Annotated in this window: 67 protein-coding genes, 2 tRNA genes and 2 pseudogenes (1 of these 71 only partly in view); 31 read left to right on the plus strand and 40 right to left on the minus strand. The window is 45.1% G+C overall.

Annotated features, from left to right (window positions below):
- The 5 genes and pseudogenes from AC1EK4_RS03850 to AC1EK4_RS03870 form a co-directional block, all read right to left on the minus strand.
- Window positions 1-194 (minus strand): annotated as a pseudogene (locus AC1EK4_RS03850) (transposase family protein) (its annotated part extends 46 nt beyond the left edge of the window); the annotation flags it as partial.
- 343 nt (window positions 195-537) lie between these two features.
- Window positions 538-1,092 carry a hypothetical protein gene (locus AC1EK4_RS03855; RefSeq protein WP_480357077.1) on the minus strand — a complete coding sequence of 185 codons (555 nt, stop codon included), beginning with the start codon at window positions 1,090-1,092 and terminating at the stop codon, window positions 538-540.
- Window positions 1,093-1,228: 136 nt separating this feature from the next.
- Window positions 1,229-1,444: pseudogene (locus AC1EK4_RS03860) on the minus strand (IS30 family transposase); the annotation flags it as partial.
- A 370-nt stretch (window positions 1,445-1,814) separates the two neighbouring features.
- The gene (locus AC1EK4_RS03865) at window positions 1,815-2,093 is read right to left on the minus strand and encodes a hypothetical protein (RefSeq protein ID WP_480357079.1); all 279 of its coding nucleotides are present in this window, start codon (window positions 2,091-2,093) and stop codon (window positions 1,815-1,817) included.
- On the minus strand, window positions 2,071-2,709 hold the full coding sequence (locus AC1EK4_RS03870; protein WP_480357080.1) for an alpha-amylase: 639 nt from the start codon (window positions 2,707-2,709) through the stop codon (window positions 2,071-2,073). The genes AC1EK4_RS03865 and AC1EK4_RS03870 overlap by 23 nt, the downstream gene beginning before the upstream one ends.
- A gap of 752 nt (window positions 2,710-3,461) precedes the next feature.
- Here AC1EK4_RS03870 and AC1EK4_RS03875 point away from each other — a divergent pair.
- Window positions 3,462-3,887, plus strand: a complete 426-nt coding sequence (locus AC1EK4_RS03875; RefSeq protein WP_480357081.1) for a Fur family transcriptional regulator — start codon at window positions 3,462-3,464, stop codon at window positions 3,885-3,887.
- Between the two features lie 222 nt (window positions 3,888-4,109).
- On the opposite strand, the gene AC1EK4_RS03880 is transcribed toward AC1EK4_RS03875, so the two are convergent.
- The 13 genes from AC1EK4_RS03880 to AC1EK4_RS03940 form a co-directional block, all read right to left on the minus strand.
- A complete protein-coding gene (locus tag AC1EK4_RS03880) occupies window positions 4,110-6,920 on the minus strand; it encodes a glycoside hydrolase family 2 TIM barrel-domain containing protein (RefSeq protein ID WP_480357082.1) in 2,811 nt (936 codons plus the stop codon).
- 11 nt (window positions 6,921-6,931) lie between these two features.
- On the minus strand, window positions 6,932-8,104 hold the full coding sequence (locus tag AC1EK4_RS03885) for an MFS transporter (protein ID WP_036896240.1): 1,173 nt from the start codon (window positions 8,102-8,104) through the stop codon (window positions 6,932-6,934).
- Window positions 8,105-8,115: 11 nt separating this feature from the next.
- Window positions 8,116-10,227 (minus strand): S46 family peptidase, encoded by a 2,112-nt coding sequence (locus AC1EK4_RS03890; protein ID WP_036896239.1) that lies wholly within the window; start codon window positions 10,225-10,227, stop codon window positions 8,116-8,118.
- Between the two features lie 6 nt (window positions 10,228-10,233).
- Window positions 10,234-11,700, minus strand: a complete 1,467-nt coding sequence (locus AC1EK4_RS03895; RefSeq protein WP_036896238.1) for a lipopolysaccharide biosynthesis protein — start codon at window positions 11,698-11,700, stop codon at window positions 10,234-10,236.
- Between the two features lie 117 nt (window positions 11,701-11,817).
- Entirely contained in the window at window positions 11,818-11,985 is a 168-nt protein-coding gene (locus tag AC1EK4_RS03900; protein ID WP_369796367.1) for a four helix bundle suffix domain-containing protein, read from the minus strand.
- Entirely contained in the window at window positions 11,986-12,366 is a 381-nt protein-coding gene (locus AC1EK4_RS03905) for a four helix bundle protein (protein ID WP_480357085.1), read from the minus strand.
- A 5-nt stretch (window positions 12,367-12,371) separates the two neighbouring features.
- On the minus strand, window positions 12,372-13,604 hold the full coding sequence (locus tag AC1EK4_RS03910; RefSeq protein WP_036896237.1) for a nucleoside recognition domain-containing protein: 1,233 nt from the start codon (window positions 13,602-13,604) through the stop codon (window positions 12,372-12,374).
- Between the two features lie 200 nt (window positions 13,605-13,804).
- Entirely contained in the window at window positions 13,805-15,052 is a 1,248-nt protein-coding gene (locus AC1EK4_RS03915; protein ID WP_480357087.1) for a M16 family metallopeptidase, read from the minus strand.
- A gap of 29 nt (window positions 15,053-15,081) precedes the next feature.
- Window positions 15,082-16,164 (minus strand): endonuclease/exonuclease/phosphatase family protein, encoded by a 1,083-nt coding sequence (locus AC1EK4_RS03920; RefSeq protein WP_480357132.1) that lies wholly within the window; start codon window positions 16,162-16,164, stop codon window positions 15,082-15,084.
- A 10-nt stretch (window positions 16,165-16,174) separates the two neighbouring features.
- Window positions 16,175-17,101, minus strand: coding sequence for a rhomboid family intramembrane serine protease (locus AC1EK4_RS03925; protein ID WP_036896234.1), 927 nt, complete (start codon window positions 17,099-17,101; stop codon window positions 16,175-16,177).
- 110 nt (window positions 17,102-17,211) lie between these two features.
- Entirely contained in the window at window positions 17,212-18,210 is a 999-nt protein-coding gene (locus tag AC1EK4_RS03930) for a 2-oxoacid:ferredoxin oxidoreductase subunit beta (RefSeq protein ID WP_036896233.1), read from the minus strand.
- A 17-nt stretch (window positions 18,211-18,227) separates the two neighbouring features.
- A complete protein-coding gene (locus AC1EK4_RS03935; RefSeq protein ID WP_062433727.1) occupies window positions 18,228-20,087 on the minus strand; it encodes a 2-oxoacid:acceptor oxidoreductase subunit alpha in 1,860 nt (619 codons plus the stop codon).
- Between the two features lie 673 nt (window positions 20,088-20,760).
- Window positions 20,761-21,474 carry a DUF6563 family protein gene (locus AC1EK4_RS03940; protein WP_480357090.1) on the minus strand — a complete coding sequence of 238 codons (714 nt, stop codon included), beginning with the start codon at window positions 21,472-21,474 and terminating at the stop codon, window positions 20,761-20,763.
- A 511-nt stretch (window positions 21,475-21,985) separates the two neighbouring features.
- Here AC1EK4_RS03940 and AC1EK4_RS03945 point away from each other — a divergent pair.
- A complete protein-coding gene (locus tag AC1EK4_RS03945; RefSeq protein WP_036896230.1) occupies window positions 21,986-22,378 on the plus strand; it encodes a VanZ family protein in 393 nt (130 codons plus the stop codon).
- On the opposite strand, the gene AC1EK4_RS03950 is transcribed toward AC1EK4_RS03945, so the two are convergent.
- The 4 genes from AC1EK4_RS03950 to AC1EK4_RS03965 form a co-directional block, all read right to left on the minus strand.
- Complete coding sequence (locus tag AC1EK4_RS03950) at window positions 22,338-22,838, minus strand: CYTH domain-containing protein (protein WP_480357092.1); 501 nt, start codon at window positions 22,836-22,838, stop codon at window positions 22,338-22,340. The genes AC1EK4_RS03945 and AC1EK4_RS03950 overlap by 41 nt on opposite strands.
- Window positions 22,839-22,997: 159 nt before the next feature.
- Window positions 22,998-23,138 (minus strand): hypothetical protein, encoded by a 141-nt coding sequence (locus tag AC1EK4_RS03955; protein WP_197421733.1) that lies wholly within the window; start codon window positions 23,136-23,138, stop codon window positions 22,998-23,000.
- A gap of 92 nt (window positions 23,139-23,230) precedes the next feature.
- Complete coding sequence (gene prfB, locus AC1EK4_RS03960; protein WP_036896229.1) at window positions 23,231-24,349, minus strand: peptide chain release factor 2; 1,119 nt, start codon at window positions 24,347-24,349, stop codon at window positions 23,231-23,233.
- A 34-nt stretch (window positions 24,350-24,383) separates the two neighbouring features.
- Complete coding sequence (locus tag AC1EK4_RS03965) at window positions 24,384-26,192, minus strand: AMP-dependent synthetase/ligase (protein ID WP_480357094.1); 1,809 nt, start codon at window positions 26,190-26,192, stop codon at window positions 24,384-24,386.
- 89 nt (window positions 26,193-26,281) lie between these two features.
- Between AC1EK4_RS03965 and AC1EK4_RS03970 the strand changes: the two genes are divergently transcribed.
- On the plus strand, window positions 26,282-27,361 hold the full coding sequence (locus tag AC1EK4_RS03970; RefSeq protein ID WP_480357095.1) for a M20 family metallo-hydrolase: 1,080 nt from the start codon (window positions 26,282-26,284) through the stop codon (window positions 27,359-27,361).
- A gap of 137 nt (window positions 27,362-27,498) precedes the next feature.
- On the opposite strand, the gene AC1EK4_RS03975 is transcribed toward AC1EK4_RS03970, so the two are convergent.
- The 4 genes from AC1EK4_RS03975 to dut all read right to left on the minus strand — a co-directional run bounded on the left by AC1EK4_RS03975 (window position 27,499) and on the right by dut (window position 32,483).
- Window positions 27,499-29,157, minus strand: coding sequence for a murein hydrolase activator EnvC family protein (locus AC1EK4_RS03975; protein WP_480357097.1), 1,659 nt, complete (start codon window positions 29,155-29,157; stop codon window positions 27,499-27,501).
- Entirely contained in the window at window positions 29,158-30,084 is a 927-nt protein-coding gene (lolB1, locus tag AC1EK4_RS03980; protein WP_480357133.1) for a lipoprotein insertase outer membrane protein LolB1, read from the minus strand.
- A 5-nt stretch (window positions 30,085-30,089) separates the two neighbouring features.
- Window positions 30,090-31,850 (minus strand): tetratricopeptide repeat protein, encoded by a 1,761-nt coding sequence (locus AC1EK4_RS03985; RefSeq protein ID WP_480357098.1) that lies wholly within the window; start codon window positions 31,848-31,850, stop codon window positions 30,090-30,092.
- A gap of 198 nt (window positions 31,851-32,048) precedes the next feature.
- Complete coding sequence (gene dut, locus AC1EK4_RS03990; RefSeq protein WP_036896225.1) at window positions 32,049-32,483, minus strand: dUTP diphosphatase; 435 nt, start codon at window positions 32,481-32,483, stop codon at window positions 32,049-32,051.
- Between the two features lie 654 nt (window positions 32,484-33,137).
- On the opposite strand from dut, the gene pnp reads away from it, so the two are divergent.
- Window positions 33,138-35,381 (plus strand): polyribonucleotide nucleotidyltransferase, encoded by a 2,244-nt coding sequence (pnp, locus tag AC1EK4_RS03995; RefSeq protein WP_036896224.1) that lies wholly within the window; start codon window positions 33,138-33,140, stop codon window positions 35,379-35,381.
- A gap of 331 nt (window positions 35,382-35,712) precedes the next feature.
- Complete coding sequence (locus AC1EK4_RS04000; RefSeq protein ID WP_036896223.1) at window positions 35,713-36,087, plus strand: desulfoferrodoxin; 375 nt, start codon at window positions 35,713-35,715, stop codon at window positions 36,085-36,087.
- Window positions 36,088-36,509: 422 nt separating this feature from the next.
- Here AC1EK4_RS04000 and AC1EK4_RS04005 read toward each other — a convergent pair whose 3' ends face one another.
- From AC1EK4_RS04005 to AC1EK4_RS04030, 6 genes are all read right to left on the minus strand, one after another.
- Complete coding sequence (locus AC1EK4_RS04005; RefSeq protein WP_480357100.1) at window positions 36,510-37,559, minus strand: TlpA family protein disulfide reductase; 1,050 nt, start codon at window positions 37,557-37,559, stop codon at window positions 36,510-36,512.
- Window positions 37,560-37,679: 120 nt separating this feature from the next.
- Window positions 37,680-39,317, minus strand: a complete 1,638-nt coding sequence (locus AC1EK4_RS04010; RefSeq protein ID WP_480357102.1) for a beta-N-acetylhexosaminidase — start codon at window positions 39,315-39,317, stop codon at window positions 37,680-37,682.
- 13 nt (window positions 39,318-39,330) lie between these two features.
- The gene (locus AC1EK4_RS04015) at window positions 39,331-40,329 is read right to left on the minus strand and encodes a glycoside hydrolase family 130 protein (RefSeq protein WP_480357104.1); all 999 of its coding nucleotides are present in this window, start codon (window positions 40,327-40,329) and stop codon (window positions 39,331-39,333) included.
- A 40-nt stretch (window positions 40,330-40,369) separates the two neighbouring features.
- Window positions 40,370-41,644: an MFS transporter gene (locus AC1EK4_RS04020; RefSeq protein WP_480357106.1), complete on the minus strand. Its 1,275-nt coding sequence runs from the start codon at window positions 41,642-41,644 to the stop codon at window positions 40,370-40,372.
- A 6-nt stretch (window positions 41,645-41,650) separates the two neighbouring features.
- A complete protein-coding gene (locus AC1EK4_RS04025) occupies window positions 41,651-43,099 on the minus strand; it encodes a glycoside hydrolase family 125 protein (RefSeq protein ID WP_052052748.1) in 1,449 nt (482 codons plus the stop codon).
- A gap of 46 nt (window positions 43,100-43,145) precedes the next feature.
- Window positions 43,146-45,314, minus strand: coding sequence for a GH92 family glycosyl hydrolase (locus AC1EK4_RS04030; RefSeq protein WP_036896218.1), 2,169 nt, complete (start codon window positions 45,312-45,314; stop codon window positions 43,146-43,148).
- A gap of 137 nt (window positions 45,315-45,451) precedes the next feature.
- On the opposite strand from AC1EK4_RS04030, the gene AC1EK4_RS04035 reads away from it, so the two are divergent.
- From AC1EK4_RS04035 to AC1EK4_RS04055, 5 genes are all read left to right on the plus strand, one after another.
- Window positions 45,452-47,686, plus strand: a complete 2,235-nt coding sequence (locus AC1EK4_RS04035) for a GH92 family glycosyl hydrolase (RefSeq protein WP_480357108.1) — start codon at window positions 45,452-45,454, stop codon at window positions 47,684-47,686.
- Between the two features lie 1,020 nt (window positions 47,687-48,706).
- Window positions 48,707-49,084, plus strand: coding sequence for a fluoride efflux transporter CrcB (gene crcB / locus AC1EK4_RS04040; RefSeq protein WP_036896216.1), 378 nt, complete (start codon window positions 48,707-48,709; stop codon window positions 49,082-49,084).
- 144 nt (window positions 49,085-49,228) lie between these two features.
- On the plus strand, window positions 49,229-50,401 hold the full coding sequence (locus tag AC1EK4_RS04045; RefSeq protein WP_036896215.1) for a TlpA disulfide reductase family protein: 1,173 nt from the start codon (window positions 49,229-49,231) through the stop codon (window positions 50,399-50,401).
- 133 nt (window positions 50,402-50,534) lie between these two features.
- Window positions 50,535-51,965, plus strand: a complete 1,431-nt coding sequence (locus AC1EK4_RS04050) for a sialate O-acetylesterase (protein ID WP_480357111.1) — start codon at window positions 50,535-50,537, stop codon at window positions 51,963-51,965.
- A 2-nt stretch (window positions 51,966-51,967) separates the two neighbouring features.
- On the plus strand, window positions 51,968-52,495 hold the full coding sequence (locus tag AC1EK4_RS04055; protein WP_036896213.1) for an NUDIX hydrolase: 528 nt from the start codon (window positions 51,968-51,970) through the stop codon (window positions 52,493-52,495).
- A gap of 108 nt (window positions 52,496-52,603) precedes the next feature.
- Here the strand turns inward: AC1EK4_RS04055 and AC1EK4_RS04060 are convergent, their stop codons facing one another.
- Both AC1EK4_RS04060 and AC1EK4_RS04065 read right to left on the minus strand, forming a co-directional pair.
- Complete coding sequence (locus AC1EK4_RS04060) at window positions 52,604-53,047, minus strand: D-Ala-D-Ala carboxypeptidase family metallohydrolase (protein ID WP_480357113.1); 444 nt, start codon at window positions 53,045-53,047, stop codon at window positions 52,604-52,606.
- A gap of 160 nt (window positions 53,048-53,207) precedes the next feature.
- A tRNA-Pro gene (locus AC1EK4_RS04065) sits at window positions 53,208-53,280 on the minus strand.
- A gap of 114 nt (window positions 53,281-53,394) precedes the next feature.
- Between AC1EK4_RS04065 and AC1EK4_RS04070 the strand changes: the two genes are divergently transcribed.
- Window positions 53,395-53,467: transfer RNA gene (locus tag AC1EK4_RS04070), tRNA-Phe, on the plus strand.
- 136 nt (window positions 53,468-53,603) lie between these two features.
- Here the strand turns inward: AC1EK4_RS04070 and AC1EK4_RS04075 are convergent.
- The 6 genes from AC1EK4_RS04075 to AC1EK4_RS04100 form a co-directional block, all read right to left on the minus strand.
- On the minus strand, window positions 53,604-54,419 hold the full coding sequence (locus AC1EK4_RS04075; protein WP_036896211.1) for a DUF3108 domain-containing protein: 816 nt from the start codon (window positions 54,417-54,419) through the stop codon (window positions 53,604-53,606).
- Window positions 54,420-54,429: 10 nt separating this feature from the next.
- Window positions 54,430-56,430, minus strand: a complete 2,001-nt coding sequence (locus AC1EK4_RS04080) for an Ig-like domain-containing protein (RefSeq protein WP_480357135.1) — start codon at window positions 56,428-56,430, stop codon at window positions 54,430-54,432.
- 37 nt (window positions 56,431-56,467) lie between these two features.
- Window positions 56,468-58,009: a GH3 auxin-responsive promoter family protein gene (locus tag AC1EK4_RS04085; protein ID WP_062433757.1), complete on the minus strand. Its 1,542-nt coding sequence runs from the start codon at window positions 58,007-58,009 to the stop codon at window positions 56,468-56,470.
- 215 nt (window positions 58,010-58,224) lie between these two features.
- Window positions 58,225-59,316 carry a glycosyltransferase family protein gene (locus AC1EK4_RS04090; RefSeq protein WP_036896276.1) on the minus strand — a complete coding sequence of 364 codons (1,092 nt, stop codon included), beginning with the start codon at window positions 59,314-59,316 and terminating at the stop codon, window positions 58,225-58,227.
- A gap of 8 nt (window positions 59,317-59,324) precedes the next feature.
- Window positions 59,325-60,266 carry a glycosyltransferase gene (locus tag AC1EK4_RS04095; protein ID WP_052052735.1) on the minus strand — a complete coding sequence of 314 codons (942 nt, stop codon included), beginning with the start codon at window positions 60,264-60,266 and terminating at the stop codon, window positions 59,325-59,327.
- 890 nt (window positions 60,267-61,156) lie between these two features.
- Complete coding sequence (locus AC1EK4_RS04100; RefSeq protein ID WP_480357114.1) at window positions 61,157-61,777, minus strand: RNA polymerase sigma-70 factor; 621 nt, start codon at window positions 61,775-61,777, stop codon at window positions 61,157-61,159.
- Between the two features lie 286 nt (window positions 61,778-62,063).
- On the opposite strand from AC1EK4_RS04100, the gene AC1EK4_RS04105 reads away from it, so the two are divergent.
- The 20 genes from AC1EK4_RS04105 (at window position 62,064) to AC1EK4_RS04200 (ending at window position 97,146) form a co-directional block, all read left to right on the plus strand.
- Window positions 62,064-63,041, plus strand: a complete 978-nt coding sequence (locus tag AC1EK4_RS04105) for a FecR family protein (RefSeq protein ID WP_480357115.1) — start codon at window positions 62,064-62,066, stop codon at window positions 63,039-63,041.
- 84 nt (window positions 63,042-63,125) lie between these two features.
- Window positions 63,126-66,425, plus strand: coding sequence for a SusC/RagA family TonB-linked outer membrane protein (locus AC1EK4_RS04110; RefSeq protein WP_480357118.1), 3,300 nt, complete (start codon window positions 63,126-63,128; stop codon window positions 66,423-66,425).
- A 16-nt stretch (window positions 66,426-66,441) separates the two neighbouring features.
- Window positions 66,442-68,067, plus strand: coding sequence for a RagB/SusD family nutrient uptake outer membrane protein (locus AC1EK4_RS04115; protein ID WP_036896209.1), 1,626 nt, complete (start codon window positions 66,442-66,444; stop codon window positions 68,065-68,067).
- Window positions 68,068-68,088: 21 nt separating this feature from the next.
- Window positions 68,089-69,216, plus strand: coding sequence for a glycoside hydrolase family 18 (locus AC1EK4_RS04120; RefSeq protein WP_036896208.1), 1,128 nt, complete (start codon window positions 68,089-68,091; stop codon window positions 69,214-69,216).
- 38 nt (window positions 69,217-69,254) lie between these two features.
- Complete coding sequence (locus AC1EK4_RS04125) at window positions 69,255-70,394, plus strand: DUF1735 and LamG domain-containing protein (RefSeq protein WP_480357119.1); 1,140 nt, start codon at window positions 69,255-69,257, stop codon at window positions 70,392-70,394.
- A gap of 473 nt (window positions 70,395-70,867) precedes the next feature.
- Window positions 70,868-73,999 (plus strand): SusC/RagA family TonB-linked outer membrane protein, encoded by a 3,132-nt coding sequence (locus tag AC1EK4_RS04130; protein ID WP_036896206.1) that lies wholly within the window; start codon window positions 70,868-70,870, stop codon window positions 73,997-73,999.
- Window positions 74,000-74,012: 13 nt separating this feature from the next.
- The gene (locus tag AC1EK4_RS04135; protein WP_036896205.1) at window positions 74,013-75,860 is read left to right on the plus strand and encodes a RagB/SusD family nutrient uptake outer membrane protein; all 1,848 of its coding nucleotides are present in this window, start codon (window positions 74,013-74,015) and stop codon (window positions 75,858-75,860) included.
- Between the two features lie 28 nt (window positions 75,861-75,888).
- Entirely contained in the window at window positions 75,889-78,669 is a 2,781-nt protein-coding gene (locus AC1EK4_RS04140; RefSeq protein ID WP_036896269.1) for a SusC/RagA family TonB-linked outer membrane protein, read from the plus strand.
- Between the two features lie 14 nt (window positions 78,670-78,683).
- Entirely contained in the window at window positions 78,684-80,372 is a 1,689-nt protein-coding gene (locus AC1EK4_RS04145) for a RagB/SusD family nutrient uptake outer membrane protein (RefSeq protein WP_036896268.1), read from the plus strand.
- Between the two features lie 711 nt (window positions 80,373-81,083).
- On the plus strand, window positions 81,084-82,244 hold the full coding sequence (locus AC1EK4_RS04150) for a DNA-binding transcriptional regulator (RefSeq protein WP_036900438.1): 1,161 nt from the start codon (window positions 81,084-81,086) through the stop codon (window positions 82,242-82,244).
- A 164-nt stretch (window positions 82,245-82,408) separates the two neighbouring features.
- Window positions 82,409-84,613 carry a GH92 family glycosyl hydrolase gene (locus AC1EK4_RS04155; protein ID WP_052053019.1) on the plus strand — a complete coding sequence of 735 codons (2,205 nt, stop codon included), beginning with the start codon at window positions 82,409-82,411 and terminating at the stop codon, window positions 84,611-84,613.
- Window positions 84,614-84,675: 62 nt separating this feature from the next.
- Window positions 84,676-87,879 (plus strand): SusC/RagA family TonB-linked outer membrane protein, encoded by a 3,204-nt coding sequence (locus AC1EK4_RS04160; RefSeq protein ID WP_036900442.1) that lies wholly within the window; start codon window positions 84,676-84,678, stop codon window positions 87,877-87,879.
- Window positions 87,880-87,926: 47 nt separating this feature from the next.
- Window positions 87,927-89,501 (plus strand): RagB/SusD family nutrient uptake outer membrane protein, encoded by a 1,575-nt coding sequence (locus tag AC1EK4_RS04165; RefSeq protein ID WP_036900461.1) that lies wholly within the window; start codon window positions 87,927-87,929, stop codon window positions 89,499-89,501.
- Between the two features lie 19 nt (window positions 89,502-89,520).
- The gene (locus tag AC1EK4_RS04170) at window positions 89,521-90,336 is read left to right on the plus strand and encodes an endonuclease/exonuclease/phosphatase family protein (protein WP_036900444.1); all 816 of its coding nucleotides are present in this window, start codon (window positions 89,521-89,523) and stop codon (window positions 90,334-90,336) included.
- Window positions 90,337-90,348: 12 nt separating this feature from the next.
- Window positions 90,349-91,155: a hypothetical protein gene (locus AC1EK4_RS04175; RefSeq protein WP_036900446.1), complete on the plus strand. Its 807-nt coding sequence runs from the start codon at window positions 90,349-90,351 to the stop codon at window positions 91,153-91,155.
- Between the two features lie 92 nt (window positions 91,156-91,247).
- Entirely contained in the window at window positions 91,248-92,336 is a 1,089-nt protein-coding gene (locus tag AC1EK4_RS04180; RefSeq protein WP_231725613.1) for an alkaline phosphatase, read from the plus strand.
- 13 nt (window positions 92,337-92,349) lie between these two features.
- Window positions 92,350-93,960, plus strand: coding sequence for an MGH1-like glycoside hydrolase domain-containing protein (locus AC1EK4_RS04185; RefSeq protein ID WP_480357126.1), 1,611 nt, complete (start codon window positions 92,350-92,352; stop codon window positions 93,958-93,960).
- A 4-nt stretch (window positions 93,961-93,964) separates the two neighbouring features.
- Window positions 93,965-94,879, plus strand: coding sequence for a metallophosphoesterase (locus AC1EK4_RS04190; RefSeq protein WP_480357127.1), 915 nt, complete (start codon window positions 93,965-93,967; stop codon window positions 94,877-94,879).
- 4 nt (window positions 94,880-94,883) lie between these two features.
- Window positions 94,884-95,708 carry an ROK family protein gene (locus AC1EK4_RS04195; RefSeq protein ID WP_480357129.1) on the plus strand — a complete coding sequence of 275 codons (825 nt, stop codon included), beginning with the start codon at window positions 94,884-94,886 and terminating at the stop codon, window positions 95,706-95,708.
- A 10-nt stretch (window positions 95,709-95,718) separates the two neighbouring features.
- Window positions 95,719-97,146 (plus strand): PA14 domain-containing metallophosphoesterase, encoded by a 1,428-nt coding sequence (locus AC1EK4_RS04200; RefSeq protein ID WP_036900458.1) that lies wholly within the window; start codon window positions 95,719-95,721, stop codon window positions 97,144-97,146.
- The last annotated feature ends 128 nt before the right edge of the window (window positions 97,147-97,274 follow it).

Genomic DNA, 97,274 nt, shown 5'->3' on the forward strand with positions numbered 1-97,274 from the left:
GGAAGTGCAAGGAAGTCTCGATAACGATATCCATTTTTAACCAAATGGCAATTGCCGCACTTGGGACATTTGGTTTGTGGCTTTTTAGAGTGGGTGTACAGGAAAATTGTATTACCTTTGTATTCCTCTCTACTACATTCAAGGTTATAAAGCCCCCAAGCATGATATAGAAAACTACTGTTCATCTTGTACATTTTGTTTTGCAACTCAAATATACATAAAAACGGTAGTTTTCTTCTTTTCTATTGACTTATTTGCAACGTATCACTCGAAATGTCGGATGAGCCAAAAGTAATATGATTATGATGGTTGCTATCTTCAATAGGCTTACAGTTTATACAAATGCAAAACATCAATAACTCAAATACCAAATAGTAATACTTCATCATCTATTGTTTAGTGTCCATCACAAATTATTATTTTTATTGGCTTATTCACTTTACAATCAGGACAACCGAAGTATCTACAGTTTATAAAATTAATCAAACATAGCTTTCACGCCGTTCTCTTCAATCGCTTGTGGACGTTGGAAAGAGTTTAAAGAAACAATTTACGAAAGTAAAGTCCCTTTAAAGGATATTCTTTCATCTTACGTTTAGTTTCTACTCCTACTAGTAGCACAGGCGACTTACGATTAAAAGAACCATAACGATAATAGCTTCTAGCTATAAAATCTTTGGACAAAGGCGGATTCCGATCTTTTGACACATAAAGAGGCGGACAGATAATTTCATCATAACTCCCACAACAATCCCGATGATTGACAAACTCTATATGACCTCTTACTTCATCTAAATAAACTACCTCTCCAACCTCCAAGATATAATATCCCTTTGACCTTACCAATTCTGTAAAGCGTAGATTCTGATAGTTGTTTTCAATACAGAATTTGCGAAATTGCTCTGAGACAATATCATAATGATCATATGTCGTAACATACGTTCCTTTCTTTTTTACCTTATAATAAGGATCAGGAACGTCTTTTATCCTATTCTTACAAATAGGACAAATATCCGGACGAATATCTATTGAATCATACATATAGCCATATTCATCATCTCCGATTAAATTATATGCTACCACGGTGTCCATCGTAAATTATTATTTTTATAAAATCATATCTTATATCCCAATATTTAAAAGGATGGGAATCATAAAAATTCTTGATAGTATTAAATCTTATTGGCTTCGAAAAACTATTTCGCAGAGTCAACCAGCAAGTGCAAAATTATAAAACGTATTTGAAGTATTCACACTTTGGAGTAGAAAAGTTTAATTTTTCTCTCGGTCTTTCGTTCAATTTCTTTTGTATCGACATAATTCTCTTTTCTGTATAATGTTCAAACGAATCCTTTTTCGGTATATATTGTCTGATTAGTTTATTTGTATTTTCAATAGCTCCCTTTTGCCAAGAACAATATGGATCAGCGAAGTACACTGCCACCTAAAGAGAACAGTAAATAGGCAGCAGAGGAAGATGAATCTAATTGGGAAATAGAAACAGTTAATTCCGTTTGAACCGGATTTGGACAAATCTTTATCCGGTAGTCTGATAACATCTCTTGAAAAGCTACTGAATCGGTACTATGATACCGAGAGTTTAATGCCCGTGTTTTCAATACTATCACACGACTCACACGATTCCCTGCATGATCATAAGCATATGATACCCTAGATTGCGCTTGACCAGCGAGAGAAAAACACAAAAGAATAAAAATGAATATGTCCCGCTTCATAGGCTACTGTTTTATTGAATGATAAATTATATCTTAATACGACGGAGTCTATAACAAAAACATTTTACATCATGGTTATTATGATATGTCGCAAATATACGAATAATATACATAGACTCCAAATTTTCCGCCACCTTTCTTTATTTGACTCATAATTGTATCACTTTTGAGCCAGTCTCGCCCTTCTCGTACCGAGTTTCGTCGTCTCATCCTCACACCATTGGCACACAACAAGAAACACATGATATTTTGACATGACATAAAAACAAGCGAGGGATAGACTCGTAGCCACCCCTCGCTGATAGTATCGCCGTTCGGACGGCGTATCGTTGTATCAAAACACCACTTTCTTGCCATTCACGATATACACGCCTTTGCCTATCTTGCTCACGCGACGCCCCTGCAAATCGAACACCTCTGGTGTTTTCTTGTATGCGTTCACATGGTCGATACCCGTGGGGCTTGATTTCTTTTTTCCCTTGAATACATATTGTATATGTGAGTCTTCCTTAAAAGACAAGAAAAAACTAAGTGTCAAATTGCCTTCCTTATCCACCAAACTCTCTTTCTCGTCAATACTACCCGAGAGCCATACCGTGTGCTGTTTGTCCTTGGTAGCCACCTCGTCATCAAGATTGTTGTATGCCTCTACATGCCATTTGTTGTTATTACGCAACAGGTAGCAATCTTTGAAAGGAATTGACGCGAACTCATATTGGCCGATTGTAACGTCTTTTAAGGTTAAAACCGTAAACAAACGCTCACCCTTGCTTATCTCTATGATCATACGTTTCTTGCCACTTGGAGTCTTGGTCCCGGTCGTGCGGTCGAACAACTCCGTGGTGGCCTCACCCTCATAAGTGCCCCAAACATCTGGCACAACCTCAGGCTTGGCTTCTTGGGCCATCATCATATTCATCTGCGCACATAGCACAATCAATAACATGGGAATTTTGTGAAAGATTCTCATCATTGTTTTTTTCTTTTAATTTTTAATTAATTATTTAATGAAGTGACCACAACAATTCACATATCACATTGCGAGCCGTTTGCGACCACAAAAAAAATGCGGCGCAAAGGTATGAAAATAGTGGTAAAAAATCGTGACTCCACTTGCAAAAAAATCATAAATATGCCATTTATAACCAAATCGTTTATGGCTTAGAAAGGAGGTGTACAGTTTCCATCACCTTCGTTAGAGCAATGGAAATGATACTATTTTATATTTACAATGTGTGACAACGCATATTATTTTCTACAGCAATAATGATAAATGCAGTTGACTGCAGGGGCTTGGCAATCTTCCTGCAAAGGCTGAACAGCAATGCTGAATGGGCGGGGCAGCAATGCTGAGAGGGCGCTGCAGAAGCCCCAGCCTGCCCCTCCCCAAAGGGGGAGGGGAATAGTTTAAGTTGATAAGTAGACTAGTTAATTTTTTAAGTTGATGAGTTCTTGAGTGAGTTTGTAAGTTTTTTGAGTTTATTAGTTCTTAAGTTGTGGAACGAAAAAGGTTCATCTCTTTCTCCCTCTCCTTTTAAAGAACCATCGGGCATCAACCAACTATTCGCTGTCAGCACAGCCGGTACGACAGCAAACGAGGGAGATAATGGTTGAAGTGCGACTTTACATGCGTCATCTCTTTTCCGGCGCAAGAGGCAGAAGAATCCAAAAAAACTGTGTATCTTTGTGTTTGGAGGGAGAAATATGCTCCTTATAGAGAAGAAAATGGCTGACGAAGAGTACTATATACATAAGTTGGAACGACGCGATATACGTCCTACGGCCATCCGATTGCTCATTCTAAAAGAGATGAGTCGTGGCGACGAGGCGGTATCTATGCCCGATTTGGAACATTGGTTACCCACGGTCGACAAATCGACAATTTCTCGTACCCTCTCACTTTTCTTGCTTCATCGGCTCGTTCATGCCATTGACGACGGATCGGGCATGTTGAAATATGCTGTCTGCGACGACTCATGCGACTGCTCTGTAGACGACGAACACACGCATTTCTATTGTGAATGCTGCCATCGTACATTCTGTCTCAAGCACATAGCTGTACCTGTTGTGCCATTGCCCAACGGGTTTTCGCTCAACAACATCAACTATGTATTGAAAGGTGTTTGTCCCGATTGTGCAGCAAAGAAATGAGTTTATAAGTTTTTGAGTTGGTGAGTTTGTAAGTCTTTGAGTCATTTTGCCCACAAATAGCAATCTGTACTACTCACCAAATCTTTTGTCAACTCGTCAACTTGTTCACTTGTCAACTTGTTCACTTGTCAACTAAAAAACTTATAAACAGAAAAACTCAAGAACTAAATAACTCAAAGACTCACCAACTCATTTAATACTGTGAAATATTATTCAACTCTTTCAATTTGCGCTCTTGTGCCGACGTAGTGAGGGCTTGTACCATATACGCGTCTGAGGAACGAAGTCTCTGCTCTGCATATAGCCCAGAAGTGAACGATAGAACTGGCGACCTTCAATGGTTTGAGAGATAGAATCAAGGTCGGCCATACACACCAACAACTTGCCTTTACCCACACAGAATTCAAATACAAGGCCGAGTTTATGGTTACGTTCGATGTTGTCTATCACCTGAATAAGGGGGCGATAGGTTTTCGACAGATGATCGAGGATGAGTGGGCGAGAGGCTTTGACGATGGGAAACCACTGCCACGACGTGCAACTATCGGTGGGGAACTCGCGAAAGAGGGCATGGCGGGGATTCATGAGCAGGCCGAGCGTGCCGGGACTCGTGCTCTTCTTATTGTTCTCACAGATGGTTTTGAACATGCGGTAGTTCCAATAGTCGGTCTGAAAGAGTCCGCCTACCGTATTACCCGCAACCAAAGCCGAGTCGGGCATAAGCAATACACGCGCCCCACGTTGTAGCTTCCTACCTATCTCATCGGTCATTTGGTGGGCAATAAGAATGCCTCGCTTGAGCTTGTCGAGCGACTTCTCGCTACCGGGATACACCCACATGGGATAGCTGTTGGCGTATTCCGTGCCCTCTATCTGTAGGTTTACGCGCATTTGGGTAGGTCGCAGGATGTCGCAGATACCGTCTTCTATCGGGTCGAGCCGGAAAAGGCCAAGGCTGTCTTTGGCTATAGTCTGTCTGCCTTCGCTGTGAATACGGCCATCGGGCCATAACAATTGCCATCTCAAAGTCTTTCCACGTAGCGATTGTCCACCGTAATTGGCAATAGCAATACCGGCACTCCATGTACAATCGGCACCTGTATGAGGCCGTTCCTCGGTGCTGTAAACATACGAATCCCACTCTAGCATCGGCACGACAGGCGCACAGAAACCACGCCACTCTTTCTCCATTATAAATCCTTTATTGTCCATGAAAGCATCGAGAAGCCCCACGTAGGCACTTCCCTGTCCCGGATAATCTTGCAAATCGAGTAACTGGAATCCCGCCATGTTACGCGTTCGCAAGTCCATCTCGATGTCGGCCTTGTACAACTGCGCCGCCCACAGTCCCGAAGCACGATGGAAGTCGTGTGCCTGAGCAGCCATTCCGGCATCGACAAGTCGCTTACGGAATACCTCCATGCTATATGGATAGAGCACACCGGTGTATTTTTGAATCTCAGCATAGTTGGGATAAGACTGGAACTGCCCCGTCTCGTGACTGATAATCGGCACGGTGGCAACGTCGCAAGCCTCATCGAAGTTCGTCACAGTATTGGGATAACAGTGGTTAAGCATCCCTCCGTCGAACGCATCGGCAAAAGAGAACGAGCCACGCGTGTGGGTATTGAACTGCCCCCAAGTCTCTCCGCCCATGCGACAGGTGGTGAAATAGTCCATACCGGGCTTGATACCTTGATATCCTAGATAGTAGTTGGAGCCGAAAGTATAAAGTTTGGTGGAGTCGATACGACGGAATTCCTCTACGAAAGCGTGCATCATGTCGATACTTCCCCATAATTCGTTGCCCAAAGCCATCATCACAAACGACGGATGATGGGCGTATTGCTGGACGATATTCAAGCCTTCGGTCATCAGAAACGACATAAGCGTGGAATCCTTGGCATTGAAATCGCCCCAAAACGGCAACTCCGGTTGCAAGTAGATACCTTGCTCATCGGCCGCAGCAAAGGCTGCTTCGGGAGGACACCACGAGTGGAAGCGCACATGGTTGATACCATACGACTTGAGGGTTTGGAGGTATTTGTTCCACGTACCAATGTCCATGGGCACATGACCGGTCAACGGCCACACGCAAGCATCGTGCTTTCCGCGTAGAAAAGTCTTCTTGCCATTGATATAAAAATGGTGCTTATCGGCAGTAAATTCGCGCAAACCAAAGGGTATTATGGTCTCCACACCATTCAGATTGAACGTTATGTCGTAGAGGTCGGGGGTAAATTCGCTCCACAAGCGGGCATCGGTGCCGAGGTCGAGACTCACTTCTACGTAACCGCCTTCGCATTTTTCCACATTGAAAACATCTCGTGTGACGATCTTTCCGTTCCATGTACGTGGCGTAGCCGAGATAGAAAGATGCGAATTTCGGGGATGCCGACCGTCGGTATAGACCTTGACGGTGACCGTACGGTGCTCAACGTGCGGTATCAACCGATAACCGGTGATGATGGCCGAGGCTTCTCGCTCTATATAGAAACGGCCGATGACTCCGTTCCAATTGGTCTGCGTGTCTTCGGTATAGGCGTGACTGCTGGCATAAATCTGCTCCGGAACGCCACTTGCATTGTCGATACATAGGATTATGGTGTGCCGACCGGATGTCAGACCGCCCGAAATAAAATATTGTTGCGGTACGGATATGTCTTCCTTTGCCCATACTCGCTTTCCATCTATGTAGAGGGTAGAGGGCTTGGTACGCTCCATAAAAAGGCAAAGACTGCTTCCTCGCCACGATTTCGGAATCTCAATAGTACGGCGATACCATGCTTTGCCTTTGAAATGATGTAGTCGGGTGAGGTGAGTCGTCTCTGTCTTCGATGCCGGCAGCAAACCTTTACCGGCGGTATCGGTGGTTCCCGGCAACATGATATAATCGTCGAACTGTAGTGGGATTCCTTTCGTTCCCTCCCGGTCAAGATACAACTCCCACCGGCCGGAGAGGTCGATACGGTCTTGGGCCGCCATCGTTGTAATGCCTAAAAACAGAAGTAGAATAGATAAGTAGCTTTTCATGGGAAATCAATTTATTGTTTAATAGTAGATGTTATCAATAAAGAGGCCGAGGCAAAAGCCACGCCTACGAGGCAAACACCCAGCCAACCGGCAGCCATCCAACCCTGTCCGGCACAGAAAGTGCCCAAACTGCCGCCGATAAAATAAGTAGTCATGAAGATGGTATTAACACGATTGCTGGCTTCGGGTAGCTCTTGTATGCAACTGCTTTGGTTGCTGAGTTGCTGACATTGCACTCCAATATCGACCAAGATGATGCCGACGATGAGTCCGACATAACTCTCTCGGAACACATAAACCACCATCCAAGCCACAATTTGAAGCACGGCGCCAACAGCACTAAACTTGCGTACACCATATTTGGGTACCCATTTGCCCATGCCCGAAGCCGCCACGGCACCGGCAATACCGCAGAGTCCGAGGACTCCTACCATGTCGCTGCTGTCGTAGAAAGGTGCTCCGGCAATATGAAAGGCTAAGCACGACCAAATGGCAAGCATGCTACCGAACCCGAAAGCAGCCCGAATGCTGTTGAGACGGATGCGAGGATGGGTACGGACAATGGTCCATACAGAACGCATCAGACTTATATAATTACCTGTAAAATTGGCTCTCATGCGTGGCATGAGTCGCAAGGTTGTCGCACAACATAGCATCATTACACAAGTGGCAATGACGTAAACGGCACGCCAACCCAACCAGTCGCCAATGAAACCGGCCAGCACACGTGCCGACAAAATACCTGTCAAGAGACCCGACAACACGTAGCCCATGTTGCGAGCTTTATTCTCCGGTCGCGAATACTGACCGGCTATGGGAATAAAAAGTTGTGGAACAACAGAACAAAGACCAAGAAACAACGATGCCATCCAAATGATATGGAGGTCTGTGGCAATCGCTGTGAGAGCTGCCATGAGTGCAGCGCCCGTCATACAAACAATGATAATACGGCGCCGACTATAGAGGTCGGCAGCCGGAATAACAAATAAGAGACCTAGAGCATAGCCCACTTGCGTGATGACCGTGATGAGATTGGCCCCGACTTCGGTGGTATGAAGATCGTGACGAATCATCTCCAGCAGCGGTTGACTGTAGTAAAGATTGGCTACAGTGAACCCTGCCAAGACGGCCATGAGTATCATCATGACGCGTGGAATACCTTTATTCTCTTCGAGTATAATCAATGAAGACTTATTTACTTAGCTCCAATCTCTTTCAAGAGGCGGTCGGCATGTCCCCAACGATCCATCATATAGAGTACGTAACGGATGTCGACACCTATACAACGAGCCAATCGCTTGTCGAAATTAATATCACTAGAGAGGCTGTCCCAGTTACCATCGAAAGCTAAACCGATGAGTCGGCCCTTGCCATCGAACATGGGTGAGCCACTGTTTCCGCCCGTAATATCGTTGTTGGTGAGGAAACAAAGCTGCAATTTACCGCTCTTCGGGTCGCTATAAGGAGTGAAGTCGCGTGCCGAGAGCAGCTCTTTCATGATAGGTTCTGCCTTATAATCGAAGATTTCTTCGCCTTGATTCATCTTCTTTACGATGCTCTCGGCAGTGGTATAATAGCCCGATGGTTTGCCACCAAGGTCGAATCCACCCACCTGACCATAACTGAGACGCATCGTAAAGTTTGCATCGGAGTAATGGGGCAGGTCTTCTTCCATGCGAAGCTTGGCTGCACAGAGGTACTTCTCCTGCTCCAAAATGCTGTCGTTGATGGCAGATAATTCGGCATAAAGGTCGCCGGAAACCTCCAAAAGGTCAATACCATAGTTCACACCTAGGTCTTTGCGATAAGCCTTGCTGTTGACATAGAGTTTCTTTCCGCTCTTCATGACGAGCGATTTGTCATAGAGTGCATTGACATAACGGGTATAGTCGCCACCAAATTTCTTGTCGATGGTCTCATAAAACTTAGGCAGATACTTGCTATTGACATGACTGCGATAGTTCTTCCACAACGCTGTCATCACCTCCATATCAAGAGCTGCATCCCAATCCTTGCTGTTGTCATCGAACTGTACGTACTGCTTCTTATCGCGATTCTTGGGGCCTTTCACCTCAGCATTGTTTAGATAATAAGCTCGTTGATTGAATTCGCTGGTGCGACGGAATGTCTCATTGAAGTACATCAAAGTCTTTTGAGCTTCAAATCGCTTGGCATATAGGCGAGCCATGAGGTCGAAGTCGAGCTTACCTTTCAGATAACCGGTCGAGTCTTGCCATGCTCTGAGGCGCTGTTCGTAGGCTTGTTTCTGTCCAATGATGCCAATAGAGTCGATACATTTGTTCATACCGATGGAGTTCTTCCAGTAGTTTGCGCTTTGGGCGAACTTGGAATCGTACTTGATACGTACCGCTTCTGATGCACGCATGTGACGTTGCATCACTTCCTGCTTGACTCCACGAACCTGTGCGCGAGGCGCATTGAGGGCATCACGACGCTCACGTATGCCATAAGAAGAGAGATAACGACTGGTTGAACCGGGGTATCCCATGGTCATGGCATAGTCGCCTTCCTTGTATCCTTCGAGGCTTACAGGCGCCCAATGTTGCGGATGATAGGGCACATTCTCTTTACTGTAAGCTGCCGGTCCGTTCGTTTTCGGGTCGGCATAGATTCGGAATACAGAGAAGTCGCAGGTCTGTCGAGGCCACATCCAGTTGTCAGTTTCACCACCAAACTTACCCATCGACTTAGGTACGGCGAACACTAAGCGTAGGTCGGTGAAGTCTTGATAGGTGGTGGCATACCATTGATTGCACTCATAGAAAGGATCTATATCAATGTGCAATGTTTTATCTATCTTCTTAATAGAGTCGGTCAACTGGTTTTGGAGCGAGTCAACGATAGCACGTTGACGGTCGCGCGACTTGCCTTCAATGAGCTTATTGACACGTTCGGAGATGTCTTCCTGCTTCTTCATGAATGAAACGAACATGTCTTCATTGGGCAATTCATCGGCATAACTCTGTGCCACAAAGCCGTTCAACATATAATCATGCTCCACGGTAGAATGCGAACGGATGGCTTCAAAACCGCAATGATGGTTGGTAAATACCAATCCATCGGGCGAAACCACGACTCCCGAACAGTATCCGGAGAAGTTGACAACAGTGTTTTTGATTGCGTCTTTACTACCATAGAGGTTATTGTAAGGCAGTTGGAAACCTTCTGCCTGCATCTGTTCGTACACTGCTTTGGGCAGATTATAGAGTGTCCACATACCTTCATCTGCGTGCATAGGCAGCGTAGCAAACATACACAGAGCTGCCAAAGATGATATTTTCTTCATTATATATTATCTTTTTAGTTTGATATTTTCTTTTTTCAACACCACCAACATGAATACTCCGATGAGCAATGTGTTGATGACAAGGCTGGGGATAGTAGCCAATTGACTGTTTGTCAACGCTATTCCGGCAAACAAAATAGCCGTCAGTCCCACATACATCAGTATCTCTTTTATCGGATAATTGATGGGATAATAATGCTGTCCCACCACATAGCTTACCACCATACTTACTCCATAGGCAGCAAAACCGGCCCATGCGCAAGCCATATAACTAAAGTGGGGGATGAGAAGTATGTCCATCAGTATCAGTACCACGCATCCTAAGCCGGAGAAATAAGCCCCCCAAATGGTGCGATCGGTCAACTTATACCAGAACGAAAGATTGAAATAGATGCCAAACATGATTTCAGCTGCCATCACAATAGGTACCACCCGCAACCCATCCCAATAGTCGTGAGCCACCACATGACGCAATACATCCATATAACCCATCACCATCAAGAAAGCTAGCAAGGTAAAGATGATGTAGAACTTCATCACCTTGGCATAGGTCTCCTTATTATCTTTATCTTTCGTCTTGCCAAAAACAAACGGCTCATAAGCAAATCTGAAGGCTTGGGTTATCATCACCATAATCATCGCAATCTTGATACTGGCACCATAAATACCCAGTTCTACCTGCGCTTCGGCTATCGAACCATCGTAGAAATAAGGGAAAAGTATCTGCGAAGCACTTTGGTTTAACTGTCCTGCCAAGCCTAGAATCAACATCGGCCATGTATAGCTGAGCATGCGTTTACATACGTTTATGTCGAATCCGAAGGTTATTCCCTTCAGTTCTTTCCACAACATAAGGAGCGTAACGATGGTACATACCAAATTGATATAGAACACAAAAGCCACATCTAACGTGAATTGTGCATCGTAAATACCAAAAAGATTGAGCTTGAAATAAGGCAATATAACCAAATACAGCAGGTTCAAAACGATGTTTAAGGTGATATTGACTATCTTCAGTAGGGCAAACTTATAAGGTCTATGTTTGTATCTGAGGTAGTCGAACATGATGGCCGTCCATGCATCAATAGCGACACAGACAGCCATAGTACCCACAAACGAGGGATGATCGGCATATCCCATGGCTGCCGAGATGGGGTGTAAGAATACCAATACCAACACCGAGAATATCAAAGCCACAAATCCCACCATACGAAGTGTGGTGGAATAGACCATTTGTGCATTCTCTCCTTGCTTGTTGGCAAAGCGGAAGAACGTAGTCTCCATGCCGTAAGTAAGCAAGATAATGAGCAATGCTATATAGGCATAGATATTGGTAATGATACCATATTGGCCACCCGCAGCATTGAATTTATACACCTGAATGGGCACCAATAGGTAATTAATGAATCGAGCAGCAATACTACTCAAGCCATAAATGGCCGTATCTTTCAATAAAGATTTTAAATTTGCCATATTATATAATTAGGTTTATTAGGTGAGGTAAAGTTTGTTAAGTTTGTTAGGTTTGGTGATACGCTACATATCTAACCTATTATACCTAACCCACTTACTACACCTAAACTACTCCATCTAATATCCTCTCCTCTCTTTTCTCATCTTCATTCTCTGTTCTCTAATTCCTCCTTCATTCAAGAACTTTTTATTTTGCCAATCAATCAACCCTCTTAACAAAGCCAAAGTCTGAAAGATAACAATGAGAGCCATATTAGCAATATCTTCAGCCGACCGTCCTTTGATTTATCTCATATACCAAGCTGAATCGTTATGTTTGGCAAAATAGCGCTTACATATTTTGTATTTAGGATGATTCTCGCCCCATATTTCAAGATGATAATGTCGCAGATAGTCTCGATAATCTCCTTTTAATTCTTCAAGACTCCCCTTGGCTATCACCGATAGTCTATGCTCTGTCGTTGTAGAACCCTCTGCATCACTATATCCCTCTACGATATTCTGCTTCCCCGAACGTGCTGCTTGCTGCATTTGGTCGGCTGTACGGTCGTGTATGCGTTCCAAGAATCGGGCGGCAAAGTAAAATGTTATATCTAATACACACTGGCTTTTTTGGTAGACAGCCAATGTCTCATAGCTACTGATTTTACTTTTACGTGTATCCATAACCTCTACCCAAAGAACAGATCGGCAATAAGGATAGCGGCAATGGTGCCCACAAGGTCGGCCATCAAACCGCAAATTACAGCATGACGGGTATAACGTATGCTCACACTACCGAAATAAACAGCCAGTATATAGAACGTCGTGTCGGTAGAACCTTGGAACATACAGCTCAGTCGCCCAACGAAAGAGTCAGCTCCGAAATGCGTCATCGTGTCAAGCATCATACCCCTTGAGCCCGAACCTGAGAGGGGTTTCATGAGCGCTGTGGGCAAAGCGTCCACCCAATTGCTGTTCAATCCCAACAGATCTACGCCCCATCTCACACTTCCAACTACTGCATCCATGGCACCGGAAGCACGAAATACACCGATAGCAACAAGGAAAGCAACGAGATAAGGGATAATGCGGACGGCTGTGGTGAAGCCTTCTTTCGCCCCTTCCACAAAGGCATCATACACATTTATCTTCTTTCTCATGCCCGCAATCATAAATCCTACGATGATAGACATGAGCAGTACGGCCGTCACCGAGGTACTGACGGTGTTCACCATAGCCGGAGGCATCCGACTGAATGTCCATACCACGCTCGCCATAAACAGACTGATACCACCCAAGGTAAGCAGTAATGTGCGGTTGAAGAGATTGATTTTCTGATATATAGAGGTAATAATAACGCCTCCAAGCGTTGCCACAAAGGTGGCAATGAGTATCGGTAGGAAAACGTCGGTAGGTTGCACAGCTCCTTGTTGTGCCCGATAAGAGAGAATAGATACCGGAATGATAGTCAATCCACTGGTGTTTAACACCAGAAACATAATCATAGGATTGGTGGCAGTATCTTTCTTTGGATTTAGTGTTTGCAATTCTTGCATGGCTTTCAAACCCAAGGGAGTGGCCGCATTGTCCAATCCCAACATGTTGGAAGCAATGTTCATGAAGATGCTACCCATGGCTGGATGCCCTTTCGGAATATCGGGAAAGAGCTTCGTAAACACCGGTGAGAGTACTCGAGCCAATACATTAATGAGTCCGGCACGCTCAGCTATCTTCATCAGTCCGAGCCATAAGGCCAACATTCCCGTCAAACCAATAGAGATTTCAAATGCCGATTTCGACGAATCGAACGTAGAATTCATGAGTTCCGGAAACACGGCTATATCGCCTAAAAATATCAATCGCGCCAATGCCACAACAAAGGCGATGAGGAAGAACGCTATCCAAATGTAGTTCAGTACCATATACGGGAGGCTATTGTCATGCAGTCGAACACCATCAAGATTCTATCTCGGATTTTCGAATGCAGCCTAATTTCTGCAAAGATATAGATAATAATTGGAAAAAAGAAATAAAAGTTAGTAGTTAGATGCGTATACTGACAATGTGAAATAAAAAGCTTACCTTTCAAATTTCCGCTTGCTTGTCTCAAGAACTAAGCCCTTTAGTTGTATCCCAACACCGTCATACGGGCTTCATCGAATATATCTTGCGCCACAGCCTGTACCTGTTGCGGAGTCACGGCGTCTATCTTCTCATAAAGCGAAGTAATATCTTTCTCCCAACCGTAATGCAAAAAGCTCTTACCAAAGTCGAGGGCGAAGTTCTCACGATTATCGCAGGCTACGCCAATCTGTCCTTTTATCTGCTTCTTGGCAGCACTCAACTGTGCTTCAGACAGTGGTGTAAGCATCACGCGGTCAAGCTCTGAACGCACCAAACGGCGACAACGCTTCACATCGTGAGGGTCGCAACCAAAGTAAACACCCCATATTCCCGTGTCGCCATAGCTCACCATGCTACTGTCCACAGCATATACCAGCCCATTACGCTCGCGTAACGACAGGTTGAAACGAGCATTCATGCCCGGCCCACCTAAGATATTATTGAGCAGATAGAGCGCCATACGCTGGTCGTCGCCAACTCCATAAGCCCGATTTCCCATCATGATGTGTGCCTGATGCGTACCACGATTGGTGATATTCTCACCGGCTTGATAAACAGGTAATGGCTCCCGCATATCGGGACGTAAGGAATCTTGTGTCGTAAAATCATTACCCTCGTGTCCACCCGTGGCAAATGTTCGCATGAGCAACTTCACCAATCGGCGGAAGTCAATGTCTCCATAAGCAAAAAAGATGGTATTGCCGGGCGTGTAATATTTTCGGGTAAAGCGCAGGGCATCGGCCGTTGTAAAACTACGCACACGCTCGGCCGTCCCTAGAATATTATGTCCTAAACGGTGACCACGAAAGATGGCGTTCTCAAAATCATCGTAGATAAGTTCCGACGGTGTATCATTGTAGCTCTCTATCTCATCGCATATCACCTCTACCTCTTTGTCTATCTCGGCTTGGGGGTATGTACTATGAAACACGATGTCAGTCAACAAGTCAACTGCTCTGGCCATGTGTTCGCGCAAGATAGCTGCATAATAGACGGTATCTTCTTTATTGGTGAAGGCATTCAAGTCGCCGCCAACACTCTCCAGCCGGTTGATGATATGCCATGCCCGACGATGCTCCGTGCCTTTGAAAGTAACGTGCTCACAGAAATGAGCCAATCCCTCTTCGCCGGGCGCCTCATCTCGCGACCCCACATTGATTTGGTAACCGCAATAAAGTACGGGTGAAGTGGATGGTAGGTGAATGATACGCAGACCATTGTCTAGCGTAAACGTATTATATTTCATTGGTATTCAAGCGCTAATCTATTTTTTCACTACTTCTTTCGCAACCAACAATAAATGGGATAGTGGTCACTGCTTTTAATACTATTGTCCACCCGACAGTTGTAAGGTGTCCAATCGTCCGAACACATGATATTGTCTATCCGTACAAAGAAGCCGGAATGATGGTATGAAATGCCCGGACCGAGCCCGCTCTCCACATAACAATCGGTGAGATTACGGGCTATGGTACGGCGTGTATATGATATAGGATTATCGTTGAAATCACCACATACTATCATGCTTCGACCTTTATGCTCACTGATAAAACGCGCCACGGCCTCGGCTTGTGGCCCACGTTTGCGTGCCGCTTCACCCAGTTTGTCTATCAATCGCTTCGATTCTTTCTTGGCTTCACGAGCTTCCACATCTCCTTTCACCATCTGTTTGAAGTTCGATTTATCTTCTAGCGATAGTCCGGTAGTCTCCAAATGATTATTGATAACAATGACTGTGTCGTCCTTTATTTTTAGTTCATAGGCCATTGTAAGATTTCCATGAGAGGCATAATGGATGCGTTGGCGCGAGATGATAGGGTATTTGCTATAGAGCGCGATGCAGTCTCCGCCCCTTCCTTTTACCGCCGTATCACAATATTGATACAAAGGATTGAGCATTTCATCGACCCGTTGCCGACTGATACCGTTAGGCATAGCTTCTTGCAGACACACGATATCGGCATCCTGTTTGGCTATATACTTCAAAATAGGGTTTACCTCACCGGGCTGTGTGTCCCATCCGGCAAACAACCAAACATTGTATGAGAGCACTTTAATAGCATCTTCGGGTGCCGTCTCTCGTACATTGAAAGGGCAATACGTACGGATTGGAACGTAACAAAGCAGGAATCCGATGAGCGGTATCAGCACTCCGCGCAGTCTGAAGACCACCCAGAAGAAGGTAAAAACCAAGTTGATGACAAGCAAAACAGGGAATACCAGTCCGGCAGAAGCCAATGCAGGATGGTCGACAGGGTTCAACCTATCGGAGAATCCCACCAACACCATCACGATAATGGTAGCAATATTAGCTCCTGCTACCATACGAAAAGTAATTTCTTTGAGTACTTTAATCATCGAAGAGCCACTAATTACGATTGCTACTTTCAAAGAGTCTACGCTTCTCTTCGGCCGTCAAGCTATCGTATCCACTCCTGCGAATCTTGTCTAGTATGCGGTCTATCTCTTCCTGCTCTGCATGTTTGCGAGCATTATAATCCCAATCGCTTTGTTTGTCTTGCGGTGCTTCCGTGCTACGAGTGTCGGCTTGACGATGACTACGCTGCTCCCATCGGTTGCGTAATGAATCGAAAAACTGTGCTCCCTGCGAACGGCCATAGCCTTGTGTGGGATGATTGCGCCAGTAGCGAATCATGAAATATCCGAACACCATACCACCTAAATGAGCCAAATGAGCCACATTATCATTGGTAGTGCCTAATAACGAGAACACTTCAATACCTGCATAGAACAGTACAAACCATTTGGCTTTGATGGGAATCGGCAGAGGGAAGATGAAGATACGCTCTTCGGGAAATATCATTCCGAACGCCAACAGGATGGCATAGATAGCACCCGATGCACCCACAGTGGTCCACATATTGAGCGCCGCACCCACTTGTGTGGCCACAGCTCCTAATTGCGAGAGGCCTATTTCGGGGTTCTGTCCATGTATTGTCATATAGAATGATACCAACTGAACCAACTCTTGGAACAGTCCGGCACCAACACCACACGATAAATAGTAAAATAAGAACTTGCGAGGTCCCCATACATTCTCTACCACAACGCCGAACATCCACAGCGCAAACATATTAAAAAAGAGGTGCATCCAGCCACCATGCATGAACATATAGGTGACTAACTGATAGATTTGGAAGTCGGGAGCGAGGAAAAAGTGAAGTCCGAAGATGTCGTTTAAGTCGATGCCCGTCATCGAAAGAACCAGCATACAGATAAAAGCCAGCACATTGATGATGAGCAAATTCTTCGTCATAACCGGTATATTGCGCATTGTAATCTCCTATTCTTTTAAGATATATAATATCGCAAAAGTACGAAAAAACAGTGGAATCAACAAATCGCTTAGGAAGAGTTAAGAGTTTTATGCGCAGAAAGGGAAAATCACTTCACTTCCCAAATATCGTTTGTCTCCAGCAACTCGTTGAACGTATGGTAGGACTTGGCAGCCTTGACCTGCTCAACTTGTGCATTGAGACAACTATCGTAAGTGGGAGCATCAACATCACGAATCACACCCAGCGCCACGGGGAAGCCTTGTTCGGTATCCATCATGGCCAACTTCAACTGCAACGTGTTGTCCATGGCATGGGCATCGTGCACCAATATATCGTCGATGGTAATACCATTCTCACCCAGTTTGGCCACACACAGGCCGAAACCTTCTTGTACCAACCCGTATTCCAAGTTTTCTCCAAAAAGCAACGGTTTCCCATGTTCCACGTAAATGGCATTCTTACTACGCCCTTCACGTGTGTAGACAGGGTCGTAAGCACCGTTGTTGAAAATCATGCAGTTTTGTAAGATCTCGCACACCGAAGCACCTTTGTGTTTCCAAGCAGCCTTGAGTATGTCCACAGTATGCTGCCCATCGTTGGCAACGGCACGGGCAAAGAAGCGTCCGCGAGCGCCAAAACATAGCTCGGCAGGACGGAATGGGTCTTGTACAGTACCATAAGGGCTCGACTTTGAGACGAATCCACGGGGCGAAGTAGGACTATACTGCCCCTTTGTCAAGCCATAGATACGGTTGTTGAGCAGTATCATATTGATGTCGACATTGCGTCGTACGGCATGGATAAAATGGTTACCGCCGATAGCCAAGCCATCGCCGTCGCCACTCACCTGCCAAACGGTGAGCTCAGGATGTACTATCTTCAGTCCCGTAGCAACTGCAGCGGCACGTCCATGAATTGTTTGTAAAGCATATGTATTGGTATAATACGAGAGTCGGCCACTACAACCGATACCCGTAATGACAGCTGTCTCATGGGGAGGAACACCTATTTCGGCCATTGCCTTTTCCAAAGAGTTGAGGAAGAAATGGTCTCCGCAGCCCGGACACCAACGAGGCTGTCCCTTTTTAAAATCATTTGCGTTCATATATTAGACAGATTATACTAGCACGACTTGTTTGTTATCATTCTCTCAAAGGCTGCCACGAGTTCGCTCACGACAAACGGTTTGCCTTTCACCTCGTTGTATTGCAGGGGTACGAAACCATCTATCTTCATGCGAAGGTAGCCGGCAAACTGACCCATATTCTGTTCTGCAACCACCACACGCGGATAACGGTGTAGTACTTCGGCTGTATTGGCCGGTAGCGGATTGATGTATTTGAAATGAGCCAAAGCCACCCGATGTCCCCGACTACGCAGTTCGCGCATGGCAGTACATAGATGTCCATAGGTTCCACCAAATCCGACGATGAGTAATTCTGCTTCGTCGGCATCGCCAATGACGCGTACATCGGGCACAGGAATACGTGCTACCTTCTCTGCACGTAGCTTCACCATGAGGTTATGATTCTCCGGATTGTTCGAGATTTTACCCGTTTCATTTTCCTTCTCCAGTCCTCCAAGAATGTGCATATAGCCCTCTTGTCCCGGAACAGCCCAATAGCGAGCCCCCGTTTCCGGGTCGCGCTCATAAGGAGAATAATTGTCTTTCTGTTCCTCAGTAGCCAAATGTGGCTTGATGTCGGGCCATTCAGCGATGTCAGGAAGTCGCCATGCCGCCGAGCCATTGGCTATATAAGCATCGGTCAACAGCACTACAGGAGTCATGTGCTCTACTGCAATCTTGCACGCCATGTACGCTCCGTAGAAACAATCGGTCGGTCCGGTGGGGGTAATCACGGGCATCGGGCTCTCTCCATTGCGCCCGAAGAGCACTTGGAGTAGGTCGGTTTGCTCGCCCTTCGTGGGAAGTCCGGTCGAAGGACCGCCACGCTGAACGTCTATCACTACCAAAGGCAGCTCGTCCATCACAGCCAAATTCATGGCTTCCGACTTCAAACAGATACCCGGACCCGATGTAGATGTGACAGCCAATGCACCACCAAAGGCTGCACCAATGGCACTAGCGCAACCGCTTAGTTCATCTTCGCACTGCATGGTGATAGCTCCCATGGAGCGGTGTTTGGACAATTCGATGAGTATATCGGTGGCCGGTGTGATGGGATAAGAACCTAAAAACAACTTCAGTCCGCTACGCTCGGCAGCAGCCAACAATCCGTAGGCGGTGGCTTTATTACCTGTTATGTCGATATAACGGCCGGGATGCTTGTGTCGATTCTCTATGCGATAGGTGGCGGGGACGCTCGCATGGGTGTTAGCTCCATAATCGTAGCCGGCATTGACTACCTTGATATTGGCCTCGGCCAGTTGAGGCTTGCGTACAAACTTCTTACGCAGGAAATCGGCAACCAACTTCCGATTACGCCCAAAGAGCCAGCACACAATACCCAAAGCAAACATATTGCGGCACTTCAGTATAGACTTATTGTCCATACCTGAATCTTTCAACGCCTCTTTTACAAAACTGGTAATGGGGCATTGCACCACTCTGTCGGGATCAATACCTAATTCGCCAAGATAATCGTCGGTCTTGAATTCCGCCTTGCGAAGATCATTTGGCCCGAAATCATCGGCATCGATGATGATTGTTGCCTGCGGTTTGGCATATTTATACTGGGTCTTAAGTGCCGCAGCATTCATTGCCACGAGCACGTCACATAAGTCTCCGGGAGTGAGAGCCTCATCTTCCGAGATGTGGACTTGGTAGCCTGAGACGCCTGTAAGCGAACCTTGCGGAGCGCGAATATCAGCGGGATAATCGGGGAAAGTGGATATATCGTTTCCTTCGATGGCGGATACTGTAGAGAAGATGGTGCCTGCTAACTGCATGCCGTCGCCTGAATCGCCTGAGAACCTGACGACAACTTGATCCAGTTCCTTTATTTCGAGCCCTTCTGTCATAAGTGTTATACTATTATTAGATTATTAATTCAAAGTGTACAAAGGTGTAAATTATCGTTGACATAACAAAAAACAAACCACATTTTAACCTTTGTTGCCCGAAAAACAACAATTATTTTCGCTAGAAGAACAGTCCATTCAATAGTCGGATGCCTTTAAGTCTCCAGAATAAAATAAATTCATAAGTAAAGTAAGACCTCTACTTACAGAAAGAAGAAGTGCTTCTTCCGATTTATGTCGCAAAGCGACTAAAGACGAATAACCAGCGGTTTATTACCGCTGGAAAAATGTATCTACAAGGAAAATGAGTGCCGAGAGGTACTCAATACGGATAAAATCCGCGCCCTCCTTACATGATATTCCTATTCAGTACTTTCGGTACTGATAACCGATAACGATCTACTTTCCACGGACTTTGTCCGCGGTTATTTTTCTTTGGTTGCTTCGCGACAAAGACAATACTATGGTTTGTGGATACAGCATATTGTATTTCTATCTATTGAGTATTCTACATGAGCTATAAAATACCGCGCGAGCAGAAATGAGATGTACTCAGTCTTCATAGCAAATAAAATGGATGATAAGCGATTTAAACTATAAGAGACGATGCTTACATCGTCTCTATGTTCTTCATTCTTATATTCCCCTCATCCTAGGGAAGAGGTTTCCTCGTTTAATCCTCGCCTACAATACCGGCTTTTTTCAGCACCGGAACGATATGTTCGGCGTAGGTACGCTCCTTTTTATTAGTCTTATAATATTCATCATATAGCTCTGGACGCCCCGCAAGCAAACTAAGCATTACTTTCTCATCAATAATCTTGACCTTCTTCTCACCCGGTGTCACGATGTAACATACAGTTTGTTTAGCCACTTTGTTAGCCGACGCAGAGGCGGCCAACGAACCTATAAGACCGAACATACCTCCAACGACCATCTTGGTATTCATCTTTGCCACATCGAAATAGAGGATGAGATAACGACCGTCGGCCATCTTGTGTGCACGAACATAGCCCTTCCCAAAGAGGGTTCCGCGGTCTTTGAGATGATTTAAATTGAAAAGCAGAGTATCACGATACATCACTGCCACGGCTTCTTTCTTGAGTAAGCGCTTCGTAGCCTTATTATCAGAGTCGAACTTAAAATCTTTTCCGCCCCACCACGCTTGCTTGGTACGACTCTTGGTAACCACCTCTACAGAGTCGACACTGCTCCAATGCCCAGCTTGCAGGTCGTCGTACGTGATACAATAATTCACTGTGGTGATGGTAGATGTGGAATCTTGCGAAATGGTATCGTTGACTTCACTAGTCTGTGCATACACGTTTTGTCCGAGGAGAGATAACACACTCACGAACATGAATACTACTAAATGCTTTGTTTTCACCTTGTATTAAAGCTAATTAGATTCTGATTATCAAGTAAATTTTATTATTTCGCAAAACAACAGTGACAAAAGTAGAAAAAAATGAGAATCAACAAATTCTCAACATCATTTTTTTCAATTTTCTGCAAGGCTGCGACAACGTTACTGTATAGGCTCTGCAGCGATGCTGAATGGGCGAGACAGTAACGCTGAAGAGGGGCTGCAACAGCCCCACCCCTCCCTCCCCAAAAGGGGATGGAAGATACAATGGGAGATGGAGTTATAAGTTTTTGAGTTAATAAGTTCTTAAATTATGAAGCAGAAAAGATTATTCTCTTTCTCCCTCTCCCTTTGGAGAGGGCTGGGGAGAGGCTTCTGTAGCGACAGAAAAGATTATTCTCTTTCTCCCTCTCCCTTTGGAGAGGGCTGGGGTGGGGCTTTTCTATCATCATGGATTTGTAATACGTGAGCGAATGCAATTCTCTCGCTATGATAACATGTTATTATCGAGAAGTTGATTACCTTTGTAAAGATGAATAAAATAGCTGAAACAATCAAGTACTATCCGCTAACAACGTTGCTAGTGGTAGTCATTTGGGTGATATGTTTGATACCTATACCGGAGACTCCACTCTCTCATGTGTCGCTGATAGATAAGTGGACGCACGTCGTGATGTATCTCATGTTGTGTAGCATCGTGTGGTTTGAATATCTACGCAGGCATCAACCTATCGTTTGGAGGCAGGCATTGATTACCGCTTGCGCTGCTCCGCTCGTCATGGGTGGGCTCATAGAGATAGCCCAAGCGACGTGTACAGGTGGCCGACGCAGTGGAGACTGGCTCGATTTCGTGGCCGATGGACTCGGCGTAATAGTGGGACAAGTTATCGGTATTCTTCTGGTAAAGTGCTTCTCCAAACACTAAAAGGCGAGCGAAGCAGATGGGAATTGTAGAAACGGCGGTCGCCCGTCACTTCTAGTCCGATGAAATCGGGCTTCTCGTAAGCCTCTGTTTCGTCGCTTAACTCCACTTCTGCCATGATGAGGCCATCGTTATCGCCATGAAATTCGTCTACCTCGAAGACATGGCTACCGTTCTTAACAAGGTAGCGATGCTTGTCGATGACGCCTCCTTGACACAATTCCAGCAGATGACCGGCTTCATCAAGCGTGATTTCTTTTTCAAATTCATAACGCGACATCCCCCCATTGACCGACGGACCTTTGATAGTCAAAAAGGCTTGATGGTCGCGTACGCGCACCCTTACTGTAGCACCTTGCGCCGGAATATAGCCTTGCCGGATATGGCTACAAGAAAAGGCGGCACGCTTATACATGTCGCCTTTCTTCACAAGGAATTTCCTTTCAATTTCTAATCCACTCATATTCATTATTTAAGTTTCGCATGGATGCTCAACTTAGGAGTTATTGGAAGTTACTAGGAGTAAATAGGAGTTATCGGACAAATGCCTGCTATCCCTTTTTAGCTCCCGTCATCTTCCGTTATCTCCTCAATATACATCAACTTGCGAAAGTCAAGTTGATTATACGATAGTCATCGAATAGATGGCAAATGCGATTGCCAATAGAATCAAACCGACAAATATCCAGTTGATTACTTTCTTAGCTTGCTTCTCTTGTTTAGCAGCGCGTTGTTCGCGGTGCAGTTTGCTGTTGTTACTCATATATTTTTTATTAAAGGTTATTTATTGGAAAAGGATAAGCAGAGTAGGGGCATTAGAAAGAATAGGAGGGAGGATATAACTCCTTCACTCTATCACGACTCTTCTTCCGGATACTCCATGAGGTAAGCCTTGATAAACTCATCGAGCTTGCCATTCATCACACTATCCACATCATTGGTCTGATAATTAGTACGATGGTCTTTCACACGACGGTCGTCGAAGACGTAACTTCGTATCTGACTTCCCCATTCTATCTTCTTCTTACCGGCCTCTATCTTGGCCTGAGCTTCGAGGCGTCGCTTCATAGCACGGTCGTAGAGCTGCGACTTCAAAAGCTGCATAGCCTTGGCTTTGTTCTTAGGTTGGTCGCGCGTCTCGGTATTCTCAATCAAGATTTCCTCTTGTTCGCCGGTGTCGGGGTCTTCGTATTGATAGCGCAAACGCACACCCGACTCCACCTTATTGACGTTCTGACCGCCCGCACCACCCGATCGGAAGGTGTCCCAAGAGAGTCGGGCAGGGTCTACAAACACCTCGATAGTATCGTCGACCAGCGGAGTTACGAACACACTGGCAAAACTTGTCATGCGCTTACCCTGTGCATTGAATGGTGAAACACGTACCAATCGGTGCACACCATTCTCGCTCTTGAGGTAGCCATAAGCATATTCACTCCCCTCAATCTTCATCGTGACACTCTTAATGCCGGCCTCATCGCCATCTTGTAGGTTGCTGATGGTGACATTATATCCATGAGCTTCGGCCCACCGCATATACATACGCATGAGCATGGAAGCCCAATCCTGACTCTCGGTACCGCCGGCTCCGGAGTTAATCTTCATCACACAGTCCATCGGATCTTCTTCCTGACGGAGCATATTCTTGAGTTCGAGCGCTTCAATGGCCGTGATAACCTTCGCATAAAGGTCGTCTACCTCTTGTTCGGTGACCATTTCGTCGCGGTAAAAGTCGAAAGCCAACTGTAACTCATCAGCAAGTTGGCGTACTTGTTGATAGTCCTTGAGCCACTTCTCAATACTCTTTACCTTCTTCATTTGGTCTTGAGCGCGTTGCGCATCTTCCCAAAAGTCGGGAGCTTGGGTACGTAATTGTTCTTCTTCGAACTCTACTTTCTTCTGGTCTATATTCAAATAATGATGTAAAGCGTCGGCACGCTCCATCACATTTTTGAGTTGATCGGATGTAATCATTTACTTATTTGATGTGTCGATAGAGCGTACCGGCCTATTCAGCGTACATGTCTTCTATGACGTTCTTGTAATTCTTATTGATAACTCCACGCTTCAGTTTGAGCGTATTGGTTAATTCTCCCGTCTCCATCGAGAAATGATGAGGCAACAGGGTGAATCGTTTCACCTGCTCGTAATAGGCCAATCCCTGCATGAGCGTGTCGATACGCTCTTTCATCATCTGCTTGACCTCGGCATTATTACACAGTTCTTCGCGGTTGTTGAAAGCCACATGATGCTCGCGAGCCCACTCTTCTAGGACGGTATATTCAGGAACTATAAGCGCGGAAACGAACTTGCGTTGGTCGGCTACCACCGCTGTTTGCTCTATATATTTATCGACTAACAGCATGGCTTCCAAATGTTGAGGAGCTATATACTTACCATTCGAAGTTTTAAAGAGGTCTTTGATGCGCTCGGTCAAGAAGAGTTCGCCATCTTTCAGATACCCTGCGTCGCCCGTATGGAAAAATCCGTCTTCATCAAAAGCAGCTGCATTGGTGGTATCGCGCTTGTAGTAACCGGGCGTAATCGTTGGCCCTTTGAGCAAGACTTCGTTGTTTTCGCCTATCTTTATCTCTAGCCCATTGATTGGACGACCTACAGATCCCAAGGTAAATGGTTTACCCTTGTGGTCGCAAGAGACTGTGGCCAGACTCTCGGTGAGTCCATATCCTACGAGCATATCAATGCCAACGGAATGTACAAACTCTTCTACTTCGGGCGAAACATAAGCTCCTGCCGTAGGGAAGATATTGGGATTCTCAAGTCCTATCTGCTTACGCACAAGACTGAGAATAGTCTTATTCATCACTTTATATTCCAACTCAAGTGCCAACGGTACTCGTTTGCCTTTGCTGAGATACTCTATATTGCGCTTCTTACCGACCGACAAAGCATGCAAGAACAACTTGCGTTGCACCGCACTTGAACTTTCCACACGTGCTTTTACAGCTATATAGACTTTCTCCCAAAACCTTGGGACACTGCTCATACACGTAGGATGGGTCTCGCGCATGCTATCCTGTATCTCTTTCGGATTGGTATTGACTATCAACTGTGCACCTGCTGACAAGGATAAGTATGCCCATGCACGCTCAAAAATATGGGAAAAAGGAAGGAAATTGATGACTCTATCCTTCTCACCGACGGGTACACACTCTCCATTCGCTTTGAGAGAAGCAGTATATTGACTGTATGTGAGCTGCACACCTTTGCTATCTCCAGTGCTTCCACTGGTATAAAGGATGTTGCATAAATCGTCGTCGGAAGCTTCTTTCCACAATGCTTCGACCTCTGTCTGGCGAGGAAGGTCTTCTCCAAGTTTTATAAAATCATCGAAATAAATACTTGCAGGGTCGTGCGTACTGATTCTTACGCCACGGTCGAAAACGATGATACGCTCCAAAGTAGGGCATAATGCAAAAATACGATGGGCTCTATCATACTGTTCCTGTTCGCCAACAAAAACAAAACGGATGCTTCCATCGTTAATCATATGTTGTATCTGCTGCTCGCTACTAGTAGAATAAAACGGCACAGAAACAACTCTTATACCATAAGCACCAAAGTCTGTATAGAGATATTGTACGCAGTTTTGGGCATAAACGGCAATGTGCTCTTGAGGCTTAATACCCAAATTAAGAAGCGCATTGCTCACTTGTTTGACGCGTAAAGAGAATTGATTCCATGAAACAGTCTTCCACTCTCTGCTTCCAAAATTACGATATGTCAACACAGGACGGTTCGCATACTTCTTTGCTTGTTCATGAATAAGGACTGAGAGGTGGCATATTGTTTGCATAATCTAACGATTTTATTTCTTGCAAAGATAGTGTAAATCAGATAGAACAGCAAAAAATTATAATTATTTTATTACTTTTGCCTACACCTATGACACAGAAAGAATATACCAACGAAGCCGTTCGACTGCTCAGCCAACTCATTGCCATCCCATCAACTAGCCGAGATGAGGAAAAAGCAGCCGATGTAATGTTTCAAACCATAGCCGATTATGGTTTCTCACCTTGCCGTGAGGCGAACAATGTATGGGCGATAGACCCACACTTTGACAGCTCGCGTCCCACTCTGTTGTTGAATGCTCACCTCGATACTGTGAAACCTGTGGCAACTTGGACACGCAATCCGTTCAGTCCAACGATTGAAGATGGAAAATTATTCGGGTTGGGTAGCAACGATTGTGGAGGCGGGTTGACCACCCTACTACAAACATTCCGCTATCTAGTGGAGCGTCCACAACCTTATAACTTGGTATATTTGGCATCGGCAGAAGAGGAGGTTTCGGGAGCTAATGGTATCCGTCGTGTGTTGCCATTATTGCCATCTATTGATGTGGCAGTAGTGGGTGAACCCACCGGATTACAGCCTGCCATTGCCGAAAAAGGACTGATGGTGCTCGACGTCATAGCTCGTGGGAAATCGGGACACGCCGCCCGTAACGAGGGAGTGAATGCCATTTACGAGGCATTAGACGACCTACTATGGCTTCGCGACTATCGTTTTGAGAAGGTGAGTCCGTTTCTTGGTCCGACAAAGATGACGGTAACGGTTATCAATGCAGGCACACAACACAATGTGATACCCGATGAATGCAAGATGTTGGTGGATATCCGAACCAACGAATACTACGATAATCAAGAGGTATACGACTTCATTTGCCAGCATGTAAAGTCGGAAGTGCATGCCCACTCGTTCCATCTCCGCTCGTCGCACATCGACATTGAACACCCTTTGGTACGCCGCTGTGTAGACACAGGCCTTACTCCTTATGGCTCACCAACCCTCAGCGACCAAGCTCTCATGCCATTCCCATCGTTTAAACTTGGCCCCGGAGAGTCATCACGCTCGCATTCTGCCGATGAATTCATCTATATCCAAGAGATGGAAAACGCCATCGACATGTATCAAAAGATACTGGATGGATGCAAGATACCGTTCTACCAACAATTTTGAAAAGCCCTTAATCGGCTCAAAATCGATATAAAATTATACTTAATCAGCTCAATTTGAGCCGATTAATAAGATTTTCTTGCTATCTTTGAGCCGTATAGATAATTACTTTTTACAAATATTATCTATCGCTAGACTCTTTATCTCCCCAACCAAACCTCAGGGTTTAACTTGGCAGTTTCTCTTCTTAATTGGAATTGGAGGATGTTGTCGATACCTACAGCACCTAATGCTTGGCGGGTAGAAACTTTTTGTCCTTTCGTCACACTCACCGATTTCAGGTTGCAATATACCGAGATATAGGCGCCATGACGCACCATAACGACCATCGAACCGGCAAATCCGAATACAGCACTCACCTCACCATCATAGATGGAACGAGCCATACAGCCCGAATTTCCCTTGATATTGATACCTTTATTATCCAAACTTACGTTCTTCAGACCATCCACTTTATGTTGTCCGAAGTGGCTCACAACCTGATAACTACCAGTAATCGGCATCGGCAATCGACCTTTGTTAGCTTCAAATCCACCACTCATCATACGGTCTACCGTACTGAATCGCTGTGCTTCATTATTCTTTTTCGTAGCATCGGCTATCTCTTTGGCCTCGCGAGCTTCATCTACTCGTGCCTTACGTTCGGCCGCTATACGAGCCGACTCTGCCTCACGTGCAGCTTGTTCTGCTGCTTCCCGACGTTCAGCAGCTTCATTTGCCAACTTCTGAGCACGCTCTTTACTCTCCTTCTTGGCAACATCTGCCGCTGCCTGAAGTTGTGCTTGACGAGCCGCTTCGGCCTCGGCCTTCAACTTAGCCTCACGTTCTTTAGCCTCAGCAATACGACGAGCGTTCTCTCGTGCCGCTGCTTCGGCTGCTGCTTTCCGCCGAGCTAACTCCTCAGCACGCTTCCTTGCTGCTTCTTGAGCGGCCGCCTTACGCTTCGCTTCAGCAATAGCTCGCTGCCGGGCTTTCTCTACTTCAATGGCTATCAAGCGATCAATCTGTGCATTCAGAGCCGCATCTTTCTGGCGTTGTTCGTTGATTACCTTCTGAATCGTCTTCTGTTGATTCTGCAACGAAGCCACTACTTTCTTCTGTTCGTCCTGCTGTCCAATCAACGCCGACTGTTCTTTCTTACCCTTATAAAGCAAGTTATTCTTCTGACTACGAACATCCTGCAACTGCTGATGCTTACTATCCACTTGTGCTTGCTTGGCTTTGACCATCTCGCCTTGGGCTTTTTGGTAGTCGGCATATTCACGAACGAAGCGTAAGCGTCTATATATCTGCGCCAAGTTCTTTGCCGAGAATATAAACATCAGCTTATCTTGTATCGTACTATTGCGTGCCATGTAACGCATAGACTTGATATATTTCGTCTTACGGTCGGCCAATTGTTGCTCCAATGTTTGCAACTGCGCCTTCAATATATCCAAGTTGCCCTCGATATGGTGAATATCTTTCTGAATACCTTCGATATTTTTCTGTCGCTCATCAATCTGAGTATTCAGGCTAATGAGATTTTCCAATCGCTTCTTCACGTCGGCTTGATTGGCTCGCAACTGCTGTTCTTGTTGCTTAATCTTCTTTTGTATCTGCGAACGCTGGCCTTGCAGACTCTTGATAGACGCGTTGGAATAGACGGCTGTCTTCTTCTTTGTCGCCTTTGTAATAGTGGTCTTCTTCTTTTTAACCGTCGTCTGTGCCTTCCGTTTCTGCGTCTTCACCGTCTTCTTTTGGGCGGGAGCAACTGCAGTAAAAGCTACAGCCAACAATATCAACAGTATCTTCTTCATTTATAAGTTCATGATTTGTTTCAAGATATCCTGTGCTGCAATCTGCTTATATCTATCAGATACAGTCGTCTGTGTATCCCAGTTGCCGTTGGTTGTCACCTCATTCATAGAGATAGAGATTGTAGCTTGCTGTTTCTTCTTGGTAGCTGTGGTGGTAAAAGAGAACACCTGTGTACTGGGGAACGACTTCACACCCACGCTCTTGAAATTGGAATAGTTCCATACCAAGGTCGATGTGCCGTGCTGTGCACTCTTATAGGTGACATCGGTACGCATGATTCGACCGTCATTCTTACCTGCATTCCATTGATAAGTTATGTTACCATCGGTCAAAGTAACGGGCACCATAGCGCCCATAGCCTGCAAATCGACACCATATTTCTTCAAGTTCGACTCTGATACCTTCTGCTGTCTGGGCAAGAACAATTGGTTCCAGAACAATGCCTGTAAACTGTAGAAATTCAAACCGTTATTCTTTAAGAAGTCCAACTCATTGTAATTGGCCTTCACATATTGCTTGTGTAGACGGTCGATGACGAGCACATAGGTTGGTGTAAACTCCAGTCGCCCCACCTCTGTACCCAGCAACGGGATGGTAATCTGCAATCGTATCACCTCATCTTTACGCATACGCAACTGCCCGGGCATTGTAATATCCTTGTCGCCTGCCTTCAAATTGAACGTAATACCGCCTACAATATTCTCCGCATACACTTTGGTGTCGGCCACTTTCTGCACAAATGCCAATCGTTGCAAGTCGGGAGTAGTCGCATTAGTAGCCTTTCCGCCCGTCTTACCAGATTGGGTGGTCACACCGGCAACGCCTTGTCCTTCTTTTACCAAAGCCTTTTTGCTGCCGCAAGAGGCTAGGAACAAGAGCGCACTCATGCCCATCAATCCTATCTTATAAATTATCTTTGTTCTCATCATACCTATTCTTTGATATATTTCTTCAACTTCAATTTCTTCTGTATCAGCGCACTTGTACTACCCGCCTTGACGGCTTGCTGCCAAAAGTCCACCGCCTTATCAGGTTCATTACACATAGCGTGTATGTCACCGGCATGCTCCAAGACCACCGCACTCACCACCGAGTCGGTGTCGTTCTTGATAGCTTGATCTATATAAATCTTCGATTCTTCGTATCGGCTTTGCAAGAATAGAATCCAAGCATAAGTATCCAAGAAAGTAGAATTCTTGGGTTCGGCCTTCACTGTGCGGAAACTCATCTCCTCAGCACGCTTCAAATCTTGCCCCTCTTCGCTAAGATAGTAAGCATAATTGTTCAGACAACCCACATTATCAGACTTCCATTGCAAACAACTATCGTAAGCTGCAAACGACTCTTGGGCCTGTCCCTTCTGATGAAGTATGTCTCCCATGATGGCATAGAAGTCGGATACAATATCGGGATTGCTACGCGAGTTGATTTGACTCACCCCTTTGCGGAACGTAGACAGCGCTTCATCATTGTTCTCCTTTTGATAATAGGCCAGTCCCTTGAAATAGTAGAATGCCATTTCGTCGGGATTATAGAGCAAAGCCGGTTCGCATAGCGCGATAATATCGTCCCACTTTTTCTTGGACCACAACCCTTGAATGAGTTGTAAGCGTGCACCTACGTTATCGGGACTAATACTTAGCACGCGATTCAACGCCCGCTTGACACTGTCTTCGGGCATCTTTTTCAGTGTCATATAGGCTGCTGCCAACTCAGCCACGTCTCCGTCTTTCGGATTATGTTGTAATACGCGGTCGAACAATCGCACAATATCCATACTGTCCTTACCATCTTTCTCGCTCTCCTGAATCAGTTGTCGCATCATGGTGACGCGGTCTTGCGAGCTCGTCTTGCGACTCATCAAGATACGTTCCGTCAATTCGTGCGCTAAAGAATCCTTACCCGTGGCACGATAATAGTCGCGCATAGAACTTTCAGCATACACGTTGTCGGGCTCTTCTTTCAATGCTTGTTGGAATATCTTGTAAGCATCTTTCTGCTTACTGTTCTGCATCAGCCAGTTACCCATCATCACTCGGTAGTTCACATCGCTGGGATGAGCGTCGCAAAGTGCCTTGAGAACTTTGAAAGCCGACTTCTTATCGCCCTTCATCTCGTAGATACGTATCTTCGCCAACGTCATATCCTCACTGTTACCTTCCATCAGTTCCAGTCTGTTGGTGGCGTCAAGCATCATATCGTAGTTCTTTTCGTGCTGATAAAGTTGTATCAACACATTCAGTACATCACTACGGTCTCGATTGTTCTCATATAGTTTCTCAAAAGCAACGATAGCCTTATCGAACTGCCGAAAGTTGATATAGTTCTGTGCTACGTTCTCCTGATAGGTGCTATTCTGCGGATTGAGCGCGGCAGCATGCTGCAAATCGGCCATGGCCAACGTGTCTTCGTGCTGTATACCATAGATACGTGAGCGCAGGAAATAAGCTTCGGCAGCCTCCGGTTTCATATCAATACAACGGTTCAACAACGTCAGTGCCGAGTCGTCGTGATTGGCATTGAGTTGTCGCGCAGCCTCCAAGAAATGAGCTTCGTAACTGTTACGAATGACAGCCGGTATGGTATCAACCGTAAACTTGGGTTTGGTTGTATGTATATCGTTGTCGGCTAGGGCAGGGTATAAGATGGCTGCACCCATGAAAGCCGCCAATAAAGATATCAAATGCTTCATATTCTATCTCAGTTTCGCAATGATGCTCACCTTTGGAGTTATCGGAAATTAAGGGAAGTTAGTCGCTATGCGTCGGAGTTAACAGACGTATGACTATATATAAAAGACCAAATTATCGTCTGTTGACTACAAGTCTCTCAGAGACTTTCACTCCTGTTGACTCCCGCTTACTTCTAAACTTGCGAAAGTTTATTATATTTATTTCACTCCGGTATGTCCGTATCCGCCCACACCACGCTCGGTTTCATCAAGTTCTTCCACCAATTCAAACTCGGCTTGTTCATGACGTGCTATCACCATTTGGGCAATACGCTCACCGTCGTTCACCGTAAACGGTTCGTTGGAAAAATTGATCAGCAGCACCATAATCTCGCCACGATAGTCAGCATCCACCGTTCCCGGCGTATTGAGTACCGTGAGTCCATGCTTCAAAGCCAGTCCACTGCGAGGACGTATCTGCGCCTCGTAGCCTACAGGCAGAGCGATATGCAGCCCCGTGGGGATGAGTCTGCGCTCCAAAGGTTTGAGAATGATGGGCTCATCGATGTTTGCCCTGAGATCGAGTCCGGCACTTTGCGCCGTCGCATATTGCGGTAATGGCTGACGACCGGTATTTACTACTTTTATCTTCATACTGGATACTATATCTTGCAAAATTAATCAATTCTGTCTGAATAGTTCCCTTTTTCATCTTAAAAAAGAAAAATAGGGATGTCGTGATGTGCCTTTTGGCACACTACATAGCAGGTTTCCACATGTTTTATAAAACCTTTAGCCTCTATAAAAGGCCCATTTTCAACTCCCAAATCATACCCTATTGTTGGGGAGAATTACATTCGCTTCCACATATTACAAATCCATGATGATAGAAAAGTCCCACCCCAGCCCTCCCCATAAAGGGGAGGGAGAAAGAGAAGAATCTTTTCTGTCGCTACAGAGGCCTCACCCCAGCCCTCTCCAAAGGGAGAGGGAGAAAGAGAATAATCTTTTCTGCTTCATAATTTAAGAACTTATCAACTCGAAAACTTAATTCCTATTCCCCTTTTTATTCCCCTCCCCTTTTGGGGAGGGCTGGGGTGGGGCTGTTGCAGCGCCTCTTCAACATTGCTGCCTCGGCCATGCATAAAAACTGGGGAGGTTAGGCAAGATTGCTGTTATGCCCTTGCAGTAATGTGATAAATTACAAAATAATTGACCATTTAGTCTTTACTTCCCTATTAAATCAGTATCTTTGTCACGAAATATTTTTTAGATGTAAGTCAAAACAATAAAGTTTTAATTTTTTAGATGAACGTAATTACAAAAACAGTTCAATTGCCTGATGGAAGAACCATCACAATTGAGACCGGAAAAGTTGCAAAACAAGCCGATGGTGCTGCGGTACTCCGCATGGGCAACACCGTACTCCTCGCAACCGTTTGTGCAGCTAAGGATGCCGTTCCGGGTACAGATTTCATGCCTTTGCAAGTAGATTATCGCGAGCAGTACAGTGCTGCCGGTCGATTCCCCGGTGGATTTACCAAGCGCGAAGGCAAAGCTAGTGACAACGAGATTCTTACTTCACGTTTGATAGACCGTGCACTACGTCCCCTTTTCCCCTCTAATTACCATGCTGAAGTTTATGTACAAGTGATGCTTCTTTCAGCCGATGGCGTAGACCAACCAGATGCTCTGGCTGGTTTTGCAGCTTCTGCAGCCATGGCTTGTTCAGATATTCCCTTCGATTATTTTATCTCTGAGGTTCGCGTAGCACGCATTAATGGTGAGTACGTGATTAATCCTACTTTCCAACAGATGGCAGATGCCGATATGGACTTGATGGTGGGTGCTACTAAGGACAACATCATGATGGTGGAAGGTGAGATGAAAGAAGTCTCAGAGCAAGATTTGATTGGTGCATTGAAGGTTGCTGCCGAGGCTATCAAGCCTATGTGCGAGTTGCAAGACGAACTCTCTAAGGAGTTGGGCAAAGACACCAAGCGCGAATATTGCCACGAAGTGAACGACGAAGATTTGCGTAAGCAGATGAACGACGAGCTGTATCAGCCCGTATATGATATTAACAAGCAGGCTTTGGAAAAGCACGTACGCCACGATGCTTTCGACAAAATACTGGCCGACTTCATCGAGAAGTACGATGCAGCTCATACCGATCTGACAGCCGATGAGCTGGAAGAAAAGCATGCCGAAGCTGCTCGCTACTACGAAGATGTATTGCGCGATGCCATGCGTCGTTGCATTTTGGACGAAGGAATACGCTTGGATGGTCGTAAGACTACCGATATTCGTCCTATTTGGTGTGAGGTTTCGCCTCTTCCAATGCCTCATGGAAGTGCGCTCTTCCAGCGTGGTGAGACCATGTCTCTGTCTACTTGTACACTTGGTACAAAGCTTGACGAGAAGATGGTGGACGACGTATTAGAGAAGAGTTACATGCGTTTCCTCCTTCACTACAATTTCCCACCGTTCTCTACAGGCGAGGCTAAGGCTCAACGTGGCGTAGGTCGCCGTGAAATCGGGCACGGTCACTTGGCATGGCGCGGTCTGAAGGATCAGATTCCAGCTGAGTTCCCCTACACAGTTCGCTTGGTAAGCCAGATTTTGGAGTCTAACGGTTCTTCTTCTATGGCTACCGTATGTGCCGGAACATTGGCATTGATGGATGCCGGTGTACCTATGAAGAAGCCTGTTTCGGGTATCGCTATGGGATTGATTAAGAATCCGGGCGAAGACAAGTTTGCTATCTTGAGTGATATTCTCGGCGATGAGGACCACTTGGGCGATATGGACTTCAAGACCACCGGTACAAAGGATGGTTTGACAGCTACTCAGATGGATATCAAGTGCGACGGTTTGAGTTTTGAAATCTTGGAACAAGCCCTGATGCAGGCAAAGGCTGGACGCGAACATATTCTTGGTAAGATGATGGAAACCATCTCTGAGCCACGCGCAGAAATGAAGCCACAGGTTCCTCGTATCGAGGCTTTCGATATTCCTAAGGAATTTATTGGTGCTATCATCGGCCCCGGTGGAAAGATTATCCAGCAGATGCAGGAAGATACGGGCGCTACGATTACCATTGACGAGAGCGACGGTAAGGGTCACGTACAGGTATCGGCTCCTAACAAAGACGCTATTGATGCAGCGTTGGCTAAGATTAAGGCTATCGTGGCTATCCCCGAAGTAGGTGAGGTTTACGACGGTACTGTTCGTTCGATCATGCCTTATGGTTGCTTCGTAGAGATTCTCCCGGGCAAGGACGGATTGCTCCACATCAGCGAAATCGACTGGAAGCGTCTTGAGACTGTCGAAGAGGCAGGCATCAAGGAAGGCGATAAGATTCAGGTGAAGTTGGTTGATATTGACCCCAAGACTGGTAAATACAAGCTCTCTCGCCGTGCATTGTTGCCTAAACCTGAAGGTTATGTAGAGCGCGAGCGCCGCCCTCGTCGCGAAAACAACGGCGAACGCCGTCCTCGTAGAGATGGTGATCGTCAGCTACGTCACGAGCATAACGAGAACAACGACTAACTATCGTGTACAGAACTCACGTCGAACATTCATGTTCGATGCTGAAGTTATCGGGAGATAACGGAAGATAAAAGGAGTTAACAGACATTTGTCCGACAACTCCTGCTAACTTCCAATAACTTCTCATAACTCCAAATTACACACCAACTTGCGAAAAGCATATATATAATAAGGTGTAATAAATCCTCCTCATGGTTTGCTGAAAACTGCGAGGAGGATTTTTATTTTTGCTAAAATATTTGCATGTATTGTTTTTTTTATTATCTTTGCAATATCGAATGAGATATATTTTTTAAAATAAACATTATACATTAAAATAAAAACGAACTAGATTATGAAGTTAAATGAAATTTATCGTTCTACTAAATGTGGAAGCCTCGTAGAAGTATTGAATCCTACAGATGGTGAGTTGGCTTGTTGTGGCGAACCTATGGAGCTCCTAAAAGAGAATAGTGTAGACGCAGCCAAAGAGAAACACGTACCTGTTGTAGAGAAGATTGAGGGCGGATACAGAGTAACTGTTGGTTCTGTAGCTCATCCAATGTTGGAAGAACACTCTATCCAGTGGATTGAACTCATCGCTGGCGATATGGTAATGCGTAAATACTTGAAGCCGGGTGAGGCTCCTGTAGCTGAATTCAAGACTGACGCTACCGATGTTTATGCTCGCGAATATTGCAACCTTCACGGTTTGTGGCGTTCATAATACTGTAGAAATATAGAAACTCCCTGCAATCATTCATAAGATTGTAGGGAGTTTTTTTATTGATATACGGGGCAAAATGGGATTCATCCGTGAAATCATATAATAGTATGGGCATTAACAGTCCGTAGGACTACCCATTTCATAGCCGTGGCCTTTTAAACCTACGGTGTTGTGTGATGGCAAGTATTCAGTCTGATAAGACTGCCCATCAGCATGATTATCAAAGGGGGACTCTTTCAGACTTGAATATCTTTACCCTTATTTCCGTAGGTTTTCGCTTCGCTCCAACACTACGGCGATTGATAGGGCTGTCCTCCGGACAGTCATTATTCCATCACGCAATTCTTCGGATGAGTGTAATATTTTATAGAAAAACTATTGTATTTGCCTTATATGATTTTGTATATTTGCACATTATTGATTTATAGATTGCCTTTTTGACCAAACAATTTGTCTATGAATTCATAGATACCGTGACCTCGCGGAGCATTTATTACTTTTCCCTCTGGTGTTATCAGTATCTTTGTGGGAAACTGCAATACGCCATATTGTTGTGTAGTCTTGCCGTCTTTGGGCTGTATGAGATTAAGCCATGACAACTCATGTTTATCAATACACTGTTTCCAGCTATCTGTCTTGTCGTTGCAAGCCACACCGATAACCATCATTCGGTCTTGGTATTGTGTGGCATATTGTTTCAGCCTAGGTAGATCCTTGACGCATGCTCCGCACCAAGATCCCCAAAAATCCAAGAGTATATACTTGCCACGATAGTCGCTAAGACGATGTATACGACCGTTCGTATCGGGCAAAGCGAAGTCGGGAGCAGACTGGTTTACAATACCGGATTCGGCCTGTTGAGCCTCTTGTACTTTGTTTTCGAAGTCTCTTTTCCATTGCACCAAATCGTAAAAAAACTCTTTCAGTCGTCCTTGCTGTATATCGGGCGACAGCTTCTTATACGTCTCTTCCATCTCGTCGCTCGTCAACAAATAATTTGTTCGCCATTCTGACAAGGCTATGACCGCATTTTCTGAGTCAGCATGAGCCAATGCGTAGTCGATGATAGACTCTCGTGTAACCGGCTTATCTTTGTCTCTTATAACGTGGTTGAGCGTCTGTTCATATACTTGATAGAAGGAGCTGCCCGCAAGATGGCCTTCTTTGTAATCTAACGTTTCCCCCGGAACGGCCAAAAAGCGTTCTATCTGTTCATGGTTGATATTTCTCAGTGCGGATAACGATACAATGTCTACTAGCGTGGAAGTTTTGATGGGAAGTAGGAAGTCGAATGTTCCGTTATGTCGAATAATGGTATCAGCGTATTCCGGATGCATGGGTTGCATTACAACGAGGGTGTCTCCCCACGTTGTTAATGTTCCATGGAAATGGAAATCGTTGTTTTGAGCAGTTGTACCTTGTAAGCATAAAAAAGCTAGAATAATAGTGAAATAGATGCGTAAACCTTTCATGAGTTATAGTTATATTATATATAAATGTCGGAAAAAAATGTAGATAATAACTTGAAATACAGTAAATAAAGGCAAAAAAATCCCAACAATCGAGCAAAAGATTGCTGGGTGAAAGAAGATTTACTTCTTTTCTTGTTGCCAAGCTTCCTTGCAATAAGCCCAACCCTTGGTATCGTAGAGTTTGGTTAGATTGCCTTCGCGCTGCTTAAACGAATTGAAGTCTTTCTTATCATTGGCTGTCCAGCCAGTCTCAGCCATTGCCGCGAGACGAGGAAGAAGCTGATATTCTGCCACAGATGCACATGGAATATACTCAGTCCATAGGTTAGCTTGTACACCCACTACATGCTTCTTCAGATTAGCAGAAGCGTCGTCGGGCACCGGATTATAACTATATGTCTTCTCTACAGGGAGGTTTCCACCAATCAACAAGAGGTTGCTCTTGTCCTTTGTCTGATAATAGTCGAGATAATAGTAAGTGGTAGGCGACATGATAACATTCAGACCACGATCAGAAGCGGTCTTTCCGCCCTCAACACCACGCCAACTCATGACGGTAGTAGCAGGGTCTATGTCATCGCCTTCAAGTATTTCATCCCATCCAATAACGTTGCGTCCCTTACCCTTAAGGTATTTAGCAACACGGTTCAGGAAGTACACTTGCAATTTAGCTTCGGCCGAGAAACCATTCTTACCGGTGATGTTGAGATCCTTAATACGCTTCTGACAGAGTGGACATTTCTCCCAACGAACACGCGGAGCTTCGTCTCCACCAAGATGTATGGTCTTAGATGGGAAGATATCGCAGAGTTCGTCAAGAACGTTTTCTACGAATTTAAATGTCTCTTCTTTACCTGCACAGAGGATATCAGGGAATACTCCCCACTCTTCAGCTACTTTGTAAGGACCACCGGTACAACCTAATTCGGGATAAGCACGCAATGCTCCAAGCATGTGACCGGGCATATCTATCTCAGGAATTACAGTTATATAGCGCTTAGCAGCATAGTCTACAATCTCTCGCATCTGCGCTTCTGTGTAGTACATGCCCTCACCATAGGGAGTACCATCGTACAATCCACTACCATAATGTCCCGCCAATGTCTGCTCACGGATAGCACCCAACTGTGTCAACTTAGGATATTTCTTCACTTCCATACGCCATCCCTGATCCTCGGTAAGGTGCCAGTGGAAGGTATTGAGATTGTGGAGAGCCAACATATCAATGTATTGCTTCACAAAAGAAACTGGGAAGAAGTGACGAGCACAATCCAACATACCACCACGATAGCCGAAACGAGGTGCATCGGAAATCTTTGTTGCGGGCAAGTTGACGCTGGCCTCAGTACCTACGGGCAATGATTTGCGTAGTGTCTGGATGCCGTAGAACACACCAGCCGGGGTTAATGCCTCGATAGTGACGTTCTTTCCGTCTACCGTTAATTGGTATCCTTCATTATTGGTGAGCTTCTTATTTAAGCGTAATATGATGTTTCCACTCTTTGCTTTGGTTTTACCTTGAGCCACGGAAACTTGGATTCCGGTGGTCTCTTTGATGAAATCAGCCAAGAATTGAGCATTGCGCTGCATGTCAGCATCGGCATCTGCAACGATAACAGTGTTGGCATCGAGCACAAAAGCCTTACCTTTGACCATCTCAATGTTTTGAGGTAGCGGCACTACGTTGTAGTTAGCATCAGCTGCCTGCAATGATAATGAGGCCATCATGATAGCTACTGATAATAATGTTTTTTTCATGTTTATAGGTTGATTAAATAATACTGTTCTTCTTAGTGAACTCAATAATCTCAGGGATGTAGCCAAATGCGAGGCCGGTTACGGTGTCAGCGCATCCGTAATAGATGACTACGCGACCGGTTTCGGGGTCGTGTAACTCGGCACAAGGGAAACAAACGTTAGGTACATCGCCCATACATTCGTAAGGAGTTTGCGGTGTGATGAGGTAAGGACCGCTGCGATAGATGGGTTTCCAAGGCTGTTCAAGGTCGAGAAGAGCCGAACCAAAGGCATATACATAGCCGTTACAAGAATGCAATACACCATGGTAGAAGAGCAACCAACCCTCACTTGTTTCAATAGGAATAGGTCCGGCACCTATCTTCATACACTGCCAAGCACTCTGTTCAAAGGGAGCCGGTGCCATAACATGGCGATGGTGCCCCCAGAATTCCATATCAGGCGATTCGCTGTAGAAGATGTCTCCAAAAGCCGTATGGCCAGTATCGGATGGGCGACTCAACATGGCGAAGTTACCATTGATTTTCTTTGGGAATAGTACACCGTTACGGTTATAGGGCAAGAAAGCATTCTCTAGCTGGTGGAAAGTCTTGAAATCCTTGGTCCAAGCCACTCCGATGGTAGGTCCATGATAGCCATTGCACCATGTTACATAGTAACGATCCTCGATAAAACAAACGCGTGGATCGTATCCATACACCCATTCGCCTATCTCGGCATTGTCACATTCAAAGCGAAGAGGCTCTTCATTGATGTTCCACTTTACACCGTCGTCGCTGAAACCAACGTGTAATACCATGCGTCGATTAGTGTCGTCGCAGCGGAAAACACCCGCAAAGCCCTTACCAAAGGGTACTACTGCACTATTAAATATACTGTTGCTGGTAGGCAAAAGGTCGCGTGGAATGATAGGATTGCGCTCACTACGCCATACGGTTGTCTTACAGTTGGCGGGACGTTCTTCCCAAGGCATGTTGGGCAATGGCTGCCCTTGGATGATAAGTTTTGTCATAAGGTTATTGAGTTTTTATTTCTTATGTAATTGAATAATCTTATTTTTGGTCTTCGTAAGTGAATGGAACAAACTTCGTAATCAGCAAAGCCGGGATGGTACATACCAATACAAAGACGAAAAACATCTTGTATCCGATGGCATCACTCACCAATCCGCTGAGCATACCGGGCAACATTACGCCCAGATTCATGATGCCGCTGGCGAATGCATAATGCGACATTTGGTGCTTACCGGGTGCTATCTGTTGCATCATAAAGAGCGTCAAACCTACAAATCCGAATCCATAACCGAAGTATTCGAGCGTGATGGCACTACCGATGAGGAACATATTCTCTGGCTGTTCAAACGCTAAAAAAGTGTAAGCCACAAATGGTAGGTTGAACACCAAGGCTAGCGAGAAGAGCGATTTCTTCAATCCGCGGTGGGCAATGTAATATCCTCCGAGGATGGAACCGATGACAAAGGCTGCCGCTCCAAACGTTCCGTAGCACAGACCGATTTGTTGTTCTGTCATTCCTAGGCCTTGATCGGCACGTGAAGCTTTCAGGAATAACGGCACAATCTTCATCACGAAGCCCTCTGCAAAGCGATAGAGAATAATAAAGAAAACGTAATAAATAATGTGTTTCTTTTGGAAGAACTCCACGAAAACACCCCATAATTCGGTCAACGACTCCTTTAATGTCTTACCGGTTTCAGCTTGTTTCCCCCCCGAAGGGAGTATAAAGATGTGATAAACGCCCAATACTACCATGATAACAGCAATGATGAGCATGATAATCGTCCATGCCTGAGCCACTCCGTAATGGTCGATGAAGAAGCCAGCAAGATACACCAAGCCACCCGTTGCAGCTAATTTGGCGATATTGTAGAATGCTCCTTGCCAACCAATCCATTGTGCTTGCTCCTCGTTATTGAGCACCGACATATACGTTCCGTCCGCTGCTATGTCGTGGGTAGAACCACTTAGCGCCACCACAAAGAGCATAGCAATGGTGATAGCGAAGAAGTCGGGCAGGTGTAAAGCAAATGCTATAAGGGCAAAAAGGAGTCCGGAAAGCAACTGTGTCAATACTACGAAAAACTTCTTGGTGCGATACATCTCTAAGAAAGGACTCCATAGAGGTTTCAATGTCCATGGAAGCATGATGCTACTTGTCCAAAATGCAATCTGCGTATCACTCACACCGAGTCCTTTATACATCAATGTGCACACCATATTGAGTACCACAAAAGGCATTCCCATGGCGAAATAGAGGGTCGGAACCCATGCTATCGGACTGATCTTCTTTTGATTTTCGTTAGTCATCATGTTCCTTTATTTAGCGTTTAGACAGTTCACGAGTACATCGGTCTTACCATCATCAATAAGTTTCAGCACCAGTTCACCGAACAAAGTGTTCTGCCATGCAAACCAAGCACGCGAATAATCCTTCGCATCGTCTTTGTTGAAAGACTCGTGGATAAATCCTGTTCCGGCGTCAGTGGTCAGTAACATGCGCATACATTGGCTGATTTCGGCATCGTCTTTCGATGTGAATGCCTTCATCATAATGCTCATTGGCCACACCATATTCAATCCAACGTGTGGTCCACCGATACCTTCACCTGCCTTACCGCGGAAGAACCATGGGTTATCTTCGCTCCAAACGAAACGTCGAGTATTCTGATAAATGGGGTCGTCAAGGCTTACATCGCCCAAATAACCCATACCTAAGAGACTTGGAACATTCGCATCGTCGGCCAACAAGTGGTTCCCAAATCCGTCAACTTCAAACGCATAGATCTTTCCATACTTCGGATGATTGTATACAGCGTACTTCTTTAAAGCTGCCTCTACTTCGTTGGCGAGTTCTGTACATGCCTTTGCCGTGGTCTCATCCTTATTCACTTTGGTAAGAATCTCTGCTGATTTGCGTAATGAACTTACCGCCATGAAGTTAGAAGGAATAAGGAACGGATAGGTCGTTGCATCGTCCGAAGGACGGAAAACAGACGCTATCAGTCCTACAGGCTTCACCGGTGCACCGTAACCTCCCCATCCCACGGTATCGTAAGTGCGGTCGGTGACACGTAAGAAATGGTATGTACCGCAATCGTTCTTGCGTTGTTGCTCCTTAAAAGTCTTCAGTACGTTGGCGATGGCGGCTTGCCATTCCGAACCGAAGATGCTGCTGTCGCCCGTCACGAGCCAATAGTAATAAGCCAGACGAATGGGATAGCAGAGCGAGTCAATCTCGTATTTGCGCTCATACACCTCTTTCTTCATATCGGTCTCATCGTTCTGCCAGCCGTCACCCGTTGGTCCGGGATTGAAAGCATTGGCATACGGATCGATATTAATACACTTAAACTGGCGCAAGATGACACCGCGAATCATCTTGGCAAGCTTCTTATCTTTCTTGGCCAACTGCACATAAGGCCATACTTGAGCCCCCGAATCGCGCAACCACATGGCATGTATGTCGCCCGTATAGACGAATGTATCGTCATCACCCGACGCATTGCTGTAGTGTACGGTGGTCTCTAAGGTGTTTGGAAAGCAGTTACCAAACATCCAAGCAAGCTTCGGATTACCTGCCAGAAGCTTTTGTACTTCCTTAATCTTTTTATCCACAGCCTCCGATCGGAACAGTCTTTCGCTCTCAGGGTGCCGTTTAGATACGTAGTTCGTGGTATTATCAGGAACTACGGTCAAGTATCTTTGCTCTACTTTTACGTCTTGTGCCCACGTCTTCGTGGTGGGCATAGCAAGCAGCAAACCCATGCTTGCTGCTGTTAATAACTGTTTATTACGATTATTCATATCTTCTTTAAGGTCTGTCTTTCTTTGCTGTACCGAATGTAGAAGGCTTGTTGCCCATGGTGAATTCCAATGTTCCACCCTTCACGATGTCGGTATAGTTGATGTACGACTTCGTATATTTCTTTCCATTCAGTTTCACCGACTGGATATAGATATTCTCCTTGCTGTTGTTAACCGTCGTGATACGGAAAGTCTTTCCGCTGCCTACGTTCAACGTAGCTTCATTCCAAATGGGTGAACCGAATACATATTTACCACCGGATGGGTCTACTTGATACAAGCCCATGCTTGAAATCACGTACCAAGCCGACATAGCACCCACGTCTTCGTTACCGCTCAAACCATCAATATCGGTGGTGTACATCTCGTCCATGGTCTGTCTCATGAGCTTGGCACCCTTCCATGGCTGTCCCACATAGTTGTACATATAGAGTACATGGTGACTTGGCTCATTGCCATGAGCGTATTGTCCAATCAAACCTGATATATCCGGAGAAGCCTCTTCACCAAGATCACCTGTCACAACGAACAAAGAATCAAACTTATTCACGAATGCTTTCTCCGATGGGAACAAGTTTACGAGGCCGTGAACATCCTGTGGTACGAGCCAAGTATATTGCCATGCGTTGCCTTCTGTATAGTCGTCTTGGCGGTGAATGGTCTTGAATGGGTTGAATTCTTGACGGAATATACCCTTGGAATCACGTCCGCGCATGAATTCTACAGTTGGGTCGAAGAGGTTACGATACGACTGACTGCGCTTGGTAAATAGCTTGTAGTCGGCTGTCTTGCCCAAGAGCTTCGCTACTTTGGCCACACCGGCGTCGGCAATGGCGTATTCCATGGTCTTAGCCACGGTCTCCATGGTCTCGTCTTTGTCGTAAGGTATGTAGTTGTATTGCTTTAAGAAGCTCTGTCCGCGGTCGTCTTTAAGCGATGTGTTCTTCAAGGCTTCGAAAGCAGCAGTGCGGTCTTTCACAAAACCTTTGAGCACTAAGTCGGCCAACATGATGCTTCCGGGATTACCAACCATACAGTCTGTCTCATTACCTACAAGGTGCCAAACGGGCAGTTTGCCTTGTTCGCGGTAGATATTCATGAAAGTTTGTGCCACATCGCCCATCAGTTTAGGCTGAATCAAGGTCATTAGCGGCCCCCATGAACGATAAGTATCCCACAGCGAGAAAGTGGTATAGTTGACAGAATTACCACTGTGTACTTGTCCGTCTGCACCACGATACTGTCCATTCACGTCGCTGAATACCGATGGAGCGGTCATGGTGTGGTACATAGCTGTATAGAAAATAGTCTTTTGAGCTTCGTTGTCGCTTTGCACGGTGATACGACTTAATTCGTCTTGCCATGCCTTTTGTGCATCAGCCACCACTTGATTGAAGTTCCATCCTGCGATTTCTGCTTTCAAATTTTCTCGTGCATTCTCTACACTTACGGCCGATAAGCCGACCTTTAGAAGCAGTGGTGTACCATTGTTTTCAAATGCAAAAACACCCACAGAGTCTTGATTCTGCACCAATTTCACTGGCTGTGAAAACTCGACAGCAAAATACATCTGCTGATTCTTGGCCCATCCGCTCGACATACGATAACCGCTGATGGTGGTAGCACCGTCTTGTGTGAACTTGCAACTGGTCATTTTGTCCCATCCAATACCCTGTTTCAGGTTCAAAGCGATAAGTCCTTGTTTCACGTTGGCACCGTAATAATAACGGTGAAAACCTGCACGTTTGGTAGCGGTAAGCTCCACCAACACGTTGGGATGCTGCAATTTCACGGTGTAATAGCCCGGACGAACGGTCTCGGCAGCATGTGAGAACTTCACATCTTTCTGGTTTTTGTCGGCCACAGGCAGAAAAGCAATGTCGCCCAAATCACCGATTCCGGTTCCACTCAAGTGGGTATGACCGAACCCTACGAGCACAGAATCGCTGTAATGATAGCCCGAACACCAGTCCCAACCACGGGTATATTCCGTCGGACCTAGCTGTACGAAGCCGAAAGGCACGTTGGCTCCCACGAATACATGCCCGTGACCACCTGCCCCTATCATCGGATTGACGTAATCAATTGCTTGTTTTTCGTTATTCTGAACAGTCGCCATAAGCCCCATAGGCACAATAATGGCTAATGATAACAATATTTTTTTCCTTAATATCATGACTAGGTTTTATAGTTTATAATGACTGCAAATATACTAAAAATAAAGAAAATCGGGTGATGCAAAAGTTCTAAATTTGGGCGATTACCATTTTTTACGTAATTTTACGCTTAAATTTTAACTATCAATCGAACTGCATGAAATTTAAAACCTTATTACCTCTGCTGCTGTTGACAGCTATGCCGATGATGGCAGAGCGAAATGTGGACTATGTAGACCCGTTTATCGGGACAACCAATTTCAGTGTCTGTAATCCGGGGGCAGTACTTCCTCATGGACTGATGTCGGTCGTTCCGTTCAATGTGATGGGCTCCGACCTCAATCAATATGACAAGGATGCTCGCTGGTGGTCGGCTCCTTACGAATACAACAACAAGTTTTTTACCGGTTTTGCACATGTCACTTTAAGTGGTGTGGGATGTCCCGAACTCGGTACATTGCTCACTATGCCCACTGCAGGTAAGCTCGATGTCGACTATCATAACTACGGTTCTGAATATACCGACGAAAAAGCATCGCCCGGTTATTACGCCGTGAAACTCAAGAAATATGGTATCGGCTGCGAAGTAACATCTACCCTGCGCTCTTCGCGCGAACGCTATACTTTCCCAAAGGGTGAAGGTCACATTTTATTGAACGTCGGCGACGGTCTCACCAACGAAGTGGGTGGCATGGTACGCCGCGTTTCCGACACTGAGATAGAGGGCTATCGACTACTTGGCAATTTCTGTTATACCGCGCAAGCAGTGTTCCCCATGTACTTCGTGATGCGTGTGAACAAGGCTCCCAAAAGCTCCGGATACTGGAAAAAGCAGCCGAAGATGACAGGCGTAGAGGGACAATGGGATAAAGACAATGGCCGCTACAAACTCTATACATCTTATGGTCGCGAACTAGCAGGCGATCAAGTGGGCTATTATTTCGACTTCGACTGCGCTGAGGGCGAACAGATAGAGGTGTCGATGGGTGTCTCTTTCGTTTCCATAGCCAATGCCCGACAGAATCTGGAAGCCGAACAGCCGTCGCTTTCGTTCGACGATATTCGTGCCAAAGCGGTCGAAGCTTGGTCTCAATGCCTTGACCGTATCACGGTAGAGGGCGGTACCGAGGCACAACGTCGGGTCTTCTATACAGCTCTTTACCACAGTCAGATACACCCCAATATCCTTCAAGACGTCAACGGTGAATATCCATTGATGGAGAATAGTGGCAACGGTAAGACCACCACTAATCGCTATACGGTGTTCTCATTGTGGGATACATACCGCAACGTACATCAATTTGAAACTTTGCTCTATCCCGACCGACAGCTCGATATGGTACGCTCAATGGTAGATATGTACCGTGAATGGGGATGGATGCCTAAGTGGGAGCTGTTCGGGCGCGAGACTTGGACCATGGAGGGCGACCCTTCCATCCCTGCCATCACCGATACTTACCTCAAAGGATTGCGCGATTTCGACATCAACACAGCCTATGCTGCTTTCGTTAAGTCAGCTACCACGGCGAGCAAAGACAACAAGATGCGCCCCGACATAGACCCTTACTTGCAGCGCGGTTACGTGCCTCTGGGCGAATATGCAGCCGATGAGTCGGGCGACAACAGCGTTTCCCACGCTTTGGAGTACTATGTGGCCGACAATGCTTTGGCTAATTTGGCCGATGCACTCGGCAAAAAAGACGATGCAAAACGCTTCCGTAAGCAGAGTTTAGGTTATCGTCATTATTACTCAAAAGAGTTTGGAACACTGCGACCTATCAAGGCCGACGGCACATTCCTGACTCCTTTCAATCCCAAAGATGGCGCCGATTTCTCGAATGCGCCCGGTTTCCACGAGGGAAGTGCGTGGAATTATACCTTCTATGTACCCCACGATGTCAAAGGATTGGCTAAACTGATGGGGGGCAATAAGAAGTTTGTAGACCGTCTGCAAATGGTGTTCGACCAAAAACTATACGACCCTGCCAACGAACCGGATATTGCTTATCCTTATCTTTTCTGCCAATTCCCCGGTGAGGAATGGCGCACTCAGAAAGAGGTAACACGTCTTTTGGCACAGCATTTCACCGATAAGCCCGACGGAATTCCCGGAAACGACGATACCGGAACAATGTCTACATGGGCTCTCTTCTCTATGATGGGCTTCTATCCCGACTGTCCCGGCAGTCCGTATTACAGCATTACGATGCCTACTTTCGACAAAGTGACGTTACATCTCGACCAAAAGTATTATCCACAGGGCGATCTCGTGATAGAAAAACAGACCAAAGGTGAACGCATTCGTCGTATGACACTGGGTGGAAAACCGCTTACCAAGTACCGCATATCGCACGATGAGTTGGTCAAAGGTGGCCGTCTCGTCATCCAATAAGATTATCATTAATTGAGTGCTAAGGCTTTGCAGCGATACTGCAAAGCCTTAGCTGTTTTGTTGAAGAGGCGGAGCAGCAATGCTGAAAAGGCGTTGCAACAGCCCCACCCCACCCCTCCCCAAAAGGGAAAGGGGAATAAAAAGGGGAATAGGGGTCAAGTTTTTGAGTTAATAAGTTTTTAAGTTGTGGGACGGCAAAGGCCCATTTCTTTCTCCCTCTCCCTTTGGAGAGGGCTGGGGTGAGGCCTCTGTAGCGACAGAAAATGAGGGAGATAATGGTCGGGAGAGGCTTCTGTAGAGACAGAAAAGATTCTTCTCTCTCTCCCTCCCCTTTATGGGGAGGGTTGGGGTGAGGCCTCTGTAGCGACAGAAAATGAGGGAGATAATGGCTTGGGAGAGGCTTCTGTAGAAACGGAAAAGGTTCATCTTTATCTCCCTCCCCTTTATGGGGAGGGTTGGGGTAGGGCTTTTTATCACCTTAAAATCTACACACTTTCGCATCCCCGAAAGAAATTCTCGTCTTCGTTATACACATTCTCAAGGTCGAAATCGTCCTCATGATGCATCTTCGGTTGTCTTTTCATAACGCATCTCCTTTCTTTGGTTAAACGTATGCAAATATACAAAATACTCTCATACAGGTTGTCAATAAACAAGAAAAAAGCAGGTCTTATTCCTTTAGTGGAATAAAAACCTGCCACATACACAATACGTCATGTAACTTGAGTCATCTATCTTCTAACCCTTAAGAGGTTAACCTAATACCTATGATCAACAGTCTTATCCTGAATTTTATAACTCTCTAATTCTTTATGTTTACTCTCTAATCTTTGTCCGTTGACTGTTTGATGGTTGCAAAGTTACGTAGGTTATGCATCATAGACAAAGGGTTTTCCATATACATAAGGGGGATTTTCCCTATTCTTTCAGAGGTTTTCCCGCACAAGACACTTCCTCTCTACATAAAAAAGTGGCTCCATCGACACGTAAACCCATGAAAATGACTACCTTTACACACTGATGATACGAACTATATTAATAGTAGCTTTGGGCGGAGCCATAGGAACGGTGCTTCGCTTTTTGCTTTCGCGCTTTATTCAGGGCACCATTCTCTCGGCGTTCCCTTACGGTACATTGGTGGTCAATCTGTTGGGTTGTCTACTCATAGGTATCTTCTATGCCCTGTCGGCACGCGTGGCATGGGTGAGTGGCGACATGAAGTTGTTCCTCACAGTAGGCCTATGTGGCGGACTCACTACATTCTCTACCTTCTGTAACGAGAATCTCACGCTTCTACGCGACGGCCATCCGTTCACGGCAGCTCTCTATGCCGGCGTGAGCATAACGGTGGGAATACTGGCTGTCTATGCCGGTTATACACTAATGAAACAATTCTGATAAGTCGGTGGAACGATTCTGATGGAGAACCATGTCATAATGGTTGTTGGTGTCTGTAAAATGGTGTAAAAAACAAAACAATTAATTTTGTGTTTCGCCCCATTTCTATTACTTTTGTATGCAAATCATGAAATAGCCTAATAAATGAGTATATCTAAATTCCACATTGCAGCTGTCATCGTGCTGGCAAGTTTGAGCTTAGTCTCTTGTAACAACAAGAAGTTCCATGTCAACGGCGAAATTACCGATGCTAAAGATTCTATTCTCTACTTTGAAAATATGAGTCTGAATGGTCCGGTAGTCACCGACTCAGTAAAACTAGATGCCGATGGCTCTTTTAGTTTCGACGAAAAAGCCACCAATGCGCCTGAGTTCTACCGCTTACGCATAGCTGGACAGATTATCAATCTGTCTATTGACTCTACCGAAACTGTAAATGTGAAGGCATCATACCCCACGATGGCTTCTAAATACGAAGTAAGCGGAAGTGACAACTGTACGAAGATAAAAGAGTTGGCTTTGATGCAAATGGGACTTCAAGCGCAGGTTAACGCCATCGCCAACAACCCTAGTTTAGGCGTAGAAGCTGTAGAAGACAGTATAGGCAAGGTACTCACAGCTTACAAAGACAATGTAAAGACACGTTATATCTTCAAAGAACCCATGAAGGCATACAGCTATTTCGCACTCTTTCAGGCTTTCACACTGGGCAATATAAACTCGCTTATCTTCAATCCTCGCAATAATAAAGACGACATCAAGGTATTTGCTGCTGTAGCAACTAGCTGGGATACTTATTATCCCAAGGCCGAACGAGGACTGAACCTACACAATATCGCCATCGAAGGAATGAAAGACGTGCGCATACTCGAAGCCAAACAGCAAGCCGCTACCATTGATGCCAGCAAGGTAAAGCTAGCCGGTTTGATTGACGTTCCATTGCGTGACAACCATGGTAACATGCGTAGCCTGACTCAACTAGCCGGAAAAGTAGTGTTACTCGACTTCCATGTGTTCAGTACTCCCGAGAGTCCGAAACGTATTATGATGATGCGCTCGCTCTATAACAAGTATCATGCTGCCGGATTTGAGATTTATCAGGTATCTATCGACCCCGATGAACACTTTTGGAAGACACAAACTGCCGCGTTACCTTGGGTTAGTGTACGCGACGAAAATGGCTTGAACAGCTCTATATTATCGCAGTACAACGTACAAAGCATCCCTACCTTCTTCCTCATTGGTCGCGATAATACACTTGTCAAGCGCGATGCTCAGGTAAAAGACTTGGATGCAGAGATTAAGGCTTTGTTATAAAAGGAATCAAAAACTATTTATATACAAAAGAGACGATGTTTCTACATCGTCTCTTTTGTAATGGTATATAAGAATAAAGATAGCAATTTTTTTCGTAATATTGCATTTGATATATCGTAATAAATAAACGACCATGCTAAAACAAATCGCATTATTATCAGCAGTATTGGCTACCACACTAGGCAACTATGCCAAAGTGAAGCTTCCACAGATGATTGGAGACAACATGATTCTCCAGCAAAATACCAACGCGCGACTATGGGGCTGGGATCGTCCGGGGTCATCTATCAAGGTAACAACATCGTGGAACGGTAAGAGTTATCAAGTAAAAGCAGATAGAAATGGGCGTTGGCTGGTAGAAGTAGCAACCCCAAAAGCTAGTTATACACCCTTCCAAATCACCTTCGACGATGGCGATATTACCACCATCAAGGATGTATTGTCCGGCGAAGTATGGGTATGTGCAGGACAAAGCAATATGGAGATGCCCGTCAAAGGGTTCGGTAACTGCCCGGTAGAAGGCTATAATAAGGCTGTAACAGAAGCTCGTCAATACAGTGGTATCCACTATCTACCCATCCCCAGTACCATGGCTATGAAGCCACAAGAGGACACCCGCCCTTGCGAGTGGAAAGTTATCGGTTCTGAAACAGTTGCCAATGCTTCGGCCACAGGCTATTTCTTCGCACAAGTAGTGAATAAAACTCTTGATATTCCGGTAGGTATCATCATGGCAAACAAAGGTGGCACACGCGTAGAAAGTTGGCTCGACGAAGCCAATTTAAAGAAATACACGCACGAACCCATGGACTCCATACAGATAGTGAAAAAGTTTAGCTATGACTATCACCGTCCGTTACTTTGGGGTAACGGCACTTTCCACCCTATACTCAACTACACCGTCAAGGGAATCATTTATTATCAAGGTTGCTCTAACGTAGGCGATCCGGCCGGACAATATACCAATCGACTGAAGATGTTGGTAGAACAATGGCGTCGCGACTTCAAACTGGGCGAACTGCCTTTCTACTTTGTGCAAATAGCTCCATACAATTACGGTAAGAAAGATGGTGATGACGGAGCCTTGTTACGCGAACAACAATATAACGCTTCGCTTGTTATACCTAACAGTGGCATTATTTGTACCGACGATTTAGTATATCCTTACGAGAGTCAACAGATACATCCGGCACAGAAACAACAAGTAGGGGAGCGACTGGCATGGCAAGCTTTGAACAAAACTTATGGTATGAAGGAGATTATGTGTGAGAGTCCTGCCTTCAAAGACTTTACAATTAGCAACGACACTTGTTATGTCCACTTGAAGAACGACTATAACAGTATCAATCGATACGAGGATTTACAAGGATTTGAAGTGGCCGGTGAAGATCGCGTTTTCCATAAAGCCAATGCATATTATCACTACACCAAGGGTATCATTATCACTTGTCCGGAGATGAAGAAGCCTGTTGCCGTGCGCTACGCATTCAATAATTGGGGCTATGGTAATGTGAAGAATCGTGCACTACTGCCACTATTCCCCTTTAGAACTGACAATTGGTAAACATGATGTTGCTCGATAAATATAATTATTGTCCTGTCTGTGGCAGCCAAAAGTTTATTGCCAACAGCGAGAAAAGTAAGGTTTGCGGTGATTGCGGATTTGAATTATTCATGAATCCAAGCAGTGCTAACGCAGCCATCATCACCAATGAGCAAGGCGAAATGCTCGTGGTACGTCGTAAAAAGGAACCTGCCAAGGGTACATTAGACCTTCCGGGAGGATTCGCCGACGTACAAGAGACCGTAGAAGAAGGTGTATGTCGCGAAGTAAAAGAGGAGACCGGACTCCATGTAACACGTGCGGAATACCTCTTCAGTCTGCCCAATCAATATGTCTACAGCGGTTTGACAATACCCACACTCGACCTATTTTTCCGTTGTCATGTGGACAATATCACTGACTTAAAGGCTTCTGATGATGCTGCAGAGTGTCTATGGATACCAATAAAAGAGGTTAATCCGGCCGACTTCGGACTACATTCTATTCGGAAAGGAGTAGAGAAATATATTAGAAAATTAAAAAGGGAGTAAAAAAAGAGGATAATAGGAGTTATCAGACATATGTCCATTATCTCCCGTTTACTCCCTTTTAACTCCCTATTTACTCCCTTTTAACTCCTCCTAACTCCTTTTTAAATGTCATTTCATACTTACTACGCCTATCTTTCTTCGATTGTTTCGTGCCCGATAACTTACGTGTAACCACAGACAACCATTGCTCAGTTTACGCTCAAAGAGCAATTGGTCGAACACTAGATGGTCTTTAATAAAATTAAAGTAGCGCATACTTGTCTCTCGATTCGATATATGTATATCGGCAGCTTGCCCATGTAAATGCTGTGAAGTGGCTACTCCTTTCACCCGATTATTCAATGATTCACACCTGAATCCACTCGTAATGATGATGCGACCGAAACGTTCTCGCAATGGTTCCAACACATTTTTACACAGCAATTTCAAGTTTTCTACTTCTTCATCATTAGGTATATTCTTGATACCTAAGCGTTCTGCTGTCCCCGAACGAGTCATTTCCCAAAGTGAAAAATGAGGAGACAACATCGTGTTTTGATTTTTGTTATCCATACAATGTTACTTTTTGATTTGTTAGTATCACTGCAAAGATATTCTCGTTTGGTCAAAACCATACGCTCGTATCGCATACACTTGTGCATACATAGGGCATAGATACGAAAAAAGACAGCTTGCTTCGCTAATTTAACAACGCTTGCAAACTGTCTAAAAGTCGGGATGAGGCGACTCGAACGCCCGACCCCTACGTCCCGAACGTAGTGCGCTACCAACTGCGCTACATCCCGATTGGTGTTGCAAAGGTACAGTATTTTTTTGAATAAGTATATTTTCTATCTTAAAAATTTGCCAGACTTACGTAAAAACAGTATCTTTGCACTCGCTTTTAAAAAGCTATGTTTGGTGCCATAGCTCAGTTGGTAGAGCAAAGGACTGAAAATCCTTGTGTCCCCGGTTCGATTCCTGGTGGCACCACTCCTCCTTTCATTAGGTCGCTATTTCTCTTCGGAGGGTAGCGGCTTTTTTCTTTTTAAAAGAATAAGAAGTTAACAGACAAATATCCATTAACTCCCTTTTTACTCCAATTAACTCCTACTTACTCCTGTAAAATTTACTTGACTATTGACTGGATAGGATTTCTTAGCCCTTTGGCACTAACTAAAAAGGCCTTGGCAGAACCGAATTTAAGAAACATATCAAGTCTCACAGGCACATGATTAACATCATCTGTGACGTAAAAATCTACTATACGCCTGAATTTTCCTTCATCCCATTCCATATAAGCAAGACGCAAACAGCGGTATTTCACACCGTTATCCCCCTTGACAACGCTCACTCCATCGAAACGAATCTGTGCCGGTGTGCGTCCTTTTCCATCAGCAATAAGGAACTTCACCACGTTTCCTTTCTTCCAATTGGTAGGATCAAACGAGCGAGCACGCATAAAAATACTCACCATATCATAGATACAATCGCTGTAAGAATGACGTTCCCATGAGTGCGTACCGTCGTTGTGCTGACGATGTTGGCGCACATTACACTTGCCACCATCGTAATTATAAAACACCTCGTCAACTGTATAGCGTTTGCCTTCGCGTGCTCCTTTACGATAATAGATGGGTTCCAAATCGAGTGAATTGTAACAAAGTAGTGTATCACGCAGCACAAACAAATTGTCTACTTTATCATTTCCACGTGTGGTAAGACTGCATCTATAAACCGATTTACTCTCAAAACTACTCTGAACTGTCGACATGGAAGCTGTACCGGCCTTGACCCAAACAAACTTCCAGTTATAATATAGATTATAAGAGAGGAACTCTCCCGACTTAAAAGCTGTGTTTCGAAATGAACACTGAGCACGACCGGCTGTTGTAATAAGCAACAACAGCATTGCTCCTATGATTTTTCTAGTGAGTCTGTCCATATATATTCGTTTAAATTCTAGGTATATACTGTTTACCTAATTTCCTTGCTCGTTCAGCATTTCTATGCTGAACGGTGCGTTTCTTATCTGTTTTTTGCTTCGTTATTTCCGCAGGTTTCTGTCTATAGAGAACGGTAGACTTAGGATTCCATGTCTGTGTTATATCCCATTTAGCACGGCATTCCAACTTCTGAGGGTAATAATACACCTCCTCAGCTTGCCTATCTTCATCGTATTTACCGGTATCCCACACACCATTATTATTACTATCTACAAACAATCTCATATAGTATTCGCCCGGAGAGAGGTAAAAAAACTCGGCTTGACCATTATTTGCTTTCACTTCTTTTACCACTTTATCGCCTGAATCAAGCAGTTGTACCACCATATTCAGTGAATCCATACCCTGTAAAGTCACCAATAACGTGCTGTATTCGTCGTTCGATTTCACTTTGAATCCGTTCTTCGACTTACCCGATATATTGCCGTAGATATCTACAAATGCAGCACTATCCACTTCAAGACTATACTCTATATTCGGTCTCCATTCACCTATAAGCTCATATTTCAATCCGTGTCGCAGGCTATCGGGCTGTATCATGGTACCATCGGTAGCTCGTTTTGCTAACTGTCGGAATAAGAATGGAGCCTTATACCACAGTGAGTCGTGCTTAGAATAGAGATGTATTTTCGTAGTATCAACCATCTCTAATGGGGTAGGCGATATGAATCGTATGTTCTTATCGGGGTCTAATTGAGCACTTACTTTAATATCCATAGCCAATGGTTTGAGCGGCATAATACTGTCAAAAGGTTCACCTTTCTTCTTCGCCTTTTCTATTTTCTTCTTCCAATCGGCTATTTCTTTCTGCTTCTCACGCATGCGCTTGGCATAAGGTTGCTTGGAGAGTATTTCCAAAGGTTCGGTTTGATTGACCAGTTTACCCAAACTATCGGTCATCAAATAAGTCATCTCCATGCGCAATGTATCTTGATTCACCAGCGCCGTATCCTTCAACCAATAAGTAATCGTATCTTGTTTCACAGTGGTATTAATGATGAAAGCGTCTTTCTCATTGAAGTTAAGTCCGTGAATTTGAGGCAATTGTGCATTACCATAGCTAAAAAATAGCGTAAATCTATCAGGGTTCTGTCGCTCATTCTTGATGTAATAACGGTCGGTCAACACCTCGGTAAAGGCCTTCAACACCACATCATCGGGCATATAATGATGATATTGCACTCTGTCGATGGCCGCAATATGCAACGAATCGATCCATGTAGTATCTTGACGAACATCTTCTTTCACCGATGGAGTGATCATATCATGACTGAAAGCTATCATCTCGCTCTTCTGATTGAATGTATAATTCCCATCCATATCTTGTAAAGCATAGATACGATATTGTCCCGGTTTCACACCTTTGACAACAAAATGGCCACGACTATCAGTTCTACTCACACGTAACATAGGAAGTTTTTGAAAAGCAGAATCGGCCATATTCGCATAGAGACCTACCAAAATACCTTTTACTGGCTCCAAATTTTCGGCCTGTAACACATAACCCGACACCTCCATCGTGTCTATATCACTGCCTGTAGAAAAACTATATGTATAGTTACCAAGCGGATTTCCCTCATTATTATCGCTGATGGCATCGCTGAAATCCACCGTATACGTAGTATTAGGTTTCAACGAATCTATCAGTTTCACGTCTATATATTTGCCCGAAGCTTTAATCTCTGGTGTCTCCAATTGCGGTGGAGAGACAATAACATTTTCACTGGCGTTCTCTATTTTGATAAATTCATCAAACTGAATACGAATATTTTTTGAAGTCACATTCGTACCTCTATCAGCCGGAGTAGCTCCCAACACCTTCGGAGGAGTCTCGTCATACCATCCACCATCTGGATTTCCCATCCTTGCACAAGACACTATTCCGGCAACCACAGCCAATATCACTACGATATATAACTGATTGAAGAGTCGTCTATTTATTCCTTTCATTCGATTCATATATATGTATTGCCGATTTTGCTTATTCTTACTGTACCTTTGAAGCAGCATCGTAGACCGATGAATTTTGTATTTCAAGTATCTCGTCTATAAACTTTCGCGTGTTACTGAGGCGTGGAACCTTATGTTGCCCACCCATCTTACCCTTCGATTTCAACCAGTCGTTGAATAAATTCGGACGTGCTTTCACTATTTCCAAGTGTTGTAGTGTGATGTCGTGGAAACGCTTTGCCTCGTAATCGCTATTGAGTTCCTGCAACTTTTGGTCAAGCAAATCGCCAAATTTGTTTAAGTCGGTCGGCTCTTTGGCAAACTCTATCACCCATTGATGACAACACTTAGCCCGACTATCCATGAATACGGGAGCAGCAGTATATTCAGATACCTCTGCTCCGGTTTGCTCACAAGCATACGCCAAACCCTTTTCGGCATTATCCATGATGAGTTCTTCGCCGAAAGCATTAATGAAATACTTCGTTCGTCCGGTGATAACAAACTTATAAGGATTCTTACTTGTGAAACTCACCGTGTCGCCTATCATATATCGCCACAGTCCACACGAGGTACTAATAAGCATAGCATAATTCTTCCCCACTTCTATTCCTTCGAGCGGAACAATTGTAGGATTATCGCTACCAAATTCATCCATTGGCATAAACTCATAGAAAACGTCGTAGTCAAGCATTAACAACATCGACTTATCCTGTGGATTATCTTGTATACCAAAGAATCCTTCGCTGGCATTATACGTCTCCATATAGTGCATACCGGGCGATGTTATCAATTGTTCATACTGCGAACGGTAAGGCGTAAAAGCAATACCTCCATGGAAGAACACCTCCAAATTAGGCCATACCTCTTCTAGATGCTTCTTTCCACTCAACTCCATGACACGCACCAACACACTCAACATCCACGATGGAACACCTGATATATTGGTAACATTCTTGTTGAATGTCTCACGAGCTATACGGTCGCGCTTCACTTCAAAGTCGCTTAATAGGGCCGTTTGCTTCTTTGGTACACGCACCAAGTTAGCAAATGGGTTGATATTTTCTATCAAGATAGCACTCAAATCGCCCACCATCGAACCGGGCAGGTTGTAGTTTGGCGAGTGACTACCACCGAGAATCAAGCTCTTACCATCAAATAATCGACTATTGGGATTATTGCGTAGATACAACGCTACAACATCTTTTCCCCCTTGATAGTGTATTCTGTGTAGTCCGTTAGACGACACCGGGATGAATTTACTTTTATCGTTGGTTGTTCCCGACGACTTGGCATACCATTTCACTGTACCCGGCCACAACACATCGGGTTCTCCATGACGCATCCGATCGATGTCTTCTTTCAGATCTTCGTACGTATTGACCGGTACGTTTTTTATAAATTCTTCGTATGTATGGGTATGATTGAGTAAATGTTTCCGTCCATATTCCGTGTCCTTACCATGATGAAGTAGTTGTTGCAACACTGCATGTTGCAAATCCATACCTCGCTCTTGATGAAGTTCCAAAGATTTTTGACGTGGAAGAAAAACCTTTCCTACAATACTTGTTAAACTCATGATTGGATAGTTCTCGGTTTAAATTGCAAATTTACCCCAAACTTTTGGAATATAGGGACAATTCACTTAATTTAATAAAGAGTGGAGATTATCAGAAGTTAAGGAATAAAGGAGTTAGAGAGTTAAGCCAAATGTATAGAGTCTTTGATATTCTTGTATGATTTAATACCATGTTTATAAGCATTTGGCTTAACTTCCTAACTTCTTAACTCCCACTAATTCCTAAGAAAAAAATCCTCATATTGCCGTGCCACCTTGATATAATCATGGTGTCGACACACATATATCACGCTTTCTCGTTTTAATTGTGAGATACGTTCAGGATGCAAAACGAGTTGTTCCAAGGCCTCGTACACACTCTCATAATTAGGCAATACATTGATGATGGGACGCAATTCCTCTTCGTTCAATATCTTATAATTCTCCGGTTCTCCACCTCCTACACAGACAATACCTTTCTTCATGGCTTCCAGTGGATTCATCGAAGGTGTGTAACTATATAGTTGATCAAGAATCACATCACTGCCATCCATTCGCTTCCGATACTCCTTAAAAGACAAATCTTCTGCTATCTGTAGTTCCACTTGATTGGGATAACGCTCCTTGACTGCCTTTGCTGCCCGCAACATGATATCTGTTCCTTTATATTCCGAACGTTTTCGGTCAATACCTATGAACAATTTAAGCGGTTCATGAACCGTATAATCAGGCTCATTTTCCAAAGGTACAATTGGAAAAGGGATAAATGTAGTCTTCTTTGGGAACTCCGGATAATAGCAAACCCAATACTCATACAGTCCGGCAATGATACCATCGCAATCATCGGCAATCATTTTATTGAGTAGTCCCTTCTCCGTTCCAAGCCATTCTTCTTTGAATTTGAGGGCATCTTTGGTATTTCGAAGTTCTTTTCCCATATTGAAATCACTGTAACGAAGCGGCATCGTGGTACAACAAGTGTTCACCCAGTAATAGTCATTGCCGTAAGCACCGAGGAAAATCTTCCTATTATATTTGCGTAAATAGCGATAAAACAGAAATATTCGTTCTGCCTTCAATTCTAAAAAGTCAGGATTTATCAGTTGTACTACATCATATCCACGCATTTTAGGTAACAAACTGAGCAGTCTGAATATATAACATAATGTACCCCATTTACCCGGTCGACGTGTTATATCAATATCGCGTGGATAATCTCTCCAATTATTACCATCACTCATGACCGTAACCTCATGTCCCAAAGCTCTCAATCCGTGAGCCAATGTATTGTGAACATTACTGTATTCACCAATAAGAAGTATTTTCATTTTTTGCTTCATACCTTCACAATACTAAACAATCTACATACAAATTTGATTCCCAACAAGCGCAACAAAACTATTTTCAACTTTCCTATCCAATTGAATTCATTCAAAACCTTTGCTCGATAATCAAGAAGGATAGGCTGCTTACCAGTCAACCGGCACACGGTTATCTGTATATTTAATAGGTGTAGATAATAACGGCTCAATGCTTCTGAGTCTTTATAATTCACTAAACCATTGAAAACATTTAGTTGGGCATCGAGCAATGCTTCATAAGCAGCTCCGTCAGCCAATGCTGTTAATCCCTTCGGATTATCATGGTAACCATACAATCCTTGTGAAGTGGTAGCCACGCACGATGCTTTCTTTAATAGAATAGGTAATGTATAGATATCTTCAAACAATCTACCTACAGGATACTTGACATCATCAAACAAACTTTTTCTATATATCTTATTCCACGCATAAGCATGTCGATAAGCTTCGGTCTGAAACCAATACATCGTCATATCGGTATAAACAGCCTCTTGAAATGATAATACACATTGGTCATCACTATCATGATGTAGCGACACAGGATATTCCAACATATCGTATTCAGCATGCTGCGCGAGTATATTGAGCAATTGAGAATAAGTATGATCGCTTACTACATCGTCGGAATCGACAAAAGTAATATACCGACCATGCGCTATTGCGATGCCGACATTACGAGCTGCACTCAGTCCAGCATTTGATTGATGCACCACAACGACTCGATCATCCTTTTCCTTCCATTGATGACAGATATCGGCCGAACCGTCTGTAGATCCATCGTCAACCAAAATAATCTCCATAGCAAGTATCTGTTGTCCGGCAATACTTTCCAGACAACGATTTAAAGTATCTTCCACATTGTACACAGGAACAATGACACTTAACTCGATATTTGTTTTTGTCGACTTTTCCAACACAACTTTATTATAATATTTCCTTTTCTTTCTTTTTAAAAAAGAGAAAATGAAGAGTATGATATAGCGTGGATAAGTTGATAACTTTTATCCTTATTTTTTGCTATTTTGCTTATCAACCTTTTACATAAGGTTATACACAGATAGTTTTATATCTTTTCTTTGATAATCAATATATTACGATAGTTTTCCATAAAACTATTGATTTACGTACAAAGTTAATAAGTTTATATCTTTTTTCGGCGTATATCTGTGGAAAACTTACTGAAATCACCGTGATAAACATGTGGATATCCACGATTTAATGGGACTACTAAATAGGATGTGGATATCCACATAGTTATCCTTGAATTATTAGATGAGTTATCCACAGAGTTTTCAACAGATTGTTGATAAATCCGTAATGAGCTATGAATAGGCTATTATTCAGACAAATATATGGTATTCGTTCCCATATATTGAAATTGTCTGATGATATAATATTAATCGTAAGGACGCGACATGTCGCGTCCGCAAACTGTATATATACTACAATAGTGGAATAAAGATAGCTATGAATTCCGTGCGGACGCGGCATGCCGCATCCCTACAGAAGCCCCACACCAGCCATTATCTCCCTCATTTTCTGTCGCACCGGCTCAGCCAACAACGACAATTCGGTCGATGACCGATGGTTCTCCAAAGGGAGAGGGAGATAGAAATGGCGCTTTTCAGTCCTATAAATAAAAAACTTATCAATTCAAAAACTTAACTCCTATTTCCCTTTTTATTTCCCCTCCCCAAAAGGGGAGGGAGGGGTGGAGCTATTGCAGCGCCTTTTCAGCCTTACTGCCCCGCCCATTCAGCAATGCTGAAGAGACGATGCAGCGATGGTGGGAAGTCTTTGCAGTAATTCAATAATTACCATATCCCCAAATCATAAAGGATAAGATAAGGGCAATATCGGGTTGATTAGAAGCAAAATCTTTAAAGGTTGAGAGGGCACGACTGATATGTCGTTCCACCACTTTAATAGAGATACCGAGTTGTTCGGCTATTTCTCTATTTTTCATACCTTCAAGTCGGCTCATCGTAAAGATTTGTTTTGAACGTTCGGGGAGTGTGTCTAGCACATCATCTATTTGTCTACGCAATTCATTATAGAGTAATTCGTGTTCGGCATCATTGATAAGATTCAATTGGTAGAGAGCTTCACTACCCGGAGATTCAGGTATATGAGTAGAAGGGAAACGGCTGATAAGTGCCTCATGACGAAGATGGTTGAGACATCGGTTGCGCACCATAACAAAAAGAAGAGATGACAAAGAGGTTGTTATCAGTAGTTTGCGACGTTCCCACAATGTGATAAAACACTCCTGTACTATATCTTGTGCTTCATCGGCATCGAGAATAAAATGCATGGCATAAGCTTTGAGACGAGGATAATACATGTGGAATACACGTTCGTATGAATTGATATGCCCGTCTTTAATATTCTCTAATAGTAGTTGTAGGTTTGCCCTTTCTTGTATCAATGGTTTATTGATTATTAATATCTACAAAGATAATGCAAATGAGTGCAATGAAAGTTTACTTTCAAATTGCCGAGTGTAGCTTAACTTCTACAAAGGTAATGCAAACGAATGGAAAGTCAAAATAAATAGCATGTTTTGCTTTTCGGAATAAGATAATATTTATTATAAAGCTAAATAAAAAAGAGTCCGTTATTCAATTATTTTGCTGTTTTTTGAAAAAAAGTAGGAAAGGGGGTGGGTAAAATGGAGAGTTGCGTGTTATATGTTTGAATTTACCAAGAAAAAGATGAATACAATAGATTATATATACGCTGTTGCCATCAAGTTTTTTGATGGAACAATCACCTATAATGAGGAGAAGGATCTCTTCGATTGGATTAATCTTGATACCGACAATCGTGCAAAATTTGACCAATGGGAAGAGGAATGGATTGCCGCTAATAAGACTACTGACGAGACACGTCAAGCTTGGAACGAGGTGTTGGAAGGTATCCAAGAACATGAGGAAAATCAAAGGAAACGTGTATATATTTGGAAATACTTACGTGCAGCAGCGGCCATCCTTGTACTGATGGTGCTGAGTGCTACGGCAACATGGATTGTTTCAAATCATCAAGAGGTCGACTATTATACTTTCTCCACTGAGATGGGAAGTAAAAGTAGAATGACATTGCCCGATGGATCGGAAGTATGGTTGAATGCTGGTTCTGTTTTAAGATATTCTTCCGACTTTAATCGTAAGAACCGTAGTGTAGAATTGTTGGAAGGTGAAGGCTATTTCCATGTAAAGAAACAGAGTGATGAGGAATTTACTGTCAAGACACAAGGCTATGATATTGTAGTGAAAGGAACCAAATTTAATATCTCTGCTTATAAAAGCGATAATCTAATAACCACGGCCTTGATGCAAGGAAAGGTGGAAATAAAGAACCCTACAGAACAGATGGACTTGATACCCGGTGAAATGGTAAGCTTTGATCGGACGACAGGTAGATTAACCAAAGGTGCGTACCGAAGTGATATGCATGCATGGGTGGACAATAAGATGGAGTATGAATCCATCAGATTGGACGATTTAGCGCGTGTATTATCACGTCAGTATGCCGTAAACATCAGTATCGCATCACAGAGTGTTAGGGACACGCGTATCACTGTGTCGCTTAGAAACAAAGAAACGATCGATGATGTAACTGCTGCCCTAGAGCGTATTGCGCCTATTAAAATCAAACGTAATGGTAAAGAACTCTATATTCATGCACGATAATGTATATCAAACATAATCGAATACCATAATGATAGAAACAATCTATATATCAATTTATAATTAACTAAAAAAATGTAAAACACTATGAAAGTAAAGCAAAGCAGTATGCTACGAATTTTCTTGTTTGTCGTATTCTGTTTCAGCACGATGGCTATGGCCGCTCAGCATGTCACGAAGACATTCCGGAACGAGTCGTTACGCAATGTACTGAAAGAGATTGAACGGCAAACAAAGATGTCAGTGATGTACAATGCCGACGAAGTGGATGCCGAACGTAAAGTAACGGCCACTTTCAAATCAACTCCTGTACGCGAAGTTCTTAATCGTGTGTTAGGCCGCGATGTAGACTATGAGATTGATAAGAATCTCATTACGGTACACAAGAGAGTTGTAGGACAAAACGGTAAGAATGTAGTTGGTAAAGGCGACAAGAAAACAGTAAAAGGTCAAGTGCTTGACGAATCTGGACAACCCATTATCGGTGCTACTATCAGAGTGAAAGGTACAAATGTGGCTACAGTATCGGATATGGATGGAAACTTTTCTATTCAAGCCGACAGCCATAGCACATTGGAAGTTTCATATCTAGGTTATACCACTCGTGAGATTGCTGCTAATAAGAGCAATACCGTTATTAGCATGAAGCAAGATGAGCGAGTGCTCAATGAAGTAGTAGTGACCGCGCTCGGTATCAAGCGTGAGCAGAAAGCATTGAGTTACAATGTTCAGCAGGTGAACAGCAACGAGTTGACTCGTAATAAAGATGCTAACTTTATCAATTCTCTCAATGGTAAGGTTGCAGGTGTAAACATTACTAAGAGCGCCAGTGGTGTGGGTGGAGCAACACGCGTTATTATGCGTGGTGCCAAATCTATCGATGGTGACAACAATGTACTTTATGTGATTGACGGTATTCCATTGTTTAACTACAGTGGTGGTACCGATAGCGGTATCAAGGGTGAAGGTCGTGTAGGCTCCGAGGGTATTGCCGACTTCAACCCAGAGGATATTGAGAGTATCTCTGTATTGTCAGGTCCTTCGGCAGCAGCCCTCTATGGTAGTAATGCTGCTAATGGTGCTATTCTTATTACCACCAAAAAGGGTACTGAAGGAAAGCTCTCTGTTACATTCTCTTCATCGGCTGAGTTCAGCAATCCGTTCCGTATGCCGGAATTCCAAAATACCTATGGTAACAAGCCGGGGTCATTTGACAGCTGGGGTGAGAAGTTGAAAACACCTTCAAGTTACGACCCAAAGAAAGATTTCTTCCGTACCGGGACTAACTTTATCAATGCTGTTACCCTTACAACAGGTAACAAATATAACCAAACCTTTGCTTCTATGGCATCTACCAATGCAAAGGGTATTGTTCCAAACAACACTTACGACCGTTATAACTTTAGTGTTCGTAATACTTCGCATCTGTTGCAAGATAAGTTGACACTCGACTTGGGTGCATCATACATCAAGCAGAAAGATAATAATATGGTGTCGCAGGGTGAATATTGGAATCCAATTGTAGCTGCTTATCTTTTCCCTCGTGGCGAAAATTTTGAAGCTATCAAGACATTCGAGCGCCTCGATGGAGGACGTAACATCCCTGTACAGTACTGGCCATTACTCGAAGGAACATTTGCAAACCAGAACCCTTATTGGACAGCATACCGCAATTTGGCTCCCAATAATAAAGATCGCTACATGTTCAATGCCGGTTTAACTTATAAAGTTACCGATTGGTTAAGTTTGGCATCACGTATTCGTTACGATAAGACATTTATTACCAGCGAACGTAAATTGTATGCTACCACTTATAATATATTTGCAAAGCGTAAGGGATTCTATAGTTATTCCAACTATCAAGACCATCAAACGTATATTGATTTCATGGCTAATATCAACAAGAGGTTTGGTGATTTCTCACTCGCAGCCAACTTAGGTTATAGCTATTCAGACTTCTCTTCTATCTCACGTGGATATGGTGGTAACCTCATTCTCGTTCCCAACAAGTTTACTTTGCAGAATATCGACCCCACCGATGCTTCTATAAACGAAGATGGAGGGCAAACTAATATTCGCAATGTGGCCATGTTTGCCAGCGCCGAGTTGGGTTATAAGAGCATGGTTTACCTGACACTTACCGGCCGTAACGACTGGAACTCTCGTTTGGTAAACTCTTCTGAAGAATCATTCTTCTATCCATCGGTAGGTCTTTCGCTCATCGTTTCGGAGATGGTGAAACTTCCTGAATTCATTTCTTACTTGAAGGTACGTGGTTCGTTCACCGAAGTAGGTGCACCGGTCTCACGTTCGGGTATGACTCCGGGTACTATTACCACACCATTGGTAGGTGGTAGCATGAAGCCTACAGGCATCTATCCGTTTACTGATTACAAGGCTGAGCGTACACGTTCGCACGAGTTTGGTTTAACCATGAAACTCTTCAAGCGTTTGAACTTAGATTTCACATATTACAAGTCGAATACTTTCAACCAGACTTTTATCGGAACTTTGCCTGAGAGTAGCGGTTACAAGCAGGCTTATCTACAGGCAGGTAACGTAGAAAACCGTGGTGTTGAGTTTAGCTTAGGATACAATGATGAGTTTGGAGATGTAGGCGTTTCAACCAACTTTACATTCTCTAAAAACATCAACGAGATTAAGGAAATGGTGAAAGACTACAAACATCCATTGAGCCCTGACCCCATTTCTATTCCTGAAGTAAACAAAGACAATGGACGAGTAATACTTAAAGTGGGCGGTTCTATCAATGACATCTATGCTCGCAAGGTGTTGGCTAAAGACAACCAAGGCTTCGTAAACGTTAGTCCTTCTGGAAGTTATGGTGTAGAAACGGTAGATCCCATCTATTTGGGTAAGACTACTCCCGACTTCACTATGGGTTGGAACAACACCATTCGTTATAAGAGTTTGGCATTAAGCTTCTTGTTCAATGGTCGTTTTGGTGGTGTAGTGACCTCATCTACACAAGCTATTATGGATCGTTTCGGTGTTTCTAAGGCTTCGGCCGATGCTCGTGACGCAGGTGGCGTTATTATCCCGAATCAAGGATTAGTAGATGCTAAGAATTATTATGCTACTGTTGGTACAGGCGAGACAGCTTTGGCAGGTTTCTATACCTATAGCGCTACCAACGTACGCTTGCAGGACTTGTCTCTCAGTTATACCTTGCCTTCACGCTGGTTTGGCAATGTGGTAAAGGATGTAACTTTCTCTTTGAACGCCCATAACCTTTGGATGATTTACTGTAAGGCGCCTTTCGATCCCGAATTAACTGCTTCTACCGGAACTTACGGTCAGGGTAACGACTACTTTATGCAGCCCAGCCTACGCAGCTTCGGTGTTGGTCTTAAGTTTAAATTCTAATAGATAACATATAATCATGAAACATATAACATTCAAAAGTTTGTGTCTGCTCTTTGCCGCAAGTGCTTTAACAGCTTGTAGCTTCGAAGAAGTAAACACAAATCAACAAGAAATAACCGATAAGGAATTGCTTACCGACGGTCTGTATGCCGGCGCTCCGCTTACGGCTTTGCAGAAGCAGGTAACTCCTGTAGGTACCATTAACGATAAAACTGAGATTATAAACAACTACCAAAGAGCCTATCACTTGTCGGCTGACGTATATAGTGGCTATTTTGGAGAGAATAATAACTGGGTTGGTGGTAGGAATAATACTACATATTCTTTGGTTGAAGATTGGATTTCCACTTCTTTCCGCGAATCGTATTCGAAGGTGATTCCGTTGTGGAAAGAATTGAAGAGAAAATCGAAAGACAGCAATAGACCTGAACTCTTTGCATTGGCACAGATATTAAAAATATCGGCTTGGCACAAGGCTACTGACATGTTTGGTCCTATTCCTTACAAAGAAGCCGGTGAAGATAAGCTTGTAGTTCCTTTTGACAGCCAAAAGGATGTATATCAATACTTCTTTGACGACCTTAACGAAGCAATTGCTATCATGGCCAAGCAGGCCGACCAAGGTATTAAGGTGATGCAAGAGTATGATGCTGTTTACGGTGGTGACGCTGTTAAATGGACTCGTTATGCTAACTCGCTCATGCTCCGTTTGGCTATGCGTATTAGTAATATAGACGAAGCTAAGGCTAAGAAATATGCCGAAATGGCTATTAAGAATCCTTATTCGGTAATGCAAAATATGGATGATGAAGCCAAGATGGAAAAAGGTGCAGGCCTTGTTTTTGTGAACAATATTGAAACATTTGCCAACCAATATGGTGAAGCACGCATGGGTTCTGCCATGTATGCTTATATGGGTGGATACGAAGATCCACGTCTGCCTGCCTACTTCCAACAATCTTCTTGGTCAAAGGCGCAGCCTCTAGGTACTTATGGTAAATATGCAGCATTGCCTCCCGGTACAATAAGCAAGAATAATGATACATATAAGTCGTTCTCTGTGCCTAATATAGCAAAGAATTCTCCTACCTATTGGATGCGTGCTTCTGAAGTTTACTTCCTGCGTGCAGAGGGTGCTTTAAGGCATTGGGATATGGGAGACACAGATGAAAATCTTTACTACAAGGGTATTCTTATGTCGTTTAAAGAGAATGGAGTAGATGAAGGAAAGATAAACGATTACATCTATTCGGATAAACAACCTATTGGTTTTGAACTCGAAATGTTAGACCCATACATTGATGCGCACTATAAACAACCTACCACAGCTACCGTTGAATACGGTGGTAATCAGAATAGAAAGATGGAGAAGATTATGATTCAGAAATGGATTGCACTTTATCCTAATGGTATGGAAGCATGGAGTGAGGTTCGCCGTACAGGCTATCCGAAGCTACATCGAGTATATAAGAATCGTAGTAATGGGCTTATAGACAGCCAAAAGGGCATACGTCGTCTTCAGTATCCTACTCAAGCATCTTCTTCAAAAGAAGACTTAGAGAACTTGGAAAAAGCTCGTCAAATGCTGAAAGGTCCAGATAATGGCGGAACTCCGCTATGGTGGGATTGCTTAAATAATTAATTAAACTACAACGTAAGAACAATGAAAAACTTTAAATATTATACACTGTTTCTAGCTTTCGTAGCAGGAATTGGTTTAAGTTCATGCGCTGATATGATCGAGGTGGAGAATAAACCGTTCGACCACATAGGTGGATACAATACCATGAACAACGAAAAGAGCGAAGAATACTACGCGAATCTGCGTGAATATAAAAAACAAGCCATGAACTACGGGCGCCCCGTAGCATTCGGATGGTTCTCAAGTTGGATGCCTGCCGGTGTGGGTCGCCATGGTTATTTGGCTTCTATGCCAGATAGTATGGATATTGTATCTATGTGGAGTGGTGCTCCCAACCGCTTTGAGATAACTCCACAGCAGAAAGCCGATAAAGAATTTGTGCAGAAGGTAAAAGGTACTAAGCTTTTAGAAGTTTGTTTGATAGGATATATTGGTAAAGGTAGAACCCCACAATCTGTATACGATGAGGTGGATAAGAAAGCTACAGCAGAAGGTTGGTTTGAGAACAAGCAACGTTTAACCGATGCATATGTTAAGGCTCGTTGGAAGTTCTGGGGCTATGAAGGCGTACCAGAAACGAAGAACCACTACGAATGTTTGGATAAGTATGCCAATGCTTTGGTAGACTCGCTCATTGCAAACGATTGGGATGGGTACGATATTGACTGGGAACCGGGTTCCGGAACATTTGACCTTGATGGTACATGTCAAACTGATGAGCATGTTATTTACCTTATCAAGAAGATGGGTGAACGAATTGGACCGAATAGCGACCCCGAAGGTAAGGGACATAAACTGCTTTGCTACGATGGTGATGAAATTGCTTTTAAGGGTGAACTTGATCCCTATATCGACTATTGGATAGCTCAAACCTATGGTCGTTTCCCATCTATTAATCACTTGCGTGTAGATTCTAAGAAGTTTATTCTTACCGAGAACTTTGAAAAGAACTTTGAGCATGGTGGGTTATTATTGCGTCATGCTGCGCTAATGCCGGACAAAGGATACAAGGGTGGATTCGGAGCTTATCGCTTCGACAATGATTACGACAACATGCCTAACTATAAGTGGATGCGTCGCGCTATTCAGATAAACCAAGAGGTATTCCAAAAAAGGAAGGCCGAAGAAGCTGGGACTGAAGGCAAGTAAATGTCTTAATAGTTTAATGATTAAAAACAATGAGAATTATGAATAAATATATTTTCGGATATATGGCGTTCGCATTGGGAGCATTGCTCTTTACAGCGTGCAACAACGAAAGCGAAGCCGACTTGCTCGAAACTAAAGTGTACTTTCCAGAGCAAGAACATCAAGTAACGCTCGACGGTCAGCCTACACTCAACATAGAGATTAGTGCTCGCTTATCGAAAGTTCATTCTGACGACGTAGAGGTTTCATATGAACTTGGAGATACATCGCTTATCAGTGATTTTAATGCTAAGGGAGCTACCAAACACATGGCACTTAATGCTGAAAATGTAAAATTGGAAGTTAGCAAGGCTAAGATAGTCAAGGGAGATTTGTCAGCAGACAAGGTCATGTTATCGCTTAGCAACCTCGACAAACTGAAAGAAGGCACATCGTACGTTATTCCTATCAAACTCAGTTCGAGTAATATGCCTGTTATAGAAGGTAACAATATAGAATACATTGTAATCTCTAATCCTATACGTATTACAAAAGTTGGAGAATTTAGAAGAAGTAATATAACCGTCATGTTCCCAGCCAGTGCATACTTGAAGTCGTTTACCTATGAGGCACTCGTTTATGCTACCGGTTGGTATGAGAACACCATTATGGGTTGCGAAGGATTCTCAATCTTCCGTGTCGGAGATATTGGTGGTGGTATTGCTGCCGGTGTAGCTCAGATAGCAGGAAAGATTAAGTATGAAGCTCCTGAGAAATTGCAGTCTAAGCAGTGGTATCATCTAGCTGTAACCTACGATGTAAGCAGCGGTAAGACCGTTATGTATAAGAATGGTGTAAAGTGGGCTGAACAACAAAGTGATTTCCAAGGCTTTAGTCCGAATGCTGATTATGGCTTCCAAATTGGTATGTTGGTAGGATTCCCATGGGGAGACCGTCCATTCTATGGCTATATGAGTGAGGTTCGTGTATGGAGTGTGGCTCGTAGTGAGAACGACATCAAACAACATATGCTAGGTGTTGATCCGAAGAGTGAGGGCTTAGAGCTCTATTACAAACTTGATGGTACTGATAAGACTGAAGGCAATGAGATATACGATAAAGCCAAAGGTATCAGAGGTGAAATGAGAGCTAATTCAATAAACATTGCAACTTTGCCCGAACCAATCAATATTAAGTAGTATATCGGTTAACGTGGGTTCATCGAACTCACGTTAACTAGCAAAGTAAGTCATATCAGTATAAGGATATTAATATGGTGTACTGAACGATTTCATAATCTTAAGGGGGGAGTAATCAATAGTATGATTGCTCCTTTTATCGTTTTTAAATGTTACATACTTTCGTATTTTAGAAAGGTGTTTTTATCTTCATTATACGTATTTTCGCTCCTTTTATAACGATGTTAGCATCTTTCCGAAGAGTATAACTGTGTACTATCTTTTGTAAAAAATATGATTATTTATAGTGTGTAAACCACTGTGAGAATGCGGTTTTGTACGATATTGGTATTTTATTGTACGATATTGGTATATAATATATGTATTAGGTTATTATATTTGCAAAAAAGATTATGTCTAATACCTGTTTTTAGGCCTCTCAATTTGAATTGAAGTGGAACTGGGAACATATTTTAAATTTATCAATATATCTAATGAAAAGACGATTTTTTCAATGTAGCATCTTGATGCTATCAATGGGATTTCTACCCTTTTCTGCTGCAAATGCATCACCGAAACCTGTGAATAGCATCACACAAAACGATCAGTTAACTGAGATTCGAGGTACTGTGACAGACGAAATGGGAGCTATTGTAGGAGCTACGGTGAGAGTGGTAGGAGCCAAATCGGGAACTGTGACCGACGCTAATGGTAACTTCCGACTCAAAGCGAAACCGGGTTCGAAAATCGAAATCTCGTGTGTAGGGTATGAGACAAGGACCGTTGTCGTGAAAAACAATGTACCTTTAAAAATTAATCTAAGAGAAGACGCCGTGGCATTGGCCGATGTTCAGGTGATTGCCTACGGTACTACACGTAAGGTTACCGTTACCGGTGCACTCGCATCTGTCAATCAAGGCGAATTGTTGAAGACACCAGTAGCCAGTTTGTCGAACGCGTTGGCCGGTAAAATTTCCGGTTTGGCCAGTATCCAGAGTAGCGGTCAGCCCGGAGCCGACGGTGCCGCGCTGTTCATTCGTGGTGTAGGTTCGTTGAGTACATCACTCTCTCAACCGTTGATATTGGTTGATGGTGTGGAAAGAGCGTTCTCTCAAATCGACCCGAACGAAGTAGACGACATTACAGTATTGAAAGATGCGTCGGCTACAGCGGTGTTTGGTGTACGTGGTGCTAATGGTGTTATCCTCGTAACAACGAAGCGTGGTAGCAAGGAAAGCCCCAAAATGAACTTCTCTACGTCTCTGGCATGGCAGATTCCGGCTCGTTTGCCTGAATTTGTAAACAGCTACGAGTGGGCAAGTCAGTACAACCAAGCTCAGATACACGACGGTGTGGGCGAGGATATGCTAGCCTTCAAGCCCGACGATTTGGAGAAATTCCGCACGCATAGCAGTCCGCTTACCCATCCGGATGTAGATTGGGTAGATATGTTAGTGCGCAAAGCATCGCTCCAAACACAACATAACTTTAATATATCTGGTGGTACCGACCGCGTGAAATACTTCGCATCGTTGAGTGCTTTCACTCAGGATGGCCACTTTAAGGTATTCAAGAATCGTAACGATAAAGGTTTCAACTACAACCGTTACAACTATCGTGTGAACTTGGATGTAAATGTAACGAAGACAACGGCGTTGCAGGTGAATCTCGGTGGATATTTTGGTAACCGACAGGAGCCTTGCTATAACGACGGTACTACGAAGGATATTAACTCACTCTACCGCTATATCTATGCTTCGCCTCCTTTCAGTGGTGCAGGTATTGTAGACGGAAAGCGTATTCGTATCGGCTCTGGAATGTTGCCCATCGGTAACCTTCAGGATGCATTGAACACTTATTATGGTAAGGGTTATGCCACTACAGCTAATAATGTGTTGAACTTTGACTTCAAACTTTCGCAGAAGTTGGATTTCCTGACCAAAGGTTTGACTGTACATTTGAAAGGTGCATATAATAGTGGTGTAACTATCTATAAGCGCCGCGAAGGTCGCGAACCACTCTATGAGTCGATACTTGATGCCGACGGAAAGCCCGACTTGAAGTTGGTTACCAGCTATCAGAAACTTGATTTTAAAGAGTCCGACGGCTTATCGCGCAACTGGTACATTGAAGGAGCGTTGAACTACAAGCGCAACTTTGGTCCTCACCACGTGTCGGGTCTTGCCATGTACAACCAGACGATGAAGTATTATCCCGGTGGAAACTTCATAGGTATCCCTCGTGGTTACATCGGTTTCGTGGGAAGAGGTACATACGACTACATGACAAAGTACTTGGTAGACTTCAGTGTGGGCTATAACGGTTCCGAAAACTTTGCCAAAGGTCATCGATTCGGATTCTTCCCGGCCGGTTCGTTGGGTTGGATTGTATCTGAAGAGAATTTCTTCAAGCCGTTGAAACCGGTTGTAGGCTATCTCAAACTGAGAGCTTCTTACGGTAAGGTGGGTAACGATATTACGAGCGATAACTCTCGTTTCCTCTATCTGCCCGATACTTATAAGATCGTCGACGGACAGTATAGCTTTGGTGTGAACACCAGTACATCGGTCAAGGGTGCCTCTGAAGGTAAGATAGGTAACCGCGACGTAACTTGGGAAACGGCCGTAAAGCAAAACTTCGGTATCGACATGAAACTCTTCAAAGACCGATTGAGCTTGAATTTCGACTATTTCACCGAGCATCGTACCAATATCTTGATTTCTCGTGGAGTGATTCCCGGATACTTGGCAGTACAACTTCCTACAGTCAATCTGGGTAAGGTAGACAACCACGGCTACGAAGTGAGCGTGCGTTGGCAAGACCGTTTCAAGGATTTTAAGTATCATATAGGTGCTAATCTCTCGTATGCAAAGAACAAAATCGTGTTCAAAGACGAAATTAACTATGAATACGAGTGGATGAAACAGACTGGAAAGCCTGTCGGTCAGAACTTCGGTTATGTGTTTGACGGTTACTTCACCGAGAAAGATGTGGCCGACTATGCTGCTAATAAGGGCAAGCCGGGTGCCATTGCCGACCAAGGTAGCGGTTATATCCCTCTTGTCGGCGACGTGATATTTAAGGACTTGAATGGTGATGGAGTCATCAACGAAAAGGATATTCGCGACATCGGCTATTCCATTTATCCTCGCTACACCCTCGGTGTGAACATGGGATTCTCTTGGCGTGGGCTTGATTTGAGCGTTACATTTGCCGGTGCATTCCAGACTTCGCGTATGTTGAGCTCTGTTTATCGCACTCCGTTCGGCGAAATGGACAACTATAGTTTAATGAGATATATGGTAGACGATGCCTGGACACCCGAAAAGGGAAACAGCGCAAAGGCTCCTGCCATCTCTATCCGTAACAAATCGCACAACTATCAGAACTCAAGTCTGTGGTTGCGTAATGCTTCTTACTTGAGATTGAAGAACGTCGAACTGGGTTATAGTTTTCCCAAGACCATTACGAGAGCGCTTCGTCTGAACTCGTTGCGTGTGGCTTTGTCGGGATACAACTTGCTTACATTCGACAATCTGAAAGTCAGTGATCCCGAAGCTAATCCCGATGGTAAGGCATATCCATTGATGAAGGTTATTAACTTTGGCTTAAGAGTTGGATTCTAAAAACGAAATAATCATGAAACTATTTAAACATACAGCAGCAATCGTTACGACTCTGCTACTCTCAGGGTTCGCCGCTTCGTGCGAAGACCTAGCTATTGGAAACGATTTTTTGCAGAAACCACCTAGCACAGACGTTACTATCGATACGATATTTGGCAAGGCTGAGTATGCTCGTCGTGTGCTTTGGCGTTGCTATGAGAACCTGCCTTACGGTATGGAGACCAATGGTCGACGCACGCAGATGTGTTTGAGTACTATCGAAGGACTTACTGATTTGAATTTTGATAATATCGGTTGGTCGTCGTTGGGGAAGACTTATTATCCCGGTCTCTATAATGCATCGATAGAAGACAATACAAATGATAATGGCAGAGTGACCAAGATGCAGTTTACAAGGGCTGGTATTTGGACGGCTGTGCGCCACGCTTGGCTCTTCAAAGAGAATGTAGACCGCGTTCCCGATATGGATGCTGCGGAGAAATCTCGCATGAAATCAGAGGCAGATATGATGGTGGCAGTGCTTTATGCGCACATGCTGCGCCACTACGGAGCTATGCCTATCATCGACCATGCTCTCTCTTCTGAGGATGCGGAGTTCCCTAAGCGTGCTACTTTGCAAGAGACGGTCGACTTTATCGTGAAGCTTCTAGATTCTGTCATAGCCAATAAAGACTTCCCATGGAGTATTCCTGCCGATGAATTGGGCAACTGGGACGGTCGATTTACCAAGGCCGGAGCCATGGCTTTGAAGACTCGTGTGCTGCTATTTGTGGCTAGTCCACTCTTCAACAGTCCTACACCGTTTGCCGAGGGTGAGGCTTCTGAGAAGAAGATGACGTGGTTTGGTAATTACGATAAGAATCGTTGGAAACAAGCAGCTGATGCTTGTAAGACTTTCTTCGATGAATTGAAAAAGGGTGGAAATGGTTATTATAAGCTTGTAGAGAATGGCGATCCCGGCATTAAGTCGGTGCGTGACGCTTATACCAGTGCTTACTTTGATCGTGGCAACACTGAGACGCTCATTTCATCGCGTCGTAATATTCTTATGTTGAAGAACAATAAGACGTTCGATCAAGGACTTCGTTGGGGTGCATATTGCCCCACCAAAGAGTTCTTCGATATGTTTGAAATGAAGGATGGAACCAAGTTTAATTGGGATAATCCGAAACATAAGAAAGCTCCTTTCAAAAATCGTGATCCTCGTCTGTACGAAAATTTCATCCTTGATGGTGACGATTACAATGGACGTAAAGCTGATATGGTGGAGCCAAAGCCCAATGACCCGAAGAAAGAATATCCGAAGGGTAAGGACTGGAGTCAAGGAAGGATTCATAATCTAAGTATCATTACGGGATTGGTATGTCGTAAATGGGGTCTCGACCGCAACAACGCGGCTTACAACCGCCCCGTACAATGGCCTATCATACGCCTAGCTGAGGTTTATCTGAACTATGCTGAGGCTCTCAACGAATACAATGGTGGCCCCACACCGGAGGCTTACGAGGCTGTGAATAAGGTAAGAGCGCGTGTCGATATGCCTCCATTGAAATCGGGCATGACACAGGAAGAGTTCCGCGAAGCTCTCCTTCACGAGCGTGCTGTAGAGTTCGCTTACGAGGAAGTACGCTTCTTCGACCTCATCAGATGGAAAAAATACGATGTCTTCGAGACGCAGTTGCACGGCTTGCATGTGTATCGTCATAAGAAGACAAGGGCTTATGAGTGCGTTCCCTTCAAACTGACCAAGTACTCACGTAGTTGGTGGAAGACCGGATGGCAGCCTCGTATGTGCCTCAGTGCTTTCCCCTCAAGAGAAGTAAGCAAGGGATATGGACTTGTTCAGAATCCCGGTTGGTAATTCCATTCTAACAAAAACGAATAGTAATATGACATTCAAAACATATCTGGTAGGCTTGATAGCCCTGCCGTTATCCCTTCCCTTGCAGGCTCAGACACAGACCGATAGTCTGCAGCGTAGCAAGGATTCATATCCCATCGAGTACGGACGTAATCTCTCGTTCGACTTAAAGGAGTCGACCACAGCAACTGCCTTTACTACCAAAGAGATGCTCTCGCATCGTAAAGGCATCAATCCTCGTGACGGATTCTATGGTTTGATACCCGGTCTTCAATCGTTGCAAAGTCAAGGAACTGCATGGGAGACCTCTGCAGGATTGACCATTCGAGGTCGCAATACGCTCAATGCAAATGCACCATTGTTGTTGATTGACGGTTTCGAGCGTGACCCCGGACAGCTTTCTGTCGATGAGATTGAGTCGGTAACCATTCTCAAAGACGCTCCATCTACGGCTCTCTACGGTATGCGTGGAGCCAATGGAGTGGTCTTGGTAAAGACAAAACGCGGCTTTTTAGGGAAACCTGTGATTAACTTCTCGTACGAGTTTAACATGGCAAAGCCTTTCCGTACGCCGAAGTTGGTCGATAGTTACACCTATGCCAAGGCTCTGAACGAGGGTAGAGTAAGCGATGGTCTCACACCACGATACAATGATGACGAACTGGCTGCGTTCCAAAATGGTAGCGTTCCGGGCATGTATCCCAATATAGATTGGTGGGGCGAGTCGCTACGTGACTATAGTAATGGTCACAATGCCACCTTCTCTGTGACCGGTGGTGGTTCGTTTGTGAAGTATTTCACGCAGTTGAATTACCTTTATGACGATGGTATTCTGAAGCCGGTGAACGACAATGGCGGTTATTCTACGCAGTTTAAGTTCTCTAATCTTAACGTGCGTAGCAACTTGGATATTCACTTGAATCGTAATACCGACTTGCAATTGAATATCTTCGGAGCATTCTCTGAGCACAATCGACCCGGAGCCAGCATTGCCAATATTTTCAATGCGCTGTATAATGTGCCTGCCGGTGCGTTCCCTATTCGCAATGAGAACGGTATATGGGCAGGTACGAAAGACATCGGAACCAACCCCGTTGCCATGATTTCGGGTACCGGTTACGCTCGTTCACAGCAGCGAAACCTCTATGCCGACATGAATATTGTGCATCGATTGGATGCACTTTTGCCCGGTTTGTCGGTGGGAGTACGTGTAGGATTGGATAATATGGCTTCTTATTGGGACAGCAACACGCGCAATTATGGTTACGAACAGACCGATTATGATTGGACAAATAAGAGCTATTCGTATAAGAATCTACGCAACGAAACAGCTCTTAGTTTCAGCCGTTCGGTAGGTTCGTCGCGCAATCACTTCTATCTTGGAGCCTTTGCTAAGTTCGATCGTACTTGGGGCGACCATGCTTTAAAGAGCACATTGCAATATTCCATGGATAAACTTACGGCTAAGGGGCAGAATACTTCTTATGCTTTCATCGACGCCGTGGGGCAAGTACACTACTCATACAAGCAGCGCTACATTGCCGACTTGTCGTTGACGGGTTCTGCTTCGAGCATCCTTGCTCCCGGACATCGTTGGGGTATCTTCCCATCAGTGGGTGCGGCATGGCTCATTTCTGAAGAAAATTTCATGAAAGACACTGCCATCGACCTCTTGAAACTGCGTGCTAGCTATGGTATTTCAGGTGCTGCCGACTTCAATAACGACCTATATATAGATATGTATGGTAACGGTGGAGGCTTCTTCTTCGGCAAGACTCCGAAGAAAGATGGTGGTCTGAAGCTTACACAAGTGGGTATGACCGACCTTACTTATGAAAAATCTCACAAGTGGAATCTAGGTTTCGACCTTCGCGCTTTCCGTCATTTGGCTGTTACGTTCGACCTGTTCTACGATCATCGTACCGATATTCTCGTTGGAGCCAACGGTAAAGTATCGTCTATCTTCGGTAGTCCTATCTCGAAACAGAATGCTGGTGTAGTTGACAATAAGGGCATTGAGACTGACATTCATTGGACAGATGGCAGCCGAGACTTTAAGTATTCGTTTGGCGGAACATTCACCTTTACACGCAACAAGATTGTACAGCAGAACGAAGAGTATCGTCCTTACGACTATCTCTACCGTACCAACGGGCGCATGGGACAGTATTTCGGCTATGTAGTAGAGGGAATTTATCAGAATCAGGACGAGATTGACAACCGCGGTGTCAAGCAGACGCTGTCTGAAGTACGCCCCGGCGACTTGAAATACAAAGACCTTAATGGGGACAAGGTAATCGATGCTCACGACCAAATGGCCATAGGTTATAGCAATTTCCCTGAAATCTACTACTCTGTAGACTTGAATTTGGAATATAAGGGATTCGGTCTCTTCGCCATGTTCCAAGGTGTTGGCAACAGGAGTGTGTTGGCCAGCACGCCTAGCATCTATTGGCCGCTGTACAACAACCGCACTGTTTCGACCGAATATTACAATAATCGCTGGACAGCCGAGAATCCGATGGCCAAGTATCCACGCCTCACATCGACAGGTTCGAGCAACAATTACGTCACTAACTCGTTGTGGGTGCAGGATGGTTCGTTCTTCAAGCTGCGCACACTTGAACTCTATTACCAGTTCAATGCACGTCAATTGAAGTCTCTGCGCTGTGTTCACGGTGCCAAAGTCTATGTTCGTGGCTACGATTTATTCTGCCTCGACCATATCAAAGTGATGGATCCTGAGAATATGGGTACCGGTCATCCATCGATGAGTCGCTATGCTATCGGTTTCAACTTAACATTCTAATGACAATGAGGATTATGAAAAAAAGATATATCCCTACGCTGATGGCAGGCTTGCTCTTTGCCACAGCGTTCACAAGCTGCGACTTTCTTGATACAAGCGAGTCGACCTACTACGATAAAGATGAGATACTCTACGACCCGTCGCGCGTGTATCAGCTCTGTACACAAGTATATACCTACTTGCCAAATGGCCTGACAGGCCTTTCAGGAGCCCTACAAGATGCGGCAACCGACGATGCTATACATGTTTATCCCACTGCTAATGTGCAGCGTTTCGTTAATGGTTCGTGGTCGGCAAACCGTACTGTCGACGATGTTTTCTCTGATTATTATCAGGCAATACACGATGCCAACTTCTATTTGGAGAACTGTTTGGGACTGACATACGACGATTGGAAGAACTCTGATGGTTTCCAAGACACCTATAATAGTTATCTGAATTATGAGCATGAGGTAAGATTGCTGCGTGCTTTCTACTATTTTGAATTGGCCAAGCGTTACGGTAATGTGCCACTTGTCACCAAGACATTAAGTGCCGAAGAAGCTTCTGCCGTGAAACCTACCAATGCTGAGAGCATATTGAAGTTCGTTATCGACGAATGTACGGCTGTTGCTGAGAAGTTACCTGCTAAGGTTACCACGCTTCCCGGAGCCGCTGCCAACATGCAACGTGTAAGTAAAGGTACGGCATTGGCACTCAAATCGCGTGCAACGTTGTATTTGGCCAGTCCGCTCTTCAATCCTAATAAAGATGTGAAGCGGTGGGAAGATGCTGCCAAAGCGGCTTATGATGTCATTGACAAGTCGTCCGAATTCGGCTACAAACTTGATAGTAAATATAACAATCTATTTGGTCCGACCAACAACCAAAGCAGCGAAGTCATCATGTGTGTACCCGGTGGTGAGACCACATCGTTCGAGTCGAACAACTTCCCTATTGGTGTGAACAAGGGTAATGGTAACACTTGCCCCACCGAGAATCTTGTTGATGCCTACGAGATGGCCAATGGCGATGTCTTCGATTGGAATAATCCTGCGCACGCAGCCAATCCTTACAAGAGTCGCGACCCTCGTATGAAGATGACGATTGTATGTAATGGTGATAAATGGCCAGCTAAAGAAGCTGTCGAAACTTTTATAGGTGGAAAGAACGGACAGCCCCTCCTCAATGCCACTACCACGGGTTACTATCTGCGTAAGTACGTAAATAACAAGGTAACATTTGAAGCCGGACAGACAACCAAAAACTTCCACCACAACTGGGTAGTAATGCGTTACGCCGAGATATTGCTCAATTATGCTGAAGCAGCAGCCGAAGCCTATGGGCCAGACGCAACTCCGGCCGGCTTTACGCTATCGGCTTGCGAGGCTGTCAATATGGTTCGCCAGCGTCCGGAAGTCAAGATGCCTAAGTTCCCCAAGGGTATGACGAAGGAAGCTTTCATCAAACGACTTCGCAATGAGCGCCGAGTAGAGTTCGCATTCGAGGGACAACGTTTCTGGGACTTGCGTCGTTGGAAGGCTCTCGACGAGATGAAGAACATCTATAAGGTAGAGATTAAGAAGGGTAGCGACGGCAAACTCAGTTACGAGCGTCTGCCTTTGACTACCTATGACATCCAAGATAAGTTGTATTTCTATCCTTTTGCCAATGCCGAGCTTTATAAGAATAGAAACTTGAAGCAAAATCCCGGCTGGGAATAACTTTACTATTGATAGTCAAAAATATCGTGTGTCGACTTCTATCGGCACACGATTTCTTTTTATATATAGTCCTTATATATGGGGGCCGTGAGCGGTTATTGGTCTTTAGTAGTTTCTCCGCATAAAGATTTTTGCCGTTATCTATCCTTGCATTCCAGCTTCTTTGATTCATAGAGAAGAGATTGGAATAAGTAGTAAAGCTCTCTTTTCCTTTTGTTGGAGATTAGGGTGAGGCTGTTGCAGCGCCTCTCCACTCTTGCTGTCTCACCCTTTCAGTATTGCTGTTCAGCCTCGGCAGGAAGATTGCGGAGCCTTGGCAGCAAATTCATAGAAACTTTATTGGCTATGAATATCATATATATAGCAAGATGAAACCCCTGATATTGATAGCTACTAAACTTATAAATCTTCACTATCTGCAATGTCCCTGTCTTGTATTTTAAGAAGTATGAGAGTGTTAAGGGAGGTTTTCAGGGCGCTTTACTCATAAATGAGGATTGTGTGAATAAGAAAAAGTACATATCTTTGCAACAATCACTTAGTGATTGGAACTTATTATTTAACTGAATATATAGAGGCACGGGACGACTAGAATCGCTTCCGTGTTTTCTTTTTATAAGCCAATATGCGATGAAAAGTGCAGAGAATCAGACGCTAGTTTGGAGTTTTCGACTAAAAAATATAAATTTGTAGATTGCTTATTTCTAGCTTATGATACGACTGATACTATTAACCGACTTTACCGAAGGCTTCTCCCACCGGTTGCTACAAGGCATTTTGCGGTACGCCAAAAAGCTGTCGCACGATGCTTGGGTGGTTTGTCGTATGCCTCCATCGTATAAAGAGAAGAATGGTATTCAGGGCGTGGTCGACTGGGCTTTAAACTGGAAAGCCGATGCCATCGTGGGACAATTCAATCACGACGAAGATGTGGAGCTGTTTGCCAAGAACGGTATTTTGGCCGTAGCACAAGACTATAAACAGCGGTTCTCACAGCTCTCCAACATCACAAGCGACTACATCACAACGGGTCGTATGGTAGCACGTTATTTCCTCGGCAAGGGCTTTCGCCACTTCGCTTTCTGCGGTTATGAAGACACGGTGTGGAGCGATGAGCGGTGCGAGGGGTATTTCCGGTGTATCGAGGAAGCCGGTTTTGCCGACCATTTCTATACCTATAAGAAGCAGATATTGGAGACGCTGTGGTATTATGACTCCTCCACGCTGACCGAATGGCTCAAGTCTTTGCCACCCCACACGGCTCTCTTCTGCTGCGACGATAACCAAGGCAACAAGATAGAGGAGGCCTGTAAGTCGATAGGCATCTCTATTCCGGGCGACATTGCGGTAATGGGAGTAGACAACGACGAGGTGATATGCGAGCTTTCCGACCCTACACTGTCGAGCGTGAACTTGGATATCGAGACCGGCGGATACCTGACGGCACGGCTCATAGCCGAACACCTGAAGACCCCGGAGGCTCCACTGCACGATGTAGTGATACAGCCGACGGCCATCGTGAGCCGCGATTCCACCAATCTCTTTGCTACCGACGACCCTTATGTGTTCAAGGCACTGGAGCTGATACATCGCAATATCTGCACACAACTCACGGTAAGCGACCTGCTGAAAGAACTTCCACTGTCGCGACGACTGCTCGAAATGAAGTTCAAACAGGTCACCGGGCAATCTATCTATAACTATATCACCGGCAAACGCATCGACCTTTTCGCCCGTATGTTGGAAGAAAGCGACACGCCAATCAAGGAGTTGGCTTCTACAATGCATGTGGGTAACTACAGCAGTTTGATGAGTCTGTTTAAGAAGATGAAAGGTTGTACACCCTCAGAATATCGCAATCAGCACCGATAATCGTCTTTGTGCGCAATTCATGTACTAAATTACGCAAATGCGTAACTTCTATATAATCCAACCTTGTTATATTTGCAATCGGACTATTAACTATGCCTTTAATACCTACCTAAATGACGAAAAGAATCTATTATCTGTTAACCACGTTTCTACTGTTGCTTCCTATGGGGCTGACAGCAGCCAGCGTTTCAAAGGATTATGCCAAATATGTAGATCCGCTGATAGGTTCCGATGGACACGGACACGTGTTTGTGGGTGCCAATGTGCCTTTTGGTGCCGTACAGCTAGGACCTATGAACATCTATAAAGGTTGGGACTGGGTGTCGGGCTACCATTATAGCGACAGCATCATCATCGGGTTCAGCCACAATCATCTCAGTGGTACGGGCTGTTCAGACCTTGGCGACGTCAGTCTGATGCCTTATACAGGGACAGAACGTACCCTGCGTGGTGAGCAAAACAACATTAAAGGTTCTGTGGCCTCTTATTTTAAGCACAGCAATGAGCGTGTATCACCGGGCTATTATGCCGTAAAGATGGACAATGGAGTAGATGTAGAACTCACTTCTACCGAACGTGTGGGGCTACACCATTATATATATAAGGAGGCAGGAACGCCGCGTGTGCTAGTCGATTTGGTCAACGACATCGACAGCCGGGTATACGAATCGTATATAAGAAAGGTAGACGACTATACCATCGAAGGCTATCGGTTTGTGAAAGGATGGTCTCCATTGCATAAGACCTTTTTCTATTTGAAGACCGATCGTCCTATCCATGCACTTCGATTGTACGCAGGTGACAAATTCGTATGCACCGATGAGCTACAGACACAAGGCGTGAAAGGCGTCATGACGTTTGCCGATGATACGCGAGAGGTAAATATCAAGGTAGCTCTTTCGTCGGTGAGTTGCACTAATGCACGCATGAATATGGAGGCCGAAGCACCTGTATGGGATTTCGACAGAGTGCATCGCGCTGCTGTGGAGAAGTGGAATCAAGAGCTTGCCTGCATCGATATAGATGGTACGCAGATGCAGAAGACCATCTTTTATACCGCCCTCTACCACATGATGATAGCTCCCAATCTGTATTGCGACGTCAATGGCGACTTCCGAGGTATCGGAGATAAGGTGATGACGGGCAATCAGTTCCGTAATTACACCATCTTCTCTACATGGGATACTTACCGCACCTTGCATCCACTTTTCACCATCATCAAGCCCGAACGAGTGCCCGATATGGTGAACTCGATGCTGAGCATCTACGACCAAAACGGCAAATTACCTATTTGGCCGCTCCATGCAGGCGAGACCAACTGCATGCCCGGCTACAGCTCGGTACCTATTATAGCCGACGCTTATCTAAAAGGTATCGGTGGATTTGATGCCCATCGCGCCCTCGACGCGATGATAGGGACTGCCACTAATCCCGCCCAAAACGGCATATCGCTGCTCATGAAGTACGGTTATATACCTGCCGACTCGCTACAGGAAGCCACTTCTATTTCGCAGGAATATGCTGCCGACGACTGGAGTATCGCCCTTATGGCCAAGAAGATGGGGCGTATGGACGACTACAAGACCTTCATCCGCCGCGGCCATGCATACGAACACTACTGGGACAAGCGCATCAACAAGATTCATCCGAAGATGGCCGACGGCTCATGGTACGAGCCTTACGACCCGTTCTCGGCCGAACACCATGGCAACGTGGGCGACTTTACCGAGGGAAACGGTTGGCAATACACCTTCATGGTGCCGCAAAACCCTGACGGACTAGTGGCTCTACACGGCGGAGATGAGGCTTTCGTGAAGAATCTGGACTCGCTCTTCGTGGCCGAAGGCGACCTCGGAGCTACGGCAGCGCCCGATGTTTCGGGACTCGTAGGGCAATATGCGCACGGCAACGAACCCAATCATCATATACCATATTTATATGCTTATGCCGGCACACAGTGGAAGACGGCCGCCCGTGTACGCATGTTGCAGAAGGAATTCTACACAGCTAAACCCGACGGACTGTGTGGAAACGAAGATTGCGGACAGATGTCGGCATGGCATGTCATGTCGGCTCTGGGCTTCTATCAGGTCAATCCGTCGAACGGAGTGTACGTGTTTGGCAGTCCGGAATACCGTCGTGCCTCTGTCAAGTTGCCCGGTGGGAAGACATTTACCGTCGTTGCCCGCAACAACAGCGACCGGCATGTGTATATCAAGAGCGCGAAACTCAACGGTAAACCCTACACAAAGGCTTTCATAACCTATCAAGATATCATGAGAGGAGGGACGTTGGAATTCGTCATGAGCGACCGTCCCAACAAGCGATTCGGCCAAGCTCGCGCTGCCAGACCTAAGAGTGCGGAGTGAGAAACCGAAAAGCAATTCATAACAAAAACCTTAGTATATAATTTTAACCAACCTTACTATTAATGAAAAAGAGCAATTTTGTATTAGAGGGCAAGCATCGGCTATTGGGAATAGCTGCCTTGTCATCCCTTACACTGGCTGTACCGATGGTCGCATTTGGCCACGGTTCGGTTTCGACAAGTGTTGTACAGCAAAACGAACGTACAGTAAAGGGTGTAGTAAAGGATTCTCAGGGAGAACCCATTATTGGTGCAACCGTCACGGTTGTAGGTAAGACTGGTGGTACTGTAACTGATATTGATGGCAAGTTCCAGCTACAGGCAGCACGTAACAGCGAACTTAAGATTTCTTCTATCGGCTTTGTCTCACAAACAGTAAAAGCCACTTCGGACAACCTTAACGTCATCTTGAAAGACGACAACCATTCATTGAACGAAATCGTGGTGATAGGTTATGGCAGCCAGCGCAAGCAAGACCTCTCCACAGCCGTATCTTCGGTGAAGCTGGATCAGTCTATGAAGAGCCGTCCGGCCAACATCGCTTCCATGCTACAAGGCCAGATGCCGGGCGTCATGGTGCAGAACAACGGAGGCGACCCGCTTGCTGAATCATCGCTATCTATCCGCGGACGCGGTTCGCGCGGTACGGATGACAGCTACAATAGCGGCGATGGTGTACTCTATGTTGTCGACGGTGTACCCGGCGCACCATACAATGTGGAAGACATCGAGAGCATCACTGTGTTGAAAGATGCCGCTTCGGCAGCCATCTATGGTGCGAGTGTAGGTTCGGGCGGTGTGGTAGTCATCACCACAAAGCAGGCCAAAGCCGGCAAGATAAGAGTAAACTTGAATGTCTCAAAGGGTTTCAAAGCAGCCATGAATAAGCCCTCTACGCTGACATCGGAGCAGTATAATCAAGTGTGGAGCGACGCAGTGAGATTGTATGGAGGCTCATTGCCACTGACAGCCGACGCTACGAAGTATCCTTACGGGGCCGTAACACGTACCGACTGGGTGGATGCTATCTTCCGTCCCGGCTACTTGGAACATTACGCCCTGTCCCTGTCGGGAGGTAGCGAAAACCTGAAGGCATTCACTTCGTTCAACTTCGACAGAGACAAAGGTATCTTGCTGAACACCTTTGCCCGCAAGTTTGGCGGCAAAGCCAATGTAGACTTCCAGATATCCAAGGCCGTGAAGTTCAGCGAACAAGTCACTTATCAGTTCTCAGACGGTCAAGGCAATGTCAACACCGGACACGAGGGAGCATTGGCAAACTCTATTTTCTTCCCGCGTTCGGCAACGGTTTACGACTATGACAAGGAAGGAAATGTAGTGCTGGACAGCCGAGGTGCTCCGCTTTATCATGGCACATTACCCCGCTGGGCAGCTGCCGAGGGCATCAGCGGATACGGTGAATTCCGCAACCCTGTGGCTCTTCTGGAGCGTCTGGACCAAAAACGTCCGTCGCATAAACTCTATTCTACCTCCACGCTGGAGGTTAAACCGATGGCAGCCTTGACGTTGAAGTCGCAGTTTACGGCAGGTATTGTCTCCAACGAGTTCGACGAATTCGTGCATAAAGTGCCGGAACCGGGAAACCCCTCTAACGAGAACAGACATAATATAGAGCACTCTAACCAGTACAACTGGCTGTGGGAGACGACAGCCACCTATGCCCAAGTGTTCGGAGAGCACCACATTAGTGCCATGGCCGGATATACCATGAAGTATGATAAATACAAGATGTATGGTGTATATACATCGGGTTATGATCTGGAAGACCGCCACTCTTCTACTCTCGGACAAGCGAGTGATTGGTCGAAGTATAAACCTACGGAAGAGATTTGGGAAGAATCGCTCATCTCTATGTTCGGCAGGGTGGGATATTCTTGGAACGACCGCTATTTTGCTACGGCCAGCTTGCGTCGCGATGCATCTTCAAAACTTTACAAGGACAATAACTCCGGCATCTTCCCGGCGGCGTCTGCATCGTGGAAAATTTCTTCCGAGCCGTTCTTTGCACCGCTGAAGTCTACCATCAACATGCTGAAATTGCGTGGTAGCTGGGGACAAGTGGGTAACGTGGCATTGGTACCCCGCTACTCATGGAACGTACCGATGGGTAATACAGACTATCCGGTAATCTATGGTAAGATGCTGGCCAAAGAGGCATATGGTACTTATGCCAAGTCTATAGGTACGAAGAACCTGAAGTGGGAAACCACCGAACAGTGGGGTGTAGGTCTGGATCTGGGCATGTTCAACAACGAGTTGACCATTACCGTAGACTACTTCAACAAGCGCACCAAGGATTTGATAGAGCGCGTACCGGTAGCCTCTGTATCGGGTATCGAGATAGAACCATATGGAAACATCGGCGATGTAGTGAACCGCGGTTGGGAATTTGGTGCATCATACAATAAGAAGCTGGGCGATTTCTCATTTGGTTTGAATGCCAACCTCTCTACCGTTCACAACGAAGTGTTGAGCCTTGGTTCGCGCGAAACGCTGGAACACAATGTCGTAGTAAACAGCCAACGGCCGCTAAGATCTACCGTCGGGCATGCATGGTACTCTTATTATGTATTGAAGACAGACGGTATCTTCCAGTCGCAGGAAGAAATCAACAGCTATAAGTGGACTGATCCTAAGACCGGTCTTACCAAGCTGGTGCAGCCAAATGCCAAACCCGGCGACCTGAAATATGTAGATTTCAACCAAGACGGACAGATAAACTCCGACGATAACCAGTATATGGGCAGCTACATGCCGAAGATAACGTTTGCCTTCGGTGGCAATATGGCTTACAAAGGTTTCGACTTCAGTTTCCAATTCCAAGGTGTAGGAAAGTCTACTATCTACAATGCCTTCAAGCAGATGGCGCTGACCGGACGCCAGCAAGGAGGTAATATGCTGAGCGATATACTCAATGCTTGGGACTATGACAAGAATTCTGGTATCCCTCGTCTGGCACTGGTTGACGATAGCAACGGTAACTTCACCAACCCATCCGACTTCTATCTGGAGAATGGCAGTTACTTGCGCCTGAAGAATGTAACCCTTGGTTACACCCTACCGCAGGCTTGGTTGAGAAGTATCGGACTTGGTAATTCTACCCTGCGTCTATACATGAATGCTGAGAATCTGTTCACGGCAACCGACTATACCGGCATTGATCCGGAAGTAGGCAACTTCGGTTTGGACGGTGGTACATATCCTATAGCTCGTACAATAACCGTAGGTTTGAACTTTGGTTTCTAATATTACCCTTAAAACATAATAAGATGAATACTTTGAAAATAAAAAATATGATCCTGACAGCTATGGCAGTGACCTGCCTGAGTAGCTGTAATGACTTCTTGGAGTATGAACCCTACGGGCTTCAGGGGTCTGTAAACTTCTGGAAGACGGAATCAGACGTGCAGAAAGCATTGGACGCTTTTCACGCATTTACGTATGAAGAAGGCGTAACGGGGCGTGGTTTCATGTGGTTCGAGAACTGTAGCGACAACATGGTTACAGGCCGTAATCAGGCAGAAGCTCGCCAGATTAAGAACTTCCAGATGTCTGCTTCGAACGGTCGAGACGCCAAAGACAACTGGCCGGCAATGTATCAGCTCATCGCAAAAGCCAATGATGTGCTGCGCAACGTACCCGGTATGGACGTATCAAGCGAGGTGAAGAACAAGGCCATAGGGCAAGCTCGCTTCTACCGCGCCTTTGCTTATCTGTGGCTGTCTCCTTTCTATGGGGACAATGGACCGAACGGCGGACTGCCTATTGTGACCGAGAAGACACCCACGGCGGAGATAGATCAGCCGCGTCCGGCATCGGTATTGGCCAACTACGATATGATTATCGAAGACATGAAGGCGGCCGGAGAGCTGTTACCTGCTTTCTCTCAATTGGCGGAAGACGATTACGGGCGTCCTCATAAGGCTGCCGCGTGGGCCTTTGCTGCACGTGCTGCCCTCTATGCTGCGCAGTGGAATCCTAAATACTACGACACAGTGATAGAGTATTGTGATAAGGTGATGGGGCTTACCGGTAGCGATAAGCGTGCCTTGTATCCTGATTTTACAAAGCTGTTCCGTCCCGAAAACAACTTCAGTTCAGAGTATATCTTCTCCTTATTGGGCAATGCCACCGAGGGACCTAAGTTCCATGGCATGTCGTTCGAGAATGGCGGATGGGGTTACTACAACACTTGGGGATACTTCCAGCCCACAATGGAGCTCTACAATGCGTATGAAGCGGGAGATGTTCGTCGCGATGCCACCATCTTGTCTCCCGGCCAACATATCACATTTATAGGCCGTAACATTCATTTCGGAGTCAATCCTCAGAAGATATCAAGCCAGTCCGGTATGACATTCCGTAAGTTCATGTCTCCCTTCGAGGCTGCCGATTGCATTGGTAAGACACTGAATCCTAACGGAAACAACGCTAGTAACACCCTCGGAACCGTGCTGATACGTTTTGCAGATGTACTCTTGATGAAGGCAGAGGCCTTGATCTGGTCTAAGGGCGAAGGCAATGCCGAGGCCAAGAATCTGTTGAATCAGATTCGTCAGCGTGCCGGTCTGCCTGCTAACAGCGGAGCCACAAAGGAGCAATTGAAGAATGAGCGTCGTTGCGAACTGGCATTTGAGTTCCAGCCCAGCCGCCATTTGGACTTGGTAAGATGGGGCGATGCAAAGGCCACTTATGCGAAACCGCTTCATGGTTTAAAAACAACGAACGACGGAACACAGATTATCAGTCGTAAGATAGTGGAAATCTGGGAGTCTCGTGTGTTTGATCCGGTGAAGAATCAGGTATTCCCTATTCCTTCGGCAGAAGTGAATAAGAGTAAGAACCTTACTCAGAATCAAGGTTATTAATATAAAAATTAAGAAGCAAATGAAATTAAGAAATATCATCTCTGCAGCCATCTTCCTGTTTGCTCTTCCCCTGTCTATGATGGGACAAGACCAACTGAAGATTGTCACATTCAACATCCGGTCGTTCGAACCCAACTTCGATTTGCAGCCGTATGCCGACAAGTTGAAATCCGAAACGCCCGATATCATCTGTCTGAACGAGGTGGAGAACAGGAGTTCTCGCCAGCAGAAGGACGGAAAATACAGAGATATGGTTGCGGAATTGGCCAACAAGTTGCGTATGTTCAATGTTTATGGCTATTCGTATAATCTCTCTAACAAGGACGGAAAGTTGCCTGAGGCACAGTTCCGTTACAGTACCAACGAGCTTTATGGCAATGCCATCTTGAGCAGATACCCCATTATGTCGGTACAGGCCATACAGTTGCCTCGCCCGGCAGGCTCTGCCGACCAGCGCGGTGTGGTGACTGCCGACATCTTATTGCCTTCTGGTAAGATGATACGCGTGGCATGTTCCCATCTCGACCATATGGGTGGCCAGCTTGAGCAGGCCGAAGTCCTCGTTACGGACAAGGTGAAGAGCACCACCATTCCCACCATCCTTTGCGGTGATATGAATATGGGGCCCGGCTCGGTTGTCATCAATAAGTTGCTTACTGCGTACGATCGCTTGGACAGCAACGAGGGAACTTTTCAGCATGTTGCCAAAATTGACTTCATTCTCGGTTCTAAAGGCCATTGGAAGATGAGCGAGTGTCGTGTGCTTGATAACTATCAGGGCAGGCTTGAACTTTCCGACCACTGCCCTGTAGTCTCTGTTGTTTCACTTAAATAAAGTAATAATAAAATGAAAAACAAGTATATTTCTATAGCGTTCTGCCTTGGTTGTATGTTGCTGTCTTCATGTATCAAAGAAGACTGGGGCGTCATTCCACAGAACGAAAGCATGGCAGAGAATGGCAACGAATGGAATAAGAACAAGACCATAGATGTTTATTTCGTCACCGATTTGAAAGATCAGCAGGCCAATAATATCCCGGCTATTGCCGATTACTTGAAGACAACGAAAGACTTTTCGATTGCCGTTGTCGACCGTACCGACGTAGAATACTATTCATGGGCGGACTATACGACGAACCATTCCACGGAGTTGATGCTTGCCGCAAATCGTTTTAGCACATTCGCTTTCAATCGCTATACCGATATGAATATCGAAGGTAGCACCGTATTATTCAATCATAAGATTAATTCGGCTACCAGTTTTAAGGTCACCGACGATTGCTATATCCAGTTTGTTCCGGTCTTGGCTAAGTCTAATGTCGAGACTCCGGTAGATATAGAGGTGCCGTTTGCAACCACCAGATTCAATAGCGAAGACCAAGTTTCGGCTGCTACCGAAGCCCTCAAATCGTTATCCGACAATACCCATCAGGCTGTTATCATCGGTACAGTGAAGACCACTGCCGTAGAAAAGTTGAAAGCTGTGGCCGAATCTATATCCGGCTATGCCTATACGCCGGTCATCAAAGACGAATCGAATGCTTACTCTCTGTTCATGATAGCTCCCAAGTCATGGGTACTTCGCGAGACAGAGATGAAGTCTACCGGCGGTAGCAATGCTTACCACTTGTCTATCGAGGCAAGCGTAGAATAACCATCATGAGGGGGAGACGGGACCGTTGGTGCCGTCTCCCCCTATGTTTTATAACCTCATTTGATATGAAGAGAAATATTACATTTGCTTTCATGCTGTTGTTTTCAGCAGCTCTCTTTGCGCAAACCACTCAAACCTATATTTTAGACAAGCCTTACAAGGTAGAGCGCATCGCTCCGCCGAAAGGCAAGAAAGTGAAGAATGTCATCCTGATGATAGGCGATGGCATGAGCCTCATGCACATCTATTCGGCTTGGACGGCCAACCGCGGCCATTTATGGCTCGAGAATGCACAGTATACAGGACTTTCCAAGACTTATTGTACCAACAAGTTGATTACCGATTCGGGTGCTGGTGGAACGGCATTAGCCACTGGTCATAAGACTAAATACCATGCTGTGGGGGTCGATCCCGATGGCAAACCGTTGGAATCTCTTTGTACCTTGGCCAAGAAAAAGGGATTGGCAACAGGTATCGCCGTCACTTGCCGACTATGGGATGCCACACCTGCCGACTTCCTCTGCCACAATATAGACCGCGATCAAGAACAAGAGATTACCGCAGATTATGCCAATGTCGACGTAGACTACGTATTTGGAGGTGGTGCTAAGTTCTTTGAACATCGCGACGATGGCCGCAATATCTTCAACGAATTGCAACAGAAAGGGTATCATATCTCCCGTTCGTGGAACGATTTGCAGCAGTGGAACGGCGGTAAAGTGTTTGCCGTGCCTTACGATGTAGACACACCGCTGCCCGACGAACGTGGCGATCTCTTGGCAAGGGCATCTATGAAGGGCATTGAACTGATGAATCGAAACAAGAAGGGATTCTTTATGATGGTCGAAGGGTCGCAACTCGACGATTACGGACACTTCAACCAGCTTGATATGTTGATGAAAGAAACCCACGATTTCGACCGTACCATTGGCCGTATCATGCAATGGGCCGCACAAGACGGTGAGACCCTTGTCGTCGTAACTGCCGACCACGAGACCGGTGGACTTACCCTCTTGGGAGGTGATTTAGCGCAAGGCAAGATAGAGTGCAACTTCTCTACCAAGAGCCACTCAGGCGTTATGGTTCCTGTCTATGCCTTCGGTCCCGGCTCGGAGAATTTCTCCGGCTTCATGGAGAACAGCGATATATTCTGGAAAATCAAGAAACTCATGAACCTCTAACAGCTATTTTGGAATGAGAAAAGTTACCATCATCACAGCCTTATTGCTACAATGCAATCTCTATATGGGCGCACAAAACCTGATACCATCGGGATCTCCGCTCTACAAACTGCCGTATAAGAACACCTATATCATGCAAACCTTGGTGGCCGAGAATAGTTATCGCACCGCCAAAATGGTGCGTACGAAGCCCGGAACCTTTGAACAGGCGCGTCGTATCTTACCCAATCCGCACTGGGAAGGACATGCCAAGGAGATAGAGATGTATTGGAAGGTGTGGCAGATAGGCATATCCAACATCTCACAACCGCTGGATGATTCCGGCTTCATCACGAGTTACATCGGGCCGGCCTACAATGGTAACATCTTCATGTGGGACGATGCCTTCATCACCATGTTCTGTCGGTATGGTCGTAACTTTTTCCCATTCCAGAGTACGCTTGATAATTTCTACGCCAAACAGCATCCCGATGGTTTTATTTGTCGAGAGATACGTGCCGACGGAAGCGATTGTTTCAGTCGTTACGACCCCACCAGTACCGGTCCGAACATCCTTCCATGGTCCGAATGGATGTATTATCAACAGACAGGTGACGACAATCGACTTAACAAAGTGTTCCCCGCTTTGGCGGCATATTATAAATGGTTGAAGCTCAATCGCACGTGGCGCAACGGCATGTATTGGTCTAGTGGATGGGGAACAGGCATGGACAACATGCCGCGAGTGCCTGAAGGCTACAATACTATCTATAGTAATGGACACATGATATGGCTCGACGCTTGTCTGCAACAAATTATGATGGCCAATATTCTACTCAAGATGGGCTTCTATTTGGAGCGTTGGCAAGAGATAGAAGACTTCGAAGACGATATCAAAAAGCTCTCGGCTTACATCAATCGGAATATGTGGAGCGAGCGCGATAAGTTCCTCTACGACCAGTTCGACAACGATAGTCTGAGCACTACACAGGGCATTTATGCCTATTGGGCGCTACATACCGATGTGCTACCCAAGTCTCGTCTCGACGCGCTCGTGGCTCATTTGCAAGACACGGCCAAGTTTAATCGGCCGCATCGCGTACCGTCTTTGGCGGCCGATAATCCTAAATATCGCACCAACGGACGCTATTGGGAAGGTGGCGTGTGGCCGGGAACCAATTATATGGTGGTTAGCGGACTGTGGGACAAGGGGTATCTAGACCTCGCACGCAGTATCGCACGCAATCACTACGATAATGTGTTGAAAGTCTATGAGAAGACCGGTACGTTCTGGGAGTACTATGCTCCGGAGTCGGCCGAGCCGGGATTCATGGCTCGTAAAGACTTTGTGGGCTGGACAGGATTGCCGCCTATCTCTTATCTTTTGGAGTATATCTTTGGCATTCATACCAATGCTGTGGAACGACAGATGACCCTTGACGTCACATTGACCGATGGTTACGGCATCTCGCGCTATCCTTTTGGCGAGAAAGGCAGTGTGGATATCAATGTGGCTCGTCGTTCATCGACCACCGATAAACCCCGTATAAACATTCAATCTACCGCACCTTTCACGCTTACCGTGCTTTGGGGTAATGGGCAGAAAGCCACTTATAATGTGAAAGCAGGTACCAATAAATTCTAATTTGATGAAAATTACATATCTTATCATGGCCTTGGCCATGACCGTAAACATAGCGCATGCCGAACGAAAGAGCGATGAATGTACTGTCATCATCGCTTCCGACCTACACTTCGACATGCCTCCTGAGACCGATCAATACGTGAATGTCTTGGCCATGAACCGTTTGGGAGCACAGCAGAAACACGTAGACGGACTCTTGCTTTTGGGCGATTTGTGCGACAAAGCACATCCCGACATCCTCAATCTTTTCCGCCAACGCTATGAGAAAGGAACGGGCGAGCGTACCATCCACTACGATGTGTATCCTACACTAGGCAATCACGATGTGGCACCGGCCAAAGGTCGCCCTTATACCGACCGTTCAGGCAATGAGATTAACATGAATTACATGGACTCAATACTCCATCGTAAGTTGCAACAAAAGCAGATATTAAACCTCGACGAATCAAGCCTCAGCTACTCTTTCAATCTAGGTCATGTGCATTTTGTGAACTGTCAGCTCAGTGCTGGCGAGACTTCTTATTGCCAAAGCAACTTTGAATGGCTCGAAAACGACTTGCAAAAATATGCTTCGCATGGCGAGCCGGTAGTCTATATGCAGCACTATGGCTTCGACGACGACGGACTTACATGGTGGGAAGAGACCAACCGCGACCGATTGATGGAGTTGCTCGGTCGGTATAATCTTGCCGGTTTTTTCGTTGGGCACGCCCATGCCGCCACCCTACGATACTATCGTAAGACGCCTATTTTCCAAGTTAACAACGGTTGGAAAGACGGCGATGGGCAGTCATCGTTCGTATTATTACACATCAAAGGAAACCAAGTCACCGTGAAGAATTATCGCATAGAAGATAAGCAGGGACATGTTCGCCTCGAACAGCCCGTTCTTCGCATGACAGCACCGGTAAATCGATAACTCCATGTCAACAATCGCAATAGATTTAGGTGGCACTAACATCCGTGCAGCCCGTGTAGATAACGGCATTATTTTGGCACAGAATACGGTTGAATGTAAGGCCGGCGGAACACAGCAAGAGGTGCTCGACCAGATATTCGAGCTGATAGATGCGGTCGTCGACGACTCGGTAGAGCGCATAGGCGTAGGAGTTCCGTCGGTGGTCGACTATCGGTCGGGTACCGTTTTCGACGTTCAGAACATCCCTTCGTGGCGCGAGGTGCATCTCAAAGCGTTGATGGAAGCACGCTATCACATCCCTGTATCGGTGGATAACGACGTGAACTGCTACGTACTGGGCGAGAAACACTTTGGTATAGCCGCTCCCTATGATAGCTTTGTTGGCATCACACTGGGCACAGGTGTGGGAGCTGGTATCTTTGTCGATGGTCGCTTGTATCGCGGACACAACACCGGTGCCGGCGAAATAGGTTGTCTTCCTTATCTTCAAGGCAACTACGAACAGTATTGTAGCAGCCAGCTCTTCAAGCAGATGAGGCTTACCGGCTACGAGCTATCGCGGAGTGCGGCACAAGGTAATACCGATGCTCTCCGCATTTGGCAGGTGTTTGGTCAACATTTGGGAAAACTCTTGCAAGTGATACTCTACACCTACGACCCACAGGCCATCGTCATCGGTGGCGGTATAGCGGCTTCGGCTCCTTATTTTGAGGATGCCATGCTGGCCTCAATGCGCCACGGTTTCCCTTATCCACATGTGCCCGAGCGTGTCAAAATACATTTTTCTACCTTGCAACACAGTAATTTGCTGGGTGCCTCGACATTATAATCAATCTTTTATGTTACGCAAAATTCTTTTCATATTATCGTTTTTAACGACCACAGTCTACGCACAACAACGCCTCATGTTCCACAATGGGACGTTCAAAATAGCACAGTTCACCGACATTCATTGGGATGAGAAATCGCCTAACTGCCCTCAGACCATCGCAGCCATCAACTCTGTAATAGCCGATGAGCATCCCGATATGGCCATGTTGACGGGCGATATAGTGACCGAAAAGCCGGGTGTGCAGGGTTGGAAATCAATTATAGCCATCTTCGAGCGTGCCCGATTGCCCTTCGCCGTGATGATGGGCAACCACGATGCCGAAGTAATGGACAAAGATTCTATCTACACCATGCTGCTGGCTTCGCCTTACTATGTGGGCAAGCGAGGCGATACCGACATCTTCGGGCGCGGCAATTGTGCCATTCCTGTGTATGGCGGACAGGGCATCGAGGCCTTGCTTTACTGCTTGGATTCTAACGATTACCAGCCTGTGAAGGAGTTTGGACATTACGACTGGATTCACTTCGACCAAATACAGTGGTATCGCGAGCAGAGTCGACGATTCACTCAAGCGCATGCAGGCAAGCCGCTGCCGGCCTTGGCATTCTTCCATATCCCCTTGGTAGAGTATAAGGACATGCTCAAAGCAGGCACTTATCTAGGCCATTATGAGGACGAAGGCGTGGCATCGGCCAAGTTGAACAGTGGTATGTTCAATGCTTTTGCTGAACAGGGCGACGTGATGGGCGTGTTCACTGGGCACGATCACAGCAACGACTTGATAGATACGTATAGCACCATCGCCTTGGCGTACGGCAGGGTGAGCGGATTCGACGCTTATGGTAAGCTGCCACGAGGCGGCAGAATCATCCAACTTTACGAGGGAAAGCGTAAGTTCGATACGTGGATTCGCGCTGCCGGCAAGCAAGAAGACATCTTCTACTATCCTTCGGGCATCACTTCGCGCGACGAAGAAATACTCCCCTTCTTGGCAGGAGTGGATAGAAAACCGCGCCGACAGGGTGTGGCCTACACTTACTATGAGGGCGTGTGCAAGAAGATTTCGCAAATATCGCATTGCATGCCTATAAAGTCGGGCAAGCTACCCAACTTCTCTCTTGCGCCGGCGAGGATTCCCGATCATTTCGCTTTTGAATTCCGCGCCTTCATCAAGATAGACAAACGCGGTGTATATAAGTTCTATACCTATAGTGACGATGGCTCACAACTGTTCATAGATGGTAAGTTGCTGATCGACAACGATGGTGGTCACAGCGCTCGACGAGTAGAAGAGAAGGTGGCACTCGAAGCTGGTTACCACGAAATACGCATCCCCTATTTTGAAGATTACATGGGGCAGACGCTCGAAGTGGGCTATGCTAGTCGCGACATAGAGGAGACTCTCATCCCCGACAGCGTCTTGTTTGTGGAGTAAAAGAGAGTACTTATCTACTCAAAGACTTACAAACTTCATCCTCTTTTATCTTCCCTCCCCTTTTGGGGAACCCTCGGTCATCGACCGAGTAGTCGCTGTCGGCGTAGCCGGTGCGACGGAAAGCGAGG

The sequence above is a fragment of the Prevotella sp. C0026C3 genome (assembly GCF_056590795.1).

Excerpts from the sequence above, each read along its gene's own strand:
- AC1EK4_RS04045 (WP_036896215.1), top strand. The coding sequence starts at position 49,229 with ATGAGTATATCTAAATTCCACATTGCAGCTGTCATCGTGCTGGCAAGT.
- AC1EK4_RS03870 (WP_480357080.1), bottom strand. The coding sequence starts at position 2,709 with ATGATGAGAATCTTTCACAAAATTCCCATGTTATTGATTGTGCTATGT.
- AC1EK4_RS03910 (WP_036896237.1), bottom strand. The coding sequence starts at position 13,604 with ATGGTACTGAACTACATTTGGATAGCGTTCTTCCTCATCGCCTTTGTT.
- AC1EK4_RS04055 (WP_036896213.1), top strand. The coding sequence starts at position 51,968 with ATGATGTTGCTCGATAAATATAATTATTGTCCTGTCTGTGGCAGCCAA.
- AC1EK4_RS03935 (WP_062433727.1), bottom strand. The coding sequence starts at position 20,087 with ATGACAGAAGGGCTCGAAATAAAGGAACTGGATCAAGTTGTCGTCAGG.
- AC1EK4_RS04170 (WP_036900444.1), top strand. The coding sequence starts at position 89,521 with ATGAAATTAAGAAATATCATCTCTGCAGCCATCTTCCTGTTTGCTCTT.
- AC1EK4_RS03965 (WP_480357094.1), bottom strand. The coding sequence starts at position 26,192 with ATGCAAACAATATGCCACCTCTCAGTCCTTATTCATGAACAAGCAAAG.
- AC1EK4_RS04020 (WP_480357106.1), bottom strand. The coding sequence starts at position 41,644 with ATGATGACTAACGAAAATCAAAAGAAGATCAGTCCGATAGCATGGGTT.
- AC1EK4_RS03945 (WP_036896230.1), top strand. The coding sequence starts at position 21,986 with ATGAATAAAATAGCTGAAACAATCAAGTACTATCCGCTAACAACGTTG.
- AC1EK4_RS04200 (WP_036900458.1), top strand. The coding sequence starts at position 95,719 with ATGTTACGCAAAATTCTTTTCATATTATCGTTTTTAACGACCACAGTC.
- AC1EK4_RS04110 (WP_480357118.1), top strand. The coding sequence starts at position 63,126 with ATGAAAGTAAAGCAAAGCAGTATGCTACGAATTTTCTTGTTTGTCGTA.
- AC1EK4_RS04180 (WP_231725613.1), top strand. The coding sequence starts at position 91,248 with ATGCTGTTGTTTTCAGCAGCTCTCTTTGCGCAAACCACTCAAACCTAT.
- AC1EK4_RS03915 (WP_480357087.1), bottom strand. The coding sequence starts at position 15,052 with ATGAAATATAATACGTTTACGCTAGACAATGGTCTGCGTATCATTCAC.
- AC1EK4_RS03875 (WP_480357081.1), top strand. The coding sequence starts at position 3,462 with ATGGCTGACGAAGAGTACTATATACATAAGTTGGAACGACGCGATATA.
- AC1EK4_RS04130 (WP_036896206.1), top strand. The coding sequence starts at position 70,868 with ATGAAAAGACGATTTTTTCAATGTAGCATCTTGATGCTATCAATGGGA.
- AC1EK4_RS04115 (WP_036896209.1), top strand. The coding sequence starts at position 66,442 with ATGAAACATATAACATTCAAAAGTTTGTGTCTGCTCTTTGCCGCAAGT.
- AC1EK4_RS04010 (WP_480357102.1), bottom strand. The coding sequence starts at position 39,317 with ATGAAAAAAACATTATTATCAGTAGCTATCATGATGGCCTCATTATCA.
- AC1EK4_RS04150 (WP_036900438.1), top strand. The coding sequence starts at position 81,084 with ATGATACGACTGATACTATTAACCGACTTTACCGAAGGCTTCTCCCAC.
- AC1EK4_RS03925 (WP_036896234.1), bottom strand. The coding sequence starts at position 17,101 with ATGCGCAATATACCGGTTATGACGAAGAATTTGCTCATCATCAATGTG.
- AC1EK4_RS03855 (WP_480357077.1), bottom strand. The coding sequence starts at position 1,092 with ATGGACACCGTGGTAGCATATAATTTAATCGGAGATGATGAATATGGC.
- AC1EK4_RS04140 (WP_036896269.1), top strand. The coding sequence starts at position 75,889 with ATGACATTCAAAACATATCTGGTAGGCTTGATAGCCCTGCCGTTATCC.
- AC1EK4_RS04025 (WP_052052748.1), bottom strand. The coding sequence starts at position 43,099 with ATGGGTTTGCTGCTTGCTATGCCCACCACGAAGACGTGGGCACAAGAC.
- AC1EK4_RS04165 (WP_036900461.1), top strand. The coding sequence starts at position 87,927 with ATGATCCTGACAGCTATGGCAGTGACCTGCCTGAGTAGCTGTAATGAC.
- AC1EK4_RS03920 (WP_480357132.1), bottom strand. The coding sequence starts at position 16,164 with ATGATTAAAGTACTCAAAGAAATTACTTTTCGTATGGTAGCAGGAGCT.
- AC1EK4_RS04035 (WP_480357108.1), top strand. The coding sequence starts at position 45,452 with ATGAAATTTAAAACCTTATTACCTCTGCTGCTGTTGACAGCTATGCCG.
- AC1EK4_RS04160 (WP_036900442.1), top strand. The coding sequence starts at position 84,676 with ATGAAAAAGAGCAATTTTGTATTAGAGGGCAAGCATCGGCTATTGGGA.
- AC1EK4_RS03895 (WP_036896238.1), bottom strand. The coding sequence starts at position 11,700 with ATGGCAAATTTAAAATCTTTATTGAAAGATACGGCCATTTATGGCTTG.
- AC1EK4_RS04185 (WP_480357126.1), top strand. The coding sequence starts at position 92,350 with ATGAGAAAAGTTACCATCATCACAGCCTTATTGCTACAATGCAATCTC.
- AC1EK4_RS03930 (WP_036896233.1), bottom strand. The coding sequence starts at position 18,210 with ATGAACGCAAATGATTTTAAAAAGGGACAGCCTCGTTGGTGTCCGGGC.
- AC1EK4_RS04125 (WP_480357119.1), top strand. The coding sequence starts at position 69,255 with ATGAATAAATATATTTTCGGATATATGGCGTTCGCATTGGGAGCATTG.
- AC1EK4_RS03955 (WP_197421733.1), bottom strand. The coding sequence starts at position 23,138 with ATGAGTAACAACAGCAAACTGCACCGCGAACAACGCGCTGCTAAACAA.
- AC1EK4_RS04050 (WP_480357111.1), top strand. The coding sequence starts at position 50,535 with ATGCTAAAACAAATCGCATTATTATCAGCAGTATTGGCTACCACACTA.
- AC1EK4_RS03890 (WP_036896239.1), bottom strand. The coding sequence starts at position 10,227 with ATGAAGAAAATATCATCTTTGGCAGCTCTGTGTATGTTTGCTACGCTG.
- AC1EK4_RS03865 (WP_480357079.1), bottom strand. The coding sequence starts at position 2,093 with ATGGCAAGAAAGTGGTGTTTTGATACAACGATACGCCGTCCGAACGGC.
- AC1EK4_RS04155 (WP_052053019.1), top strand. The coding sequence starts at position 82,409 with ATGGGGCTGACAGCAGCCAGCGTTTCAAAGGATTATGCCAAATATGTA.
- AC1EK4_RS04005 (WP_480357100.1), bottom strand. The coding sequence starts at position 37,559 with ATGAAAGGTTTACGCATCTATTTCACTATTATTCTAGCTTTTTTATGC.
- crcB (WP_036896216.1), top strand. The coding sequence starts at position 48,707 with ATGATACGAACTATATTAATAGTAGCTTTGGGCGGAGCCATAGGAACG.
- pnp (WP_036896224.1), top strand. The coding sequence starts at position 33,138 with ATGAACGTAATTACAAAAACAGTTCAATTGCCTGATGGAAGAACCATC.
- AC1EK4_RS04105 (WP_480357115.1), top strand. The coding sequence starts at position 62,064 with ATGAATACAATAGATTATATATACGCTGTTGCCATCAAGTTTTTTGAT.
- AC1EK4_RS04195 (WP_480357129.1), top strand. The coding sequence starts at position 94,884 with ATGTCAACAATCGCAATAGATTTAGGTGGCACTAACATCCGTGCAGCC.
- AC1EK4_RS04085 (WP_062433757.1), bottom strand. The coding sequence starts at position 58,009 with ATGAGTTTAACAAGTATTGTAGGAAAGGTTTTTCTTCCACGTCAAAAA.
- AC1EK4_RS04190 (WP_480357127.1), top strand. The coding sequence starts at position 93,965 with ATGAAAATTACATATCTTATCATGGCCTTGGCCATGACCGTAAACATA.
- AC1EK4_RS03880 (WP_480357082.1), bottom strand. The coding sequence starts at position 6,920 with ATGAAAAGCTACTTATCTATTCTACTTCTGTTTTTAGGCATTACAACG.
- AC1EK4_RS03905 (WP_480357085.1), bottom strand. The coding sequence starts at position 12,366 with ATGGATACACGTAAAAGTAAAATCAGTAGCTATGAGACATTGGCTGTC.
- AC1EK4_RS03950 (WP_480357092.1), bottom strand. The coding sequence starts at position 22,838 with ATGAGTGGATTAGAAATTGAAAGGAAATTCCTTGTGAAGAAAGGCGAC.
- AC1EK4_RS03970 (WP_480357095.1), top strand. The coding sequence starts at position 26,282 with ATGACACAGAAAGAATATACCAACGAAGCCGTTCGACTGCTCAGCCAA.
- AC1EK4_RS04175 (WP_036900446.1), top strand. The coding sequence starts at position 90,349 with ATGAAAAACAAGTATATTTCTATAGCGTTCTGCCTTGGTTGTATGTTG.
- AC1EK4_RS04060 (WP_480357113.1), bottom strand. The coding sequence starts at position 53,047 with ATGGATAACAAAAATCAAAACACGATGTTGTCTCCTCATTTTTCACTT.
- AC1EK4_RS04075 (WP_036896211.1), bottom strand. The coding sequence starts at position 54,419 with ATGGACAGACTCACTAGAAAAATCATAGGAGCAATGCTGTTGTTGCTT.
- AC1EK4_RS03975 (WP_480357097.1), bottom strand. The coding sequence starts at position 29,157 with ATGAAGAAGATACTGTTGATATTGTTGGCTGTAGCTTTTACTGCAGTT.
- AC1EK4_RS03985 (WP_480357098.1), bottom strand. The coding sequence starts at position 31,850 with ATGAAGCATTTGATATCTTTATTGGCGGCTTTCATGGGTGCAGCCATC.
- AC1EK4_RS04120 (WP_036896208.1), top strand. The coding sequence starts at position 68,089 with ATGAAAAACTTTAAATATTATACACTGTTTCTAGCTTTCGTAGCAGGA.
- AC1EK4_RS04015 (WP_480357104.1), bottom strand. The coding sequence starts at position 40,329 with ATGACAAAACTTATCATCCAAGGGCAGCCATTGCCCAACATGCCTTGG.
- AC1EK4_RS04090 (WP_036896276.1), bottom strand. The coding sequence starts at position 59,316 with ATGAAAATACTTCTTATTGGTGAATACAGTAATGTTCACAATACATTG.
- AC1EK4_RS04135 (WP_036896205.1), top strand. The coding sequence starts at position 74,013 with ATGAAACTATTTAAACATACAGCAGCAATCGTTACGACTCTGCTACTC.
- AC1EK4_RS04030 (WP_036896218.1), bottom strand. The coding sequence starts at position 45,314 with ATGATATTAAGGAAAAAAATATTGTTATCATTAGCCATTATTGTGCCT.
- lolB1 (WP_480357133.1), bottom strand. The coding sequence starts at position 30,084 with ATGAGAACAAAGATAATTTATAAGATAGGATTGATGGGCATGAGTGCG.
- AC1EK4_RS04080 (WP_480357135.1), bottom strand. The coding sequence starts at position 56,430 with ATGAAAGGAATAAATAGACGACTCTTCAATCAGTTATATATCGTAGTG.
- AC1EK4_RS04145 (WP_036896268.1), top strand. The coding sequence starts at position 78,684 with ATGAAAAAAAGATATATCCCTACGCTGATGGCAGGCTTGCTCTTTGCC.
- dut (WP_036896225.1), bottom strand. The coding sequence starts at position 32,483 with ATGAAGATAAAAGTAGTAAATACCGGTCGTCAGCCATTACCGCAATAT.
- prfB (WP_036896229.1), bottom strand. The coding sequence starts at position 24,349 with ATGATTACATCCGATCAACTCAAAAATGTGATGGAGCGTGCCGACGCT.